General features: G+C 64.5%; 104 protein-coding genes, 3 rRNA genes and 5 pseudogenes (1 of these 112 only partly in view). 61 read left to right on the forward strand and 51 right to left on the reverse strand.

The window, feature by feature from the left end:
• Nucleotides 1-56 precede the first annotated feature (56 nt).
• Both HALKA_RS0115480 and HALKA_RS0115485 read left to right on the forward strand, forming a co-directional pair.
• Nucleotides 57-488: a transposase gene (locus HALKA_RS0115480; protein ID WP_026190353.1), complete on the forward strand. Its 432-nt coding sequence runs from the start codon at nt 57-59 to the stop codon at nt 486-488.
• A 121-nt stretch (nt 489-609) separates the two neighbouring features.
• On the forward strand, nt 610-1,383 hold the full coding sequence (locus tag HALKA_RS0115485) for a fumarylacetoacetate hydrolase family protein (protein ID WP_018258853.1): 774 nt from the start codon (nt 610-612) through the stop codon (nt 1,381-1,383).
• A gap of 40 nt (nt 1,384-1,423) precedes the next feature.
• Here the strand turns inward: HALKA_RS0115485 and HALKA_RS0115490 are convergent, their stop codons facing one another.
• Complete coding sequence (locus HALKA_RS0115490; RefSeq protein WP_018258854.1) at nt 1,424-1,996, reverse strand: DUF7509 family protein; 573 nt, start codon at nt 1,994-1,996, stop codon at nt 1,424-1,426.
• Between the two features lie 94 nt (nt 1,997-2,090).
• Between HALKA_RS0115490 and HALKA_RS0115495 the strand changes: the two genes are divergently transcribed.
• On the forward strand, nt 2,091-2,480 hold the full coding sequence (locus HALKA_RS0115495; RefSeq protein WP_018258855.1) for an ArsR/SmtB family transcription factor: 390 nt from the start codon (nt 2,091-2,093) through the stop codon (nt 2,478-2,480).
• A gap of 18 nt (nt 2,481-2,498) precedes the next feature.
• Here the strand turns inward: HALKA_RS0115495 and HALKA_RS22010 are convergent.
• Nucleotides 2,499-2,660, reverse strand: a pseudogene (locus HALKA_RS22010) (RNA-guided endonuclease TnpB family protein); the annotation flags it as partial.
• A complete protein-coding gene (locus HALKA_RS21120) occupies nt 2,590-2,742 on the reverse strand; it encodes a hypothetical protein (RefSeq protein ID WP_018258856.1) in 153 nt (50 codons plus the stop codon). The gene HALKA_RS21120 and the pseudogene HALKA_RS22010, both read right to left, overlap by 71 nt.
• Before the next feature lie 195 nt (nt 2,743-2,937).
• Between HALKA_RS21120 and HALKA_RS0115505 the strand changes: the two genes are divergently transcribed.
• Nucleotides 2,938-4,572, forward strand: a complete 1,635-nt coding sequence (locus HALKA_RS0115505; protein WP_018258857.1) for a GMC family oxidoreductase — start codon at nt 2,938-2,940, stop codon at nt 4,570-4,572.
• Here the strand turns inward: HALKA_RS0115505 and HALKA_RS0115510 are convergent, their stop codons facing one another.
• Nucleotides 4,573-5,022 (reverse strand): hypothetical protein, encoded by a 450-nt coding sequence (locus HALKA_RS0115510; protein ID WP_018258858.1) that lies wholly within the window; start codon nt 5,020-5,022, stop codon nt 4,573-4,575.
• Nucleotides 5,023-5,062: 40 nt separating this feature from the next.
• The gene (locus HALKA_RS0115515) at nt 5,063-5,749 is read right to left on the reverse strand and encodes a chemotaxis protein CheC (RefSeq protein ID WP_015763330.1); all 687 of its coding nucleotides are present in this window, start codon (nt 5,747-5,749) and stop codon (nt 5,063-5,065) included.
• 118 nt (nt 5,750-5,867) lie between these two features.
• Here HALKA_RS0115515 and hisC point away from each other — a divergent pair, with 118 nt between their 5' ends.
• From hisC to HALKA_RS20505, 4 genes are all read left to right on the forward strand, one after another.
• Nucleotides 5,868-6,938 (forward strand): histidinol-phosphate transaminase, encoded by a 1,071-nt coding sequence (gene hisC / locus HALKA_RS0115520; RefSeq protein WP_018258859.1) that lies wholly within the window; start codon nt 5,868-5,870, stop codon nt 6,936-6,938.
• Nucleotides 6,938-7,444, forward strand: a complete 507-nt coding sequence (locus HALKA_RS0115525) for an adenylate kinase family protein (protein WP_018258860.1) — start codon at nt 6,938-6,940, stop codon at nt 7,442-7,444. The genes hisC and HALKA_RS0115525 overlap by 1 nt, the downstream gene beginning before the upstream one ends.
• Nucleotides 7,441-8,049, forward strand: a complete 609-nt coding sequence (locus HALKA_RS0115530; RefSeq protein WP_018258861.1) for a CDP-alcohol phosphatidyltransferase family protein — start codon at nt 7,441-7,443, stop codon at nt 8,047-8,049. Before HALKA_RS0115525 ends, HALKA_RS0115530 begins: the two co-directional genes overlap by 4 nt.
• Before the next feature lie 189 nt (nt 8,050-8,238).
• Nucleotides 8,239-8,760 (forward strand): multiprotein bridging factor aMBF1, encoded by a 522-nt coding sequence (locus HALKA_RS20505; RefSeq protein ID WP_080505847.1) that lies wholly within the window; start codon nt 8,239-8,241, stop codon nt 8,758-8,760.
• Here the strand turns inward: HALKA_RS20505 and HALKA_RS0115545 are convergent.
• Entirely contained in the window at nt 8,757-9,317 is a 561-nt protein-coding gene (locus tag HALKA_RS0115545) for a response regulator (RefSeq protein WP_018258864.1), read from the reverse strand. The two genes, HALKA_RS20505 and HALKA_RS0115545, sit on opposite strands and share 4 nt — an antisense overlap.
• Before the next feature lie 109 nt (nt 9,318-9,426).
• Here HALKA_RS0115545 and tpiA point away from each other — a divergent pair, with 109 nt between their 5' ends.
• Nucleotides 9,427-10,074 carry a triose-phosphate isomerase gene (gene tpiA / locus HALKA_RS0115550; RefSeq protein ID WP_018258865.1) on the forward strand — a complete coding sequence of 216 codons (648 nt, stop codon included), beginning with the start codon at nt 9,427-9,429 and terminating at the stop codon, nt 10,072-10,074.
• 26 nt (nt 10,075-10,100) lie between these two features.
• Here the strand turns inward: tpiA and HALKA_RS0115555 are convergent, their stop codons facing one another.
• Together HALKA_RS0115555 and dinB are read right to left on the reverse strand one after the other, a co-directional pair.
• Nucleotides 10,101-12,056: a helicase HerA domain-containing protein gene (locus HALKA_RS0115555; protein ID WP_018258866.1), complete on the reverse strand. Its 1,956-nt coding sequence runs from the start codon at nt 12,054-12,056 to the stop codon at nt 10,101-10,103.
• 74 nt (nt 12,057-12,130) lie between these two features.
• Complete coding sequence (dinB, locus tag HALKA_RS0115560; protein ID WP_018258867.1) at nt 12,131-13,468, reverse strand: DNA polymerase IV; 1,338 nt, start codon at nt 13,466-13,468, stop codon at nt 12,131-12,133.
• Nucleotides 13,469-13,783: 315 nt separating this feature from the next.
• Between dinB and HALKA_RS0115565 the strand changes: the two genes are divergently transcribed.
• The 5 genes and pseudogenes from HALKA_RS0115565 (at nt 13,784) to HALKA_RS0115585 (ending at nt 16,651) form a co-directional block, all read left to right on the forward strand.
• Nucleotides 13,784-14,029: a ribbon-helix-helix domain-containing protein gene (locus tag HALKA_RS0115565; protein WP_018258868.1), complete on the forward strand. Its 246-nt coding sequence runs from the start codon at nt 13,784-13,786 to the stop codon at nt 14,027-14,029.
• Between the two features lie 56 nt (nt 14,030-14,085).
• Complete coding sequence (locus HALKA_RS0115570; RefSeq protein ID WP_018258869.1) at nt 14,086-14,535, forward strand: hypothetical protein; 450 nt, start codon at nt 14,086-14,088, stop codon at nt 14,533-14,535.
• Between the two features lie 21 nt (nt 14,536-14,556).
• Nucleotides 14,557-14,841 (forward strand): annotated as a pseudogene (locus tag HALKA_RS19715) (redoxin domain-containing protein); the annotation flags it as partial.
• A gap of 114 nt (nt 14,842-14,955) precedes the next feature.
• Nucleotides 14,956-15,207: a HalOD1 output domain-containing protein gene (locus tag HALKA_RS0115580; protein WP_018258871.1), complete on the forward strand. Its 252-nt coding sequence runs from the start codon at nt 14,956-14,958 to the stop codon at nt 15,205-15,207.
• Nucleotides 15,208-15,328: 121 nt separating this feature from the next.
• Nucleotides 15,329-16,651 carry a metallophosphoesterase gene (locus tag HALKA_RS0115585; RefSeq protein WP_018258872.1) on the forward strand — a complete coding sequence of 441 codons (1,323 nt, stop codon included), beginning with the start codon at nt 15,329-15,331 and terminating at the stop codon, nt 16,649-16,651.
• Between the two features lie 87 nt (nt 16,652-16,738).
• On the opposite strand, the gene HALKA_RS0115590 is transcribed toward HALKA_RS0115585, so the two are convergent.
• The 4 genes from HALKA_RS0115590 to HALKA_RS0115605 all read right to left on the reverse strand — a co-directional run bounded on the left by HALKA_RS0115590 (nt 16,739) and on the right by HALKA_RS0115605 (nt 19,308).
• A complete protein-coding gene (locus HALKA_RS0115590) occupies nt 16,739-17,035 on the reverse strand; it encodes a type II toxin-antitoxin system RelE family toxin (protein ID WP_018258873.1) in 297 nt (98 codons plus the stop codon).
• Complete coding sequence (locus HALKA_RS0115595; RefSeq protein ID WP_015763315.1) at nt 17,025-17,222, reverse strand: hypothetical protein; 198 nt, start codon at nt 17,220-17,222, stop codon at nt 17,025-17,027. Before HALKA_RS0115595 ends, HALKA_RS0115590 begins: the two co-directional genes overlap by 11 nt.
• 617 nt (nt 17,223-17,839) lie before the next feature.
• On the reverse strand, nt 17,840-18,880 hold the full coding sequence (locus tag HALKA_RS0115600; protein WP_018258874.1) for a tyrosine-type recombinase/integrase: 1,041 nt from the start codon (nt 18,878-18,880) through the stop codon (nt 17,840-17,842).
• Complete coding sequence (locus HALKA_RS0115605) at nt 18,877-19,308, reverse strand: hypothetical protein (protein ID WP_018258875.1); 432 nt, start codon at nt 19,306-19,308, stop codon at nt 18,877-18,879. The genes HALKA_RS0115600 and HALKA_RS0115605 overlap by 4 nt, the downstream gene beginning before the upstream one ends.
• A gap of 200 nt (nt 19,309-19,508) precedes the next feature.
• On the opposite strand from HALKA_RS0115605, the gene HALKA_RS20510 reads away from it, so the two are divergent.
• From HALKA_RS20510 to HALKA_RS20515, 4 genes are all read left to right on the forward strand, one after another.
• Nucleotides 19,509-19,832 carry a winged helix-turn-helix domain-containing protein gene (locus HALKA_RS20510; protein WP_026190354.1) on the forward strand — a complete coding sequence of 108 codons (324 nt, stop codon included), beginning with the start codon at nt 19,509-19,511 and terminating at the stop codon, nt 19,830-19,832.
• A 116-nt stretch (nt 19,833-19,948) separates the two neighbouring features.
• Entirely contained in the window at nt 19,949-20,140 is a 192-nt protein-coding gene (locus tag HALKA_RS0115615) for a hypothetical protein (protein ID WP_245545426.1), read from the forward strand.
• Nucleotides 20,141-20,183: 43 nt separating this feature from the next.
• Nucleotides 20,184-21,191: a DUF7961 domain-containing protein gene (locus HALKA_RS0115620; protein ID WP_018258878.1), complete on the forward strand. Its 1,008-nt coding sequence runs from the start codon at nt 20,184-20,186 to the stop codon at nt 21,189-21,191.
• Between the two features lie 69 nt (nt 21,192-21,260).
• Nucleotides 21,261-22,550 carry an ATP-binding protein gene (locus HALKA_RS20515; protein ID WP_080505848.1) on the forward strand — a complete coding sequence of 430 codons (1,290 nt, stop codon included), beginning with the start codon at nt 21,261-21,263 and terminating at the stop codon, nt 22,548-22,550.
• 102 nt (nt 22,551-22,652) lie between these two features.
• On the opposite strand, the gene HALKA_RS19725 is transcribed toward HALKA_RS20515, so the two are convergent.
• From HALKA_RS19725 to HALKA_RS0115670, 9 genes are all read right to left on the reverse strand, one after another.
• Nucleotides 22,653-23,363 (reverse strand): hypothetical protein, encoded by a 711-nt coding sequence (locus HALKA_RS19725; RefSeq protein WP_018258880.1) that lies wholly within the window; start codon nt 23,361-23,363, stop codon nt 22,653-22,655.
• A 415-nt stretch (nt 23,364-23,778) separates the two neighbouring features.
• Nucleotides 23,779-24,075 carry a hypothetical protein gene (locus tag HALKA_RS0115635; protein ID WP_018258881.1) on the reverse strand — a complete coding sequence of 99 codons (297 nt, stop codon included), beginning with the start codon at nt 24,073-24,075 and terminating at the stop codon, nt 23,779-23,781.
• Nucleotides 24,068-24,886: a DUF8125 domain-containing protein gene (locus HALKA_RS0115640; protein ID WP_018258882.1), complete on the reverse strand. Its 819-nt coding sequence runs from the start codon at nt 24,884-24,886 to the stop codon at nt 24,068-24,070. Before HALKA_RS0115640 ends, HALKA_RS0115635 begins: the two co-directional genes overlap by 8 nt.
• Nucleotides 24,883-25,440 (reverse strand): DUF8063 family protein, encoded by a 558-nt coding sequence (locus HALKA_RS0115645; protein WP_018258883.1) that lies wholly within the window; start codon nt 25,438-25,440, stop codon nt 24,883-24,885. Before HALKA_RS0115645 ends, HALKA_RS0115640 begins: the two co-directional genes overlap by 4 nt.
• Nucleotides 25,441-25,466: 26 nt before the next feature.
• The gene (locus HALKA_RS0115650) at nt 25,467-25,655 is read right to left on the reverse strand and encodes a hypothetical protein (protein WP_018258884.1); all 189 of its coding nucleotides are present in this window, start codon (nt 25,653-25,655) and stop codon (nt 25,467-25,469) included.
• Entirely contained in the window at nt 25,655-26,284 is a 630-nt protein-coding gene (locus tag HALKA_RS20000) for an Env/VP5 family phage fusion protein (RefSeq protein ID WP_049919931.1), read from the reverse strand. Before HALKA_RS20000 ends, HALKA_RS0115650 begins: the two co-directional genes overlap by 1 nt.
• 505 nt (nt 26,285-26,789) lie before the next feature.
• Entirely contained in the window at nt 26,790-27,461 is a 672-nt protein-coding gene (locus HALKA_RS20005) for a hypothetical protein (protein ID WP_018258886.1), read from the reverse strand.
• Nucleotides 27,462-27,465: 4 nt separating this feature from the next.
• Entirely contained in the window at nt 27,466-27,864 is a 399-nt protein-coding gene (locus tag HALKA_RS0115665) for a DUF8023 family protein (RefSeq protein ID WP_018258887.1), read from the reverse strand.
• Nucleotides 27,861-28,229 carry a hypothetical protein gene (locus HALKA_RS0115670; RefSeq protein ID WP_018258888.1) on the reverse strand — a complete coding sequence of 123 codons (369 nt, stop codon included), beginning with the start codon at nt 28,227-28,229 and terminating at the stop codon, nt 27,861-27,863. The genes HALKA_RS0115665 and HALKA_RS0115670 overlap by 4 nt, the downstream gene beginning before the upstream one ends.
• Before the next feature lie 113 nt (nt 28,230-28,342).
• Here HALKA_RS0115670 and HALKA_RS19735 point away from each other — a divergent pair.
• Nucleotides 28,343-29,290: pseudogene (locus HALKA_RS19735) on the forward strand (IS1595 family transposase).
• On the opposite strand, the pseudogene HALKA_RS22400 reads toward HALKA_RS19735, so the two are convergent.
• Together HALKA_RS22400 and HALKA_RS0115685 are read right to left on the reverse strand one after the other, a co-directional pair.
• Nucleotides 29,291-29,383, reverse strand: a pseudogene (locus tag HALKA_RS22400) (IS6 family transposase); the annotation flags it as partial. It abuts the pseudogene before it with no gap.
• 333 nt (nt 29,384-29,716) lie between these two features.
• Nucleotides 29,717-30,664: a DUF7847 domain-containing protein gene (locus HALKA_RS0115685; RefSeq protein WP_018258891.1), complete on the reverse strand. Its 948-nt coding sequence runs from the start codon at nt 30,662-30,664 to the stop codon at nt 29,717-29,719.
• Nucleotides 30,665-30,964: 300 nt separating this feature from the next.
• On the opposite strand from HALKA_RS0115685, the gene HALKA_RS0115690 reads away from it, so the two are divergent.
• Together HALKA_RS0115690 and HALKA_RS0115695 are read left to right on the forward strand one after the other, a co-directional pair.
• Complete coding sequence (locus tag HALKA_RS0115690; protein ID WP_012807528.1) at nt 30,965-31,312, forward strand: winged helix-turn-helix domain-containing protein; 348 nt, start codon at nt 30,965-30,967, stop codon at nt 31,310-31,312.
• 1 nt (nt 31,313) lies between these two features.
• Entirely contained in the window at nt 31,314-31,640 is a 327-nt protein-coding gene (locus HALKA_RS0115695; protein ID WP_012807529.1) for a DUF7521 family protein, read from the forward strand.
• A 160-nt stretch (nt 31,641-31,800) separates the two neighbouring features.
• Here HALKA_RS0115695 and HALKA_RS0115700 read toward each other — a convergent pair whose 3' ends face one another.
• Together HALKA_RS0115700 and HALKA_RS22190 are read right to left on the reverse strand one after the other, a co-directional pair.
• On the reverse strand, nt 31,801-32,565 hold the full coding sequence (locus tag HALKA_RS0115700; RefSeq protein WP_018258892.1) for a DUF7847 domain-containing protein: 765 nt from the start codon (nt 32,563-32,565) through the stop codon (nt 31,801-31,803).
• Between the two features lie 359 nt (nt 32,566-32,924).
• On the reverse strand, nt 32,925-33,050 hold the full coding sequence (locus HALKA_RS22190; protein ID WP_018258893.1) for a hypothetical protein: 126 nt from the start codon (nt 33,048-33,050) through the stop codon (nt 32,925-32,927).
• A 109-nt stretch (nt 33,051-33,159) separates the two neighbouring features.
• Between HALKA_RS22190 and HALKA_RS0115710 the strand changes: the two genes are divergently transcribed.
• A complete protein-coding gene (locus HALKA_RS0115710) occupies nt 33,160-33,876 on the forward strand; it encodes a helix-turn-helix domain-containing protein (protein ID WP_018258894.1) in 717 nt (238 codons plus the stop codon).
• Between the two features lie 33 nt (nt 33,877-33,909).
• Here HALKA_RS0115710 and HALKA_RS0115715 read toward each other — a convergent pair whose 3' ends face one another.
• The 6 genes from HALKA_RS0115715 to HALKA_RS0115740 form a co-directional block, all read right to left on the reverse strand.
• Nucleotides 33,910-35,658: a b(o/a)3-type cytochrome-c oxidase subunit 1 gene (locus HALKA_RS0115715; RefSeq protein ID WP_018258895.1), complete on the reverse strand. Its 1,749-nt coding sequence runs from the start codon at nt 35,656-35,658 to the stop codon at nt 33,910-33,912.
• A gap of 2 nt (nt 35,659-35,660) precedes the next feature.
• Nucleotides 35,661-36,179 carry a cupredoxin domain-containing protein gene (locus HALKA_RS0115720; protein ID WP_018258896.1) on the reverse strand — a complete coding sequence of 173 codons (519 nt, stop codon included), beginning with the start codon at nt 36,177-36,179 and terminating at the stop codon, nt 35,661-35,663.
• 2 nt (nt 36,180-36,181) lie between these two features.
• The gene (locus HALKA_RS20010) at nt 36,182-36,559 is read right to left on the reverse strand and encodes a halocyanin (protein WP_245545427.1); all 378 of its coding nucleotides are present in this window, start codon (nt 36,557-36,559) and stop codon (nt 36,182-36,184) included.
• An 83-nt stretch (nt 36,560-36,642) separates the two neighbouring features.
• Nucleotides 36,643-38,982 carry a heavy metal translocating P-type ATPase gene (locus HALKA_RS0115730; RefSeq protein ID WP_018258898.1) on the reverse strand — a complete coding sequence of 780 codons (2,340 nt, stop codon included), beginning with the start codon at nt 38,980-38,982 and terminating at the stop codon, nt 36,643-36,645.
• A 2-nt stretch (nt 38,983-38,984) separates the two neighbouring features.
• Nucleotides 38,985-39,758 carry a sulfite exporter TauE/SafE family protein gene (locus tag HALKA_RS0115735; RefSeq protein ID WP_018258899.1) on the reverse strand — a complete coding sequence of 258 codons (774 nt, stop codon included), beginning with the start codon at nt 39,756-39,758 and terminating at the stop codon, nt 38,985-38,987.
• A 4-nt stretch (nt 39,759-39,762) separates the two neighbouring features.
• Nucleotides 39,763-39,951, reverse strand: a complete 189-nt coding sequence (locus HALKA_RS0115740; protein WP_018258900.1) for a hypothetical protein — start codon at nt 39,949-39,951, stop codon at nt 39,763-39,765.
• Between the two features lie 167 nt (nt 39,952-40,118).
• Here HALKA_RS0115740 and HALKA_RS0115745 point away from each other — a divergent pair, with 167 nt between their 5' ends.
• Together HALKA_RS0115745 and HALKA_RS0115750 are read left to right on the forward strand one after the other, a co-directional pair.
• Nucleotides 40,119-41,672, forward strand: a complete 1,554-nt coding sequence (locus HALKA_RS0115745) for a globin-coupled sensor protein (protein ID WP_018258901.1) — start codon at nt 40,119-40,121, stop codon at nt 41,670-41,672.
• A gap of 87 nt (nt 41,673-41,759) precedes the next feature.
• Nucleotides 41,760-43,265 (forward strand): annotated as a pseudogene (locus HALKA_RS0115750) (PAS domain-containing protein); the annotation flags it as partial.
• A 316-nt stretch (nt 43,266-43,581) separates the two neighbouring features.
• Here the strand turns inward: HALKA_RS0115750 and gdhB are convergent.
• The 6 genes from gdhB to HALKA_RS0115780 form a co-directional block, all read right to left on the reverse strand.
• Entirely contained in the window at nt 43,582-44,877 is a 1,296-nt protein-coding gene (gdhB, locus tag HALKA_RS22015; RefSeq protein WP_080505850.1) for a glutamate dehydrogenase GdhB, read from the reverse strand.
• The gene (locus HALKA_RS21125) at nt 44,877-45,020 is read right to left on the reverse strand and encodes a rubrerythrin-like domain-containing protein (RefSeq protein ID WP_018258903.1); all 144 of its coding nucleotides are present in this window, start codon (nt 45,018-45,020) and stop codon (nt 44,877-44,879) included. The genes gdhB and HALKA_RS21125 overlap by 1 nt, the downstream gene beginning before the upstream one ends.
• Nucleotides 45,021-45,124: 104 nt before the next feature.
• On the reverse strand, nt 45,125-47,983 hold the full coding sequence (locus HALKA_RS0115765) for a bacterio-opsin activator domain-containing protein (protein ID WP_018258904.1): 2,859 nt from the start codon (nt 47,981-47,983) through the stop codon (nt 45,125-45,127).
• A 728-nt stretch (nt 47,984-48,711) separates the two neighbouring features.
• Nucleotides 48,712-49,902: an ABC transporter substrate-binding protein gene (locus tag HALKA_RS0115770; RefSeq protein ID WP_018258905.1), complete on the reverse strand. Its 1,191-nt coding sequence runs from the start codon at nt 49,900-49,902 to the stop codon at nt 48,712-48,714.
• Between the two features lie 67 nt (nt 49,903-49,969).
• Nucleotides 49,970-50,542: a DsrE/DsrF/DrsH-like family protein gene (locus tag HALKA_RS0115775; protein ID WP_026190358.1), complete on the reverse strand. Its 573-nt coding sequence runs from the start codon at nt 50,540-50,542 to the stop codon at nt 49,970-49,972.
• A 2-nt stretch (nt 50,543-50,544) separates the two neighbouring features.
• The gene (locus tag HALKA_RS0115780) at nt 50,545-50,790 is read right to left on the reverse strand and encodes a sulfurtransferase TusA family protein (RefSeq protein WP_015764169.1); all 246 of its coding nucleotides are present in this window, start codon (nt 50,788-50,790) and stop codon (nt 50,545-50,547) included.
• A 248-nt stretch (nt 50,791-51,038) separates the two neighbouring features.
• Between HALKA_RS0115780 and HALKA_RS0115785 the strand changes: the two genes are divergently transcribed.
• From HALKA_RS0115785 to HALKA_RS0115905, 23 genes are all read left to right on the forward strand, one after another.
• Complete coding sequence (locus HALKA_RS0115785; RefSeq protein ID WP_026190359.1) at nt 51,039-52,280, forward strand: MBL fold metallo-hydrolase; 1,242 nt, start codon at nt 51,039-51,041, stop codon at nt 52,278-52,280.
• 8 nt (nt 52,281-52,288) lie between these two features.
• Complete coding sequence (locus HALKA_RS0115790; RefSeq protein ID WP_026190360.1) at nt 52,289-52,846, forward strand: YeeE/YedE family protein; 558 nt, start codon at nt 52,289-52,291, stop codon at nt 52,844-52,846.
• A gap of 184 nt (nt 52,847-53,030) precedes the next feature.
• Nucleotides 53,031-53,492 (forward strand): YeeE/YedE family protein, encoded by a 462-nt coding sequence (locus tag HALKA_RS0115795; protein ID WP_026190361.1) that lies wholly within the window; start codon nt 53,031-53,033, stop codon nt 53,490-53,492.
• 9 nt (nt 53,493-53,501) lie between these two features.
• Nucleotides 53,502-54,677, forward strand: a complete 1,176-nt coding sequence (locus tag HALKA_RS0115800) for an inorganic phosphate transporter (protein WP_018258910.1) — start codon at nt 53,502-53,504, stop codon at nt 54,675-54,677.
• A gap of 367 nt (nt 54,678-55,044) precedes the next feature.
• Nucleotides 55,045-55,209 carry a DUF7512 family protein gene (locus HALKA_RS21505; protein WP_018258911.1) on the forward strand — a complete coding sequence of 55 codons (165 nt, stop codon included), beginning with the start codon at nt 55,045-55,047 and terminating at the stop codon, nt 55,207-55,209.
• Entirely contained in the window at nt 55,199-56,257 is a 1,059-nt protein-coding gene (locus HALKA_RS0115810) for a sulfite exporter TauE/SafE family protein (RefSeq protein WP_018258912.1), read from the forward strand. The genes HALKA_RS21505 and HALKA_RS0115810 overlap by 11 nt, the downstream gene beginning before the upstream one ends.
• Nucleotides 56,258-56,291: 34 nt before the next feature.
• Nucleotides 56,292-57,551, forward strand: a complete 1,260-nt coding sequence (locus HALKA_RS0115815; RefSeq protein WP_018258913.1) for a M20 family metallopeptidase — start codon at nt 56,292-56,294, stop codon at nt 57,549-57,551.
• Nucleotides 57,552-57,759: 208 nt separating this feature from the next.
• The gene (locus HALKA_RS0115820; protein WP_018258914.1) at nt 57,760-57,996 is read left to right on the forward strand and encodes a sulfurtransferase TusA family protein; all 237 of its coding nucleotides are present in this window, start codon (nt 57,760-57,762) and stop codon (nt 57,994-57,996) included.
• Nucleotides 57,993-59,138: an NAD(P)/FAD-dependent oxidoreductase gene (locus HALKA_RS0115825; protein WP_018258915.1), complete on the forward strand. Its 1,146-nt coding sequence runs from the start codon at nt 57,993-57,995 to the stop codon at nt 59,136-59,138. The genes HALKA_RS0115820 and HALKA_RS0115825 overlap by 4 nt, the downstream gene beginning before the upstream one ends.
• A 2-nt stretch (nt 59,139-59,140) precedes the next feature.
• Entirely contained in the window at nt 59,141-59,767 is a 627-nt protein-coding gene (locus HALKA_RS0115830; protein ID WP_018258916.1) for a helical membrane plugin domain-containing protein, read from the forward strand.
• A gap of 116 nt (nt 59,768-59,883) precedes the next feature.
• On the forward strand, nt 59,884-60,006 hold the full coding sequence (locus HALKA_RS22195) for a hypothetical protein (protein WP_018258917.1): 123 nt from the start codon (nt 59,884-59,886) through the stop codon (nt 60,004-60,006).
• Nucleotides 60,003-61,121: an aminotransferase class V-fold PLP-dependent enzyme gene (locus HALKA_RS0115840; RefSeq protein WP_018258918.1), complete on the forward strand. Its 1,119-nt coding sequence runs from the start codon at nt 60,003-60,005 to the stop codon at nt 61,119-61,121. Before HALKA_RS22195 ends, HALKA_RS0115840 begins: the two co-directional genes overlap by 4 nt.
• A 350-nt stretch (nt 61,122-61,471) precedes the next feature.
• Nucleotides 61,472-61,876: a helix-turn-helix domain-containing protein gene (locus HALKA_RS0115845; RefSeq protein WP_018258919.1), complete on the forward strand. Its 405-nt coding sequence runs from the start codon at nt 61,472-61,474 to the stop codon at nt 61,874-61,876.
• Between the two features lie 287 nt (nt 61,877-62,163).
• A complete protein-coding gene (gene trxA / locus HALKA_RS0115850) occupies nt 62,164-62,517 on the forward strand; it encodes a thioredoxin (RefSeq protein WP_018258920.1) in 354 nt (117 codons plus the stop codon).
• Between the two features lie 91 nt (nt 62,518-62,608).
• Nucleotides 62,609-63,385 (forward strand): pyrroline-5-carboxylate reductase, encoded by a 777-nt coding sequence (gene proC / locus HALKA_RS0115855; protein ID WP_080505851.1) that lies wholly within the window; start codon nt 62,609-62,611, stop codon nt 63,383-63,385.
• Nucleotides 63,378-64,226 carry a glutamate 5-kinase gene (gene proB, locus HALKA_RS0115860; protein WP_018258922.1) on the forward strand — a complete coding sequence of 283 codons (849 nt, stop codon included), beginning with the start codon at nt 63,378-63,380 and terminating at the stop codon, nt 64,224-64,226. The genes proC and proB overlap by 8 nt, the downstream gene beginning before the upstream one ends.
• Entirely contained in the window at nt 64,219-65,550 is a 1,332-nt protein-coding gene (locus HALKA_RS0115865) for a glutamate-5-semialdehyde dehydrogenase (RefSeq protein WP_018258923.1), read from the forward strand. Before proB ends, HALKA_RS0115865 begins: the two co-directional genes overlap by 8 nt.
• A gap of 165 nt (nt 65,551-65,715) precedes the next feature.
• Nucleotides 65,716-66,861 carry an extracellular solute-binding protein gene (locus HALKA_RS0115870; protein WP_018258924.1) on the forward strand — a complete coding sequence of 382 codons (1,146 nt, stop codon included), beginning with the start codon at nt 65,716-65,718 and terminating at the stop codon, nt 66,859-66,861.
• 13 nt (nt 66,862-66,874) lie between these two features.
• Nucleotides 66,875-67,777, forward strand: coding sequence for an ABC transporter permease (locus HALKA_RS0115875; protein ID WP_018258925.1), 903 nt, complete (start codon nt 66,875-66,877; stop codon nt 67,775-67,777).
• Nucleotides 67,774-68,592: an ABC transporter permease gene (locus tag HALKA_RS0115880; RefSeq protein WP_018258926.1), complete on the forward strand. Its 819-nt coding sequence runs from the start codon at nt 67,774-67,776 to the stop codon at nt 68,590-68,592. The genes HALKA_RS0115875 and HALKA_RS0115880 overlap by 4 nt, the downstream gene beginning before the upstream one ends.
• Before the next feature lie 31 nt (nt 68,593-68,623).
• Nucleotides 68,624-69,649, forward strand: a complete 1,026-nt coding sequence (locus HALKA_RS0115885; RefSeq protein ID WP_018258927.1) for an ABC transporter ATP-binding protein — start codon at nt 68,624-68,626, stop codon at nt 69,647-69,649.
• Between the two features lie 472 nt (nt 69,650-70,121).
• Nucleotides 70,122-71,576 (forward strand): DUF6498-containing protein, encoded by a 1,455-nt coding sequence (locus HALKA_RS0115900; RefSeq protein ID WP_018258930.1) that lies wholly within the window; start codon nt 70,122-70,124, stop codon nt 71,574-71,576.
• Between the two features lie 117 nt (nt 71,577-71,693).
• Complete coding sequence (locus HALKA_RS0115905; protein WP_018258931.1) at nt 71,694-72,560, forward strand: universal stress protein; 867 nt, start codon at nt 71,694-71,696, stop codon at nt 72,558-72,560.
• Between the two features lie 114 nt (nt 72,561-72,674).
• Here HALKA_RS0115905 and HALKA_RS0115910 read toward each other — a convergent pair whose 3' ends face one another.
• Both HALKA_RS0115910 and HALKA_RS0115915 read right to left on the reverse strand, forming a co-directional pair.
• A complete protein-coding gene (locus tag HALKA_RS0115910; RefSeq protein ID WP_018258932.1) occupies nt 72,675-73,109 on the reverse strand; it encodes a pyridoxamine 5'-phosphate oxidase family protein in 435 nt (144 codons plus the stop codon).
• 1,208 nt (nt 73,110-74,317) lie between these two features.
• Complete coding sequence (locus HALKA_RS0115915) at nt 74,318-75,085, reverse strand: IclR family transcriptional regulator (RefSeq protein WP_018258933.1); 768 nt, start codon at nt 75,083-75,085, stop codon at nt 74,318-74,320.
• A 175-nt stretch (nt 75,086-75,260) separates the two neighbouring features.
• On the opposite strand from HALKA_RS0115915, the gene HALKA_RS0115920 reads away from it, so the two are divergent.
• Nucleotides 75,261-76,064, forward strand: a complete 804-nt coding sequence (locus HALKA_RS0115920) for an aldo/keto reductase (RefSeq protein WP_018258934.1) — start codon at nt 75,261-75,263, stop codon at nt 76,062-76,064.
• 59 nt (nt 76,065-76,123) lie between these two features.
• On the opposite strand, the gene HALKA_RS0115925 is transcribed toward HALKA_RS0115920, so the two are convergent.
• The gene (locus HALKA_RS0115925; RefSeq protein ID WP_026190362.1) at nt 76,124-77,221 is read right to left on the reverse strand and encodes a Gfo/Idh/MocA family protein; all 1,098 of its coding nucleotides are present in this window, start codon (nt 77,219-77,221) and stop codon (nt 76,124-76,126) included.
• 215 nt (nt 77,222-77,436) lie between these two features.
• Here HALKA_RS0115925 and HALKA_RS0115930 point away from each other — a divergent pair, with 215 nt between their 5' ends.
• Entirely contained in the window at nt 77,437-79,272 is a 1,836-nt protein-coding gene (locus HALKA_RS0115930) for a DUF2264 domain-containing protein (RefSeq protein ID WP_018258936.1), read from the forward strand.
• Nucleotides 79,273-79,281: 9 nt separating this feature from the next.
• On the opposite strand, the gene HALKA_RS0115935 is transcribed toward HALKA_RS0115930, so the two are convergent.
• Nucleotides 79,282-80,619, reverse strand: a complete 1,338-nt coding sequence (locus HALKA_RS0115935; protein ID WP_018258937.1) for a nickel pincer cofactor-dependent isomerase, group 22 — start codon at nt 80,617-80,619, stop codon at nt 79,282-79,284.
• Between the two features lie 105 nt (nt 80,620-80,724).
• Between HALKA_RS0115935 and HALKA_RS0115940 the strand changes: the two genes are divergently transcribed.
• Nucleotides 80,725-81,576, forward strand: a complete 852-nt coding sequence (locus HALKA_RS0115940) for a fumarylacetoacetate hydrolase family protein (protein ID WP_018258938.1) — start codon at nt 80,725-80,727, stop codon at nt 81,574-81,576.
• Nucleotides 81,577-81,683: 107 nt separating this feature from the next.
• Here HALKA_RS0115940 and HALKA_RS0115945 read toward each other — a convergent pair whose 3' ends face one another.
• Nucleotides 81,684-83,015 (reverse strand): glycerate kinase type-2 family protein, encoded by a 1,332-nt coding sequence (locus HALKA_RS0115945; protein WP_018258939.1) that lies wholly within the window; start codon nt 83,013-83,015, stop codon nt 81,684-81,686.
• A 95-nt stretch (nt 83,016-83,110) separates the two neighbouring features.
• Here HALKA_RS0115945 and HALKA_RS0115950 point away from each other — a divergent pair, with 95 nt between their 5' ends.
• Entirely contained in the window at nt 83,111-83,986 is an 876-nt protein-coding gene (locus HALKA_RS0115950; protein WP_018258940.1) for a CehA/McbA family metallohydrolase, read from the forward strand.
• Nucleotides 83,987-85,159, forward strand: a complete 1,173-nt coding sequence (locus HALKA_RS0115955) for an MFS transporter (protein WP_018258941.1) — start codon at nt 83,987-83,989, stop codon at nt 85,157-85,159. It begins immediately after the preceding gene.
• Between the two features lie 46 nt (nt 85,160-85,205).
• Here the strand turns inward: HALKA_RS0115955 and HALKA_RS0115960 are convergent, their stop codons facing one another.
• A complete protein-coding gene (locus HALKA_RS0115960) occupies nt 85,206-86,408 on the reverse strand; it encodes a glycoside hydrolase family 88 protein (RefSeq protein ID WP_018258942.1) in 1,203 nt (400 codons plus the stop codon).
• Nucleotides 86,409-86,516: 108 nt separating this feature from the next.
• On the opposite strand from HALKA_RS0115960, the gene HALKA_RS0115965 reads away from it, so the two are divergent.
• The 4 genes from HALKA_RS0115965 to HALKA_RS0115980 are packed head-to-tail and all read left to right on the forward strand — an operon-like array spanning nt 86,517 to nt 90,850.
• Nucleotides 86,517-87,890, forward strand: a complete 1,374-nt coding sequence (locus HALKA_RS0115965) for an ABC transporter substrate-binding protein (RefSeq protein ID WP_018258943.1) — start codon at nt 86,517-86,519, stop codon at nt 87,888-87,890.
• A gap of 1 nt (nt 87,891) precedes the next feature.
• On the forward strand, nt 87,892-88,869 hold the full coding sequence (locus HALKA_RS0115970) for a carbohydrate ABC transporter permease (RefSeq protein WP_018258944.1): 978 nt from the start codon (nt 87,892-87,894) through the stop codon (nt 88,867-88,869).
• A gap of 1 nt (nt 88,870) precedes the next feature.
• Entirely contained in the window at nt 88,871-89,722 is an 852-nt protein-coding gene (locus tag HALKA_RS0115975; protein ID WP_018258945.1) for a carbohydrate ABC transporter permease, read from the forward strand.
• A 6-nt stretch (nt 89,723-89,728) separates the two neighbouring features.
• On the forward strand, nt 89,729-90,850 hold the full coding sequence (locus tag HALKA_RS0115980; protein WP_026190364.1) for an ABC transporter ATP-binding protein: 1,122 nt from the start codon (nt 89,729-89,731) through the stop codon (nt 90,848-90,850).
• Nucleotides 90,851-91,139: 289 nt separating this feature from the next.
• Here the strand turns inward: HALKA_RS0115980 and HALKA_RS0115985 are convergent, their stop codons facing one another.
• Nucleotides 91,140-94,238, reverse strand: a complete 3,099-nt coding sequence (locus tag HALKA_RS0115985) for a glycoside hydrolase family 2 TIM barrel-domain containing protein (protein ID WP_026190365.1) — start codon at nt 94,236-94,238, stop codon at nt 91,140-91,142.
• Nucleotides 94,239-94,492: 254 nt separating this feature from the next.
• Between HALKA_RS0115985 and HALKA_RS0115990 the strand changes: the two genes are divergently transcribed.
• Nucleotides 94,493-97,861, forward strand: coding sequence for a polysaccharide lyase family 8 super-sandwich domain-containing protein (locus tag HALKA_RS0115990; RefSeq protein WP_245545428.1), 3,369 nt, complete (start codon nt 94,493-94,495; stop codon nt 97,859-97,861).
• Between the two features lie 644 nt (nt 97,862-98,505).
• Nucleotides 98,506-98,679, forward strand: coding sequence for a hypothetical protein (locus tag HALKA_RS21510; protein WP_018258949.1), 174 nt, complete (start codon nt 98,506-98,508; stop codon nt 98,677-98,679).
• A 289-nt stretch (nt 98,680-98,968) separates the two neighbouring features.
• Here HALKA_RS21510 and rrf read toward each other — a convergent pair.
• The 3 genes from rrf to HALKA_RS0116010 form a co-directional block, all read right to left on the reverse strand.
• Nucleotides 98,969-99,090, reverse strand: a 5S ribosomal RNA gene (gene rrf / locus HALKA_RS0116000).
• 109 nt (nt 99,091-99,199) lie between these two features.
• Nucleotides 99,200-102,118, reverse strand: a 23S ribosomal RNA gene (locus HALKA_RS0116005).
• Nucleotides 102,119-102,489: 371 nt separating this feature from the next.
• Nucleotides 102,490-103,962: ribosomal RNA gene (locus HALKA_RS0116010) — 16S ribosomal RNA — on the reverse strand.
• Together the 16S, 23S and 5S rRNA genes form the textbook arrangement of a ribosomal RNA operon.
• A 1,031-nt stretch (nt 103,963-104,993) precedes the next feature.
• Between HALKA_RS0116010 and rdfA the strand changes: the two genes are divergently transcribed.
• Nucleotides 104,994-105,602 (forward strand): rod-determining factor RdfA, encoded by a 609-nt coding sequence (rdfA, locus tag HALKA_RS0116015; protein ID WP_018258950.1) that lies wholly within the window; start codon nt 104,994-104,996, stop codon nt 105,600-105,602.
• Between the two features lie 54 nt (nt 105,603-105,656).
• Here rdfA and HALKA_RS0116020 read toward each other — a convergent pair whose 3' ends face one another.
• The 3 genes from HALKA_RS0116020 to HALKA_RS0116030 all read right to left on the reverse strand — a co-directional run bounded on the left by HALKA_RS0116020 (nt 105,657) and on the right by HALKA_RS0116030 (nt 110,927).
• A complete protein-coding gene (locus tag HALKA_RS0116020) occupies nt 105,657-107,600 on the reverse strand; it encodes an archaea-specific SMC-related protein (RefSeq protein ID WP_018258951.1) in 1,944 nt (647 codons plus the stop codon).
• 758 nt (nt 107,601-108,358) lie between these two features.
• Entirely contained in the window at nt 108,359-109,873 is a 1,515-nt protein-coding gene (locus HALKA_RS0116025) for an oligosaccharide flippase family protein (RefSeq protein WP_018258952.1), read from the reverse strand.
• A gap of 28 nt (nt 109,874-109,901) precedes the next feature.
• A complete protein-coding gene (locus HALKA_RS0116030; RefSeq protein ID WP_026190366.1) occupies nt 109,902-110,927 on the reverse strand; it encodes a glycosyltransferase family 2 protein in 1,026 nt (341 codons plus the stop codon).
• Nucleotides 110,928-111,219: 292 nt separating this feature from the next.
• On the opposite strand from HALKA_RS0116030, the gene HALKA_RS0116040 reads away from it, so the two are divergent.
• Both HALKA_RS0116040 and glmS read left to right on the forward strand, forming a co-directional pair.
• Complete coding sequence (locus HALKA_RS0116040) at nt 111,220-111,768, forward strand: HTH domain-containing protein (protein WP_018258955.1); 549 nt, start codon at nt 111,220-111,222, stop codon at nt 111,766-111,768.
• A 147-nt stretch (nt 111,769-111,915) separates the two neighbouring features.
• Nucleotides 111,916-113,712 carry a glutamine--fructose-6-phosphate transaminase (isomerizing) gene (gene glmS, locus HALKA_RS0116045; protein ID WP_018258956.1) on the forward strand — a complete coding sequence of 599 codons (1,797 nt, stop codon included), beginning with the start codon at nt 111,916-111,918 and terminating at the stop codon, nt 113,710-113,712.
• An 89-nt stretch (nt 113,713-113,801) separates the two neighbouring features.
• On the opposite strand, the gene HALKA_RS0116050 is transcribed toward glmS, so the two are convergent.
• On the reverse strand, nt 113,802-113,883 hold the final stretch of the coding sequence (locus HALKA_RS0116050; protein WP_015762997.1) for a hypothetical protein. Its footprint extends 179 nt past the window's final position; the window shows 82 of its 261 coding nt (coding positions 180-261); its start codon lies beyond the right edge, outside the window; its stop codon occupies nt 113,802-113,804.

Below are 113,883 nucleotides of genomic sequence, written 5' to 3' on the forward strand. Positions count from 1 at the left end.
ACCCAATCGGCTCAAATCCAACGATAGAGACATCGAACTCTTGGGATAAGGTGACCGTGCTCGGCGCTGTCACCGACGACGGTGACAGCTTCTATTGTTGGACTGAGGAGAATCTCACATCAAAACAAGGGATCTGGTTGCTCGGTGCACTCCAAGAGCGGTTCGGTGAGGAGTTAGTGGTGTTTCTCGACCGTGCTGGATACTTTTACAACAGAGATCTCTGGGAACACGTTAGCGGTGAACGCGCGACCGAAACTGTCGGAGACAGTTCGGTCGCGTGCGTGCGCGGGGANNAGGAAACCGACCTCGATATCTGGTACTTCCCACCAAAATTACCGGAGCTCAATCCAGTCGAAGGATGCTGGGATCGTCTCAACGAGTGGTTCAAGCATCGACTCATCCCAGATCTTTCGACGCTAAAACAGCAAATCCAGCGAGGCCTTCCAACTGTTGATGAACCGAATATCTGGAAGTATCTCTGTCGTTAATTACCAGTAAAAACTAATGCACGACCGTATGACGAAGATGCCCTAGGCGGCCGTCGTACCGCACGACGCCCCTCGAATGCCCGTGTAAACGCTTATCAGTACCGGCCGTGTTGCCGGCCGTATGAAGCGTGTTCGATTTCGCGACTCTGCGGGGAACGTCCGTGGTGGACGGTGGACCGTCGAAGACGGTGAGCCGGTCGTCACGGCGGCGGCTGGCCCGTACGGCCGCATCGCCTTCGGCGACGAGTCCTACGCCCCGGAGGAAGTCGACGTACTCCCGCCCTGCGAGCCCACGAAGATCGTCTGTGTGGGTCGCAACTACGCGGAGCACGCCGACGAGATGGACAACGACGTGCCGGATCGGCCGCTCCTCTTTCTGAAACCGCCCAACACCGTCGCGAGACACGACAAGACGGTGACGCTGCTGGCGGACAAAGACCGGATCGACTACGAGGCAGAGCTGGGCGTGGTCATCGGCGAGCAGTGCAAGAACGTCAGCCAGCGCAACGCCGAGGACGTGATCGCGGGCTACACCTGCGTCAACGACCTCTCGAACCGCGACGACCAGAACAGAGAGCAAAACTGGGTTCGCGGGAAGGCCTTCGACAACGCGTGTCCGATCGGCCCCCTCGTCGCGACGCCGGAACACGTCCCCGACGACGCGACGATCGAGACGCGCGTCAACGGCGAGACCAAGCAGTCCTCCTCGATCGAACACCTCATCTTCTCCATTCCGGAGCTCATCGAGGAGATCACGGCCTACATGACGCTGGAACCCGGCGACGTGATCGCGACCGGGACACCGGAGGGTGTCGGTCCGCTGGCCGACGGCGACAGCGTCGAGATCGAGATCGAAGGCGTCGGGACGCTCAAACACAGCGTCCGGATTCCCTGATACGGACGGGTGTAGTTGCGTATGACTGGACCGACCAGATTTATTCGTCCAGATCAGGGAGATCGCCAGTGTACTCTGCGTTCATCACCTGTGCGACGAAGTACCGGAGCCGATCGAACAGTTCGTCTTCGGTCTCGTAGGTGAGGATCGTCGCGTCCCAGCGACGTGCTAGACCATCGATCATCGCACTGCGAACACCTGTTTCGTGAACAAATACCACCCGCTCACGCTGTTGCTCGTCGAGAGCCTCCATCACTGATCCCACCTCGATCCCGACGCCGAGGTTCTTTCCGACCAGTGGTGCGACGAAGACGACTGCGTTGCTTGCTCGTGCGAACTCGATCGTCTGTGTCGCCGCGTCCATCTCGTCGAGTGGTATCTCCGCGTCGATAGCGAGGAAAGCGTTGACGCCAACCGCTTCCCGAAGCCTGTCACGTGTCCGTTCGAGCAGCGCTTGCACGTCCTCCTCGTCGTACTCGCCGCCGACGTCCTCATCCCACTCCAGAAAGGGGTTCGCGTCGTCGACTCCGAACGCTTTGTACGGCCCCATCACGTACACCAGAAAGCGTCGGTATCGAACGGGCGAGAGGGTATCCAGCAGCCGATTGCGCATAGGTCTGTGTGTCCGCCAGCACATATAAAAACAGCTGTTTTCAGTAGATACTGACTCAGTAACGACTATGTACTGTCGTGCCGTACAAACGGGTATGGCGGACGCGACCAACGACACTGGCGGGGCCGAGCCTCCGGAGCCGTTGCTCCCCGACGACAGCGTGCTCGACCTGTCGGAGTACCTGGCGATGCAGCGTGCCATCGGTAACGAGACTCGGTTTCAGGTCCTCCGGACGCTGGCGCGCAACGGCGACCTGAGCGCGAGCCAGCTCGCTGAGGTCCTCGACATCGAGACGAACACGCTCCACTACCATCTCGACACGCTCGTCGACGTGGGGCTCGTCCGGAACCGAAAGCGATCCGCGCCCGACCGTGACGGTCTCTACTCCTACTACCGCGTAAGTTCGCTCGGTGAGGCGATGCTGGACCACGGCGTCGAAGCACTCCTGGATCGCGAGTGGGCGTTCGCGGACCGCTACGCGTAAGCAACTACAACCGTCCGTATGAAGCATCATCTCGAACCGGCCTGTCTCTTTCCGACCGACTTCCGGTACGTTCTCACGAGCGTAGCGGCTTCCACACTGCTGGAGTGAGCTACGACGCTTCACATACTCTCGTCGCCAGTGGTCGAACTCGTGACCGCTCCAGAACACGCCCGTCGTCGTACAGTTCGGGCCGAACGAGGTCAGTGTGATCGACCAGCAAGTCGAAGTCGTAGATCACAGGCGCGTTGTCGAGTTCGTACATCTCCTGTGCGTGGTTCGAGGCGGCGTAGACGATCTGTTCGACACCAGCGTCGCGGGCCGCCCAGAAGACGTTCGCCGTGCAACCGTTGCACTCGCGCCGGTGAGCAACACGTCCATACCATGGTCTCGGGCCCGACTCTCAAACTGGTTGGCCCGGATGACAACCCATAAGTTTAGGATTGCCTAATTCTCTCGCGTGCAGTCGCGCACGCCGTCACCCAGACAGGACGTGTGCGTCGTCGGCGCGGGGCCGGCCGGCGCGCTCGTGGCTCATCGGCTCGCCAGCGCCGGCCACGACGTGGTCGTACTGGAAGCCGGGCCGCGGTTCGACTTCGACGCGCGGCCCGAGCAGATGGAGCGAGCGATCCGGCCGGCCCACGACGACCTGTCGATCTGGGAGATGGGCGGCGAGCGCGACGAGTACTCGACGGGCGGCGAGCAGTTCTACCCGCTGAACGCCAACCGCGTCAAGGGCGTCGGCGGATCGACGCTGCACTGGCAGGGGATGGTCCCGCGGCTCCATCCGACAGACTTCGCCGGTGACCACCCGAACGACGATCCGGCCTGGCCGATCGACTACGAGGAGCTGCGACCCTACTACGCCGAGGCGGAGTCGGCGCTGGGCGTCGCGGGGGCGTCGGACAACCCCTTCGGACCGCCACGGCGAACGCCGTTCCCCATGTCGGCGTTCGAGCCGTCGTACAGCGACTCGCTGTTTGCACCCGCCTGCGAGCGGCTCGGTATCACGACCCACAGCGTGCCCAACGCCCGCAACAGCGAGCCCTACGACGACAGATCGACCTGCGTCGGCTACGGGACCTGTCAGCCGGTCTGTCCCTCCGGCGCGAAGTACAGCGCCGACACCCACGTCCAGAAGGCCGAGCGCGCGGGTGCCCGAGTCGTCGACCGCGCGCCGGTTCAGCGACTGGAGAGCGGCGACGATTCCCGTCGGATCGACGCCGCGGTGTACGCGACGCCGGACGGGACCGAACACCGCCAGCGGGCTCGCCAGTTCGTGCTGGCGGCCGGCGGGATCGAGATTCCGCGGCTCCTCTTGCTGTCTCGCTCGCCCGACCATCCCGACGGACTGGCGAACAGTTCGGGCGCGGTCGGCCGGTACTTCATAGAGCACCTCTTTGCCGGGGCCGGCGGGACGATCGACGAGCCGACCCGCCAGAACCACGTCGGCTTCCTCACCAGCGAGAGCCACCAGTTCTACGACGAGCCCGGACAGGCGGTCACCAGAGACGACGAGACCGTGGTGCCGGCTGCCGACGGCCCGCTGTCGCCGATCAAACTGGAGTTTCTCAACTACGCCGGCCCGTCGCCCGTCGAGATGGCGCTGGACGCCGAGACGTGGGGCGACGACCTGCTCGACGACCTCCGGGCGGGCTACGGGAACCACGTCGCGATGGGGGGGCTCGTCGGCCAGCCCCCGCGGGCCGAGAACCGGATCACGCTCGACCCGTCGACGACCGACGACCACGGCAATCCGGTCCCGGAGATCCACTGGTCGTGGGGCGAGCGCGTGCTCCGAACGATCGAGCGGGCGAACCGCATCCAACACGCGGTCCTCTCGGAGCTCGGCGTCGACATCGGCTGGACTGCGGGGCCGGACTCGACCGGTCCCGCCGCCCACCACATGGGGACGACGCGGATGGGGACCGACCCGGCAGCGAGCGTCGTCGACCCCGACCTCCGGACCCACGACCTGGACAACTGCTGGATCGCGTCGTCGAGCGTGTTCCCGACTGCGGGCTCGATGAACCCGACGCTGACGATCGCGGCGCTGGCGCTTCGGTGTGGCGACGCACTCGACGAGCGGCTGTGATCAGATCCCGAGGATGATGCCCGCGTCGAGCAACAGGAGGACGGCGACGACCGTCGCCCCCAGGAAGAACGGTCGGGCGTTGCGCGCCGGCTCTCTGAGTTTCTGCTGGTCGAACCCGTCCGTGAGCTTGCTCGACCCGACCTCGACGAGGCCGGCCAGCACGAACCAGAGGACCAGCATCGCGATGACGAGGTAGCCACGGAACGTCCCAGTGAGCCCGCTGGCTCCGTACTGAGTCGCCGCGAGGTGGCCGCCAGTGAGAAAGAGCAAGAGGGCGCTCGTCCGCGAGATGAGCTTCAGCTTCCCGATCATCGCCGACAGCGGCGCGGGCGATCCCTCGCCGTCCATCGCGGTCGGCAGGACGGCGATTGCGACGAACACGACACTCCCCGTCCACAGCGCGGCGAACGTCATGTGGACGGCGTAGATACCAGCCAGTAGCTCGCTCATGGATTGCCGTCGGGACTCGACCGTAATCAAACAGTGGGGATCACTCGCCGAAGTCGACCGGGTCCTCGGCCGTCATGTCGAGCTCTTCGACCTCGTGGGCCTTCGACCGCGTCGGCTCGCTCGTCGACCGGTCGAGCTCCAGCTGATCGATCACGTGGACGAACGAGCCCGGATCCGGGACGAGGAAGATCCGGAGCTTGAACGCCACGTCGGAGTCGGCGATGTCGACGATCGAGTCCAGTACGATCGACATCGAGTCGCGCCTGACGTGGGTCAGCGCGTCGTCGGCGATCGCCGTCGCCTGATCGCGCTCCAGCTGTGGCGTGGCGAAGTCGATCGTCGTCTCCAGCGTGTTCGCGATGCCGTCGATAAAGCCCGACGTGAGGACGTTACACATCTCCGACAGCGCGCTCTCGTGGAGCTGGTTGAAGCCGTCTTCCGTCGACGTGTTCGTGAGCAGGCTGGCGACCTCGGCCGCCGTCGCCGGGGAGAATGTCATCAGGAAGACGCCGTAGGGCGGCTCGGTGAGCCTGACGCGCGCCCCGTAAATCTCGCCGTCACCCATCTCGGCGGGGATGTCGGACGGTTCGACGAACGAGAGGCTCTTGATCTCGACGGTCGCTTCGACGCCGGCCAGCGTCTCCAGCGAGGCCGTCACGTTCTCGGCCCCGCTCTTTATCAGCTGGTTGATGATCGACAGCTTCCGAACGTCGATGAGTAACGGCATCGATTCACAGGAGCGGTGCCCGTATCATATTGTTTTCCCCCGCGCTATCAACTGCTGTAATCGCGCCACACCGCCCACAGTGAGCACGCTTAAGCCCTCCCGTCCGCTTGCATCGACCATGCAACCACGGGACCTCTCGGCCCACGGCGTCTACCGTGCCGGACGAGGGATCGAAGAGGTCGCCCGGGAACTCGACGTGGACCCGGACGACCTCGTGAAGCTCGCGTCGAACGAGAACATGTACGGTCCGAGCCCGGCCGCCGTCGAAGCGATCCAGTCGTCGGCCGAACAGATGCACTCGTACCCGAAAGCCTCCCACGCGGACCTCGTCGATCGCCTCGCCGACCGCTGGGGGCTCGCCCCGGAACAGGTCTGGCTGGGCAACGGCGGCGACGGCGTCCTCGACTACTTCGCCCGCGCGATGCTGGAGCCCGGCGACGCGGTCCTCGTCCCCGCGCCGGGGTTTGCCTACTACCCGATGAGCGCGCGGTTCCACCACGGCACGATCCGGGAGTACACCCTCTCGAAGGCCGACGACTTCGAGCAGACGGCCGAGACAGTCCTCGAGGCCTACGACGGCGAGCGGATCGTCTATCTCACCAGCCCCCACAATCCGACCGGGACGGAGATCGGCAACGACGACGTGGTCGAGATCGCAGACCGGACCGACGAGGAGACGCTCGTCCTCGTCGACGAGGCCTACGGCGAGTTCACCGACGCGACCAGCGCGCGCACACTCGTCGACGAGCGCGACGACGTGGCCGTCCTGCGGACCTTCTCGAAGGCGTACGGACTCGCCGGCGTTCGTCTCGGCTACGGCTTTGTCCCGGCGAAGTGGGCCGACGCCTACGCGCGCATCAACACGCCGTTTGCGGCCGGCGAACTGGCCTGTCGGGCCGGACGGGCCGCACTTGACGACGACGAACACGTCGAGAAGACCGTCGAGACCGCCCGCTGGGCCCGCGAGTACTACCACGAGCACCTCGACGCACCGACCTGGGAGAGCGGGGGGAACTTCGTGCTCGCGGAGGTGGGCGACGCCGAGGCCGTCGCCGACGCGGCCCAGCGCGACGGCGTCATCGTCCGGGACTGTGGCAGCTTCGGCCTGCCCGAGTGCGTTCGGATCACCTGTGGCACGCGCGAGGACACGAGGACGGCCGTCGAGGTCGTCAACGGGGTGCTCGACTGATGCGCGTCGCGGTCACCGGGACGCCGGGCACCGGGAAGACGACGGCGACCGAGCGACTGGCGACCGACCTCGACGTGATCCACCTCAACGACGCCATCAAGCGCGAGGGGCTGGACGACGGCGTCGACGACGAGCGCGACAGCGTCGTGGCCGATTTCGAAGCGATCGAGTCGTGGCTCGACGGCCGCGACGACGCCCTCGTCGAGTCACACCTCGCACACCACTTCGACGCGGATCGCGTGATCGTGTTGCGGGCGCATCCGGCGACGATCGAGGAGCGCCTCGCCGACCGGGGCGAGAGCGACGCCTCGATCGCCGAGAACGCGGAGAGCGAGGCGCTCGACGTGATCCTCACCGAAGCCGTCGAATCCCACGGCACCGACTCCGTCTACGAGATCGACACGACGGACCGATCGAGAGCGGCGGTCGCCGAAGAGATCGCGGCCGTCGTCGACGGTGAACGAGAGCCGAGCGCCGGCACCGTCTCGTTCGTCGAGTGGCTATGACGCTGGATCAGTTCCGCCCGCTGGCCGACCGGGCGCTTGGCCCCTTCGTGACGGTCGCAAAACGGCTGGGCGTGAGCCCCAACGGCGTCAGCGTCGTCGCGTTCGCCCTCGCGGCCGCTGCCGGCGGTGCGTTCTTCCTGGCGGGGACTCGACCCCGACTGTACGCCGTCGGTGCCGTGCTGGTGTTCGCCAACGGCTGGCTCGACCTCGTCGACGGCGCGCTGGCCCGAGAGCTGTCTGTCGCCTCCTCCGGCGGTGATCTGCTGGATCACGTGCTCGACCGATACGCCGACATCGTCATGCTGGTCGGCCTCGCGGCCGGAATCGGTCGGTACGACCTCGGACTGGCGGCCGTCACCGGCGTCCTGATGACCTCCTACCTCGGCACACAGGCACAGGCGGTCGACCTCGACCGGGTGTACGGCGGCCTGCTCGGTCGCGCGGACCGGCTGGCGCTGATCGGCGTCGTGGGCGCGGTCGCGGCCGTCCTCGCTCGGCCCGTCCAGGGGCTCACCGTCGTCGGCTGGCTGCTGGTCGTCTTCGCGGTCGTGGGCCACCTGACGGCGCTCCAGCGGTTCTACTACGCGATGCGGGCGCTGGACTGATACGGAAAGTTGTCGGTCTTTACCAGATCGACCGCACGCCGTCGTGCGGTCGACTGGGTAAACGCCTACAACCGTCCGTATGATACGGACGGTCCGTCTCGACGGGGACAGTCGCTCGGGACTGGCGGGCACGGGGAGCCGTGGCCCGGTGCCACACCATTTATGCCTCGCCACATCGAAGCCGTGCGTATGGTTCAGTGTGAGATGTGCGGGAAGGACGTCGCTTCACCGAATCGAGTGAAGATCGAGGGTGCCGAGCTCGACGTCTGCGACGAATGTACCGACTTCGGGACCGAGGTCACGACGGAGGACAGTTCCTCGACCTCGACGAAGTACTCGACGAGCAGTTCTTCGTCTGGCAGCTCCGGGAGCAGCTCCGGCAGTTCCAGCAGCTCCAGTGACCGTCCCCGACACGACATGTTCGACGAGATGGACGAGCTGGCACAGGACTACGACCAGCGGATCCGCGAGGCGCGCGAGGAACGCGGCCTCACCCAGGAGGAGCTGGCCGGCGAGCTCAACCTGAAGGCGAGTCTGATCCGCAAGCTCGAACACGGCGACACGCTACCCAGCGACGACGTCCAGACGACGCTCGAACGCGAGCTCGACATCTCGCTGAGTGCCGGCGGTACCGACGCCGACGAGGAGTGGAGCGGCGGCTCGTCGAGTGGCGAGTACACGCTGGGCGACGTGGTCAAGCGGAAGGACTAGAGTCGGAGGTCGCGCTCCTCGACGTCGAGGTCGTCTGCGATCGTCTCGACCGTCGCTTCGAGTTCTCTGATCTCGGCTTCGAGCTGCTGGAACCGGTCGCTGGCTTCGAGTTCGTGCGGTGGCTTCTCGACCTGGAGGACGTTGCGCTTGAGCTTCTTTCCGGTGAGCTCCGTGAGCTGATCGTTGTACTCCGAGATCTTGAACAGTCGATCGACGACCTCCCGGATCTCGTCCCGGCCGACGGGCTTGACGAGGTAGTCGTCGACGCCGAGCTCGATGATGTCGAAGTCGGGGTCGACGGCAGTCACCATCGCGACCCGACAGTCCAGTGGGTGGTCCTCGATGGCGGCGAGCACCTCGTTGCCCGAGCAGACCGGCATCCGGCGGTCCAGCAGCACCACGTCGATAGCCTCGTGGAGCCGGTCGATAGCCGCCTCGCCGCTGTAGGCCGTCAGGACCGTATACGAGTCGTCGATGTACTCCACGTAGAGATCCGCCAGCTGGGGCTCGTCTTCCACGACCAACACCGTCGGTTCGTCTGGCACCAGATCACTCACACTCGTAGCAGTGGGTACCCGCTTGTTCGTATTAACGATACTGGGACCGGCGAGCGCGAGCCGAGGTCGTCACGCAACGCATATGATCCCGGCGTCCGGTGGGCTCTGTATGTTCGTTCTGGTGAACCTCAAAGCGTACCCGTGTGATCCGATCGAAGTCGCGACCGCCGCCGCCGACGTGAGCGACGAGACCGGCGTTCGCGTCGCCGTCGCGCCCCAGGCGGCCCACCTCGACGCCGTCGCCGAGACCGGTGTCGAGACGTGGGCCCAGCACGTCAGTCCCGTCGAGCACGGCAGCCACACCGGCTCCACGCTCGCGGAGGCCGCGGCCGACGCCGGTGCGACCGGGACGCTGTTGAACCACTCCGAGAACCGACTGAAGCTGGCCGACATCGACGGCTCGCTGGACGCCGCCGAGCGCGCGGACCTGGAGACGATCGTCTGTGCCAACAACCCCGAACAGATCGCCGCCGCGGCGGCGCTGGGACCGGACGCCGTCGCCGTCGAGCCGCCCGCCCTGATCGGGACCGGGACGCCGGTCAGCAAGGCCGACCCGGAGATCGTCACGGACGCGGTCTCGGCCGCGGCGTCGGTCGACGAGAGCGTCGAGGTGCTCTGTGGCGCTGGCATCTCGACCGGCGAAGACGTGGTGTCGGCCGGCGAACTCGGCGCGAGCGGCGTCCTGCTCGCGAGCGGCGTCGCGAAGGCCGACGATCCGCGGGCCGCGCTGGAAGACCTGGTCGCACCGCTGGAGTAGCGCCGTCACCGCGAGGAGGCGAGCGATTACGCCGACCCGATCGTGCTTCGAAGCTCCGTGACGGCGTCGACGACCGCGGTCGCCGACGGCTCGCCGGGAGCGCGCTCTCGAACGAGCGCTTTCAGCCGCGGCGCGTACCGCCCGCGGCCGACGTGTTCGACGAACCCGGCGAGCCGAAGCCCGCGGTTGTGCGCGTAGGCGCTCGTCCGGTCGCCGCTCCCGCCGGCAGAGAAGTGCGCGTTCAGCGGCGTATCCGCGCCCTGCTCGACGTAGTACTGCAGCATCCGCCTGGTCTTCTCGTCCATCTCTTCGAGTTCGGTTCGCAGGTCGACCACGAACCGCGGCTGTGAGTGGGGCCCCTCGTCGGCCGGGGACCCTCGCTGGTCGTCCGCGTCGCCGGACTCGTCTCCGTCGGCTGTCGCGTCCGCGAACGCGACTTCGGCACCGCCGTCGGCGTTCCCCGAGGTCGCCGGTTCGAAGTCGAGGTCGAGCCCGTCTGGTTCGTCGCCAGCGTCGTCGGTCGCTCCCTCGCCAGCTGCCGTCTCGTCAGTGTCGCCCGCCGGCTCGCCGCCGGAGATGGCGGGGCCACCGTCGGCAAACGAGCCGAAAGCGTCACCGAACCCGCCGCCAGAGGTCCCGTCGGGGGCAGGTTCGTCCGTGTTCGGAGGCACAGAGCCGTCCTCCGGCGTGTCGGCGGGCCCGTCCGAGCGGCCGTCGGATTCGTCAGCGGCGTCCACTGGTTCGTCCGCGGTCGATGCGGGTTCGGATCCGTCGGACGGCTCCCCGTCCGGGCCGTCCGATCCCGCGGACCGGTCGTCGGTCGATTCGGCCACGCTCGATTCGTCGTCGGCCTCGTCACCGTCGTCGAGAGCGCCCCGGAGCTGCGCCTGTCGGGTCCGCTCTTTCTCTTTTTGGGTGCGGCCGGGATTGTACCCCTCGACGTGGTCCAGCAGTGCCTCGGTGAACTGCTCGGCCATGCGGGTCATGTCGCGGGCGTCCTGGAGTTCCCTCTCCAGCTCTGCGATCCGGGAGTTCTTCTTGTCTAACTCCTCTCGGAGTTCTTTGATCCGACCCTGGGTCTGTTCTTTCTCCTCGCTGATGGTCTCCAGCTCGCCGACGAGGTCGTCGCTGACGGACTTCAGCTCGGGGCGTTCGAAGTCGTCCAGTCCCGGCGTCGCGCCCGCGTCGAAGGTCTGCTTGCGGTGGAACTGGACCCGTCGGATGGTCTCGGCCCAGTCGGTCATCAGGAACGCTTCGCCGTCGTCCAGGTCCTCGACGGCGTCGGCGTACTCCGAGTCGATGATCCGACCGACGACTTTGGTGTCGTTGTTCCAGGTCAGCCGGTGCCAGACCAGCCAGTCACACTGCGTGATGTAGTCTTTCTTCACGTCGGCCGGCCGCTGGGAGATGCCCACCATTCCGAGGCCGTGCTTGCGCCCGCGCTTGCCGATCTTGATGAGCATCTGCCCGACCTCGTTGACCGATCCCTGCTCCGGAATCCACTCGTGGCACTCCTCGACGAGCATGAGGAACGGCTGTTTCTGCTTTTTTGCCTTGGCAAAGAGGTGTCGAGCGACTTCGGTGAGGAGGTCCTCGGCCTCCTCCTGATCGAGGAACGACGAGATGTCGAGGATGATCGGAACGTTCTGTTCGAGCGCGAGCGAGGCGATCTTCTCGGCGTGTTCGACGGTGACCTGGATGTCACACTCCTCGTCGCCGCCGACGTGGAGGATCTCGTACTCCTCTTTGAGGCCGTAGTACTCCCCGTCGATGTCGACGATCAGCAGGCCGAAGCCGTTGTCCAGCAGCTTCTCGGCGATGACCGACGCCGTGTTGGACTTTCCGGAGCCGGACTTGCCCGTGACGAACCCCCGGCCGGTGAGGAGTTCGACGACCGGGAGATCGACGGAGTGGCCCGGTTCGTCAGTTCCGCCGACACCGGCGCTGGTCGTCGCGACAGTGATGTGTTCCGTCTCGGCCATGGTTCAGTTGTCCACTACCAGTTTCCACCGCCTCATAACTCTCCGTCAGACGCCCGTCACGCGGTCCCGAGGATTCACTTGCAGAAGTCGTCGATCGTCGTCTGTCCGTCCACGGGCGGCGTCGCGGCGTCGTCCGAGGCGTCGCCCTCCGCCCACGCGGCCCCGGTGAGTGTCACCTGGCCGTCCGGTGCCGGCTCCGAGGTCCCGTCGTCGTTCACTTCGTCCGCACCTGGCCCGGTCGTCGCGGTGTCGTCGTTCGCGCCCTCGAAGCCGCCGAGGCTGGCCTGCTCACCGGCGGTAAACGAGAGGTTCGAGACGCGGACGCCGACCTTCCTGACGCGCTGGCCCTCGAACTCGTCCAGCAGGTCCAGCGCGACGGATTCGACCAGCTCCGGTTCGTCGACCGGTCCCGGAAGCGAGCGAGCGCGGGTGTTGACGTCGAACGGGGGCGTGACCACCTTGATGCCGATCGTCTGATACAGCGCGTCCTTGCTCGTGGCCCGATCCGCGACCGACGCCGCGAGCGAGCGCACCCTGTCGCCCAGCTCCGCGCGGTCGTCCGTCGCCTCGGTGAAGGCCGATTCGCGCGAGAGACTTTTTGGCCGCCCGCGTGGCGTCACCTCCCGGTCGTCCTCGCCACGCGCGTAGCTGTAGATTTCCAGCCCGCGCTCACCGAAGCGCTCTTCGAGCACGTCCGGGTCCGCGCTCGCGAGATCACCGGCCGTCTCGATCCCGAGGTCGTCCAGTTCCTCGGCCGTGACCGGTCCGACGCCGTGAACGTCCTCGACCGGGAGGTCGGCGAAGAAGTCCCGAACGTCACCGGGTTCGACCACGACGAGCCCGTCGGGCTTGTCGCGGTCGCTCGCGACCTTGGCGGCGCTCATCGTCGGGGCGACGCCGACACTCGCCGGGACGCCGACGGTCGATCGGATCTCGTCTTTCAGTCGCGCCGCCCACTGCTCGACGGTGTTCCAGTCCGTTTCGTCCGTCACGTCCAGATACGCCTCGTCGATACTCACCTCTCTGACGACCGGCGCGCAGTCGTGGAGGATCGCCCGGACCCGCCCGCTGACCGACTCGTAGTACTCCATGTCGACCGGGCGGTAGAAGCCGGCGTCCGCGACATCCAGAGCCGGATCGTCGACGGCGTCGACCTTTCGAGGGAGCCGTTCGAGCGCCGCCGAGATCGCCATCGCGCTGTCGACGCCGTACTCGCGGGCCTCGTAGCTGGCCGTCGCGACCGCACCGTGTGTCTCTCCGGGCTCGAATCCCATGCCGACGACGACGGGGTCGCCCTCCAGAGGGGGCTCGCGGCGGCGCTCACAGGCCGCGTAGAAGCAGTCCATGTCGACGTGGGCGACGATACGGTCGCCGTCGTCTACCGACGTTCCCGGCAACCGGGCCCCGTCCATAGCGGTGGCTACGTGAGCCCGAGCCCTTAACGTTCGCGCAAAAAAGCGAAACGGTGCGAGACAGGGGGGTCTTCCTGCCGGTGATGAGGGCAACCGTGGACTCCGGCGGTGTGCGTTCGTGGTGGGACCGGAGCCACGGTCGCCGCGGTCGTCGTTGTGGTGCAGTGCCACGACCAGTTTGCGTCGACGGTGGTTCCCGCCGGTTGCTCCCTGGCGCTACTGCCATGTTAACACTGCACACACTTCAACGTTCGTGTCGACAGAGCCCTTACGGGGAGCGTAACGTTGACGGTGGTACCTCACAGAGGGGTGAACATGGCCAAGACAAGCGTCGACCTCCCCGACCGGATCGTCTCCGAGATCGACCGGCTCGTCGAGTCCGGCGAGTACCTCAACCGCGAGCAGGCCTACGAGGAGCTGCTGACGATGGGCCTCTCCGCGTACGGACCCGCCGAAGAAGAGACCGAAGAACCAGGTGAGAACCTCTTCGACCAGAACATGAACGACCAGACCGACCCCGCAGCCCGCGACGAGGGCAGCGGCGACGACTTCACGTTCTAACTGCGTCCGAACTCTCGTGACGGAACGACCTTCCCGCTCGATCGCGTACTGCCAGTATGGACGACCGTGAGCAGTCAGTCGAGGCCGTCGTAGACTACTGTCGCACACAGGCGCGGCTCCTCTCCGGACAGTCGGAGCGCCTCTCTGCGGAGATCGACGACCTCCTCGACGAGATCGACACGGAGGCCGCTGCCGTCCGCGACCGACTCGCGTCCGGTCGGGAACAGGCAGACAGTCCCGACCAGCCGGCCGGTCCCGGCGAGGCCGTCGACGAGACGACCGTGGCGGAACTGGAGGCCAAGCAGTCGACGGTCGCCGACAAGCAGGAGCGCCTCGACGAGATCGGCACACTCGCAGCAGCGTACGTCCACCTCGCATCGTCACTCCAGGCAGAGAGCGACGCGACCGAGGCGATCAGACGAGTGCTGGAACTGGAGGCCGACGCCGACGCGCCCGCCTTCTTCGAGGAACGCGAGACGCTGCTGGAGACCGCGACCGACCAGTGACGACGAGGGGCCGCTACGATCGGCGCGACGCTGCTGGGTGTCAGCGCCGACTCGCCGTTCTCGCAAGGGGCCTTTCGGGAAGAGCACGGCATCGAGTTCGACCTCGTCAGCGACATGAGCGGCGAGGCAATCCGCGCCTACGACCCGGAGATGGACATCGAAGAGCTCGGCCTCCACGGTATCGCCAATCGCGCGGTGTTCGTGATCGGCGACGATGGGACCGTCAGCTACGGCTGGGTCGCCGACGATCCCACCAACGAACCCGACTACGACGACGTGCTGGCCGCCGTCGAAGCGGCCGCCTGATCAGCTGGCTGCGCGTACATCTCCCCGTTCTGGCAACCAAGAAGAAATGATGGCTGCACTATCAGAATGAACGTCACTTTTTACGCTCTGCCGTGTACTCCTACGACGAGAACAATGCTACAGACGGACGGCGAGCCGCTGACACCGAGCGATCGGATCATCGAGACTGTCGCACACACGCGGGACGTGCCCCGAACCGACCTCCCACCGCTCTACGACGCGCTCGATCCGGAAGCGATCGACGACTTCGTGACCACTGCCGAGGAGGGCAGCCAACTCCAGTTCGAGTACTTCGGTACCAGCGTCAGCGTCTCCGTTCGGGAATCCGGTGTCGGCATCGACGTGACCAGGACGGATCGACACTGACATCGTCGGCTGTCACCGCTCCGAGACGACCCATCTCGGCGTGACGTACGACAGCCGAGCGGCCGGCGGTCACACTCACCGAGAGCAACGCCTTTTGCGGTGGCCCCGACACCATAGTGCAATGGTCGGCGACGACGACCGCGTCTACTACGTGATCAGCGACCTCCACATCGGCGGCGACGAGCAACTGGAGGAGATCGACTTTCTCGACGAACTGCTCGCCTTCCTGCAACGGCTGGAACGGACCGACGAGAACGCCGCGCTGGTCATCAACGGCGACGCGTTCGGTCTCTGGGAGTTCACCACCGTCGAGGGGATGGCGAAGTTCGACGTGCTCGAATCGACCTACCCGGAGCTGTTCGCGCAACTGCGCGCGACCGGCGAACAGATCCCCATCACGCTCGTCCCCGGCAACCACGACCACGAGCTCGCCGCCTACGACGCCTACGTCGATCGCTTCGCCGAGTACAACGTCGACCTCGTCCAGTCACAATCTGTCACGCGCCCGGTCGGCGACCACGCGATCCACTTCGAGCACGGCCACCAGCAGGATCCGAACAACCACATCGACAACTGGGGCGACCCACACGTGACGCCGCTTGGCTACTACTACAACACGCTCGTGACGAGCCGGGCCGGCCAGCTCTCGAACCGGGGGAAGTACAACTGGCTCAAGGACGTTCAGGCGGTCACGCCCACGGAGCGCGTGCCGGTCTGGATGCTCTCGAAGTACTTCTACCGCGAGATGAATCCGGTACTGCGGTACGCACTGATCCCGTTCCTGTTGCTGTTCAACGTCAGCGCCGTCCTGGCCGTCCTGGCCGGCCTGGACCTCCTGGACATCTGGTCGCTCCCCGTCGACGCCACGACCGCGTTCCTCGGCCAGTTCGGTCCCATCGGGACCGCAGTGTGGTTCTTGCTCGCGATCAACACCGCCGTCGCCGGTGTCCTAGTGCTCGTCGCGATCCCACTGTCTCTGCTACGGCGCGACATCAGAAAGACCATCGACCGCTTTGGCGTCTTCGAGACGGGCCTGACCGTCGACGCAGAGGCACCCTATGCCGCGGCCGCCCGAACCGTCTTTGACGAGCAGCCGGCGACGACCATCTTCTGTTACGGCCACACCCACCGCCCCTCAGTCCAGAGTGTCGACGGCGGCCTCGTCGTCAACACCGGTACGTGGCTCAAACGCCTCCACCGCCGAGACGGCGTCATCGGCCTGCTCCCGCCGGTGTTCTACCCCTCCTATCAGCTCTGTGCGGTCAGAATCGCCCCCACCGGGGACGGCGTCGCCGTCGAGTACGAACAGATCGAGAAGCCGACGCCGAGTCCCGAAGAACTGACCCTCACCGAACGACTGCTGACGCTCGGTCGGACGCCTGACGTGGAACTGCCCGACCGAACGGTCGTCGCTGGCGACGACGCGGAGCCAAGCGCGGAGTGAACGGATCGTCACAACGACAGCGACAAATCGGTCGACACTGATCCAGAACCGCGACTTCCAGAGACACACCGACCGCTTTCGACGGTATCAGTCGAATCCGTAGCGCTTGTGGGCCTCGTCGATGTCGAGCACTTCGATCACCCGGACCTCTCGCTCGTCTTCGAGTACCTCGTAGAAGGCTGTATGCGTTCGGCCGATGTGGAGTCGATAGAGTTCCTCCCCGTCGACGGTGAGTGTCTTCCTGTCGCCACGACCGGCCTCGGGCCGCGGATAGGGCTCTTCGGCCAGCTTTCGAAGGTTGTCTTTGACGATACGCTTGCTCTTGTCGTCTAAGGCGGCGACGTACTCACGGGCGTCTTCCGCGAGCAGGATCTCATAGCTCATCGAGCGGCGTCAGTTCCTCGCTGTCGGCTTCGCGAACCTCGCGGGTTCGCTCGGCGAGTTGTCGCCGCTGATGTTCTTGAATCAACTCGTCGAGTAGCTCGTCGTACGTTTCGCCAGCCTGCTTGAGTTCGTTCAGTTCTTGCCATCGTTCTTCTGTGACCGGAATTCGTTTGTTTGCTTGAGCCATAGTGTCACACGTTCCACGCGTCTTTCACTCTCGCTTCGGTGAGAGTGACGAAACGAGTCTAAACGTGTGCCCCCAACACACGTTATCGCCGACGCTTCGTGTGCAATCCTTACAACGCTTACAGCATAAGTCCTTTGGACAGACACTCCACGATTCACACTCGAGAACACAGTTCGTCGCGCCCTCATGCCCGTTCTGTTCGGCGCGATCCGGATTGGGACGAGACTTTTTCGGAGGCTGTCGAGCGGCACGTCGGCGGCACGTCGCTGCTGGAGATCGCTGGCATCCTCTCGGACGAGGAAGCTGACGCCGGAGATTGCGCGTCTCGCCGGCCAGATCAACGGAACGCTGAAGCGCGAGGGGCAGACGGTCTCGGCCGGTGAGGAGGACCGAGCGCGTCGAGGGATTTCGGTGTCTGCACCACAACCAACGTTGTTTCTCGGAATGCTACACCATCAGGAAGTCAATTTCACCATCCAAGGCGAGAGTAACGACTGGAGAGTGCCGAGTGAAAAGCGGCGAAAAGACCCGCTTTACTTTTATACGGTATGGGGTCGGAGGGGCTAGCGCCTCCCGGATTTTCGCAGGTAGCGGCCGTTAGCGCGGGCGATCTGTGTTCACTCATTATTGGAAATTGAGAGGTCTCCGAGGAACTGTCGACGACGCTCTTCGAGCTTTTCCTCACCGGTCGCCACGTCGTAGTGCCGGCGGATCACAGCGGGCGAAGAGTTCACTCGCTCGGCTACATCCTCGATTGGCATTCCACAGTTGAGTTGCCACGTGATCGAACCCGTTCGAATCTGATGGGGAGATCTCGACGACGGACACTGGCTTGAGTAGGTCCGCTTCCGGTACCTGCACTTCTCCCGATCGCGACTGTGGGGACACGACTGGTAGAGACACGGCTGGGTTCCGAGATAGCACCACGCCCGGATCGTCGTGTCGGAGGGACGCCCTTGGCGAGCTGCGAACAGTGGCCGGCGGCCGTGATCGTCACGCTTGTCGACGCGCTCGCGAGCGATGTACGCATCCAGCACGTCGACGACCTCCGGCGGGATCGCAACGGGACGCTCACCGTCGTTCCCGTTTTTGAGTCGAGTACCGGTCTGCGGTCGATTGACGAACCGGAGGATACCCTTCTCTGAATCGTAGTCGTCAAGATCGAGAGCTTTCACGCCGCTCATCCGGCATCCAGTGAACCAGATGACTTCCAGGACCGCGTGGCGCGGCGTGGCATTCATCGCCATCGAATCTCGATAGAACGAGAGAAGTGTCGTCGCTTCGTCCGGTGCGAGTTTGACCTCGCTTCGCTCGTCCTCGGCGGAGAGCGTCGGGATCGGTACCTTGTCTTCGAGACCATCCCCGACGGCCTCGATTCGTCCGAGGTACCCGATCAGTTGCTTCACCGCCATCATCTTGCCTTTCACCGTCACGGGTGCGTCGTCGGTGAGGGACCGGCGGTACTCGTCGAGGAGCCAGCCGGACAGCTCGCCGACCTCTTCGATCTGCTCTTCTTCGCACCACTCGACGAACCGAGAGAGACGATTGAAGTAGCTCCGAACGGTCGCCTCGGTCGAGTCGATCCGGCACTCGTCGAGGAACCGCTCACGAGCATCTCGGGGGGAGAGTTCTGACGGAGAGGAAGGACCACCGCTCACTGTGGACCCTCCTGGAGGAGTTGGCGAGCTGCTTCGTGCGCGTCGAGATCGTTCGTTCCGTCGGCGCGTGGGTAGCCGTCACTGTCACGACCCATCGCGCGAAGAATCTCTTTCGTCGACGGGGCGGGCCCGTCGATCGACAGCTCTCGACGAGTGGCTTCCGCATCGGCGACTGCTTCGGCCGCCTCGAGCGCGTCGGCGGGATAGCGAACGGCGACCTCGGAGACGCCGAGCATCCGGTCGCAGTTCGGACAGGGGTTCCGCCGCTGGTGAGAGATCGCGCCCGCGTGGGTGTGGCACCGCTTCGAGAACTCACAGTTCGGACAGCGGACGCGGTACTCCGTCGTCGAGCGAGCGTCGGGTTTTTTATCTGGCGAGTCGACTATCTTCGTGCGGGGAGTACTCCCCGTGCTGGTTCCGTACGACATGGATTACGGCCGGAGCCACCTTCTGGGCCGTGTACCAGCACGGCCCAGCTCTCAACGGGCGAGAGCCATCAGTCGGTGGCCCGCAACTACCCAGTTACGTTCTCCCTGCATAAATGTAACGAACAGATCTATCAACAACTTCCAGATTTTAAGCTCTGTTTAAAATCTATTAGGTACTTGGGGACGAGAGTGTGAAACAGATGCGTAGATCTGGTTCGTGGCAAAGTGTCTGGGACGACCGTATCTTGGAGTGGATACGGGAGAACGACGGCGCAGGAACACCGAAGAAGCTCAAAGAGAGCGGACTGATTAGAGTCTCGCAGGCACACATCTCCCGACGGTGTGGAACGTTAGCTGAAAACGGACTCCTTCGAGAGATCGGGAACGGTGCCTACGTGATCACCGAAGAGGGGAAAGCCTACCTCGACGAGGAATATGACGCCGAGAAGGGTGTCTACATCGACAGTGATTACGATCCCGCTGAACCGTCCTCTCCAGCTGAACCAGAGACGAACGACGTGTAAGTTGTCCTTCAGCAATGACGATCCGAAAGACCGCCCGATGGCAACAGTGTATCGACGATCGGATACTCGAACACCTGCGTGACGAGAATCATTCGACTGCTACCCAGATGTCCATCATGGACGGGATTCACGCGACAGAGAATCAGATACAGGAGCGGTGTCGCGTACTGGCCGACGCCGATCTCGTCTATTTCCTCACCGACCGGCAGGATATGGTGGGGCTGACGACGATGGGTGAGCAGTACCTCAACGGCGAAGTAGACGTTGAACTCTATCCACGACCTCGACACCCGAATTCGTGGGAGTGAGTCAGTAGTAATTTTCATATCGATTGGTTGAGCAGCGGTTATCGTGTATCAATTCACACCCGACGAGATCGACCAACGTCGCGCCCATCACCAAGCGGTGAAACAGGACGCTGACGATATCGATGTGAAACGAATCGGGAATCTCGGAGAAATCGCGTTCGAGCAGTTCTGCCGCGAGTACCTGCCAGCCGAGATGTGGGAGTGGGAGAACGAAGACGCACTTCGACGGTGTAACCCTGAAAGCTTCTCCGGGCACGACTTCGAGATCTTTGGCTACGAGGTCGACGTGAAGACCTCTCGCGACGTGTCGGCCTTCCTCCCGCAGTCGCTCATCGAGAACGATCCTGACGACGATATTGTAGTGATGGTCTGGCACCGCGACAACGAGGATAGCCTAATGCTCATCGGCTGGGAGCACGTCGACACGCTGAAGTCGAAGGTCCAAACCGAAGAACAGTTCTCCGGCGAGTCGCCCGCAAAGCTCGAACACCTCGCAGTGCGACCGATGAACGATCTGCAGGACCTCGGGCCGAACACGGCGAACATGAACCAGACGCCGGAGAATCCATATCAACCGGGCGATCGCGTCGAGAAGGCGAGCGACAAAGATACGTCGGTTGCAGCCGTCGTTGAGGTCCTACCGCCAGAGACACAGGTCGAGCTGTACGGGCAGGAACTCGACGGTGAAGCGGTCAGGGTCGCGTTCCCGAGTTCGCTCGACGAGGGTCCGGGCGACTGGCGGGAGATCGACGACGCACTATTGTCTTCGTATTGTAACGATCAGGATATTCAGCTCTACACCTACAAGCACGAGAATCTGCAGTACGCGGAGAATCCGTACACCGTTGGCGACTACGTGATCAAGCCGAGCCACGACGACCCGGACACTGCGATCGTCGTCGGGGTAGATGGTGATGAAGTCGAAGTAACCTTCGAGAGTCAGTTGTCAGGGGAGATCGAACCGGCAAATCTCAAATCACATTGTGAGGGAGAAGGAATTTCGACTTACAGCTATTCAATAGATGTAATTGAATTTTTTGACGGGCACTGATAACCACCATGTCTTAATTGGCTTCTTTAGGCCTGAAGTTTCATATACGAAGCAATATATTTTGCATTCATGCCTACCGCAAAAGAAGTATTTGATGCTGGTGAATATTCACAATATAGCTATGTTAAACGTGACAGTAGAAGGATTGATTCTCGGTTAGAGCGGGTTCTCAGAAGTTCCACGCCGGGTGCCTCAATTGTAGGACCCTCAAAGTCTGGAAAGACTGCACTGGTGAAGAATACGGCAAGAGAGACGGGTATCCCGGTAATTCAGGTTCGAGGTCCGGAGATCGGATCTGTAGACGAACTATGGAACATTGTCCTTGATGAGTTAGATGCCCCTGAAACAGTCGATGAACACCGATCAGATACAACGGAAAGCGGGTCAACGACTACTGGTGGAATAAAACCTCAGGGAACCGGAATTGATCACGCCAGACAAAAGAGAGATGCCGAGACAACCGGGCAATCTAGATCTTTTAGTCGCCGTGGCCTGAGACAAGTCATTGATTATGCAGAATCGCGGAACTTCATTATTCTCATCGACGACTTTCATTATATCGACAGCAAAGAGACTAAGAAGTCAATTGTGCAGTCTTTAAAGGGCGCAATTGAAGATAAAGTACCGGTTTGTGTCGCATTTGTAACTCACCGGGGAGAAACGTTGCAACAACTTGTATCCGACATTGATGACCGTATTATGACTATCCCAGTTCAATCTTGGACAACATCTGAATTAAAAGAGATTGTCAACGAAGGACAACAGCATTTAAACATCGAATTTTCTGAAGAATTAAAGGATGGTTTAGCTAAAAATGCGGTGAAATCTCCGATGATTATGCAGAGATTGTGTGCTTCTGCATGTGAGGTTGCGGGAATAACTGGGACCCGCGATCCAAACACGGAACCCGAAGTTATCGATCTCTCTGACGACGAATTTGAGCGCGTCCTCACAATTGCTTCTGATTGGATGGGGAAACGGTCCGTAGTCAGACAGATGCTTGGCGGGGTGAACGACTCGGGAAGAGAAACATATGATTATGGAGGAGAAGAAGAGGTCGACACGTATGTTTTAACTTTAAGAGCAATTGCCAATGGGGACGCAACCAACTCATTCCATTTCTCCGACCTGAAAAAAAGGATTCGAGAGGATTGCGTTGATAGAGTCCCCAGAGGCACCCAGATTAGTAACGTTTGTGACCAGATGGAGAGTATCGCTGATGAAAATCGACCCGGTGAGGAACTGATTGAGTGGGATTCTGACGAGCGGGTTCTCATGATCACAGATCCAGAATTGCTTTTTCTTATCAGACATATCATGAAGGACGAGGACTATGATAAACGAATGTTGGGTATGTAGGTTGGTGGAACTCATTTAAGCGATGATTAATAGAAACACCCCGCACCCCGCAAGGGGGCGCGGGCTTCTCTCAAGGTCGGTGGCTGGGTGGGTTTGCAACGATCACTCTGCAGGACCACGCGCCCGCAACGCGTCGAGGAGATCGGGCCAGCGGAGGTCCTTCGAGAATAGATCTGGTTCGAGATTCCACGCCCACGGCGCGGCGTCGTTGGGATCTGCTTCGTAGCCAGTCGGTTCGAGGTCCTCAATCGAGCCGCCGAAGAGCTGGTCCGTCGGGTAGTCACCGTCGGCAGGCCAACGCTCGTAGAACTCGGCGACCTTCTTCTCGGTCTTGTAGTAGGCCAGCGTCGACATGCGCTTCAGCTCCGGGTGAGCATCTTTCCCGGTGTGGATCACGTTGCCGCAGGCGTCGACACCGATCTTGGCGAATCGCTTCGCGAGCGGTGTCCACTGTGTCGCTACTTCTCGACGATAGGTTCGGGCGTCGAAGTGTGTAGACGATTCGTCGATGAAGACGAAGTTCGGAACGTCGCGATATTCCAGGAGCGTGACCGCGAGGTCGTGCGCGGAGGTCACTACTTCGTCGGTCAGGGGCCAGCTTCGGACGTTCGAGATAATCATGTACTCGTCGAGCTGGGCTTTCCGCAGCTCGGCGAGCAGAGACATTGTGTTGGTCTTGCCCGTGTTGGGGTTGCCCGCGCCGATGATGAACGCTGGTGCCTCATTATTTTCGATCTCGTCGAGGAGCATCATCGGGAGCCGGAGCGCGGATCCATCGAGATCCTGCTCGGTGACGCCGACCAAGTGCGACATGACCGAGCCGTTTCCGCTGGTGACGGCTTCGGTCGTCCTGTCGGCGAGGTACTTCTCGAGCAGAGTCTCCCCGAGTTTCGAGTCTTCGAACGTGGTCGCCTCGAGATTACCGCGAGCGACAGCGTCCTCGACGAAGGACAGCGCCGCGCGATCCTGCGGGTCGTCGACGATCCCGGTGTGCGGATAGTACCTTTCATGGGCCGTGTTTAGACGCTCCTCAACCGGCGAGTCACGGGCCGTTGCGGTTGATCTAAAACCTGTCCTGAGTGCCTCATCGTGTCGATCTGTTCGCGGAGCATACGCTGCAAGAGCCGATTTGTACTGCGTCTAAACAAGGCCCCTTTCATGTGTTTCGAGATCGCCACGAATCTGTTCCCGGAGCTTCGCCGCAGTCAGTAGATGCTCGTCGACGCCGTTAGTCATCGGCCGGGACCTCCGTCGAGTCCGGTTCTTCGTCGAGCAGCCGGTCTCGATACACGTATGCGATTGCAAGGAGTGGCACGAAGATGGTCACATACGGAAGCGAAGTCGGGACCGGACGGTAGGCAGCAGTATAGACAGTTTCTCCGTTTTCGAAGGCCGTCTTGATCGGAATGTCGAGCGCCTGGACCGGGACAGACCAGAGACCGGCCCAGAATCCGATGACGAACGAGGCCGCAGCGGTCACCGCAACGATACTCTTCTCTCGATCAGTGAGTGTGATTTCAATCATCAGCAGGCGCACCTCCGTTTCCGGCGTCAGCGAGATCGGCAAGGTCCTGGTCGAAGTCGATCCGAACGCCCGGACTGTCCGATTGCGGACTGTCGTCCTCTTCGGTGTCGCGGATCTTGCGCTCGAGGCCGAACTGCTCGATCGCACTATCTATCTCGTCGGTGAGACCCTGACCTTCGTCGGGGAGCGTCCCGCGCTCGAACGTCGAGACGATCTGCATGACCGCTTTGCGGGTGGCGTTACGGATGATCGTGAACGCCTGGGCTTCGATGGCGAAGCCACGCTTGGCGTCCTCCTCGAGCTGGCCGCGACACTCTTCGACGGCCTGGAGCGTTTTCATCAGCTCACGACCTGACATGGTGCCGCGCCAGGTGCCTTCGACGGTCTGTGTTTCGAGATCCACCTGTTTCCCGAAGGCGAGATCGGGACTCACCCAATCGAGTTGTCCCTCGGTGACTGTCCACTCGTTGAACCGTTGACCGGGAACGCGGAAGATTCCGCCGTCGGTCTCTCGAGCATCAATGTCAACGAGCCAGACGTACGCTGGTTCCCACAGCAGGGAGCGAACCTTCTTGCCGGTCGGTCGACCGACGATCGGGACGATGATGACGGCGGTGAGGCCGATGATCTTGAGGTTGCGAGGGAGTTCGTAGCCGATGACCGACGCCAGGATGAACACACCGAGGCCGAGTCCCGACGCAAGAAGCGTTAGGTTCTCGGTCAGCCAGCGGAACGCGCGGAACCAGCGGGACCGACTCGGGTTCTCGGGTGTGTCGTCGGGCTGTTTTTGTTCGGGTTCAGGGTCGCTCATGCGACGCGCTCACCCCGTTCGGTTGTGCCGACCTTGGCCGCGACTGCTTCGTACAGGACGGCGACCACGACGCCGAGAGCGCCACCGAGAGCAGCGTCACGAACGTCCGAACCAGTCCACGGGCCGTCGATGATGAAGCCCGATGGCTTCCGGATGTAGTACGCTTGTTCTCGTTCAAGACTGTCGTCAGTCCACATCGACACAGCAGACGAGGCTGTGATGCGTACCGTGGTCGTAGTATCGGCCTCGACGACAACTGAACGGAACGAGATCGAGCCGGACTCGCTGCTGGTATCCGGAGCTGCCGAGAGGGTGACCGACTTGAACTCGTCCGAGTAGAACTCGATAACGAACACACCGTCCTCGACGCTATAGTCGACGACGCCGACGTTCTCGTCGATCACGAGTTCGTAGTTCGAGGGACCGCCATCGGGACCGGACGGACCCGCTGGAGTTGCTGTGTTGCCGGCAGTCTGTTGACCGATCGAGACGCCAGCCAGGACTGTGCTACAGACGAGCAGGACGAACGCGATGCTAACGACGTTGTGATTCATGTCTGAAACCGGGTAGGGGAATGGTGTTACCAGAACTGCCACGAGGCAGTTAGTTGCGACTCTATCCAGCCGATCGCGTCGGCGACGAGTGGCGAAACGAGATCTACGGCTGGGCCGATCACGGGAACGCCCATCGCCTCGAGGCCGAACCCGAGCAGCGCGATCGCGACGACGGGCTTCATCGGGATCGCTTTCAGCACCAGCCAGTAGACCATCAGTATCGACCTCCGTCGTCGCGGTTGTTCAGGAGGAGGAGACCACCAGCGAGGGCGGCGAGGATGCCGAGGCTGGTACTGTTACCGAACGCGAAGCCCCCAGCGCCGCCGCGCATGTTCTGCTCGCGGGCTTCCCACTCGGCGCGCTCCTTGTTGAGTTGTTCGTACTCCTCGATCAGCTGCGTCACGTTGATGTCCGCAGTGTCGTAGGTCGTTTTCTCGATCGTCACGTTCTGTCGACTCTCGCCGTCGGTCGTCTCGATCGAATCGACCGTGAACTCGCCGTCGAGTTCGACGAGTTGATCAGCAGTGACCACGAACTGCGGGCCGGTGATGTTGGCCGTGTCGTAGGTCGTGTTGACCTCGAACAGGCCACTGTCCGGGTTCGTCTGCGACATGAGGATACCAGTGTGCGTGGTGCCGTTAGCGGTCGTGACGTTGAACTCGCCCATGTTCGACATGGCTTCGGGACTGTTCGTCCCGAGCAGCGTCAACTGGGCAGCCGTCCACGACTGGTACTCGTCACCAGCACTGAACTCGTTCGACAGCACGTACGGGTCGACGAGATCGGTGTTGTTGATCTCGCCCGACTGGTACTCGTCGTACGTGTTGTTGGCGAGGGTGTCCATGTCCGCTTGCACAGCGTCGTTCTGGGACTGGATTTCAGAGAACGCAGGGCCGTACTGGTCGAAATCAAGATACAGCAGCCGGTCGTGATTATCGTCCGGAGCCTTGATTTCAACACCATCAACGTAGTGCGTGTAGTTAAGAGACCCGTCAGGGTTCACGTCGTAGCTGTAAGATTCAGTCTTCGGGCCGACTGTCTTTGTGGTCGGCTTGTTACCATCGTGGAAGATTTCAAGAGCAGCGACCGAAGTAGACGAGCCGTTGGCGAGGTCGAGAGTGGTTGATCCCGTGCCAGTGTACTCAGGGTAGTGGTCCGCGTCAGGACCAGTAGTTCCAGCAACAGCAACATACCTATCCGTTGAGGAATCTACACCAGTTTCGTTTTCAGCAACGCCATGTAGGTGGTCGAAGTTAGCAACCTGTTGGCCCCACTTCTTGGCAAGATTTGCCTGTTTAGTGGCGTAGTAGTCAGCGACAGCATCTTTCGCAGCCGTCTTCGCAGCGGCCTTACTGCTGCCGTTGTTCAGCGCCCGGATGTAGGCGTTCTTGCCGATGATCCGAGCCTGCGTCTTGGTGTCCTCGAGGTAGTTGTCGAGCGTGGTCTGGTAGACCTCGCTCGAAGCCTTCTCGTTCTGAGCAGACTGGTAGATGTCGAGCTTGATCTGTTCGGCGTCCGTGTTGGTCGTGTTGAGGTCCGTTGCCGACCGGCGGCGTGCAGTCAGTGATCGTGACGCCGGGGTTCGTCATCGAGTACAGCTTGTCAACCTCGTCGCACCGGAGATCGCGGTCGCCACCAGTGTGACCGATGTTGTACGGGACCTTGATAGCGCCCTCACCCTGCTCGAAAGACGGTTCGCCACTGCCGTGAACAGTGACCTCGAGCGTGATGTTGTCGTAGGCACCGTAGTTGTCGTACACGATGTCCTGTTCAGCACCGGGGCCGAGTTGCACCCGCTGAAGCAGGGTTTTTTCACCAACCGCGCCCGTGGCTTGGTTGGTGGAGACAGTGACCGTGAAGTCGCCAGAGATGTTACTCTGGTCGACCACGACCTTTTGCGGCCCATCAGTGTACTGATGGGAGTATTCGTTATCCGACTGGGCGACTGCCGGTGCCGGGATAACAGACCCGACGACGAGCAGCGCCACGAGCAGTCGGAGAGCGTTTTTGTGTCCGATCATGGCTTTACTGGACCGCGACTCCCCAGGAGACGACCGTCGCAGCGAACGCCAGTTGCATCCCGAGCGGGTCGCCCAGACTGACGAGGAAGTCGTTCACTTCGGTCACGTACTGCTGGCCGAGGATCACAGCCGGACCGGTAGCGATCGCGATCTGTTCCCACAGTTCGTAGTGTTCGAACCGCTTGGTCTCGCTCGAGGCGAACGCCGCAGCGAACGCACCCAGCGAGACCATCACGCCGTGCTGCGTCGTCAGCGTGTAGGAGATCCACGGGAGTTCGACCGTTGTGATCCCGCCGAACTGGTAGAGGCTGGCGAGGATGAACGCGACCGAGAGCGTCGCCGGGAGCGTACGCACGTTCATGTAGTCGCTGACCATCCCCTTCGCGCGGTTCTGGTAGCTCATTCGCCACCACCCAGCTGACGGACCTCCCAGATGTCGTACTCGCGTTCCTCACCGTCCTCGGTCTCGAAGGTGCCAGTCTCCTCGGTGTGGCGGATACCGACAACGTCGCCCTCACCGAGATCGTTGTCTTCGAGCTGGCGATCGATCTGGGAATTCGACCACATCGCGACCACGTCGCCGATACCACGGGCCAACTCGATCACCGTGGTGTCGTACTTGCCGCAGTTGGGCGTGAGGTCACGAATCTCGCCGACCACGTCCTCTCCCTGGTCGAGTTCGATCCACTCACTGTCGTACTCGTCGTCCTGCGTGTTCGTATCGACCGGTTCGAGATCGTCGAAGGATGGCGTCTCTTGGGTTGCCATACGAGAGTAGAAAGAGAGGACGCTCTTGCTCAAGCTAGCGAAAAGACTCCGTTGTATGGAAAGCATCCCGTCTCCTGCTATCAGCTGTGACCAAACAACCAGCATTCGGCGGGATGCTTCAGCAACTTGTATCGCTTGGCGCTTTGGAGTTTCGGCCCGAGCCGCTCGACGCCATCGTCGAGCGGCGTCTCAAGACCATCTGGGAACAGGCACCCTGTCCTGATTGTGGCGCGACAACCATCCGAACCTACGACGATCTCGACCGTATCTGGTGCCGTGGCTGCGGCTTCATGAGTACCTACACGCTCGGTACACCGTTCTACGACGCGGAACTCGCCCCCGGCGAGTTCCTCGTCGCCTTCGTCCTCTACGCTGATTCGTTGCTCAGCATCAATCAAATTGCTTCCCTACTTGATCGGGCATACAACACGATTCACTCGGCGATTCGTGACGTGGAAGCCGCGTTCCAGCGCGGCTTCCCCGTCGTCTGGGATCGCATCGATCACACTCTCGACGGGCCAACGCAGGTCGATGAAACCCAGCAGGTCTGCTCTGGGTACAAGGGACGCGACCCACCGCGGGACGGTCTGTCCCGCGGCGGGTCGCCAGAGGGCGGTCGCACACGCTGGAGCGGTGAGCAGGGTGATGAACTGACGCTCGTCGCGGCCTGCCGCGACGTGCTTCGCGTGGTTTCTGCTGAGGAAGGAACGAAGTTCAAGGACGAACTCAAGCCAGTGATCGAAGAAGCTGAAGACCTCTCCCAGCGACTGGGAGAGGTCTGGACGGATGAGTACCCGCCGTATCAACAGATGGAGCACGACCACAGAACGGTGGTTCACGACGAAGCATACGTCTCAGATGCGGGTGTTCACACCAACTAAGCTGAGTGTCTCTGGTCGTTGTTGCAACCGTGGATCGAGAAATTCCGCGGCCTGTCCAAGCAGGGCTTGGAACAGGCCGCTCGTACCTACGGCTTCCTGCGGTCATTGAATCTCGCTGGCGCACCAATCCACGGACTCGTTGACTGCTTCGCTGCCGATATTTTTCGCCAGTCTGCGTAAGAGCGTCATCAGAAATCGTGGTGTCGCTTCTCGTTCAACAAACTCTAAGTCGATCTAGTCGATATTATCGCTGAGGCGGTCGTTTTCGGGCATAGATCACTTTGAAAACGAACCGCCTCACTTTTTATCCGTATCTGAACACCGCCGGCTGTCGACGGCAAACTGCGATACCACGAGCGCGATAGTCATCAACGGTATACAGTCACCGACGAGGAGGAACTCTTCCACCATCTCCAACAACAGGGCCAGCCGACCGTCCAGTCGCTCTCAGAGACACCACTGACTCGCCAGCACTTCACCCCGATCCCACTCACACAAAGACCACGGATGGGGCCTATCCAGATGGGGACGACGACCGCCTGCGCCTACTCTCGGAAACGATCGAATCACAGACAGTGTCGATACCGTCGAGAACGGAGCGGCCGTTCACTCGATCGCGTCCGTCGCGGCACCGTCTGGAGCCGGAGTCGATCCCGTGTCGCTCGCGTTCCAGTACGCTTCGAGCGGGCCGTCGACACCGGTCAGCTGGACCCACGCCTGAGCGGTGATACCGAGGACGACAATCGAGACCACCGCAGACTCCAGCGAGAGGATCGCCTGGCTGGCCAGGAACGTCGGCGACTGGAACGTCGCGTCCGGCGTGAGCTGTCCGAAAAGCAGGCTAAAGGCTATGTTCACCCCGTAGGGGACGACGAGTGCGAGTCCCAGTCGCAGTCGGTTGCCGGCGGCGACGCGCCAGCTCCGAACGAACGCCGACGGGACCGACGCGTCCCGGACGACGATCTCGTGATCGACGAAGGCGAACACCACGACGACGACACCGATCGGAAGGGTCGCCAGCAAGAACATCGGGACCAGGAGCAGCGGCGCGTACCACGAACCGACGAGTGTCGTCTGCAGTGATTCCGGGAGCACCAGGAACACCCCGATCGCCGCCAGAAAGACGGCGATTATACTGAGCATCGTCAGAACAAATATGGCAGTCATCTTCAACAGGGAGGCGACGAACAGCCGCAGCGTCGCCCAGCCAAGCGATCGAAAGATCAGCTGTTCGGGGATGTGGTCGCGCCCGTCGTCGACGAGCGCACGAACGGCGACGACCTGGATGGGGACCGTGAGTATCCCGCCGGTGAGTCCACCCAGCAGCGCAGCGCCTGCCGACGCCAACGCCGGGAGCGCCGTCCCGGGTGCCGGCGTGTTGGCCGGTGTCATCGCTCCGCTCGTACCGAGAGGAATATACGTCGTCGCCAGCACCCACACGAACGCGCCCTGGAGGACGCTCGCAACGAAGAGCGTCGCCACGAGGAGAGCGCCGTTTCGCGAGAGCGCGCGTGCGAGACCGCCGGTGATCGTCTGTCGAACGTGGAGGGCCATGCCGCGGGATTTGTCACCCGCTGAGTTCAATTCTACGGACTGTCTCCGTGTCGGAACAGTCGACCGGCAGGAGCGTCTCCGGCACAGATCCGTCCAGCGTGGCGAGGGCGGCCGGTGTCTGTAGGCCAGAAAGGGACCGCGGCGATCTGAGACTGCTGGCTGTCACTGTTTCAAAATATTCGCGACCACGGGGTCGCAACAGTCTGTACAGACGTACAGCCGGCAGTATGAGCACCACCCGATTTTCCGAGCTGGAAAAGAAGTGGTAGCTATTACTTGGTCCGTCCAGAAGGGCCGACCGTGAGTGAGGATCCCGCCGACGAGGATATCTTCGCACTCCTCGACGACGAGTACGCACGGGAGATCCTTACTCAGACGAGTGTCGAACCGATGTCAGCCAAAACGTTGAGCGACCGATGTGACGCGTCCTTGCCGACGATCTACCGGCGGACGGAACGGCTCGTCGAGTGTGACCTGCTCGTAGAACAGACGAAAGTGCGACAGAACGGCCACCACTACACTGTCTTCGAGGCGTGTCTCGATCGACTCACCGTCGAACTCGACGAGGGAGAGCTCTCGGTGACGATCGACGCGGGCGAACCCGAGGACCCCGCCGACCGCTTTACCAACCTCTGGGAGGGGATCTAACATGATACAAACCGGCAGCACGGGACTGTACGCACACTACCTCGCGCTACTGGCAGTAACGCTGCTGGGCCTGGTGCTCAGTTTCGCGATCGTGTTCCAGGCGTATCGCGGGTACCGGCGCAACGACAGCCAACCGATGCTGTTGCTCGCGGTCGGACTGGTCTTGCTCACGGTCGTCCCCTTCGTGGTCTCGTTGGTCGTCACGTCGGCCGGAACTGTCCTCGGCTTCGGGCCGATCGTCTACAGCTACTACGTTCCGATTCTCACCAGGACGATCGAGGTCGTCGGCCTCGTCACCATCCTCTACTCCCTGTACCGCCGCACCTAATTCGGCGGCGTGGGGAGCCACTACGGCCGTCACCAGTTCGAAGGCTACCGGAGTGCTTGTTCAAACTAGTGATTTTACCTCTAAAAAGAGACTGTGTCTCTGGGTGGATCCGTTTGAGGAGCAGATGAGCACCCGAAGTGACGGACCGTTCCCGACGGCGTCAGGCCGTGAACTCGTCGTAGACCGCGACGGAGAACGTCAGCGAGAACGCCGAGACGACGCTCCCGACGACCGCTGCCAGGAGGCCGACGACGACGAGCAGCGGGATCGAGAGCGACGGCAGGCCGTACGCCGCCGCTTCGGGCGTCGCCAGCACCGACAGGCCGCCGTAGAGTCCGCCGGCCACTCCGCCGACGAGCACCGCGATCACCAGATAGCCGATCGTTCCGAGCAGATTCGCCCGGACGACGCGGTAGCTCCGCGCGAACGCAGCGATCGCGGACTCCCCGTCGACGACGATGGCCTGTCCGTAGAACTGGACGAAGAACGTCACGAGGAGGTACAGGAGGCCGACGATGGCGACGACGGCGAGGAGCACCAGTCCGGTACTGCCGTGGCCCAGCAACGCGCCGACGCCAGCGAACACGGCGACGACGCCGAGCACGCCGTTGACGACCAGTAGGAGGACGTAGGCGATCAGCAACTGCACGTAGTTCGACTTCCCGTCGGCGAAGAACCGCGACAGCGAACTCCGGCCCCGCAGTGCCTCGTCGGCCATGCCGAACATCCCGCCCTGGATGAAGGGCGTCACGACGAGGAAGACGCCGGAGACGCCAAGCGAGACCAGCGAGGAGAGGAGCGGCGCTGTCGACTGCAACAGCAGCTGGGGGAGCAACAGTACGAACACGATCAGCTGGGGGACCAACAGCCCGGGGGCACGCTTGAGTGCGCCGGGCGTACGTTGGAGTGCTTGGAGGACACCCATAGATAGCCAGAGGCCGTCCGACGGCATAACCCCGGCCGCCGGTTTTCCGAGCCAGAAAACCGTCGCTGGGGACGGCGTCCGGTCGTCTCCAAGCGTCCTCATGTCGAGACGGCTGGCCCAACCGGCGCTGTCGCTCATTCTCGGTCCGTCTCCGTGTACGCGTCCAGGCCGCGCTGCTGTGGACCCTTCGGTGGCTATCGGGGCGTCGTCCGACCCGTCCGGTGGCCGTGACGCTCGCCGATCGATCGCCGGCTCTCGGTACTGGAGCCGAATGCAACTGACGGTTCCGTGGGTGACGCGGGGACGATGCCGACGGTATCGCGACGGAAACGCCGGCACACGGCCACCGCGACCGGCAGTTACAGCGCTCCCGCGAAGGTCAGCAGGTCGATGGCGACGATGAAAAGCACCACGAGGATGGCAACGAGGATGATCGTCTTGAGAAACCACGGCATCGACTGTTCACCAGTGCCCGTATCGCTCATACCACACCGTCGGGGAGTCGACTACGTGAATCCTCCGTTGGCCCAGGACAACCGCCAGTCGACGGGGAGACCGAAAGAGACTGGCCCCTCGGGGAATCAGTACAGCTAGATGCGGGAGTTCGTCTTCACACTGAACTACGCGAAGGGGGCCGACGCCGTGATGGACGTGTTCATCGACGCTCCCGAGATGCACGCGACGACGCTGATCTGTCCGATGACCGACAGCGAGTTCTGGCGGCTGGATCGTCTCAGCGGTGGCCCGAAGTCCGTCGAGCGAGCGGCCGGGCTGCTCACGGGCGACGAGTACGGCGGGTTCTCGATCAGCGACAGGCGCTGTGGCGGCGATCGCCACAGCGAGGTGCTCGCGTCCTCGGGCGGCCAGGCGACGGTGTACACACACGTCGTCGACGCGAGCAGCTGTGACTCCGTCTCGCTGGTCGCGAACCGCTACCTGCCGGGTGCGGTCCTCATCGAAGTCACGCGCCGAGGGACAGAGGAGCGCTGGCGCGTCCTGATGCAGACCGACGAGCGGATCGGACTGCTCTACGACACGATCTGCGGGAAGCTCAGGGAGGGAATCACCTTCCGGTTCGAACACCTCGAAGCGGTCACGACGCCCCCGACGGACCCGCTGGCTTCGCTGTCGCTGCGCCCCGAACAGCGCCGTGTGCTCGAACTCGCAGCGGAGATGGGGTACTACGAGACGCCGCGGGAAACGACGCTAGAAGCGATCGCGTCGCGGCTCGACGAGCCCCGCTCGACCGTCTCGTACCGACTCAGGCGAGCCGAGGCGGAACTGGTCGACGCCTTCCTCTCGTCGACGTGACGGCGGCTCGGTCCCGATCGAGAGGGTCGCAGATCAGACGGGCACCGGCGGAGCAGCCGGATTGAAGGCCCCGTCTGCCAGCATCGAGTAGATCGGGAAGCCGTAGGCGATGGCCACGAGGACGACGGCCACGACGACCCACAGCTTCATGTTGTCCAGCACGCGCGGACTGTCCGAGACCCCGGAGATCGGTTCGGGGAGGTGGCTGTCGACGCGGAGCCGTCCGCGGCCACGCTCTGCGAGCCAGGTGCCCGCCATCACGGTGACGAACAGCAGGGCACCGATCGTCAGCAGCAGAGCGCCGGCCGCGATCTGCAGCCGCATCTCTGGGACCGATCCGAAGACCGCCTCGAAGGAGAACTGCTGGTACTGCGGCTCGGCGGTCCGGCGCGGGACGCCGGCCAGTCCCGCCCGGTGCATCGCGTTCGACATCAGGGCCATCCCGATGAACCAGACGTAGGGCTGGATCTGTGCGAGGCCGTAGAACTGGAGGCGCTTGCCCGTGACCTGTGGGTACAGCCAGTAGCTGATCGCCATCATCGTCAGCGCGCTGGCCGTCCCGACGGTGAGGTGGAAGTGGCCCGGCACCCACAGCGTGTTGTGGATCAGCGAGTTGATGTTCATGCCCGCGTTGACGATCCCGGAGAACCCGCCCGCGGCGAACATCAGGCCGGCGAGCGCACACCCCGCGAAGGCCGGGTTCGACCACGGCAGGGCGGTCATCCAGCGAAGGTAGCCCTTCCCGCCGCGCTGTCGCGCGCCGTACTCGATGCTCGCGACGGCGGTAAACGCGGTGAGGAAGCTCGGGAGCAACAGGAACATCGTGTTGGTCATCGCGACGAACTTGAACCCTTCCGCGATCCCGGGGTCCGCGTACTGGTGGTGGAACCCGACGGGCGTCGAGAGGATCAAGAAGAGGACGAACACGACGCGCGCGAGCGGGTCGCTGAACAGCCGGCCGCCGGCGAGCTTGGGCAGGATCGTGTACCACGCGAAGTACGCCGGCATGAGCCAGAAGTAGACGACCGGGTGGCCGAAGTACCAGAACAGCGTCCGGGTCAGCAGGGGGTCGACGCTGTCGATCAGCCCGAGCGAGAGCGGCAGGAGGAACACGAGCACCTCGACGGCGACGCCGAGGGTGGCGATGTACCACATCAGCGTCGTCGTCAACACCATGAACGTCTGGAGTGGGATCCGCTCGCCGCCGTTGTCACGCCGCCAGCGGACGTACAGGCGGATCCAGTCGGCTCCCGCGAGCCACGTGCCGACGAGCCACGCCGCCAGTCCGGCGTAGAACAGCGGATGAGCCTGCAGGGGCGCGTAGAAGGTGTAGAGCACGTCTGCCTCGAACGGGATCTCGCCGACGAAGCCGCCGAAGATCGCCAGGGCGACCGCGGTGGCACCGGCGAGTTGGAGCCCGAACCAGAACAGCGAGAAGCGCCGCGAGAGGAGGTCGCGGTCGAGACTCCGGGCGACGCCCCAGGAGAAGACCCCAGAGAGGAAGAAGATCGTAAAGAACAGCGCGAGCAAGACGCCGTGGCCGGTCAGCACCGTGTAGTAGTCGACCGAGCTGATCACACCTCGGAAGACGTTCGTTCGGTGCAGCGCCTGGACGATCCCGAGCACCGCACCGATCAACAGGGCGGTAAACGAGACGCCGAAGCACAGTCGCGTCACGCGTGCCGCGGTGGGATACTGGTCGACGAAGGCAACTCGGTTGCCGGCAGTCAGCTCGGACTGTGCTCGGTTCTCGCTGGTCGGGTCGTCGTGTGCATGTGCCATCGTTACTGCACCTCACTCGTCTCGTTGAACTCCGACGGTGGGACCACCTGCAGTGATCCCTCCATCGTGTGGTGGCCGCTGCCACAGTACTCGTTACAGACGATGCCGTACTCGGCGGGCTCGTCGAACTCGGCCGTGACCGTCGCCTTCTGTCCCGGAACGGTCATCGTATTGATGTTCGTACCGACGACCTCGAACCCGTGGAGGACGTCACTGCTGGTCACGTGGAAGGTCACGGTGCTGTTGGCCGGCACGCGGATGGGCTCGTTCGTTCCGGGGACGAACAGGAACCGCTGCGTTTCGACGTAGACGTCGTAGTGACCGTCTTCGCTCCCGTTGTAGACGCCGGGTTCGCGGACGTTCTCGCTCGCGGTGGGGTCGGTCCCGTCGACCTGTCCACCCTCCGCGTCGACCATCCCGTAGCCAGCGCCGACGGCCCCGTAGGTCACCGTCGCGACGAACAGAGCGATCAACAGCAGCGATCCCACCAGCCAGATGCGTTCGAACCTGTGGACGTGCATAGTCACCCGATCACCGTTGGTCCGTTGTCGAGGAACTCGACGAAGTACATGAACAGCCAGGTCAGCGAGACGACGGCGAAGTAAAGAGCCAGCAACGTCGCCGTCCCGACGGGGTCGAACGCGTCGTGGTCGACCGACTCCGTCTCGGATTCGGCCACCGAGGACTCGTACATCACCCCGGCTGCTGGCTGTGTATCCGTTCGCTCGTCGCCGTGCGACTCGAACGACGTGTCGGGTCGGTCGTGCCACCCGAACCGATAGCTGAGTAGCAGAATGCCGGCGGTGACTCCGAGGCCGATCGCGGTCGTCAGAAGTAACATGCGACTCCCGCCGGAACCACCACCCGACGCTGTGGCCAGTGCTATTTCGAGACCCCTCATACTCGGTTGGGTTCGAGCGAACTGACATGTACTCTGGGTTGTCACAGGACAACTTCGGGACGGCGGCCCGCCGTGGCCGACGGCTACGACCCCGCCTCGCTACCGACCGGGCGGGTCGAGTTGAGTACGACGAGCAGGCTACTGGTCGCCATCGCCACGGCGGCAAACAGGGGGTTCAGGACACCGACGACGGCGAGTGGCAGCGCGATCCCGTTGTACAGGAACGCCCAGCCGAGGTTCTCGCGGATCCGTCGGCGGGTCCCTTCCGTCGTGGCGAACACCTCGGGCAGCGCGGCGAGAGAGTCGTCGGTGACGACCACGTCCGCCGCGTCGAACGCGAGCCGTGTGCCACTCTCGACGGTGATTCCGAGGTCGGCCGCCCCCAGTGCCGGCGCGTCGTTGCTCCCGTCGCCGACCATCGCCACGGTGCCGTCGTTCCCCAGCCGATCGACGACCGCGGCCTTGGCCTCGGGCGGGACACCGGCGAAGACCTCGTCGACCGAGCGGTGGGACGCGAACTGTTCGGCCGCCGCCCGGTCGTCGCCCGTGATCACGACGACGCGGCGGTCGGCCGCGAGGCGATCGAGCACCGATTGCCACCCCTCGCGCACCTCGTCGCCGACGACGACGGCACCGCGAACGCGCCCGTCCCAGCCGACGTAGCTCGCGATCGCGTCGTCACCGGCACCGTCGTAGGTGGCGGCCACGCCGCTGGGGACGGTCCAGTCCCGCGCCGCGAACAGCGACTCGTCGCCGACCAGTACAGTCCTGTCGCCGACTGTCGCCTGCACGCCCCGTCCGGGGATCGTCTCGAAGGCCGTGACGGGCTCGTCGGGCGGTGTCTCCGCCTCGGAGATCGCCTCCGCGACGGGGTGGGTCGCGAACTGTTCGACGGCGCTGGCGTACGCGAGGCTCTCGTCGTGGCCCGCGACCGTTCGAACGGTCATCGATCCCGTGGTGAGAGTGCCGGTCTTGTCGAGCGCGACGGTCTCGACCGCCGGTGCCGTCTCCAGGGCCGTGTCGTCGGTGATCACGATGCCCGCGTCGAGAGCGTCTCGAATCCCAGCGGCGACGGCCATCGGCGTCGCCAGGCCCAGCGCACAGGGACAGGAGACGACGAGGACGGTCAGGCCGGTCAACAGTGCCGCGGTCGCTCCAGTGCCCGCGAGCAGGTGGACGACCAGCGTCCCGACAGCCAGGACGAACACGAGCGGGACGAACACCGCCGCGATCCTGTCGACGAGGCGCTGTGCGCCGGGTGTCGCGCTCTGTACGTCCCACAGCGTCTCTGCGAGTCGGTCCACAGTGCTCGTCGGGTCCTCGTCAGCGCGGACGACGACCCCACCGTCCGTGACCGTCGTCCCGCCGAGAACCGCGTCCCCGGTGGCTTTCGAGACGGGCAGCGACTCGCCGGTGACCAGTGACTCGTCGACCGCGGCCGTGCCTTCGACGACCGTCCCGTCGACGGGGACCGGTTCGCCGCCTTTGACTACCAGTTCGTCGCCGCCGTCGACTGCCGACCGAGAAACCGACTCGGTGCCGTCGGCCGTCCGGCGGCGTGCCGCGTCCGCTCGTTCGTCGGAGACCGTTGCGAGGCGGCCCATGGCCCGTCTGCGGACACGCTCCTGATAGTAGTCGCCGACGGTCACCGCGAGGACGACGACGACCGCCACGTCGAAGTACAGATCCGTCTGACCGAGCGCCATCGCGATCGTGCTGTAGACGTAGGCCGTCGCCGCCGCGATCGCCACGAGCAAGTCCATGTTCGGGTGGCCGACCCGCAGGCTCACGACCGCACCACGGAACAGCGGATAGCCGGTGTAGGCCACCACGACCGTCGCCATGACCCAGACGTTCGCGAACAGGAACCCACCGGCGGGACCGTCCAGGTCGACGAGCAGCGACGACGGCGCGACGCCCGTGTACACGGGATAGAGAAAGAGGACGTACCAGGCCATCACCATCATCCCGAAGAAGCCACCGACCATGAGACGACCGACGGTCTCTTGGGCGTCGTCGGCCGACGCCGCGCCCTCTCGGGTCGCGTCGTAGCCGTGCCCCGAGATGCGGTCCGCGATCGCGTCGGGTTCGGCCGTCGCCGGGTCGAAGACGACACGGACCATCCCGGCAGTGTAGCTGGCCTCGGCGGCCCGAACGCCCGGAGCGTCGGTCGCGGTGGCTTCGAGGAAGGTCTCGCAGGTGGCACAGTGCATCCCGTCGACGTCGAAGTAGGCCCGGTCGCCATCGGCGGTGGCCACGTCTGGCCCGGTGTCGACGGCCGTCTGGGGATCGGCGTCGGCGGGCGCGTCGTCGAGCGTTCGGGCGACCGTCAGACACCCCTGACAGCAGAAGGCACCGTCCACGTCCGGAGCGGTGTGGGGCGGATCGGGCGTCGACAGGCCACAGAGCGTACACTCGTCCATCGTTATCCCAGTGGTTGGTAGATCGGAATGCTCGGATGCGGGAGGTGGATGCCCAGTAACATCGCACCGTGTGCCAGCGGGAGGTAGCCAAGCAGCAAGAACGTGACGCCGAGCAGGCGGTGGAGCGGTCCCTGAAATCGCGGCGAGATCGACTGGAACGCGACGCCGTAGGCGAAAACGGTCGGCACCGTCGCCAGCCCCAGCACGGCGAGCGCGACGCCGCCACGGACCGGCGACCCCGTCGCGAAGGCGTACAGAAACGCGGGGTACAGCAACGGGCACGGGAGGACCCCGTGGGCCGCGCCGAGCGCGACGATCCGGGGGCCACGAACCCACCGCTCGATCCGGTCGAGCAACGCGGTACTCACCCGTTCGAAGACCGCCGGTGTCGGGGCGTGACCGAACAGTCCCCCAGTTCCCGTCAACAGGTAGTTCGCGCCGACGAGGAGGATGACACCGCCGATCACCAGACCGGCGACCGCGCGAACGTCGTTCGCGACGGCCGCGACCGCCGCGGCGTCGTACAGCAGCGCACCCAGCCCGCCGAACAGCACCCCGAGGGCGGTGTAGATCGCGGTCCGACCCAGATTAAACAGCAGGTGCTGGCGGATCGTCCGCCAGGTCGCCGGACCGTCTGTCCCCATCTGATCGGCGTAGACAGTCACCAGCGGTCCGCACATGCCCAGACAGTGCACACCACCGAGCAGCCCGACGAGCGCGAAGACGACCAGCTCGACCTGCCCAGAGAGGGCACCAGACACCTGCGGGACAGACATCGAGTCAGGCGAGGCCGCCGGGTAGACGCAGTTCGTCCGCCGAATCGAACATGATGCGGACGGCGACCACGATCAGGACGGTGTTGAGGACCGCGAGCACCGCGACGGGCTCCAGCCAGATCACGAACGCGAGCACCGACGGGATCGTGAGCAGTCCCACCAGCGGCAGCCACGAGAGCGGGATCCGTGCCATGGGCTCCGGTACGCCACACCGCTAATTAAATCAGAGGTTGTCTCTCGACAACTCCCGACAGCGCTGGTCTCAGGCAGTGGGCCCTTCGGATCGCCCGGGTGCCCTGGAGTTATCACTGCTGGGAACGGAGGGACAGGCTTACTTTCGGGCGTTTTTTCTCTCTCGGTATGAAAGATTGGTCGAACGCCTTCGGAGACGGCGGCCTCAACGCCCTCCTCGACGTCGACTCGCTCGTCGCCGCGTGTGGCATAGACGAGTCGGAAATCGAGTGGCGAAAGGAGTTCGTCGGCTTCGACGAGACCGACGAACAGCACCTCTCGGAGCTCGAAGAGCTGTTTCGGGCCCACACCGACGAGATCGCAGACGGCTTCTACGACAACCTGACCGATCACCAGCAGACCAGCGACGTGATCGGCCGGTCGGACAAGTCCCTCCAGCAGCTCAAAGAGACTCAGTCAGCGTATCTCGTGACCCTCGCCAGCGGAGAGTACGGAATGGACTACTTCCGCGACCGGGCACGGATCGGCAAGATCCACGATCTGCTCGAAATGCCGATGAAACACTACATCGGTCAGTACGGCGTCTACTACGACCTCATCTTCCCGCTCCTGTTCGACCGGATCGAGGAACGGCTCGTCGACCGACTGACAGATACAGCGGCTCTCGCGGGCGACGGCGGTCCCCAGGCGGTCGAGGCAGGAACCCGAGAGTCGGTCGAGGAGATCGTCGGCGAAGAACTGGATCGCGGCCTCGAAGAGATTCTCGCTGTCTTGCGAATCGTCAACCTCGATATGCAGGTCGTCGCCGACACGTACATCCACTCCTACAGTCAGGAGCTCGAACAGTCGATCGAAGAGCGCGAGCAGCTCATGACGGAGATCGAGCAGGACCTCGCAGATCCGATCCGGACGCTCCGTGACTCCGCCGAGGAGGTCGCCACCAGCACCGACGAGATCAGCGACATCGCTCGCGAACAGGCAAAGACGACCGAAACCGTCGGCCGAGAGATCAGCAACGTCAGCGCGACCGTCGAGGAGATCGCCTCGACGGCCGACGAGGTCGCGGCCACGAGCGAGCGTGCCGAGCGACTCGCCGAGGACGGGCGGACCGCTGCCGCCGACGCGATCGAGGCGATGGAGCGAGTGCAGGCGTCGTCCGGAGACGTCGTCAGCGACGTGGACCGGCTGGAAGAGCGCGTCGCAGAGATCGACGAGATCGTGGACATGATCAACGACATCTCCGATCAGACGAACATGCTGGCGCTGAACGCCTCCATCGAGGCCGCCCGTGCCGGCGAGGCCGGCGACGGCTTCGCCGTCGTCGCAGACGAGGTCAAGAGCCTCGCCGAGGAATCTCGCACACACGCCAGCGAGATCGAGGAGATGGTCGAGGAGATACAGGCCGACACCGAGAACGCAGTCGCCAGTCTCGAAGCGACCGCGCAGGACGTCGACCGCGGAATCGAGCGGGTCGAATCGGCGACCGAGACCCTCCAGGAGATCGTCGACGTCGTGGCCGAAGCCTCTCGCGGGATCCACGAGGTCTCGGACGCGACCGACGATCAGGCGGCCTCTGCAGAGGCGGTGGCGGGTATGGTGGACGAACTCGTCGACCAGGCCGACCAGGTCGCCGACGAGGTAGAGGCAGTCGCAGCCGCAAACGAAGAGCAAACGAAGACGATCCGCGAGATCAGCGAGACGGCGGAGCGACTCGGCGAGTGAGCGCCTCGGCGTGCGCGTACCGCCCGCGCTGTCGTTGAACATATTCGTCCCGTTATGAAAGACATATCCCGGTCACTCCAGTCGAGTATGACCACCTACAGGAGTGAGCGCGTGCGCGTGCTCGCGGTGACGGCAGACCCCTCGTTCGCGAGTTCCTGTGAGCGCCACCTCGGCGAACACGACTCCCTCACCGTCACCACGGCGGGGACGGTCGGTGAGGCGATCGAACGACTCGCTGGCGACGGGGGTGTCGACTGCATCGTCAGCGACCACGATCTGCCCGACACGGACGGGCTCGCGTTTCTCGAATCGGTCCGGACGCAGTCACCGATGCTCCCGTTCGTGCTGTTCACCAGCGAAGGGACCGAAGAGATCGCCAGCCACGCGATCTCCGCCGACGTGACGGAGTATCTCGTCAAGGGGTGTCACGACGACCAGTGGGATCGGCTGGCGACGCTCGTCGTCGACGCGGTCGACTACCACCGTAGCCAGCAGGGCCTGTTCGATCCCGAGACGCGAGCTACGACGCTGTTAGACGCTGCAAACGACATGATCAGCGTCGTTCGCGACGGTCAGTGTGAGTACGTCAACGCGACCGGGCTCGATCTGCTGGCCCTCGACGACCGAGCCCAGGCCGTCGATCGCCCCATCGAGTCGTGGCTGTCGCCGCCCGACGGACGGGACCTCTCCGCGTCGCTGGCTGCCGTACAGTCGGGCGACCAGCCAGTCGAGCAGTTCGAAGCGACCCTGACGACCAGCGGGGGCCGAGAACTGTCGGTCGAAGTCACCGCGACGCGAGTCCGCTGGAGCGACGGCCCGGCGACCGTGCTGGTGGTGCGGGACATCGACGAACGGAGAGCCGACGAGCAGATGCTCCGACAGTTCCAGCGAGCCGTCGAGGCGGCCGGACACGCCATCTACATGACCGACCCGGACGGCGCGATCACCTACGTCAACCCCGCCTTCGAGGAGATGACGGGCTACGATAGCGACGGCGTGCTCGGGAAGACGCCCGCGATCCTCTCCTCTGGCACGATGTCCGAGGAGTACTACGAGGACCTGTGGTCGACCATCACGAGCGGCGACGTGTGGGAAGAAGAGATCCGCGACCGCCGGCAGTCGGGGGCGCTGTACTACGCCCATCAGACGATCGCCCCCCTGACCGACGACGACGGCGAGGTAGTGTCGTACGTCGCGATTCAAAACGACACGACGGAACAGCGCCGACGGGAGTCACAGCTCCGGCAGTACGAGCACGCGATCGAGGGGGCGAGTGAGCTGATCGCCGCGGTCGACCACGACTACCAGTTCCTGTTTGCCAACGAGTCCTATCGACAGTTCCACGCGATGGATCCGGAGTCGGTCACTGAGACGCGGCTGGTCGACCTCCTGGCCCCCGAACAGTTTGCGGTCGTCGAGCCCTACCTCGACCGGGGCTTCGAGGGCGAGACGGTCCAGTTCCGCGCGACACGAACGCGGTCGGGCAGGTCCGACCACACGTTCAACGTCCAGTACACGCCACTGACCGACGGGAGTGGGACGATCCAGGGACTGGTCGCCACGATGCGAGACGTGACCGAACAGGTCGAGCGCGAACAACAGCTCGCCTCGCTGGATCGCCTGCTCAGGCACAACCTCCACAACGCGCTGAACGTCATCCAGGGACGGGCAGAGATCATCGACGCTCGTGCGTCGAAGGAGGTCGCAGAACTCGCAGCGCCGATCGAAGACGCGGTCGAGCGACTGCTCACGCAGGCGAACAAGGAACGCGAGATCGTCGAGTTGCTGACCGAACCGCCGACGCACGCGACGCTCGATCTCACGCGGGTCGTGACGATCTGGTCGCCGAGCCACGAGGGAGCGCCGTCACACTCGTCTTCCCCGGCGGGAGCCGGGCAGAGTGAACAGCTCAGGGCCAGAGACCTCTGGCCTCGTGGGCCGCTGCGATGCGCTCCAGGGCGACGGTGTAGGCGGCGTCGCGCCACCGAACGTCTCGCTCGTCGAACGCGTCGCGAACGTCGCGCCACGCGGCGAGCATCTCGCTTTCGAGTTCGTCGTTGACGCGCTCTCTGGACCAGGAGCGGCGATTGATGTCCTGGAGCCACTCGAAGTACGACACCGTGACGCCGCCCGCGTTCGCGAGGATGTCGGGGATCACGGGGAGCGAGCGGTCGGCGAAGATCTCGTCTGCGGCGCTGGTCGTCGGTCCGTTGGCACCCTCGACGACGAGGTCGGCCCGCACGTCGGCGGCGTTCTCGGCCGTCAGGACGTTGCCGAGCGCGGCCGGAACGAGCACGTCGACGTCGAGTTCGAGGAGTTCGCCGTTGGTGATCGTGTGGGGGACCGACTGGCGCGTAACCGCCTCTGGCTCCTCGTCGTGGCTGGGAATCGAGTGGGTGTCGAGGCCGTCCGGATCGTAGATCGCACCGTTGACGTCGCTGACGGCGACGACCGTCGCGCCCCAGTCGTCGAGGAGTCGGGCGGCGTTCGCGCCGACGCTGCCGTACCCCTGGATCGCGACCGTGGTCGACGAGAGGTCCGTCTCGTAGTACTCGACGGCCTCGCGGGTGACGATCGCGACGCTCCGGCCGGGGGCCTCGTCGCGGCCGTAGCTCCCGCCGACGGCCGGCGGTTTCCCCGTCACGACGCCGGGCACCGTCTCGCCTTCCTGCATCGAGTAGGCGTCCATGAGCCAGGCCATCGTCTGTGGATCGGTGCCCATGTCCGGGGCCGGAATGTCCCTGTTCGGGCCGATGCTGTCGCGGATCTCCTCGGCGAATCGACGCGTGAGGCGCTCTTTCTCGGACGCGCTGAGTCGCTTGGGGTCGACTGCGATCCCGCCTTTCGCTCCGCCGAAGGGGATGTCCATGACCGCGCACTTCCAGGTCATCCACATCCCGAGGCCGACACACTCGTCTCTGGTCACCTCGGGGTGGTACCGGAGACCGCCCTTGTGGGGTCCACGGACGCTGTCGTGCTGGGCTCGATACCCCGTGAACACCTCGACGGAGCCGTCGTCACGCTCGATGGGGACGGTGACTTCCTGGACCTTCGTTGGGTGTTTGAGCCGCTCGACGATGGCGGGATCGATGTCGAGGTGGGCCGCGGCTCGGTGGAGCTGTCGGCGCGCCGTTTCGACGGCGGACTCCGTGTCCGACGCCGCTTCCGAGTCGTTGCGGTCGGCCGCTACTGATTCTGAGGCCATCACTCGATCGGTGTCAGGCGGTTCCGTATCTCGCCGCCACACTCCGGGCAGGCGGTCGGGTTGTCCTCGGTGACGACGATCGTTCCACAGTCGAAGCACTCGTACGGCGTCTCTTCCTCGGGCTCCTGGTTGACATCTCTCATGTAGGATCACGAGTGCCAGTAGCGGCGGCACTCAGTTAATGAGTATTAGGTGTTTTAGGGAGTATTCAGTGGTTCACTATCGAGGTGTATGGCAGTGGCCGTAGTTAACTATTGAACCTACCAGACTCCAGGAGTCCGTGTGCCTCGAACACCGCCGTGAACAGCTTCCGCTGGACGGCTCTGACGTGCTGGTAGAACGCGGGTGGGGAGATGTCGAGCATCGCCGCGAGTTCCTTGCCGTTGGTCTCTCGGGGCGACTCGAAGAACCCGCTGTAGTAGGCGGTCTGGACCACTTCCAGTTGCCGCTCGGTCATCTCGTCGAGGACAGTCGAGCGAACGTCGTGTTGTGTGGGTCGCTCGACGCTCCGTCTGGAGCGGAGTGCGACGTTCGACACCGTCTGGCCGATCAGTTCCGAGATCTCCCGCACGGTGATGCGCTCTGGCACGTCGACACGGAGTTCGGTGCCTCCCTGACTGGCGGTGACCGCCCGGAGGAGCGCGCCGTGGTCGGCCAGTTCCTGTGCGAGAGAGCGCGCCACGACGAGCCGCACGACGCCGCCGTTCTCGTCGGCGCTGACCGCCTGCACCTCGTCGACCGCCGCCATCTCGGCGGCGTGGTCGACGACGGCGTCGACCGGCGCACCCTCGACGGTGAGAAAGAGAGCGCTGCCCGCGTCGGTCTGTCGGATGCCGCCCTGATAGCTGACCGTACACCCCGCCTGGTCGGCGAGCCGCGAGAGGAGGAAGGTCGGATCGTCGACCGCGAACTCGACGCGGGTGACCGACGGCGTGAGGAGCGCGTTCTTCCGTTCGAGAGCGCTGAGCGCCGACGCGATCGTTTCGCCGAGTTCGGCGAGCACCGCCCGCGCCGTCTCGTCGAAGGCGTCCTTCGAGTCGGCGTAGACCGAGAGGACGCCGTGGCTGAGGTCGTTGTACACGAGCGGAATGCTCAGGACGGACGTGAAATCGCGCCGGAGCGCCTCCGTTCGCCAGGGCTCGTCTCGCAGTCCGGCCGCGACGTTCGTCTCCAGAGTCACGGTGTCCGTCGCCGCGGCCTGGCCGGACGGTTCGGCGTCGGACGCGCCGACGGCGAACGACTGGCAGTCGAGATACCCCTGCTCGTCGCCGGCCCAGGCCCGCGGTTCGAGGACCTCGCGTGCGGGGTCGACGGAGCCGACCCACGCGAAGCTGAACCGGTCGCCGTCGGTCAGTCGCTCACAGACCGCCCGGTCGATCTCCTCGCGGGTCTCCGCTCGCACGATCGTCCGCCCGATCTCGCGGATCGTGTCGTTGATGCGGTTCAGCGCCGACAGCTGCTCGTTCTGGCGCTGGAGTTGCCGATCTCGCTCGCGGAGCTGTGCCTCGCGGGCCACGCGATCGAGCGCCGCCTCGGTGGTCGCGGCGAACAGGTCCGCCAGCTCACGGGTCACGTCGTCGAAGGCACCGACCTCGGGCGAGGCGGCGACGAACACGCCGTGGTCACCCAGCGGGATGTAGGTCGTCCCGCGAAACTCCGTCGCCCGGTTGTCCAGTCGGTCCGCATGGTGAACGTCGTCGAAAAACAGCGTGTCGTCCGCGACGAAGCTGTGTCCCGGCAGCGTCTCGTCGTCGACCGCGACCGTCGGGAGCGGCCCATGTAGCTCTGTCGCCGACGGCGAGTACGCCGCCGGCCGAAGTTCGTTGGCCGCGTCGTCGAACAGGTACACCGCGACGGCGTCGACGCCGAGGACTGCCGGGGCGTCGTCGACGACGCGCTGTGCGATCTCCTGGTGGGTCTCCGCGTAGAGAAATCGCCGTGCAGTCCCGTGCAGCGCGGCCAGCGCGTCCTCGCGGCGCTTGCGTTTGGTGATGTCCCGACAGCTGTAGAGGAGCGTCCCGTCCTGGATCGACACCGCCCGGACGTTGACCAGGAGCGTGTGCTCGCGTCCGGCCTTGTCCGTGGCCGTACACTCGATGTTCTTGCAGACGCCACGCCGAGCCAGCTCCTCGCGGTCGAAGAGGTCCTCCCCCAGCAGCTCCTCGATGGGCTTTTGCTCGCGGATCTCCGCGGCCGTGTAGCCGAAGATGAAGTGGACGTTCGGGCAGACGTACGTGTACTCCCCGTCCTCGTCGGTCATGAGGACGGTGTCGGTCATGTTGTTCAGCGTCACTCGGTGGAGTTCCTCGGATCGGCGAAGGTCGCGTTCGAGTTCGACCCGGTCCGTGATGTCGACGGCCTCGACGACGATCGAATCGACGCTGCCGCCGTCGTCGACCGGCCGGACCGACAGGTCGAACACTCGCGACGGCCCGTCGATCGCTGCCAGCGTGACGACGGCGTGGGCGAACGCCCCGTCGACGCCACGCTCCACGAGGCGTCGCACGTCGGCCCTAGTGCGTTCGTCGCCCGACAGCCACGGGAGCGTCCAGAACGGGCCGCCCGTCTGTGCCGACGCCGCGTCGTCGCCGATCTCGCGAGCGGTCTGGTTCGCTCGCACGAGCGAGCCGTCGGGGTCGAGCACCCACGTCGCGGTCCGCGCGTCCCCGAACACCGCCTCGAACTGGCGTGCCCGTCGCTCGTGCCGGTCGCTGTCCGGCGTCGCTTCCAGCACCGCTCTCGTCCGGTCGAGGAGCGCGTCGCTCGGTCGGTCGGCCGCTTCGTCGATCACGACGTAGTCGTCGACGCCAGCGGCGATCGCGTCGCTGGCCGCCGATTCGCTGCCGTCGGCCGCGCCGACGACGACCGGGAGCGTCGGGGCCACGTCGCGAACGTCTCCCAGGAGGGCGACCCCGGTCGAGTCGGGGAGGTCGTACGCCGTGACCAGACAGTCCGGCGACTGCTCGGCGACCAGCGTGAGCGCCGCGTCGGCGGTGTCGGCCCGCAGGAGCGTCGTCCGCTCGTCGAACGCGGTCGCAGCGTCGTCGACCCACTCCGAGGACCCGACCAGCAGAATGCGTGCAGACGCGAGTGAGTCCAGAGCCATCAGCGACCGGCGAGTGAGTCGCAGGCCGTTTCGTCGTGGCGGGACGAGAGAGAGCGTCGACGACGAGCGTCGCGCGTACGTGACGTGGACATGGATGGTTGATAATTGAACCCCGGAGACAAAACGCTACGGTCCGTGGCCTACGATAGTGTTCAGATAAGCCGCTGTATTTTCTGAGTTGCAGACACGGAAAGCCCTCGGCCCGCTGGCCCGATCTGTGGCGGATATTCTCCCACCGGTCGAATAGTGCCGCCGCAGATCGGGCTACCGAGCCTCGCCCTTCCATCCGCCAGGATTCGGCTGCCTCACAGTCTGAACCCTGGTGGATGAAAGGGCGAGTGCAGTTGCGGGAACCCCGACGAAGGTGAGCCGAACGAAGAGAGGCGAACGTCGAGAGAGCTTGCTCTCTCGGAACAAGCACGCGAAGCGCGCGCAGCGAGTCGCGGGACCGCAACTGCACGAGGGCTTTCCGTGCCTGTTACTCTCTATCTCTTATCTGAACACCGCCGTGGCCTACTGGGAGCTGTCTCACCGTCGGAACGACCGCTGTACCAGACGGCAGACAGCGCGAGTAGCCCGACCAGCCAGCGTGCTGGGACACGCGATCGACGACCACGGTCGAGGTGCGCGCCGAACCGGATAGCGGTCGTACGGACGGTTGTCGGAATGTACCGGTGGGCGTCGCCACGGGGTAGACGCTCACCGGTAAGCAACGACAACTTTCCGTATCAGACGTTGCCGTTGATGATATCCGCGAGGCGCTGTCGATCGAACAGTTCGTCCTCGGAGAACGCCTCTGGGAAGTAGCCGGTCGCGTAGCGCTCGATCATGAAGAGGTTGTGAAGCGGCCCCGCGTAGATCGGACCGCCACGGAACACCCGCTCCTCCTGAACGGCGGTCAGCTGGCTGCCGACCGGATGGTCCTGCATGTACGAGAGGATCGTGTCCTCGAATTCCTCGCGGCTCTTCCCCCGCTTGTGATAGCGCAACAGCAGCGAGTCGGGATCGATCTCCAGCAGCGTTTCGTAGTCGATGGTCCCCCTGTCGGTCGTGGAGAGCCCGTCGACGCCGCTCCCCGCGAACGCATCTGACAACCCCAGCGTGTGGTAGTGCTCCTTGTTCGCACCGTTGCCCGACAGCCGATACGGCGAGAACTCTTCGGGCTCTTCGCCGGCAAAGACGAGCGCGGCGTTTGGCCGCTCGTCGGGGGCGGGGAGACGCGACTGGACCGTCGCGACCAGTTCGTCGTGCATCGACCGGATCGCTTCGAACCGGTCGCGCTCCTGAAACACCTCGGCGACCTTCTCGAAGGCCTCGTACAGCGAGTAGTACCGGTAGTCGTGCCACGAGTCCGTCCGCCGGAAGATGACGTTGCCGATGAAGGGGGCGACGTTGCTTCGGATCTCTTCGAGATCCCGCTGATCCCAGGCCTGAAACCAGTCGGTGACTGTGGAGGGATCCATGAGATGGAGGTCGGCGTCGATGTCGTAGAACGTCTCCTTCGAGATGCCGTCGTTCCAGATCTGCGTGAGCGAGTCGAGGTCGATCGAAACGCCGTCGAGCTCCTCGTAGTGGATCGTCTTGTACCGACCCTGGTACCAGATGGACTGGGCGGCGTCACCGTGGCCAAGCGCCACCATCATGTCGATGTAGTCGGCGGTAAACGGTGCGACTCTCTCCGGGACGCCGTCGAATTCGAGCGTGCCGACCGGTTCCATCGTGACAGAGTAGCGCTCTGTCTCCGGTGTCGACGTTTCCGTCGGCGTCGATGCCGCGGGAGTACTCGACTGTGTCGGTGTCGCTTCGGAACCGGACTGCTCACTGCAACCGGCGAGGAGTCCGCCGGCAACGACTGCGCTGCCGTATTTCATGTATTCGCGCCGCGTCGGTACGTCGGACTGTGTCTCGTCGCCGTCCATGAAGTTTAGGCCAGCCTAATAACACAAAAGACTTTCCATTCTTAGGAGTACCTAAAAATAGTGAGGGTCAGACGAGAAGCTGGATGTCGGCGTCGGCCATGTCCTGCAGCGCCGTCGCAGCGCCGACGCCGGTCGTGACGCCGTCGTAGAACTCCGCTTCGTCGTAGTCCATCAGATCGATCGTCATCTGGCAGGCCTGGAACTCCACGCCCATGTCGAGGCTCGTCTCGACGAGTTCCTCGATGGTGGCGGTGTCGTTGTCCGCGATCTTCTTCTCCATCATCTTCGTCGTGACGCGGTCCATGCCGGGAAGCGCGGCGACGGCGTTCGGGACGGGCATGTTGGGGTTGCCCACGGAGCTGAGCTTGAGGTCTTTCGAGCGCTCCTCGTGGAGTATCTCCAGCCCCCAGAACGTGTGAAAGACCGTCACCTCGTAGCCGAAGGCGGCGGCAGTGCTGGCGAGGATGAGCGGCGGGTACGCCATGTCCAGCGTCCCTTTGGTGGCGATGATGCTCATCTTCTTGCCGTCGTCCTCGCCGGTGGCCTCGGCGAGCGCGTCTTCCAGTTCGTCGACGCGCGCGGCGAGCTCCGCGCGAGAGGGCATCTCGTCGCCGGGCGCGTCTGGCGTGTCCGTGCTCATCGTCACTCCGTCTTGCGGACGTAGTGTCTGTACACGTCGTCGCCTTCCTCCTGGTCGAGCAGCTCGACGCCCTCGGTTCCGGAGGCCCAGCCGTCGATGTCGCTCATGCTGCCGGCGTCGGTCGCCAGCACTTCGAGGACGGCGTCCTCGGAGAGGTCGTCGATGGCGGACTTCGTTTTCACCACTGGCATGGGACACGATGCACCTTTCACGTCGAGCGTCTCCGCGATGTCGAATTCAGCACTCATAGTGTCTCTGCTCCGTTGAGTCGTATTGGAGCTATCACACAATATCGTCTTCGAGGTTAAAAGAATGTTGGTTATTGTGTGTACTACAACAGTCCATACAGTCGAAGATAGACAGAAATACCCACAAAATTCCTTTAATAGGGTTTTAGAGGGCTTCTCCGCTTCTTCCCAGACCACTATATTGTGTAGTTAGTGAAATTCTTTGCAAACCCTTTTGTGCGTCGATCCGATAGCTGGGGGTGTACGACATGAACGCCGAAGACTTCCCGACTCCCGACGCCGACGTTGCGAGCGTCGCGCCGGAGACGCTGAAGGATCGAATCGACGACGGCGAGGACGTCACGCTACTCGACGCCCGGATGAGCGCGGACTACGAGGAGTGGCGGATCGACGGCGAGAGCGTCACGTCGATCAACGTCCCCTACTTCGAGTTCCTCGACGACGAGATCGACGAGAGCGTGCTCGACCGGATCCCCGACGACCGCGAAGTGACAGTCCTCTGTGCGAAGGGCGGTGCCAGCGAGTACGTCGCGGGCACGCTCGTCGAACAGGGCTACGAGGTGGACCACCTCGAAGACGGGATGAACGGCTGGGCGAGCATCTACGAGGCCGTCGAGGTCGAGCGCTACGACGGCGCGGGCACGCTGCTCCAGTACCAGCGGCCCTCTTCGGGTTGCCTGGGGTACCTCCTCTACGACGACGGGGAGGCAGCGATCATCGACCCGCTGCGGGCGTTCACGGACCGCTACCTCGCGGACGCCGCGGAACTCCGTTCCGCGAGCCCTGCCTCGCAGGCTCGGCAGGACGCCGACGACCTCGGCGTCGACCTCCAGTACGCGCTGGACACCCACATCCACGCCGACCACATCTCGGGCGTGCGTGCCCTCGACGACGAGGGTGTCGAGGGCGTCATTCCCGAGGCGGCCGTCGACCGCGGCGTTACCTATGCAGACGAACTGACAACGGCCGCGGACGGCGACACCTTCCAGGTCGGCGACGCCACCATCGAGGCCGTCCACACGCCCGGCCACACGACCGGGATGACCTCGTATCTGATCGACGACAGCCTGCTCGCGACCGGCGACGGGCTGTTCGTCGAGAGCGTCGCTCGCCCCGACCTCGAAGAGGGCGACGAGGGCGCTCCGGATGCCGCGCGCACGCTCTACGAGTCCCTACAGGAGCGCGTGCTGACGCTGCCCGACGACACGCTGATCGGCGGAGCCCACTTCAGCGACGCCGCCGAACCCGACGACGACGGCACCTACACCGCCCCAATCGGCGAGCTCGTCGCGGAGATGGACGCGCTCACGATGGACGAAGAGGCGTTCGTCGACCTGATCCTCTCGGACATGCCGCCGCGGCCGGCCAACTACGAGGAGATCATCGCGACGAACCTCGGCCAGAACGCCGTCGACGACGAAGCGGCGTTCACGCTCGAACTCGGCCCGAACAACTGCGCCGCGAGCCAGAGCTCGCTGGCGGATGACTGAGGAGGGCGATAGTGACTGATCCACTCGCGCTTCAGGTGACCGCCGAGCTGTTTCCCAACGGGATCAGCCGCTACGCCGTCGGCGGACTGCTCGTCGGACTCGGCGCGGTCGTGATCTACGTCGGGACCGGCATTCCGGCCGGGGCGAGTACGTTCCTGGAGTCGACGCTGTCGTACGTCTCCGACCAGTCGCGGTTCCAGCAGTACGTGGGCTCGCGGGACTGGCGCGTGGTGTTCACGCTGGGCATCATCCTCGGGGCGACCCTGTTCGCGGCGACCGTCCAGTCCGGTCTGGTGTCGACGGCGCTCTACCAGCCGGGGACGACCGGGCAACTGTACGAAGTCGGCGGGGTGACGCTCTGGACGACGAACGTCCAGCCGTGGCGGCTGTTCGTCGGCGGCGTCCTCGTCGGCATCGGCACTCGGATCGGGAAGGGCTGTACGTCCGGCCACGGCGTCTGTGGCGTCGGCTCGGCGTCGAAGACCTCGCTCGTCGGCGTCGCGACCTTCCTGACGGTGGCGATCGGGACGGCACAGGTCGTCGCCGCGCTGGGGGTGAGCCCGTGATGTGCGAGACGCGAGCGCATCGAGGCGCGAACGGAGGGAGCGACACGTGGGCAGCGAGGCCGACCAGCGAGAGGCCTCGACAGACGCGAACGGGAGCGAACGGAGGGAGCGACACGTGGGCAGCGAGGCCGACCAGCGAGAGGCCTCGACAGACGCGAACGGGAGCGAACGGAGGGAGCGACACGTGAGCGACGACCGACATCCGCTGTTCGAGCCGCTGATCTTCGTCGGCGGCCTGATCTTCGGGTTCGGACTCGGGTTCAGTCAGATGGCGCGTCCGGAAGTGGTGCTGAACTTCCTCCAGTTCGAGGACTTCGGACTGCTGTTCGTCATGTTCGGCGCGGCCATCGTCTCCGGGATCGCGTTCGCAGTGATGCCCCGGATTCGGGACGCGGCACCCCTGACGGGCGACCGCTACGAGCGTCGCCTGAAGCCGTTCGACCGGAACGTCCTCGTCGGCGGAGCCATCTTCGGCGTCGGCTGGGGACTCTCGGGCATCTGTCCGGGTGCCGCGTACGCGAGCCTCGGCGTCGGCAACGTCACGATCCTCTGGGCGCTGGCCGGGATGTTCCTGGGCGCGTACGCCCAGGGCTACTGGCGGAGCCGCAGCCAGGCACGTGACACCGCCGTAACGGGCGTAGACTGACCACGTTCTATGGACCCCGCTCTCATCGCTCTCTTCGTCGGTGCAGCGCTCGCCAGCCTGTTCATGGCGTGGGTCATCGGCGCTGGATCGAGCGGCGCGACTCCCTTCGCACCAGCCGTCGGCGCGAACGCCATCGGAACGATGCGGGCCGCCTTTCTGGTCGGCATCTTCGGATTCGCAGGGGCAGTCACACAGGGCGGGAGCGTCTCGAAAGCGGTCGGGAGCGGTCTCGTGGGCGGCATCAGTCTGCCCGTCGCCGGAGTCATCCTCGTGCTCGTGCTGGGCGCGGGGCTGATGGCGGTCGGGATCGCGACGGGCTATCCGATCGCGACCGCGTTCACCGTGACGGGTGCCGTCGTCGGCGTCGGCCTCGCGCTGGGCGGGACGCCGGTCTGGCCGAAGTACCAGCAGATCGCCGCCGTCTGGGTGTTGACGCCCGTCGTCGGCGGCGGCATCGCGTTCGTCATCGCCAGCCTCCTGCCCCGTCCCGACGTTGCCGAGCGGGACAGCATCCCGGCCCTCGGAGCTCTCGTCAGTGCCGTCCTCGCGAACGTCGAGTTCAGCTTCCTCGGCGAGGGGGCCACGTCGGGGACGGTCCGCGGGCTCGGGCAACGCGTGCTGGCAGTGGACGGTCTCGCGTCGGGGATCGTCGTGACCGGCGTCGTCGCGCTGGCCGTCGCCGCCGTCGTCCGATGGGACGTTCGCCGTGACGAACGCGGCGGCCTGCGGCGCGTCCTGCTCGCGCTCGGCTCGCTCGTCGCCTTCTCCGCGGGCGGGAGTCAGGTCGGCCTCGCCGTCGGACCGTTGGTGCCCCTGCTCGACGAGATCGGGATGGTGTCGACGATGACCGTGCTCGTCGGCGGCGGGCTGGGGATGCTCGCCGGGTCGTGGACGGGCGCGCCCCGGATGATCAAGTCGCTGGCACGGGACTACTCCTCGCTGGGACCGCGACGCTCCATTTCGGCACTCGTGCCGTCGTTCCTGATCGCACAACTGGCCGTCCTGCTGGGCGTTCCGGTGTCGTTCAACGAGATCGTCGTCAGCGCCATCATCGGAAGCGGTGCCGCCGTCGGCGGACGCGACGCGGTAGACGCACGGAAGATACTCGTGACTGTGGGAGCGTGGACAGGGTCGTTCGTCCTCTCGTTCGTGCTCGCGTACGTCGCCGCGTCCCTGCTGCTGTAGGCAGGGCCGGGACACGATCCATCGTTGACAGCCACCCCGCTAGCTCTCGGTCGGTCACTCCAACGTGTGATATAGTAACAATTGAAACGGTTTACATATCGATCGCACTGCAGTCGTGCGATCGGGTGTACATTGATTTTCAATGGCTACTAGAGCGACAGCCACCGTCCGGGCGACGAGGTGCGCTTGGAACGCCGCCGAGAGGTGGATACGTTCTCCATACGTTATCGGTACTCCAGCGAAGGTTACTCGAATATAGTATTGTATAGTATCCCCAAAACCGTTATAGGGTCGAGCCGGATAGGGGAAGGTGAGCAGAAATGTGCCAACAACGAATTTCCGCGGTCGAACGTCAGAGGGAGAATCGATGGCTGGACTAGAGATACCCACGTGGGACCCCGAAACGGCAGTGCTCATCGGCGCGATCCTCTTGGAGTCGATCGTGCTGTACGTGGGCTATGGGAGTCTCGAACGACTCTTTGGCCCCTATCTGATGGAACTCCTGGTCGGAGGTGAGACGAATGCTCGATAGCCTGCTCGGCGGGTCCGGGATTCTGGGGACGAGCCCCGAAATGCTCGCGCTGTTCGTCGGATTCGGGCTCGTCGTGGGCGTCCTGTTCGGATTCTTCGGCATGGGCGGGTCGTTCCTCGTCACCCCCGCCCTGCTGATGCTCGATTACCCTGCCCCCGTTGCAGTCGGCAGCGGGATGGCGTTCGTCTTCGGGACGGCCGTCATCGCGACCCTGAAGCACCACGACCTCGGACAGGTCGACTACAAGCTGGGCGTGATCATGATTACCGGCACGACCATCGGTATCGAGGTCGGGCGCGCCAGCGTCTACTACCTCGAATCGCTGGGACTGGCTGGTGGGATCATCAGCGTCGCGTACGTCGTCTTGCTCGGCGGCGTCGGGGCGATGGTGACCCGTGACGCCCTGGGCGGTGACGGCGGGGATCGCATCGATCACGAGGCTGCTGACAAGGACCTCAGCGAGTACGAGATCCCCGACATCGCCAAAACGATTCAACGAACCGTTCGGATTCCGCCGATGGTGACGCTCCGAGGCGACATCCGCGTGTCCGCGTGGGTCATCACGGCCGTCGCCTTCGCGACCGGCCTCCTGTCGGGCTTTCTCGGCGTCGGTGGCGGCTTCATCCGGATGCCGGCGATGATCTACGCGATCGGCGTTCCCGTGCCCGTCGCCGTCGGGACGGACCTCTTCGAGATCGTCTTCTCCGGCGGTCTCGGGAGTTACCTCTACGGACAGGGTGGCGGCGTCGACCTCGGTATCGTCGCACCGCTGCTGTTGGGCAGCGCACTCGGTGCCCGTGTCGGCTCGGCGGCGACCGCCGTCGTCGACGCCGACGGCATCAAGATCTACTTCGGCGGGATGTTACTGGTCGGTGCCGTTGCCGTCGGCGTCGGCGAGGTCGGCTCCTACGTCGGGAGCCCGGCACTCGAGCTGCTCGGACTAGTGCTCGTCGTCGGCGCGGCAGTCGTCGTCGCGCTCGCGATCCTCTATACGGCGCTGTCGTCGCTGCGCGTGACGCACCGCCAGCAGACCTCCGCGGCTGACTAGCCCGTTTTTATTTCTTCCGATCGAACGCCAAGACATGACCGGCACTACGCCCGCAGAGTACGTGCGAGCCCACCGCGAGGAGCTGGTCGGACTCGCCCTCGATCTCCTCGCGATCGACACGTCGAACCCGCCTGGCGATACGCGCGAGATCGTCACCGAGATCGAACAGTTCCTCGAACCGCTCCCGGTCGACGTCGAGCGTTTTGCTGCCGATCCGGCGAAACCGAACCTCCTCGTTCGGGTGCCTGGCGTGTCAGACCACACGCTGCTGTACAACGGCCACCTCGATACGGTGCCGTTCGACGCCGACGCGTGGACACGCGACCCGCTCGGGGAGGACGCCGACGGACGCGTCTACGGGCGCGGTGCGACCGATATGAAAGGTGCCGTGGCGTCGATGCTGTTCGCGATCCGGGCATTCACAGCGACCGACGCGACTCCGCCCGTGGATCTCCTGTTCGCCTTCGTGAGCGACGAGGAAGTCGGCGGCGACGCCGGGCTGGCGGCGCTACTGGACGCAGAGATGCTCGACGCCGACGCCTGTGTGATCGGCGAACCGACCTGTACGGTAGATCGTCACGCCGTCACGGTCGCCGACCGGGGCAGCATCTGGCTGACGCTCGAAGCCAGCGGCGAAGGGGCCCACGGCTCCCGGCCAGGACTCGGCGTCAACGCGATCGATCGGCTCTACGAGGCCGTCGAGACCGTGCGCGAGCGGTTCGGAACCGAGCGACTCGAAATCGAACCGGACGTGGCAGCCATCGTCGACGAGTCCGTCGAGTACTACGCGCCGTCGATGGGCGAGGCCGTCGCTCGCGATCTGTTCTGGTACCCCTCGATCAATCTCGGAGTTCTGGAAGGCGGCGACGCGATAAACAGCGTTCCGCAGTCTGCCCGCGCCGAGATCGACGTGCGCCTGACTGCGGGTGTCCACACGCCCGACGTACTGGCGGGCATTCGAGAGTGCGTCGCCGACTGTGCTGGCATCACGATCGCCGACGTCTCCTGGAGCGTCGGCACCGCCGAGGCACCCGACAGCCCGCTCGTCGAAGCAGTCGCACAGACGGCGGCGGACGTGACGGAAACGCGGATCTTTCGACGGAGTGCGACGGGCGGTGGCGACGCCAAGAAACTCCGACACGCGGGCATTCCGACCGTCGAGTTCGCGCTCGGCACCGACACCGTCCACGCGCCCGACGAGTACGTGCCCGTCGACGTGCTCGTCGACAACGCGGTCGTCTACACGCAGCTGCCGGCGACGTGGCAGTCCCAGACCAACGAGAGTGACAGGTGACAGCTCGATCACGCTGTCGCCGGACTCCCTCATACGGTTTATTGTAGTTGCTTACCGGTGATCGTCTACTCCGTGGCGACTATCACCGGTAAATCGCTACAATAATCCGTATCAGGATGGGTCCGTCCGAACCTTTGATTCCCAGAGTCTTGGAATTGATGTACAATACTAATACGCTCGGGACCCAACGATTACCTGTGAGCGATCTATGACCGACATCGAACCCGACGAAACCGTCGACGCCAGAGGCGCAGCCTGCCCCGGCCCACTGATGGACCTCATCGGAGCCATTCGGAGCGCCGACTCCGGCGAGGTGATCCGCCTGCTGAGCGACAACGAGCAGTCACTGTCCGACGTTCCCGAGTGGGCCGAGGAAGCCGGCAACGAACTGCGCGCCGTCGAAGAGCTCGACGACCACCGCGAGTTCTACGTGGAGAAAGCATGACCGAGCACGTCGTCATCGTCGGCGGCGGGACCGGTGGGTCCGTCCTCGCGAACGATCTCGCTGACCGACTCGAACCCGAACTCGACGCTGGAGACGTGCGGATCACACTGATCAACGACGACGCCGACCACGTCTACAAGCCGGTCTGGCTGTACGTGCCGTTCGGCCAGCGCGAGCCCGACAACGGCCGGCGGCCGCTCGAAGACCTCGTCGACGATCGGGTCGACATCCGGATCGATCGCGTGACCGAGATCGACACCGACGCCAAGCGCCTGGAGAGCATGGAGGGCAACGACGTCATCGAATACGATTACCTCGTGCTGGCGACCGGATCGACGCTCGTACCGGAGGAGATTCCGGGCCTCGTCGACGGCGGCCACGACTACTACAGCGAGTCCGGCGCGGTCGACCTGCGCGACGAACTGCTGTCTCTGACCGAGGGCAGGCTCGTGTTGAGCGTCATCGGGACGCCCCACATGTGCCCGGCGGCACCGCTGGAGTTCGTCTTCATGGCCGACGACTGGCTCCGCGAGCGCGGCCTCCGCGAGGAGATCGATATCACCTACACGTACCCGATCCAGCGCGTCCACGGCAATCCCCACATCGCCGAGTGGGCCCGTCCGATCATGGAGGAACGGGACATCCAAGTGGAGACGTTCTTCAACGCCGAGGCGGTCGACCCCGAGGCCGAGACCATCACGTCCATGGAGGGGACCGAACTCGACTACGACCTCCTCGTGACGATCCCGCCCCACGCCGGCGTCGACCTGATCGCGGCGGCGGGCCTCGGCGACGACGGCTGGGTCGACGTGGACAAGCACACGCTGGAAGCCGAGGCCGCCGAGAACGTCTACGCGCTCGGCGACACCGCCGACACCGGCGTCCCGAACGCGGGCAGCGTCGCCCACTACCAGGCCGGCGTCGTCGGCCAGCGCCTCGCCAGCGAGATCCGCGATCGGCCGGCGACGGCGACCTACGATGGCAAGACGCTGTGCTTCATCGAGACGGGGATGGACGCGGCGTCGTTCGTCGAGTTCGACTACGAGACGCCGCCGTCGCCCGCACCGCCCTCGGAGAAACTCCACTGGTCGAAGCTAGCGTACAACGAGACGTACTGGCTGACTGCACGGGGGTTGCTCTGACGATGTCCGGGGAGCGCGCCGCTGAGCAACCCGAGCTCGAAGCAGCGATCGAACAGAACCCCGAAGCCGTCGCCGAGTTCGTGGAACACCTCGACGCCGTCAACGAGCTACTGGACGTGCTCTCGCTGGGCGAGAGCGCGCTCGACGACGAAATGGTCCGCGAGCTCTCGGCCACGGGGTCGACCCTCGCCGAGTCCGCAGACGGGCTCGCGACCGACGAGACCGTCGCGCTGGCCGAGACAGTCGGGGAGAACGGCGACGAGCTACAGGACGCACTCGACACCCTGCTCGCACTGCAAGAGAGCGGAACGCTCGACGAATTGGCCGAACTCGCGGAAGTAGGCTCGCTGGCGACCGCGGCGCTCGACGACGAGATGGTCAGATCGCTGGCCGGCACCGGCGCTGGACTCGGCGAGGTCGCGCAGACGGCCACGGACGACGATACTCGTGACGGAATCGAGACGCTACTTGACAGTGTCGGGAAAGCGGAGCAGGAACCGGCTGACCGCGTCGGTCTCCTCGGATTGCTTCGCAGACTGCGCGAGCCGGACGTGCAGTACGGGCTGGGCTACCTGCTGGCACTGCTGGGCGCGATCGGACGCGAGCGCCCGTCCGGAGAGTCCCGCTAATGGCACCGGCAGGTTCGACACTGCCGCTCGTTTTCGACGGCGGGTCCGGACCCGAGTCAAATTGTATTGTGTGTTTTACCCAAGACTATTAAACCGACGGCCCGTAGTATCTGCCAATGGCAACACAGATGCCGAAGAGAGACGGCGTCGTTTCACTCGACGGCGACATCGAGGCCGCCGAGCGACACTCCGAAGCTGCGATCGAGTTCGGAGCCAGGGGATCCGCCCAGAAGAGATGAATCCCAGAGAACTTCGCGCCGACACGCCCGCCCTGCACGAGGACATCTACCTGAACTTCGGCGCTCACGGACCGAGCCCACGGTACGTCGTCGAAGCGGCCGACGAGTTCGTCCGGAGACACGAGTACGAGACGAGCGCTCGAAACGATCCGTACGACGTGGCGTTCGACGCGTACGACCGGACCCGAGAACGGGTCGCTGACTTCGTCGGTGCAGCGCCCCCCGAGATCGCGCTCACGGAGAGTACGACTGCCGGCATCAACGCCGTCGCGAACGCGATCGACTGGCAGCCCGGTGACGTGGTCGTTCGGACCGATCTCGAACATCCGGCCGGGACGCTCCCGTGGCAACGGCTGGAACGAGACGGCGTCGAGGTTCGCGTCGTCGAGACCGCGGACGGACGGGTCGACCGCGACGCCTTCGCCGCGGCCGTCGACGGGGCGCGGCTCGCGTGTTTCAGTGCCGTGACGTGGACGCACGGCACTCGCCTGCCCGTCGCGGACCTCGTCGAGATCACCCACGAGGCCGGCGCGTTCGCGCTCGTCGACGCCGTACAGGTGCCGGGTCAGCTCCCGATGAACGTCGCCCAGTGGGGCGCAGACGCCGTCGCGGCGGCCGGCCACAAGTGGCTGCTTGGGCTGTGGGGCGGTGGTTTCCTCTACGTCGACCGGGCGTCCGCAGAATCGCTCAGGCCCGCGACAGTCGGCTACCGAAGCGTCGAGACACCGACGGCAGATCCATACGAGTTCGTACCCGGTGCGGGCCGATTCGAGGTCGGCTCGTCGAATCCCGCGCCACACGTCGCGCTGGCCGAGGCGATCGACGTGATCGAGGAGGTCGGCGTCGACCGCATCGCGAACCAGATTCAGGAGTTGGCCGAGCAGTTGACCGACGGCGTCCCGAACGAACGACTCCACAGTCCGGTGGAGCCGGAGTCGGGACTCGTCACGATCGGCGTCGACGACCCCGAGGCGACGGTCGATCGCCTCGCCTCGCGAGGGATCGTCGTTCGCGCTCTGCCGACACCGAACGCAGTCCGCGCGTCGGTCCACGCGGTCAACACCCGCAGCGAGATCGACAGCCTGCTCGACGCGCTCGAACCGGAGTGGACCTGACGACTGTCGCGGTTTCTCGGTGATCGTCTCCCCCGCAGCGGCGATCGCCTGGATGCGTCGACGAGCCGAGACTGTCGGCCGTCGTGCGGACTGGCGGGACCCGTCCGTCGAGTGATAGCTCGCGAAAGAGACAACATCGACGGCCACACGAGCCACAGTGTCCGCCACTGATACGGAAAGTTGTAGGTCTTTACCAGACCGATCGCACTCTGTCGTGCGGTCGACTAGGTAAACGCCTACAACTGTCCGTATGACTCGCGTCGTCGATCTGCCAGCAGGAGTTCGTGCGGCATTGTGAGATTCGCACACAAGTCTTTTAACGCGGTAGACCGTACGTTCACTCGATACCGATGCCAGATTCGATGTCTGAACAGCTTCAGCGGGACATGGAGTGTGAGGGGCTTCTGGAGTGTTTCCACGGACTCAAACAGCTCGATCGAGAGGTCTTTCAGGCGCTCGTCGACACCGAGGACGCGCTCACCGTCGACGAGATCGCAGACGCCGTCGACCGTGAGCGCTCGACCGCGTACCGGGCCGTACAGCGGCTCCTCCAGGCCGGATTCATCCAGAAAGAACAGGTCAACTACGACCAGGGAGGGTACTACCACGTCTACAGACCGACCGACCCCGCGAACATCGCGGACGACATGCAGCGGCTCCTCAACGACTGGTACGCGAAGATGGGCCAGCTCATTCAGGAGTTCGAGACGAAGTACGAGGATCGCGACGCGACAGCGCCGTCGGTCGAGGGCTGAGCCCCCAGTTCGACGGACCACTGATAGGCTTGTCGTCGATCGTTCCCGGAGCGGCCCCACGCCGTCGTGCGGTCGGCCGGGCGAACGGCGACAATAATCCGTACGAAGCCCCCACGCGACGCCCCTCCCGCTGAGACCGGCCGCTGTGGATTTTCACCGTCTTCGTGCTCCCGAGTCGCACGTGCCGTAGGTAGTGCGATAGCCCGTCGTCGGCCGGCTCGTGCTGGGGACAGTATTGTTTAGTACGTCCAAAACTCTTAACTACGAGAGGCACCTACGGTTGAGTGATGACAACCGATATCGAAGCCGGAGCAGGTACGCCCACGGAGCCAGTCCACGTCGACGGCCAGTCCGAGCTGGACGACGCGGTCGCCGACTACGAGGTCGTTCTGGCAGACTTCTACGCCGACTGGTGTGGCCCCTGCCAGATGCTCGAACCGATCGTCGAGACACTGGCAGCCGAGACAGACGCCGCCGTGGCGAAAGTCGACGTCGACGAGAACCAGCAGCTCGCGACGGCCTACGGCGTCCGTGGCGTGCCCACGCTCGTCCTCTTTACCGACGGCGAGCAGGTCGAGGAGATCGTCGGCGTCCAGGGCGAAGACGAGTTGCGCTCGCTCGTCGAGCAGTACACCGCGTGAGGTCGGGTAGCGTGTGGTCGAGCGGGCAGCGTCGCGCTGCTCGGATGAAGCCGTAGTTGGTATGTACCTCAGTCTCCCCTGTGAAGATAGGATGACACACGTGAGCGTTATCGGCTGTGGCAACATGGGTGGGGCCTTCGTGAAGGGGCTCGCCCAGACCGGAGCCTACGAAGTGACAGCGATCGACCTCGATCCCGAGGCGCTGGCGTCAGTCGCCGACGACGCCGACGAGACGACCGACGACATCGACGCGGCCCGGGAGGCAGAGATCGTCGTGTTGGCAGTCAAACCGAAGGCGGTCTCGGCAGTCCTCGCTGATCTCGATCTCCGACCGGACCAGTCGCTTCTCACCATCGCGGCGGGCGTCTCGCGGTCGTTCGTCGCGGGCGAGACCGACGCGACCGTCGTCCGGATCATGCCGAACCTGGCGGCCGAGACCGGCGACATGGCCGCGGCGGCCACCCGAGCGGGGATCGACGACGACGTGCGGGAACTGCTGGACGCGGTCGGCGAGTTCGTCGAGATCGACGAGGAGCTGATGGACGTGTCGACGGCGGTCAACGGCAGCGGCCCGGCCTTCGCCTTCTACCTCATCGACGCGATGAAAGAGGCCGGCATCGACGGCGGTCTCGACCCCGAGCAGGCCGAGACGCTGGCGGCCCAGACGTTCAAGGGCGCAGCCGAGACGGTCCTCCGGGACAACCGAAGCGTCTCCGAGCTCATCGACGCCGTCTGCTCGCCCAACGGGACCACCATCGAGGGGATGGAGGTCCTGTGGGACAGCGACGCCGACGCGGCGGTCATCGAGGCCGTCGAAGCCGCCGAGCAGCGGTCCAGAGAACTCGCCGAGGAGTTCGACGATGAGTGAGCAGTCGGCGATCGAAAGCGTCGGCGAGGCGACCGTCGAGCAGGCGCGCGAGCAGGCCGCCGACGCCCGGCGCGTGATCGTCAAGGCGGGGACGAACTCGCTGACCGACGACGACTCCCAGCTCGATCGCGTGAAACTCGACAAGCTGGTCAGCGACATCATGGACCTCCGGAAGCGGGGGAAAGACGTGCTGCTGGTCTCGTCTGGCGCGGTCGGTGCGGGCAAGGGGCTGATCGACGAGGAGACCGAGACCGTCGAGGAGAGCCAGGCCCTCTCGACGGTCGGACAGAGCCACCTGATGCGCCACTACACCCAGAGCTTCGACCGCTACGACCAGACGGTCGCACAGATCCTGCTGACCGAGCACGATCTGGCCAACCCCGAACGGTTCACGAACGTCCGCAACACTATCGAGACGCTGTTCGACTGGGGGATCGTGCCGATCATCAACGAGAACGACGCGATCGCGACCGAGGAGATCCAGATCGGCGACAACGACATGCTCTCGGCGTCGGTCGCCATCGGCGTCAACGCCGACCTGCTGGTGACCCTGACCGACGTTGGCGGCGTCTACACGGGCAACCCGAAAGACGACGACGACGCGGCGCTGATCGAGGCCGTCGGCGCGAACTACGACGCCGTCCAGTCGCTCGTCGACGACAGCACGACCGCCGAGTTCGGCGGCATCCAGACGAAAGTCGAGGGCGCGCGCGACGTGAGCGAACACGGCACACCGGCGATCATCGCCGGCTCGGCGGACCGCGACGTGCTGGAACGGATCGCTACTGCCAAATCGGTGGGCACGCTATTCGTCCCGATAAACGGAGCCACAGATGACTGAGTACGACACCGAATCCCAGGTGACCGATGCACAGCACGCCGCACTGCGGCTGGCGAACGTCGACGAGGCGACACGCGACGCGGCGCTTGAGTCGATCGCCGACGCCATTCGCGACCACGAGGCCGAGATCCGCGAGGCCAACGCGACCGACGTGGAGGCCGCTGAAGCCATGCTCGAACGCGGCGAGTACACCCAGGCGCTCGTCGACCGACTGAAGCTCGACGACGCGAAACTCGACAGCATCGCCGAGATGGTCGAGAGCGTCGGCCAACAGGAAGATCCCCTCGGCGAGACGCTTGCGGCCCGGGAGCTGGACGAGGACCTCGAACTGTACAAGGTCGCCGTGCCGATCGGCGTCGTCGGCACGATCTTCGAGTCGCGGCCGGACGCGCTGGTCCAGATCGCCGCCCTCGCGCTCAAGTCCGGCAACGCCGTCATCCTCAAGGGCGGCAGCGAGGCCAGCGAGTCCAACCGCGTCCTCTACGAACTCATCCGCGAGGCGACCGCCGATCTGCCCGACGGCTGGGTCCAGCTCATCGAAGCCCACGAGGAGGTCGACGCGCTGCTGGAGATGGACGACAAGGTGGACCTGCTGATGCCCCGTGGCTCCTCGGAGTTCGTCTCCTACATTCAGAACAACACCCAGATCCCCGTGCTGGGGCACACGGAAGGGATCTGTCACGTCTACGTCGACGAGGCCGCCGAGCTCGAACAGGCCGAGGAGATCGCCTTCGACGCCAAGGTCCAGTACCCGGCGGTCTGTAACGCCGTCGAGACGCTGCTGGTCGACGACAGCGTCGCAGAGACGTTCCTGCCGGCCATCGTCGAGCGCTACGAGGCGGCCGGCGTCGAACTCCGCGGTGACGAGGCGACCCGCGAGATCGTCGACGTGGGCGAGGCGACCGACGACGACTGGGACAGCGAGTACGGCGACCTCGAACTGTCGATCAAGGTCGTCTCGGACGTGTACGAGGCCGTCGAGCACGTCAACGCTCACGGCTCGAAGCACACCGAGTCGATCGTCACGGAAGACGCCGAGACCGCCGAGCTGTTCATGACCGGCATCGACGCCGCGAGCGTCTTCCACAACGCCTCGACGCGCTTTGCCGACGGCTACCGCTACGGCCTCGGCGCGGAGGTCGGCATCTCGACGGGGAAGATCCACGCTCGCGGCCCGGTCGGCCTGGCCGGGCTGACGACCTACAAGTACCACCTCGAAGGCGACGGCCAGCTCGTGGCCACCTACGCGGGCGACGACGCCAGGGCCTTCACCCACGAGGGCTTCGACGGCGAGTGGACGCCCGGCCGTCTCGCCGACGAGTAGCGGGACAGTCGATCTGACAGCGGGATCCCCTCGGCCGGCCCAGCGGCCCGGCGTCTATATATCCCTCACGCCCGGTCGGTACCACGACGTACCGTCCCCACCCGACGATCGCGGTATAGAGATGTAATATAAAACACCTTTATCGGGATTGCCGGACCACCGCGTGTGACAGATCACACACGACGCGGGTTCCTGACCGTGGCGGGCTCGGCGACGGCCGCCACGGTCGCAGGGTGTAGCGGCACCGAAGCCATCGGCGGCGGTGGCGGCGAGACCTACGAGGTCGGCCACGGGGACTACCAGACGACCGTCAGCGAGAGCGACTTCCCCTCGGACAGACTCTACATCTACGCCGTCCAGACGGGGTGGTCGAACTGGGGTGCCGTCATGGACGCCTTCGACGAGCGGTACGGCGTCGATCTGAACGACGATCAGCGCACCTCCGGCGAGGCGCTCACACACATCCGATCGAACGCCGAGAACCCTACCCACTCGGCGTACAACGGCGGCTACTCGTTCGGTATCACCGCCATGGAAGAGGGGTTCACCACGGACTACAAGCCGGCCAACTGGGACGCCGTTCCGGCGGATCTGAAGACGGACAACGGCCACCTCACCGCGACCCGGCAGATGACGACGGCGGTCACCTACCGCAAGGACATCTACGAGGAGCGCGGGCTGGGCGAGCCCGAGAGCTGGGAGGAGTTCAAACACCCCGACGCCGCCAAGGACTTCTGTGTGACCCCGCCCCACTCGGCCAACGGGCTGGCGACGGCGCTGTCGATCAACAACGCCTACGGCGGGACGATGGACGATCTGGGGCCGGTCGTCGACTACTACAATGACATCGCCGCGGAAGGCGCAGACGTGCGTCGCAACATCACCGGCGACTTCACCAGCGGCGAGGTCTCGGCGGTCGCTCAGTACGACTACACCGCCCTGGAGATGAAGTACAACCACGAGGAGGTGCCCGCGGAGAACGTCGGCGTCGCGATCCTGCCCGGCCCCGAGGGCGACGCCGGAGCGATGAACATCCCGTACGGCTACGGCATGCTCGACGGCGCACCGAATCCGGAGACGGCGAAGCTGTTCATGGACTTCGTTCTCTCACTGGAGGGCCAGCGGCTGTTCTTCGACGCGTTCGTCCGCCCGATCCGGGCCGGCGAGCTGGAGATGCCCGACGAGTTCCCCGACCAGACGACCTACGAGGCGGCGGAGTTCACCGTCGACCAGCTGGATCTCGTCGAGCGACAGGAGCCCATCATCGATCAGGTGACCTCGGAGTCGGACATCCCCGGCATCCAGGGGTAACTCGGGAGCAGCCATGAGCACCACCACCTGGTTCGAACTGTCGGCTGCCAGAGACACCCTCACACCCGAGACCGAGCGCGACCGGCGACGGCGACGCATCCTCGTCCTGTGTGCGCCCTTCCTCGTCCTGGCCGCGGTGGCCGCATTCGTCCCGCTGGCGACGATGATCCGGATGAGTGTCTCCGCAGACCGGTTCGCGAACGTCGGGTTCTCGGTGTCGGCCTGGCGGACGCTGGCGACGGACCCGCTGTATCGACGGGTCGCCGTGAACACGCTCTGGTTCGCTGCGGCGACGAGCGCCGTCAGCGTCACGCTGGGCGTCGCAGTGTCACACGCGTTCGCGAAGTACTCGCTGCCCTTCGAACGCGTACTCGTCTCGGTGGTCTCGTTCCCCATCGCGCTCCCCGGGATCGTCGTCGCGTTCATGGTCGTCGCCCTGCTGGGCCGACAGGGACTGGTGACGAACGCGGTCGCGTTCTTCAGCGGTCAGGGGCCGATCGACCTGGCGACCGCGACGACCGTGACGGGGCTGTTCGTGGGGTACGTCTACTCGCTGCTCCCGCGAGCGACGATGGTCCTGCGCGGGACCTACGCCGAGGTCAACACCGACGCCGAGCAGGCGGCCAGAGCGCTCGGTGCCGATCCGCTTCGGACGTTCTACTACGTCACGCTGCCCGAGATCCGTCCCGGGATCGTCGCCGCGTCGTTGCTCACGTTCCGGACGGCACTGGCGATCTTCGGCACGGTCCTGGTCTTGCAGGGGTTGAACGTCGCGACGCTCCAGATCAGTCAGGTGCTCTCGGTCGGCTACGAGAGCCAGATCGCCGCCAGCATCGGGCTGGTGTACTTCGCGTTCATCCTCGCGGTCACGTTCGTCGGCCTGCGCTACACCGAAGCGGACGTGATCCGCCGATGACGACGCTCCGGACGCCCCAGTCGCTCGGGAAGGCCGCGATCACGCTGGTGACGGGACTCGTCCTCGCGGTACTCGTGGTCCCGATCGCGGTGACGTTCGTCTCCTCGTTCGCACAGTCGGCCACCGGTGTCGTTCCCACCGGCTTCGTCACCGCCGAACACTGGCGGACGGCACTCGGCCTGACCGACGTGGGCGCGCGCAGAGGGATCGGCTCCGGCCTGTGGTTCAGCGTCCTCCTGGCGACCGGCGGGATGTTCGTCAACCTCGTCGTCGGCGTGCCGATCGCCTACGCGCTGACCCGCTACGAGTTCCGGGGCCGAGAGTGGCTGAACACGCTCGCGGTCCTGCCGCTCGTGCCGGGGATCATCCTCGGGATCGCGTTCCTGCGAACCTATCCCGACAACGCCGGGACGGCCTTCGGACTCGTCGTCGGCTACGCGCTGCTGAAGTCGCCGTACATGGTGTTGACCGTCCAGAGCGCGTTCCAGTCGATGGATCTCCGCCGACTCGAAGAGAGCGCCCGCTCGCTCGGAGCGTCGTGGCCCCGAACGTTCGTCACCGTCATCGTCCCCAACGCCAGGGGCGGGATCCTCGCGGGCTCGATCATCACGTGGACGCTGGCCGCCGCGGAGTTCAACTTCACCTACATGGTGTACACCCGCGGCCCACGGCCCTTCTCGCTGTTTCTCTACGAGAACATCAGTCGCGCTCCGTTCCTGCAGTCGGCGGCGGCCATCTCGATCTACTTCTGTCTCGTCGTCGCCGCCATCCTCGTGCTACAGACCGTCGGCCGACACGGATTCACTACGACATGAACGCTCGAACGGACACTCACGAGACAGACGCATGGTAACTGTTGAACTCGACGACATCCGGAAGACGTACGGAGACGAAACTGCAGTCGAGGCGCTCGACCTGACTGTCGCCGACGGCGAGATCCTCGGCGTCGTCGGCCCCTCGGGCTGTGGCAAGACGACGACGCTGCGGACGATCGCCGGCTTCGAGACGCCGACGGCCGGTCGGGTCCGGTTCGCCGACGAGGACGTGACCCACGTCTCACCAGAGCGGCGAAACGTCGGGCTCGTGTTCCAGTCGTACGCGCTGTTCGACAACATGAGCGTCCTCGCGAACGTGGCGTTCGGCCCGAAGATGCAAGGCGTCGAGAAGGCCGAGCGACGGGACCGCGCCGTGGAGCTGCTGGAGCTGCTCGACATCGCCGAACTCGCCGACAGAGCGCCCGAGACCCTCTCCGGCGGGCAACAACAGCGGGTCGGGCTGGCGCGTGCGCTCGCGATCGAGCCGAACATCCTCCTGCTGGACGAGCCCATGACGGGGCTGGACGCCAAGCTCAAGGATCGGCTCCGGCGCGAGATCGGGAGCCTGCTCGACGAACTGGGCGTCACCGCGCTGTACGTGACCCACGACCAGGAGGAGGCGATGGCGATGTGTGACCGGATCGCGGTGCTGAACGACGGCCGCCTGGAACAGGTCGGAACGCCTCGCGAGATCTACGAGTCGCCCGCAAACGAGTTCGTCGCCGGATTCGTCGGCTCGGCGAACCTGCTCGACGCACAGCTCGACGACGGCACGGTCGATCTGGGGTTTACGCGGCTGCACGCGGTCACGGACGACACGAGCGGGGACGCGACGGTCGTGGTCCGACCCGACGACATCGCGGTCGGCAGCGGTTCGATCCCGGTGACGATCCGGGAGTACCAGTACCTCGGTGAGACGACCAGCGCCGTCGGCGAGTTGCCCGACGGACAGCAGTTGCGCTTGCGCCTGAACGGCACCGCCGAGGAGACGACCGTCGGGACCACGGTTTCGGTCGCGATCGACCCCGACGGCGTCGCCGTCGTCGACACCGCCTGATACGGAAAGTTGTCTTGCGTACCGGTGACCGTCTCTCCCGTGGCGACGGTCACCGGTACATTGCTACAACCGTCCGTATGACTGTGCGCGGACAGGCACGTCAGGGCAGGTCGATCGCGAGGAAGTTCACGAGCCGGTCCAGCCACTCGATTGTTCCGTCTTCGGTCTCGGAGTCTTCCTCGTCTCGTGTCACGGGCCGAGCTACGCCGGCCCGAGGGATACGTTGTGCTGTCGTGAGGCCGGAAGTCAGCGGAGCGTTACAAACTAGCTTAGCAGCTAAGCTATATTTTATCAGACCGTCGGCCGGGAGGGCGTGGCCGGTAACGAACGACACCTCGTCGGAGCACAGCCAGACGATGGTCTGGTTCACGTCGAGGACACGCTCGCACTCGTCTTCGTCGATCTCCGGGAGCGTCGCCCACTCTCTCCCCGGTCAGTACGCTTATGAGCCACTGTCCGTAACTCCCCGGCGATGCCCTCCACGAGCAGTGAGCGCCTGCCGACAGCGGCGGGGTTCGTTCCGGTCGCCCTCGCGAATCTGGTCCCGCTGGTCGGCGTCGTCCGACTGGGCTGGGAGCCAGAGACGCTGCTGGTCGTCTACACGCTGGAAGTGCTGTTCGCGTTCCCGCTGGCGGGCGTGAAGGCGCTGTTCGCACGGCAACCGCCCCGGACCGACCACGAGGGGTCGACCGTCATCAGCGTCTCGGACGAGCTGACCCGAAAGCGCGGGAGCGTCACGGTGGTCCCGTGGCTGCCGCCGGTCTACCCGCGGAACGTGCCCTTCGCCCTCGCCGTCGGCGGTGTCGCCGCGTGGTTCGGAATCGCCATCGGCGTCGTGGTCAACGAGACGATCCCGATCACCACGGTCGTCAGCCAGCCGGAGGTCCTGTTGAGTGTCGCCACGCTGGTCGTCGGCCAGACCGTCGAGACCTGGCGGGACTTGCGGGACGGACACCACGAGACGACCACGCCGTACGCCGTGATCGAGACGCCGGCCCGGCAGGCGTTTTTCCTGGCGTTCGTCCTGTTCGTCGTCCCGGTGACGGCCGTGGCCGGCACGGGTGCGACGCTCGGCGTGTTCGTCGTCGTCAAGACCCTCGTGGAGTGGTCGGGCTATCGAGCGAGCCACGGCGACGGCGGGCGACTTACCGGGTGGCTCTCCGGACCCGACGAGTCGGGCCGTGAGCGAGAGGTCGACGACGTGCCCGCGGGCGAGCCCGACGCGCGCGTCCGGACGGACGGCCGCGCGGTGCTGTACACCGGCGTACTCCGGGCGCTGAGTGAGCGAGCGCCCGTCTACGCGACGTCTTTCGTCATCGTCTGGCTCTTCTCGCTCGTGATCCTCGGCGGAGAGGAGCCCTCGCGGCAAGTCGCGCTCGGCTCCGGTCTCGTCCTGGTCTGCCTGTTCGTCGCGCTCCTGGCGGCGCGTGTCGGGACGTTCTACCTCAGGGACGGGGCGCTCGAATACCGCCGGTACGACGACCGAATCGTGGCGTACGACAGCCTGCTCGACGAGCCCCAGTGGTGGGCCTCGATCGGGTCGCTGCGCGACGCCGAGGTCGTGTCCGATCGGCTCCCCGACCGGCTGCTGGGGACGCGCACGATCTCGCTGGCAGCGGGCTGGGGCGACGATCCGCGGCGCTCGCTCGGACCCGTCGCCGACGCCGAGACCCTCGTGACGGCGTTCGACCTGCCCGTCAGGACGACGGCACTCGCACCCATCGATCGACGGGTGGCCGCCGTCGTCGCGGGCTGTGTCGGCGTGATCGTTCTCGCTCCAGTGGCCGTCGTGCTCGTGCCGGCGCTGTCCTCGTCGACGGCGCTGCTGTACGGGGTGTTCGTGCTGCCGTTCGCCACCCTCCCGCTGCGGGGACTCTGGAAGCGAGCGTATCCGGAGTCGAGCACAGCGGCCGAGAGCGACGTGTAGCGACAGCGGTGTGACTCGACCGGCTCGCCACGTCGTAGCGTCGACCGAGCGGACGGCCCACGGCCACCCACGGAGCGGCGGTACGTTCATACTTCAGACGGGCGAATCGGGAACACTGTGTTCGACGACATCCTCGTTCCGACGGACGGCAGTACCTGTGCAGCGGTCGCGCTCAGCGCCGCCGAAGAGATGGCGAAGCGATACGGAGCGACGATTCATCTCCTGTCCGCGGCCGATTCGCGGATCGAGGACCACACCGTCGGCGACGAGAGTCAGCACGCGGCACACGAGACGATCGTTCGCGACGCCAGCGAGGATCTCTCGGCAGAGATCGGCGTCGTAGAGGCAGTCGAGCGGGGACTGCCACACGAAGTGATCGTGGAGTACGCCGACGAGGCGTCGGTCGACCTCGTGGTCATGGGCACGCACGGGCGGACCGGCGTCCAGCGATACGTGCTGGGCAGCGTCACCGAGAAGGTGCTCCGGCTGGCCGAGACGCCCGTGCTCACGGTCCGGGGAGCGGACGCCGACGAGCGCCCGACGCCCTTCGAAGACGTGCTGATCCCGACCGACGGCAGCGACGCCGCGAACGCGGCGATCGATCCGGCCCTCGACATCGCCGGTGCGTACGACGCCAGCGTCCACGCGCTCTCGGCGATCGAGCCGCTGTCGATGGGCGTCGACGTTCGGTCACACGTCATCGTGGAGGCACTCGAAGAACGGGCCCAGTCGGCCGTCGACGGCGTGGCCGAGCGAGCCGCGAACGCGTCGCTCGGACCGATCGAAACCGCCGTCGGCTTCGGCGATCCGTACCGACAGATCAGGACCTACGTCGAGGAGAACGACATCGATCTGGTCGTCATGGGCACCCACGGCCGAAGCGGCGTCGAGCGGTTCCTGCTGGGCAGTGTCACCGAAAAGCTCGTTCGAACGTCGTCGGCTCCCGTGATGACCGTCAGACGGCCAGAGAATAGCGATAGTTAGCGACAGTTTCTCCGTTTTTACACTTATCTTGGACAGACCATATACGTAAATAGATGTCTGTAACTAGTTGGACGAATTTTTGCTTGGTACTCGTCTTCTGAAGGCATATCACCGTTAGACTTCTGTTCTCCCGGTCAGTTCGTCGGGAACGAGCCGGTAGAACTCGAACGACACTTCTCGGAGCGGTCGGTCGAAGATGTCCACCAGCGGGATGTCGACGTGTTCGAGCCCTTCCAGCGTCTCGATCTCGATGCCCTCGCGCTCGACGTCTTCGAGTCTGCCGCGGGCGACCACGCTCTGCCAGTCCCCGGACTCCTCCCGATACGTGACGAACGACGCCGGCCGGTCGTCGAGATCGCCTTTCGTGGTGTCGACGCCCACGGCCAGTCGGAAGTAGAACGTACTGGCCGCCGCGTCGTAGCCGTACGACACCGGGATCGAGTGTGGTGGCTCGTCCCCGGCGGCGAGCGAGAGAACGCCCGTCCCGCCGCTGTCGAGGATCTCGTCGCGCTCCGCGGCCGACATACTGACCGGGTTTTCTTTCGACATGCTTGACAGGACGGCGGGGAACACAATAAGTGGGCCGTGTTTAGACGCTCCTCAACCGGCGAGTCACGGGCCGTTGCGGTTGATCTAAAACCTGTCCTGAGTGCCTCATCGTGTCGATCTGTTCGCGGAGCATACGCCGCAAGAGCCGATTTGTACTGCGTCTAAACAAGGCCCAATAAGTGCACTGTCGGTAGAGTGGGGGAGCGAGGGAAGGCAATCAGCGAGTCCGTCGAGGCACACGACATCGGCGTAGTCGTGCTGGGGACCCACGGACGGACGGTATCGACCGGCACCTCGTCGGCTCAGGGCTCGCCCTCGCACTCGGTGATCGCGTCCTCGGGGATCTGGCGACGGCGGACTCCTGACGAGCCAAAAAAGGGGACGGAAGTGGCAATCCAGCGAGAGAGTGCGCCCGGACGTGACTCGTAAGCGGCGTTTGGTCGGTGAGTGGTCAGCAACCGACGACGGACGGCGCGTGTTGGGCACTTTTCGCATCGAGTGACAGTATCTAGTGTCCGGACAGAATCGGTGACTGTGGTCGAGCGATACGATACGGTGCTCGTGCAGAGACGAATCACGTCCCGTACTAGGGAAGCGAGCCGATAGCGGTCGAGTATCGTTCGACGAACGGTGACCGATGCCGAACGACAGCACTCCAGTCCAACAATGCTGGATCACAGTAGATGAACAACGAACACCGGAGCCGTCGAGACAGCGGGGCGGCGTCCCCCGCTGATCGTCGCCGGTCGACGATTTGCTTTACAGTCCTAATTCTGTAAAGTGCTGCGGCGGAGGGCCGACAGCACGAACGAACGAGGACACTGATCAGAGTGAGATCCCGTCGAGAGCGTCCCGCAATGGTCGACTCGACGACGGTAGCTAACTGGACAGAATTTGTATATACCAAATCTTATACCAGTATATAGACTTTTGTTCTCTTTTAGATAATATTGGTCGCGTTTTACTGTACAGTATTTACTAACACAGACCGCGTCCGGGATTTGTCGAGGCGAAACGGCTGTAACGTGACTTTTCTCCTGCACACAGGCAGTTTCGAGCGATGCTGGACTACCGTATGCCATAAGTGAATGTTCTCCGTGGGACGACTTCGGCTTCGCCGTGCGTCGACGCCCGTGGACGGTCGACCGTACCGTCGGACAGCAGCGTTCCAGTTGGTGCGACGAGGCCCTGACCTACCCGGTGTCGAACTACGTGTACGTGATGTTGAGTTCGATGACGTTGGCGACGCTCTTGAGCTTCGCGGGGAGTTCCGAGCGGAAGCGATCCCCCTGGAGTCGGCTCGTCGGTCCGGAGACGCTGATCGCGCCCTCGACGACGTCGTCGTTGTTCACGATCGGGACGGCGACACACCGCAGGCCCTTGACGCGGGCTTCGTCGTCGAAGGCGACGCCCTCGGTTCGGACGCGTTTCAGGCGCTCGAACAGCTCGTCGCGTTCGGTGATCGTGTTCTCGGTCATCTCCGGGAGACCGTGTCGCTCGATGATCTCGTCGACGCGTTCCTCGGGGAGGTGTGCGAGGATCGCGTTACCCAGCGCCGTGCTGTGGAGGTTGACCCGCTGGCCGACGTAGGAGTCAGTCTTGACGGCGTCGGCTCCGTGGTCCCGGTGGATGTAGATCCCCTTGCCGTTCTCCTCGACGAGGAGGTTCGCCATCTCGCCGGTCTCCTCGGCCAGGTCGGTCACTTCGTCCCGGGCGATGTCGTAGATCTGCTCTCTGCGTCGGGCCTTGCCCCCGAGCGCGAGGTGTTTGAGACTGAGCCGGTACGTGCTACCGTCCTTGACGACGTAGCCGTCCCCTTCGAGCGTGCTCAGGTAGTTGTGGATGCTGCTCTTCGAGAGCGAGAAGGCGTCGGTCAGCTCCATCAGACTCGCCTCGTTGCGGCGGCGCAACTCTTCGAGGATCTGGAAGGCCGTTTGCACTGACTGTATCTCGCCGGAGTTGTTCTGTTGGGGCATCGATGTCGTCTTTCCCGTGTGTGATAATAAAGCTACTCCACCAATACTGAACGGCGGTCGCCGATGTCCGAACGGGCGGTGGTCCGTGTCCCGGGGAAAATCGGCTGCTAGGGGCTGGACACCGGCGGTCGAGGCTTCCAAAGAGGCTAAATGAGTGGGGCCTAATCGACCAGATATGCGTCAGATGCCAGCGATTGGACTCGGTACGTGGCAAAACACCGACCCGGACACCTGTCGAGAGAGCGTCCGTCTCGCGCTCGAAGCGGGCTACCGCCACGTCGACACCGCACAGTACTACGACAACGAACGGCTCGTCGGAGAGGGCATCGCCGAGGCCGACGTGCCCCGAGAGGAAGTGTTCGTCGCGACGAAAGTCCACGCCGAGAAGTTCGGACTCGCCCACGAGGAAGTGATCGAGGGACTGGAAGCCAGCCTCGACCGCCTCGGACTCGACTCGCTTGACCTGCTGTACGTCCACTGGCCAGTGGGCAACTACGATCCCGCGGAGACGATGCCGGCGTTCGGCGAACTCCGAGAACGGGGCCTGATCGACCACGTCGGCCTGAGCAACTTCTCGGTCGAACTCCTCGACGAGGCGCTTGCTGAGCTCTCCGCCCCGCTGTTTGCCCACCAGGTCGAGATGCACCCGCTGCTCCAGCAGGACGAACTGCTGGCTCACGCGCGCGAACACGACTACAACCTCGTGGCCTACTCGCCGCTAGCACGCGGGAACGTCTTCGAGCTGCCCGAACTCCAGTCGATCGCGGAGAAACACGGCGTCAGTGAGGCGCAGGTCAGTCTCGCCTGGCTCCAGTCCAAAGACGTGGTGACGCCGATCCCGAAGGCGTCGAGCGAAGCACACATCCGCGACAACCTCGCGTCGCGCGAACTCGAACTCGACGAGGAAGACGTCGAGGCGATCGAGGCGATCGACCGGACCGAGCGGTTCGTCGAGCGCGACGGCGCACCGTGGCTCTGAGACCGGCAGCCGTCCGGTAATTCGCGACCGCGATCGAGAAGCAGTGACGGCCGACGGTATCACCAGGACGTGATCGTCACGTCGCGCAGCGGTCGGTCGAGGGGAACGTCGACGACGCCGCCGGTATAGTGTGAGACGTAGAAGCCGACGATCATCTCCAGGGATCGCACGGCCTCCGCGCCAGGCGAGTAGTTCTCCGACTCGCCCGCGAGGAGGTCCTGGACGTGGGCGGCGGCGTTGGCGAAGGAGTTCTTGTAGTCGTCGTCCCAGGTCCACTCGCCGTCGATGTTGTCCAGTGGCGTCTCGACGTGTTCGCCGTCTTCGAGCCGCCAGTAGCGCCACTCGCCGTCGTCGTTGTTGAGATAGAGTTTCCCCTCGGTGCCGACGAAGTTCAGCGTCATCGAAGAGATGTCGCGCGGGATCGTACAGTCGACCGTCACGAAGGTCCCGTCCTCCATGACCACGTAGCCGCCGCCACCGGCGTCGTCGACCGTCTCGTCGACGTCAAGCGAGTCGACGGCCTCGTTTTCGCCGGTGATGTAGCCGCTGACCTCCCGTGGCACCGTATCGAGCAGGAAGACGAGCGTGTCGAGGACGTGTGTCGAGTTGCGCATCAGCTCCATGCGGTACTGGGTGCTGACCGACCGCACGTCGCCCAGAATGTTCTCGTGCTGGATGAGATATCGGAGCCGCTGGAGCTTCTCGGTGAACCGAAACGAGTGGTTGACGACCAGTTCCGTCCCCGTCTCCGCGCAGGTGTCGACCATCTCCTGTGCCCGGGACACGTCCGAGGCGATCGGCTTCTCACACCAGATCACGTCCGGATCGGCGGGCGACTGTGCGGCGTCGATCACGTGGCCGTCGTGGAGATACGACGGCGTACAGATCGAGACCACGTCGAGGTCTTCGCTCGCGAGCATCGTCTCGTGGTCCAGATAGCGGCCACCCTCGGGAATGTCCCACGCGTCGCCGAACGTGTCGAGCTTGTCCTCGTCTACGTCCGCGACGGCGACGAGTTCGATCTCCGACGTGCTGGCGTAGCCGCCAGCGTGGCTGGCGTCGATCTTTTCGTTTCCGATGGCGTCCTCGTCGTGCATCCCGAGGATGCCCATGCCGGCGATACCGCCCGTTCCGATGATCGCTGCGTTGTAGCTCATAGTGGTCTGTGGTTCTGCGTCGTCGAGTCCAGCCGGATGGCTGGAGCCACTGCTCGACTGACCCATGCGAAGCTCTTTCGACGCCGCTATTTATAAATCCTTGAGTTTCCGCACCGAACGAGGGCATGCCGTCGGCCACGTCGGCGGTCGGAGGGGCGGCCGCGCGTCGAGGGCAGAGCCACAACATACATTGTCCACAGCGCGGTTGGGGTGGTATGGGAAATCCAGTCACGGAGAACCCACTGGAGACGCGGTCGGACGTACAGCGAGCGGTGCGACAGCTCGTCGCACCGCTGGAAGCACACCACAGTCCGGGCGGGGCGCTCGTTCGCGTCGGCGCGGCCGGCGCGTCGTTCCCGAACCACGAAGCGGGGATCGAGGGGTACGCTCGCTCGCTGTGGGGCGTCGCCACACTCGCGGCCGGCGGCGGCGAGTTCGACGGGTGGGAACGGTATCGGGCGGGACTGGTCAACGGAACGGACCCGGATCACCCGGAGTACTGGGGCACGATCGCCGACGGGCGACAGAAGGTCGTCGAGGGCTCCTGTCTGGGAACGGCGCTCGGGCTCGTCCCCGAGCGGCTCTGGGAGCCACTCGACGAGGCGGAACGCGAGCGAGTGCAGACGTGGCTGACGGCGGCCAACGGCGAGTGGATCCCGGACAACAACTGGCGCTTTTTCCGGGTGCTGGCCAACGTCGGGCTGTCGTCGGTCGGGGCCTCGTTCGACCGCCAGCAGGTCGCGACCGACCTGGACCGTCTGGAAACGTTTGCGCTGGAGAACGGCTGGTACGCCGACGGTCCGGACGCCCCGGTCGACTACTACTGTGCGTGGACGATGCACGTCGAGGGGCTCCTCTACGCCTGGCTGGCCGAGGACGATGCCGAGCGAGCGGCCCGGTTCAGGCGGCGAGCGGTCGAGTTCGCCAGCGAGTACCGCCACCTGTTCGAGCCCAGCGGGCGCGCGGTCCCCTACGGCCGGAGTCTCACCTACCGGTTCGCCCAGGCCGCGTTCTGGGGCGCGCTCGCGCTCGTCGGTCGAGACGCCGACCTCCCGTGGGGCGAGATCAGGGGGCTGTGGCTCCGGAATCTCCGGTGGTGGTTCGACCAGCCGATCTTCGCCGCCGACGGGACGCTGACCGTCGGCTACCGCTACCCCTCACAGAAGATGACCGAGCGGTACAACTCCCCGTCCTCGCCGTACTGGGCGTTTCGGGCGTTCCTGCCCCTGATCGTCGACGCGGACCACCCCTTCTGGACGGCCGAGGAACGGCCGCTGCCCGAACTCGACCGCCAGCGGCCGATCGAGGCGGCGGACCTGCTCGTCCGGCGCGAGCCGGACCACGTCGTCGCATTCACCGGCGACACCGCCACGCCCCGCTACCGGAACAAGTACGACAAGTTCGCCTACTCCAGTCACTTCGGGTTCGGCGTCGACGACGGGATCGCCGGACTCGACGCCTGTGGCATCGACAGCACGCTCGTGGTCAGTACGGACGGCGAGCACTTCCGCGGCCGGACGGGCGGTCTCGACGGCACCGTCGACGACGGCGTCGCGGCGTCGACGTGGGACCCCTTCGACGACGTCACAGTCAGGACGAAGGTGGTCCCGATCGGACCGTGGCACGTCCGCATCCACCAGCTCGAAGCCGCGCGGGCGATCGAGACCGCGGAGGGCGGCTTCGCGCTGCCGACGACCGAGGAACGGTACGCCGACGACGTGCGAGAGACGACCGAGGGACAGATGGCGGCGGTGTCGTTCGAGGACTTCAGCGGCCTCCGGGCCGTCGGCGGCGGGAACCGCTGTGAGCCAGCGGTGACCACACCGGTCCCGAACACGAACGTCCAGCATCCCCGTACCGCGGTCCCGGTCCTCTCTCGCTCCTTCGAGCCCGGCAGTTACCGGTTCGCGTCGGCCGTCCTCGGCGTGCCGGGGACAGCCAGCCCGACGGCCTGGACCGAACCGCCGACCGTCGAGTGGACCTGGTCGGGGGTCACCGTCGGCGACGGCGAGGGAGAGACGGTACAGACAGTCAGTCTCGAACAGCAGTAGCAGCGACCGTCAGTCCGCCAGCGAGGCGCTGAGCGCGCCGTCGTCGAACTCGATCGGCGTCGCTTCCTCGACGACGCGGAGGTCCGCGCGCTGGCGTGCCTCCTCGATCAGGGCCTCGGAGGCGAAGAAGCGAGCGAGGTGCATGGTGTCACGCGCCCGGACCACGCGAACGGTCTCGAGATCGACGACGCCGATGGTCGAGAGCGCCGCGACGAGACCGGCCCTGTCGCTCTCGACGACCGGCGGCAGACGGACGCCGCGGACGGTGCTGGCGGTGAGCGCATTGATCAGGGTCGTCTCGGCGTCCAGCTCGGCGACCACGTCCTCGTGGATCAGGTCCGCCGAGCCGACGCCCATCGCGTTGCCGTGGGTCGCCGCCGTCAGCCCGCGGGTGTAGATGCGCTTGATCGTCGGCTCGTCGGGTGCCGGCTCGTTGATCGCGAAGGCCCGGCGGCCGATGACGTTCGTGTCGAGCCCCTGGCCGCTGATGTCCTTGCCCTGTCTGTCGAACACGACCACGTCGAGCTCCGAGAAGGGCAGCGTCGGCATGACGTCGTAGGCCCGTTCGAGCAGTTCCCGCTCGCGGTCGAGGAAGCCACTCGGTGGGACGCCCTCGATCAGCGTCGTCTCGTCGTGCTGATCTTCCAGCAGGGCGATCCCGCCCACGACCGGCAACGCGTCGAGCAGCTGCCCGGCGATCTCCGGGATCATGTTCCGGAACGACCAGTCGACGGCCCACTCGTGGGCGATCTTCGCGCCCCGTTGCTTGCCCATCCCGATGACGAGCATCTTCGAGAGCCCGCTCTCGACGGCCCCGTCGAAGTCGGTGTGGGGCTTGACGCGGTTGATCGGGACGATGGCGTCGGCCCCGGCGGCGTGGGCGTCGGCGACGACCGGCACGTCCCGCTCGGGCGTTCGGCCCACCTCGACCACGTCCATGCTGGACCGGATCTCACAGCCGATCGACGACTCCGTGACGCCCAGTTCCGCGAGCATCTCGGCCTGTCCCTCGCCGGTCGCGCCGCCGTGGCTCCCCATCGCCGGGAAGACGAACGGATCGTACCCCCTGTCTTCGAGCGTCGAGACGGCCGCTGCGACGATCTCGGGGACGTTGTCGATTCCCCGGCTGCCGACGCCCAGCGCGATCTCGCCGCCCGCGGGCACGTCGTCGAGTTCGAGAGCATCGACGGCGCTCTCGACGTGGGCGTCGATGGCCGCGGCCGGGATCGGATCGGTCTCCCAGACCTGTTCGACGACACCGAGTTTCGGGAGGTCGAGATCGCCACACGCGTCGACGATCGTCGCCTCCGGAACCGAGAGTTCGCTGGCGCTTTGGTTTCGCTCCATGCGCCCACTGTGTGGCGAGAGCGTCATAAACGTGGCTGATACCGCCGGTCGGCGGGTGTCGACGGATCTCAAGATTTAAGGGTCGAACTGCCGCCTATCGAACTGATGCGCTTCGTTCGATACACCGACGGAACGACCCCAGCGTGGGGTCTGGAACTCGAACAGACGATTCACGCACTGTCCGATCTCCCGTGGGGAGAGCCGTCACTGAACGACCTCGCGAACCCCAGCTACCGATCACACGTCGCAGCCCGCATCGAGAACGGGGCGTCGACGCAGATCGATCCCACCGCGGTGTCGCTGCTCGCGCCGGTGCCACAGCCGGGCAAGATCGTCTGCTGTGGCCTCAACTACCACGATCACGCCCAAGAGCAAGGCGAGACGGTGCCGGACAGCCCGATGCTGTTCGGGAAGGCCCCGACCGCCGTCACCAACCCGGCAGATCCGATCGTCCACCCCGATCCCGAGGGGCCGCCCCAGGTCGACTACGAGGTCGAACTGGCCGTCGTCGTCGGCGACACGATCTCCTCGGTCGACGAGGCCGACGCCTACGACCACATCGCCGGCTACACCGTGCTCAACGACGTGAGCGAGCGAACGGCCCAGAACGAAGACGGGCAGTTCTTCCGGGGCAAGAGCTACGACACGTTCGCCCCGATGGGGCCACGACTGGTCACCGGCGACGACATCGATCCGAACGCCCTCGACGTGGAGTTGCGCGTCGACGGCGAGACGAAGCAGTCTTCGAACACCGAGCAGTTCATCTTCGACGTGGGCGAGCTCGTCGCCTACATCAGCGAGGCCATGACGCTGCGGCCCGGCGACGTGATCTCGACGGGGACGCCCGGCGGCGTCGGCATCTTCCGCGATCCGGTCGAGGTGCTGGAACCGGGCCAGACGGTCGAGGCAGAGATCGAAGGTATCGGAACGCTTCGGAATCCGGTCGTCGGCCGATAGGGGCGACGAGCGCGGCCGGCGGAGTCGCTCGTACTGTCGGCCGTCCATCTGTCCGCGATTTCGATATCCCGACAGCGAATCCCGTCACGAAGAGACAGCCGACAGTATCAGGCGCGGTCGGGAACCACGAGGACCACGACGTCGTTGACGTTCGTTCCCGTGGGGCCGGTCCGGATCGTCGCGTCCGCCTCGCTCAGGAACCGGCCCGCGTCGTTGGCGGCGAGCGCCTCACGGGCGGCCGCCCGATCCGCGACTGTCTCGCCGTCGACGAGCGCGCCAGCGACCGCCGAGCTCCCGTCCTCGCCGTCGCTGTCGGCGGCGGCGACGACCGTCTCGCCGGTCAGTTCGATCCCGGCCGACAGCGCGAGTTCCTGGTTGGGACCGCCGGTCCCGCCCTCGCCGGTGATCGAGACGGTACACTCCCCGCCGGCCAGCACGACTGCCGGCGGTTCGATCGGGTCGCCGGTGGCGGCGATCTCCTCGGCGACGGCCAGCAGGGTCGTGCCGGCCTCGCGGGCCTCGCCACGCAGGCGCGAAGTCACCACGAGCGGCGTGTACCCCGCCTCGCGTGCGACATCGCGGGCCGCGTCGAGCGCCAGCGCGTTGTCCCCGACCAGGTGCGTCCGGACGCGCTCGGCCGACAGCGCAGCGGTGGTCGGCGTTTCCGATCGCCGACCCGCGTCCCCGGCCGCGAGGTGCGAGGCGACGGCGTCCGGCGGCGTAACGTCGTACCGTTCGAGCACGGCCAGGGCGTCGCCGTAGGTCGTCTCGTCCGGGACCGTCGGCCCACTGCCGATGGCCGACAGGTCGTTGCCGACGACATCCGAGAGGACGAGCGTTGCGACCGTGGCCGGCGCGGCCGCCCGTGCGAGGCGGCCCCCCTTGATCTCCGAGAGGTGTTTGCGGACCGCGTTGATTTCGTGGATGGGCGCGCCGCTGTCGAGCAGCAGCGCCGTCGTCTCGCGGAGCTCCGTCAGCGAGAGGTCGCCGGTCGGAGCCGTCAGGAGTGCGCTCGTCCCGCCGGTGACGACCGGGAGCACGAGCGTCTCGGCGTCGGCGGCCGCCACCAGCTCCAGCAGGTCGGTCGTGGCCCGGACGTTGCGCTCGGACGGAAGCGGATGGTCGCCGGTGACACACCGGACGCGGTCGCCGTCGGTCGGGTGTTTGGTCACGACCAGTCCGTCGGTAACGTGGTCGCCGAGGATCGATTCCAGCGCGGCGACGACGCCGCTGGCGGCTTTCCCGCCGCCGACGACGAACACGTCGCGGTACGCGGTGAGGTCGTAGTCGGTGTCGGCGATCGACAGCGTGCCATCCGTGACAGAGACGGTCGACCGGATCGCCGCTTCGGGTGCTGCGGCGGCGACGGCGCGTTCGAGACAGTCGAGTGCGAGAGCGTGGGCCGGACTGCGCTCCAGTGTCGCTCGGTTCTCGATCATGGCTCACCGTGCGTGCTCCGACCCAAAAGAGTGTGTGTTCGAGAGCGGGCAAAGTGGCAGTGGATTTAATACCATCCGATTGATTCGCCAACAGTATGCAGATCGAACACCCCTACACCGGCGACGGGCGTTGGCTGCGAGGGAACCTCCACACGCACACGACGGAGACCGACGGCGCGGACAGCGTCGAGGACGTACTCGACGCCTACGAGTCGATCGGACACGACTTCCTCGCGATCTCTGACCACGACCTGCTTGTCGATCCCGACCGGTATCGGGCGGACACGTCGCTGACGCTGTTGCCGGCCGTCGAAGTGACGGCGAACGGCAGCCACGTGGTACACGTCGGGGCGACGGCGGTCGTCGAGCCGCGGGCGGACCGCCAGACCGTCGTCGACGACATCCGAGAACAGGGGGCGATGGCGATCCCCGCACACCCCAACTGGGAGGCCGACTTCGACCACTGGCCACAGCGCCGGCTGTCGGAGCTGACCGGCTATCACGGCATCGAGATCTACAACGGCAACATCGAGCGGTGTCCGGGCACGCCGCTGGCGACCGATCGGTGGGACCAGCTCCTGTCGGCCGGGCGGCGCGTCTGGGGCTTCGGAACGGACGACGCCCACGACGCGGTCGATATCGGGAACGCCTGGACGGTCGTACAGGTGGCCGAGCGAACGCCCGCGGCGGTGCTCGAAGCCCTGACTGCCGGACAGACGTACGTCTCGACCGGCGTCGGTATCGAGCGAATCGCGGTCGAGGACGGGAGCATCGAACTCGACGCGAGCGAGCGCGTGACGGCCCGTCTGGTGAGCGACTGGGGGCGGGTCCAGCGAACGAGAGCGGGCGAGACGGTCCGGTTCCACCTGCCGGACGATCTGGTCTACGGACGGGAGCACAGCTACGTTCGAGTGGAATGTCGTGGCCGGGGCGACGACGCGGCCTGGACCCAGCCGTTCTACCTGGCATAGATGGAGCGGGGCTATCGACACGTCGTCCTCGCGAGTTGCGTGCTCGCCTTCTTCGGGAGCCGCGTCGGCCAGCTCGTCATCAGTCCGCTCGTCCCAGAGATCACCGGGGCGTTCGAGGTGTCGAAGGGGTCGATCGGTGCGGCGCTGACGGGCATGTGGGCCGCGTACGCGCTCGTGCAGTACCCCGCCGGTGTCTTCGGTGACCGGTTCGGCGAGCGCCCGGTCGTGCTGGTCTCGCTCGCGACTGCGGCCGTCGGAAGCCTCCTGCTCGCCGTCGTGGCGACCTTCCCGCTGTTCGTCCTCGTCGTCGTCGCCCTGGGCGCGGGCGTCGGACTGTACTACAACGCCGGGACGACGCTCCTCGCTCGGGAGTTCGACGGCGTCGGTCGAGCGATCGGCGTCCATCGGATCGGCGGACAGGCGGCGGGCCTGCTGGCCCCGATTTCGGTCGCGGCCGTGAGCGTCCGGTTCGGCTGGCGGGCCGGGTTACTGGTCGGGGTCGTCGCCGCGCCGATACTGCTCCTGTTCTGGGCGGCCGTCCGGCCCACGCCGCCGCGTCGGCCGGACGTGAGCGTCCATCGACAGTTCGACGCGGGCTTGCTCCGGGACATCCTCTCTCGGCCGGTGCTGGCCTACGGGACGGCGGTGGCCGTGCTCGCGGAGTTCGTCGGGATGGCGGCCACGTCGTTTCTCCCGACCTTTCTGGTGGCCGCACAGGGGTTGTCCCTCCAGCGAGCGAGCCTGCTGTTCTCGCTGTACTTCGTCGTCCTGGCGGTCGCCCAGCCGGCGACCGGCTGGCTGTCGGACGCCGTCGGTCGCGCCCGAGCGACGATGCTTGCGCTGGCGAGTGGCGTCGCCGGGTACGCCCTGCTGGTCGGTGCCACGGGCCTGGTGCCGGTCGTCGCCGGGGTCACGCTGGCCGGGTACGCGATGAGCTGGAGCACGCCGATCCAGGCGCTCTTTCTCGATCAGCTCGGCCGTGCGGAGCGGGGCACCGGCTTCGGACTCGTGCGGACCGTGTACGTCTTGCTCGGGTCGCTCGGAAGCGTCGTCACGGGCGGCGTCGCGGATCGACTGGGCTGGACGGTCGCGTTCGGCATGCTCGGTCTCGTGCTCCTGTCGGCGGCGGGGCTCGTCGGCGCGGCACAGCTCGCGAACGTCGAAGCGTCGTGACGTCGGCCGCTCGCCGCGGCCACCGCACCGAGAGGTCGGTCGGCGGTTACCAGAACCGGTCGTAGTGTCGGGTCGCCCGGACGAGCGCCTCGACGTAAAAGTAGTCGCCCCAGATGCAACACTCGCCGTAGTCGCCGTCCGACGGGTGGTACGCACCGTCGGTCAGGAGTCCGTTCGAGTCCGCGCCCGCGGTGTAGTGCTCGGTGAGACTGGCCAGCGTCGCCAGCGAGGCGTTGCGGTAGGCCGGGACGCGCTCGTCGCCGCTTGGCAGCTGTCGGGAGAGTTCGTCCAGCCCGCAGGCGGCGACGGCGGCGGCCGAGCTGTCGCGGATCGCCGGATCAGTCGGGGCGTCGAAGTCCCACAGCGGGACGTGGTCGTCCTCGACGTGCGAGAGGTAGTAGTTCGCGGTCTTGGCCGAGAGCGCCGCGTAGGCAGCGGTGTCGAGATAGTCGGCGGCGACCGCGTAGCCGTAGATCGCCCACGTCTGCCCGCGCGACCAGCAGGAGTCGTCGGCGTACCCCTGAGCCGTCTCACCGCCCAGCGGCGTCCCGTCTTCGACGGTACACCGGAACGTGTGAAACGTCGAGGCGTCCGGGCGGACGACGTGGGCGGCGTTCGTTCGGGCGTGGGAGGCCGCGATAGCTCGGCACCGCGGCTCTCCCGTGACCTCGCTGGCCCAGAACAGCAGCGGGAGGTTCATCATCGTGTCGACGATCATCCGCCCGCGGTTCTCGTCGTCTTCGTCGTCCATGCTCCCCCAGGCCTGGAGGAGCCCGGGAGCCTGCCAGTAGCGGTCGGTGAGCAGATCGGCCCCGCGGAGCGCGATCGATCGATACCGCTCCTCGTCGGTGAGCCGGTAGCCGGCGACCGCCGACAGCGTGTACAGAAAGCCCAGATCGTGCGTCTCGACGAGGCCGCCGTCGAGGCGGTGCGCGAACGTCTCCAGCTGTGCCTCGGCGGCGTCTCTGAACCGCCGCTGGCCGGTCACGTCGTAGGCGAGCCAGCACAGTCCGGTCCAGAAGGCGGTCGTCCACCCGTCGGTGTTGTCGGTCGACCCGTAGACGAGGTCGTCGCTCGAAGCCGTCGGGAACCGGTCGTAGTACCGATCGAGGTTCTCGCCGATCCGCTCGATCGCGGCCGTCAACGCCCGTTCGAACTGTTCCTGGCTTCGCTCGGGCCGCTCGAAGTATCGGTCGGGAAGCGCCGGTTCGGTCACTGCGGCCGCGAGCGCCTGAGGACTTCGGCTCATTCGATTCGAACTCACTCCAGACGGACAATAAACCTATTGTCGGAAACTGTCGGGGTGTGTCATCCGAAAACTATATGTATAAACGTCATAGTTATTCCCACGTCCGCAATGACAGACCAGAATGCGAGCAGCGATCGGCGACAGCTACTGAAGGCGCTCGGCACGCTCAGTGTCGCAAGTATGGCTGGCTGTGTCAGCCAAAGCGGTTCCGACGGGGACGGCTCGGGCGAGAGCGGAGACGGGTCCACCGGTTCGTCCGGGGACGGCTCCACCGAGGAGGGCGGGGAGGCCACACCGGTACCGATGGCCGACTCGTTCAGCTTCTGGGAGCTGAGCAAGACGTGGGGGCCACACATCGAGCGCTACGAGTCCGAGACCGACGCGACGGTCGAGCACACGAACATGGGTCCGGACGAACTGCTCGACAACCTCCAGACGCGGCTGCTCTCGGGCACCGGTGCGCCCGACGCCGCGATGGTCGAGTACACCTCGCTCAAGCAGGTCGCCAAGACCGGCGGGCTGCGTGACGTCTCCGACTGGATCGACGAGGCCGACATCCGCGACGACTTCACGTCGGGGATCTGGGAGGTCGTCAGCGACGGCGACGCAGTGTACGAGGTCCCCTACGACATCGGACCGGCGACGCTGTTCTACCGCAAGGACATCTGGGACGAGCACGGGCTCAGCGACGACATCGAGACCTACGACGAGTTCATCGAGGAGGGCAAGAAGCTTCCCGACGACGTTTCGCTGCTGTCGCTGCCGGACAGCGGTCTCTCGGTGTTCTGGCGGATGATGTACCGCCAGCTCGGCGGCGTCGAGTTCGACGAGGAAGGGCGGCTCGCGTTCGACAACGACAAAGCGGTGCAGGCGATGGCCCAGCTCCAGGAACTGGCCGACGCCGGCATCACGGACGACACCGCGAGCTGGAGCCAGCAGTGGTTTGCCGGCTTCAACGAGGGGACCGTCACGGCCTACCTCTCGGGGGCGTGGTTCAGCGGGACGCTGATGTCCTCGATGGACGAGGCGGCGGGCGACTGGCGGGGGATGAAGATCCCGGCCCTGGAGTCGGGCGGCACCCGTGCGAGCAACATCGGCGGCTCCGGCGTCTGCTTCCCGGACCAGAACGACGAGGCCACGGCCCGCCGGGCCTTCGACTTCGTCGTCAACACGACGACCAACGTCGAGGAGATGGCGAACCTGTTCGCCGAGGAGGGCAACATCAGCGCGTACATGCCCGCGTGGGACGACGAGGCCTTCGAGAACCCCCGGGAGTTCTTCGGCGGACAGGCGCTCGGTACGCTGTGGACCGACATCGCCGACGACATTCCGCCGTACCGCTACACGCTCGACTCGCCGAAGATCATGAACCTGCTCAACCCGCTCCTGCAGGACGTCGTCTACGGTGACCTCGATCCCGAGTCGGCACTGGAGGAGTGGGTCACCCAGTCCGCCAACGAGACCGGGCGTGAAGTCGCCTAACATGAGCCGTCAGCTGCTCGTTCCGCTGCTCGATCAGGTTCGATTCAAGCGCGAGCAGTTGAAAGACCGACTCCCGACGCTGCCTGGAACGCCGCTGTTGTTCTTGAGTCCGTTCTTCCTGCTGTTCGGCGTGTTCCTCGCGATCCCGGTGTTCTACACCTTCTACCTGTCTTTCTTCACGTTCCAGGGCGTCTCGACGGAGGCGCTGTTCGCCATCGACGTCGGCGCGTACCAGATCATGATCCCCGAGATGGCGAACCTCCAGTACGTCGGTCTGGACAACTATCGACGCCTGCTCACCGACAGCGTGTTCTACCAGTCGCTGTTGAACACGGCGATCATCTTCGTCGTGCAGGTGCCGTTGATGGTCGCGCTGGCACTCGGGCTCGCGCTCGTGTTGAACGCCGCCTACACTAGGTACAAGGGCATCTTCAGGAGCCTCCTGTTGCTCCCGGTGTCGGCGAACACGGTCGCGTACTCGGCGGTGTTCATCGTGATCGCGGCGGAAGGCGGGCTCGCCGACATCGCGCTCGGAGCGATCGGTATCCCGCCGATCGACTGGATCAGCGACGGCTTCTGGGCGCGGAACCTCGTGGCGTTCATGTCGGTGTGGCGCTGGACGGGGTACAACATGATCATCATCCTCGCCGGGCTACAGACGATCTCGCCGTCGCTGTACGAGGCCGCGGAGATCGGCGGCGCGACGAAGATCCAGAAGTTCCGCCACATCACGCTACCACAGCTGAAGCCGATCATGCTGTTCGTCTTCGTGACGACGACGATCGGCGTCTTCAAGAAGTTCGCCGAGCCGATGATCGTCATCAGCTCCGGCGGACCGCTCAACGAGACGCGAACGATCGTCTACTACATCTGGCAGGTGGCATTCCAGAACCTCGAACTCGGCTACGGGAGCGCGCTGACCGTCGCCCTCGTGGCGATCATCATGACCCTGTCGCTCATCCAATTCAAGGTGTCCTAAGATGCACGAAAAACTCGAAAAGGAGGCGCTGTGGCAGTTCGGCGGCTACGGCTTCCTCGTCGCCGTCACGATGGTGATGATGTTCCCCATCTACTGGCTCGTCGTCGCCTCGACGCTCCCGCAGTCGGCGATCTTCGCCGGTGGTGCGGGCGAACTGCCGCGGCTGATTCCGGGGAGGAACTTCCTGGCGAACGCCGAGGCGCTCGCCGCCCGTCCGGAAGTCGACTTCTACCGGAGCATGCTCAACAGTCTCGTGATCGCCGTCGTCTACACGGGCCTGGCGCTGCTGTTCTGTTCGATGGGCGGGTTCGCACTGGCGAAGTACGAGTTCAAGTACAAGCGGGCGCTGTTCATGGGGATTCTGGGAACGCTGTTGCTCCCGACGAATCTGCTGGTGATCCCGCTGTTCTTGCTCGTCTCGAACATGGGCCTGTCCAACAGCTACTGGGCCGTGATCCTCCCGTGGGCCGCGTATCCGCTGGGGATCTTCTTCATGAAACAGGCCATGCAGTCGATCCCGGACTCGCTGCTCGAAGCCGCACGGATGGACGGCGCGTCGGAGTTCCAGCTGTACTACCGCGTCGTGCTCCCGTCGATGAAGTCGTCGCTCGCCGCGCTGGCGGTGATCCTGTTTCTCTTCCAGTGGAACCTCTTCCTGTGGCCCCTCGTGGTGTTGCGCGAAGGAAAGTACACGATCCCGGTGGCGATCTCGAAGATCATGAGCAACGACATGATCGCGTACGACCAGCTGATGGTCGCGTCCGCGATGGCGATCGTCCCGATGTTCGTGGTGTTCATCCTGCTCCAGCGCCACTTCGTAAACGGGATACTCGGCGGAGCAGTCAAGGAGTGATACACGATGACAGCAATAACTCTCGATGGATTGACGAAGAGCTACGACGCGACTGACATGGACGACATCCCCGACAACGAGATCGTCGCCGTCGAGGACGTCGACCTCGAAATCGAGGACGGCGAGTTCCTCGTCTTCGTCGGTCCGTCGGGCTGTGGGAAGTCGACGACGCTGCGCTGTATCGCCGGCCTCGAAGACGCGACCGGCGGAGAGATCCGGTTCGGCGAGACGGTCGTCAACGATCTCCGGCCGCGCGACCGCGACGTGGCGATGGTGTTCCAGAACTACGCGCTGTACCCCCACATGACGGTCCGGAAGAACATCAGCTTCGGTCTGCGCCTGTCCTCGGCGCTGACGACGCCGGAGATCGACAGTCGCGTCACGGACGTGGCCGAGATGATGGGGATCGAGGACCTCCTCTCGAAGACGCCCGACGAGCTCTCGGGCGGCCAACAGCAACGCGTCGCGCTCGGGCGTTCGATCGTGCGCGAACCGGGCATCTTCCTGATGGACGAACCGCTCTCGAACCTCGACGCGAAGCTCCGGGCGGAGATGCGCACCGAGATCCAGGAACTCCAGAACGACCTCGGCGTGACGACGGTGTACGTCACCCACGACCAGACCGAGGCGATGGCGATGGGCGACCGAATCGCCGTGCTGAACGACGGGCTCCTCCAGCAGGTCGCACCGCCCGAAGAGATCTACCGGCGTCCCGCAAACGAGTTCGTCGCCGGCTTCATCGGGAGCCCGAGCATCAACTTCTTCGACGTGAGCGTCGACGGACAGACGCTGACCGCCCCGAGTGGGTTCAGCTACGAACTCGAAGACCACAGCGTCGAGGACGACACCGTCCGCCTCGGGATCCGACCGGAAGACCTGACGATCGAAGAGGGCGGGGACGACATGACCGTCACCGTCGTCGAGAAGATGGGCAACGAGAACTTCATCTACGGCACCGTCGGCGACGTGGAGGTCGTCGCCCGGACCCCGGTGACCGTTCGCCCGGAGCCCGACCAGCGGGTCGGCATCTCCTTCGCCGAATCGGCGATGTACCTCTTCGAGAGCGAAACCGGTGCGGCGATCAAGACCAAGACCGACGAGATCGAACCGCAGGCGGCGCAGTTCTAACTCGTCGCCGCTCGCATTCTCCTTCGGCGTCGACGGTTCGCGCCCAGATCGATCGACGACTGCCAAGCACCAGCGAGTGCTGTGACGCGTGGCCAGCGATCGAAGCCCGCTAAAAGAGCGCGTGTGTCGCCCACACTGCTGGCGATCGCTGCGAACTCCCGCAACCCTACGGTCACGAGATCCATCAAAGAGTGACAACCGGCGGCCTCATACGGATTATTGTAGCGATTTACCGGTGATTGTCTACTCCGTGGCGACGATCACCGGTAAGCAACTACAATAAACCGTATCAGTCGTCGACGTACGGGTGGAGCGTGACCGTGAACGAGGTCCGCTCGGGCTGGACGCGGTCGGACTCGAACGTCTCGGGCCCACAGCTGCCCGACCCGAGTCCGGAGTGTGCGTGGTCCAGCGAGAGGAACACGTCGTCCTCGCGGGACAGTTCGTGTTCGTGATCGGCGGCCGCCAGCTGCTCGGTCGAGTAGTGGTGTGCGGTCACGTCGAGCAGCGAGTCCCCGGTCGCGAGGAGCCCGGTACCGTTGCGGTCGGTGACGGCCACCCAGCGGGTGTCGCTGCGGGTGCCGTTCGCCTGGGGCCTGACGTAGGGCGTGTGGAGATCGGCAACGTCGGCCTCGTACCGACCGACGGGGGACGCCTGCTCGCTGTCGGCGTAGGACTCGCCCGGGCCGCGGCCGTACCACGTGACGTGGTCGAAGTCCCCGTCGAGCGTCAGGTCGAGTCCGATCCGTGGCAGCGACGGGAGCATCGAGAGGTCGCCCTCGGGGTCGAGATCCGTCTCGATCTCGACGGCTCCGGTGGGGTGGATCGTGTACGTCTGCGTCGTCGCGAACCCGTGGGCGAACATCGGCGGCGCGAGGCGACCGTCGACGGTGATCGTGACCGTCTCCTCCCCGACCTCGGTGTCGACGGCGTCGACGCGGGACTGCAAGCTGTCGAGACCGTGCTCGCGCCAGAGCTGTGCGAAGCCGACCGTCCGGGCGTCCCAGTCGGCGATCGGTTCCTCGTTTTCGTGTAGTTCGAGGAAGCGCGTGAAGAAAGTCGGGACCAGCGGCAACCCTCTGTCGTTGTCCGTCGGGGCACGCCAGAGTCCGATCTCGGGACCCTCGGTGACGACCGACCGACCGCGGTAGGACAGCGAGTCGACGACGCCGTATCGGGCGTCGAACCGGAGCTCGAACTCCGCGTTCGAGACGACGATCTCGTCGTCCCCGCGTTCACAGGACAGCGGTGCGGGAAGCCTCGCGGCCGGCACCGTCGGTGCCTCGCTCGTCGGGAGTTCGAGCTGGGTCGTGGCGACCGTGTGGCCGGCCGGTGCCCACGACGTGTCGCTGGCCAGCGAGACCTCGACGACGAGGAACCGCTCGCCCCGGCCAGCCTCGAACGGCACCGTGACTGGTTCGCTGTCGCCGGGTGCGACGGCGGGGAGGTCGAGCGTGCCACTCTGGACGACCCGGCCGTCGGCCTCGACGCGCCACCGGGCGCGGAGGTGATCGAGCCCGCGGAAGTCGTAGCGGTTCTCGACGACGAGTTCGCCCCGTTCGAGGGCTGCGGGCTCGAACGTGACCGGCTCGACGACGTTCTTGAACTCGGTGAGTCCCGGCGAGGGCGTTCGATCGGGAAAGACGAGACCGTTGATGTTGAAGTTCCCCGTGTTGGGCTCGTCGCCGAAGTCGCCGCCGTAGGCGAACCACTCCGCTCCGTCCTCGGTCGTCTGGCGGATGCCCTGATCGATCCAGTCCCAGACGAACCCGCCCTGCAGTCGCTCGTGGCCGTCGAACACGTCCCAGTACTCCTCGAACCCGCCCGGACCGTTCCCCATGGCGTGGGCGTACTCGCAGAGGATCACGGGGTGGTCCGGATCGTCGACTGCCAGGGCCTCGATGTCCTCGGGCGGGGTGTACATGGGCCCGACGATGTCGCTGACCCGCTGGTCGTGGTCCTGCTCGTAGTGGACCGGCCGCGTCGGATCGCACTCGCGTGTCAGCTCGTACATCGTCTCGTGGTGGGCCCCGACGGCGGACTCGTTGCCCAGCGACCAGATCACGACGCTCGGGTGGTTCTTGTCTCGTTCGAGCATCCGGACCATCCGATCGACGTAGGTGTCTTCCCACGCGGGGTCGTCACTGAGGTGCTGGACGGCGTCGATGCGTTCCATCCCGTGACACTCGATGTCGGTCTCGTCCATGACGTAGAGCCCGTACTCGTCACAGAGGTCGTAGAACCGCGTGTCGTTGGGGTAGTGAGCGGTCCGGACGGCGTTGACGTTGTGCCGTTTCATCAGCTCGATGTCCGCGCGCATCTGGTCGACGGTGACGGCCCGCCCCCGGTCGGGATCGAAGTCGTGGCGGTTCACGCCGCGGATCGTCACGGCTTCGCCGTTGACCAGGAACTGGCCGCCGTCGATCTCGACCTCGCGAAAGCCGACCGTCTCGCGAACCGTCTCGACGGGCGTCCCGTCGTCCAGTAGCGTCACCAGGAGCGTGTACCGGTCCGGCGTCTCTGCGGTCCACTTGTCCGGGTCCTCGACGGTCGTCGACAGCGAGAGCGTCGTCTGACCGTCGGTCAGCGCGTACGACTCCGCGAAGGTGGCGGCGGTGTCGCCCGCCTCGTCGACCAGAGAAGCGCGGAGACGGCCCGTCGCGTCGCCACCGGCTGCCGATTCGATGTCGACCGCCGCGGAGAACCGGGCGTCGACGTAGTCGTCGTCCAGTTCGGTACGGACGTCGACATCGGCGACGTGAGTCTCCGGCACGGCGTACAGAGAGACGTCACGGAAGATACCGCTGAGCCACCACATGTCCTGGTCTTCGAGGTAGCTCCCGTTAGACCACTTGTAGACCCGTGCAGTGACCGTGTTCTCCCCCGGCTCGACGTAGTCGCTCACGTCGAACTCCGCGGGGAGACGCGCGCCTTCGCTGTAGCCGACGCGCTCGCCGTTGACCCAGAGGTGGAAGGCGGAGTCGACCCCCTCGAAGCGCAGGCGGATCTGTCGACCGTCCCAGTCCTCGTCGACGTGGACGGAGCGCCGGTACGTCCCCGTCGGGTTCTCGGTCGGGACGTTGGGCGGATCGACCGGGAACGGGTAGACGACGTTCGTGTAGTGTGGGTGTCCGTGGCCGTCGAGTTGCCAGTTCAGCGGGACCTCGATTCGGTCCCAGTCGACATCGTCCGTCGTGCCGGGGATCGCTGGCGCGTCCGCAGGGGTCTCAGCGAGGTGAAACTGCCACTCGCCGTTCAATCGCCGAACCCACGGCGAGGCAGTCACGCTGTCCCGGCGTGCAGATTGCTCGTCCGAGAACGGGAACACGTCAGTGTGTGGTGCGAGCCTGTTACGACCGACTACTCGCGGATCTGTCCAGTCGGGCATGCTGTCTGCCCACTGTTTCGGTCGGCTATTCATTCTTTTGGAAATCGGACTGCAGCGCGGTCTACACCGGAGACACGGCGCGTGACGAGTGAGGAGTGACAGCCCGTTGTTGCTTGTCGGAAGTTTTAATATAACGATCTTCAACAACAGACGTATGCGAGGGATGTGGCAACGGTTCGCATCAGACAGTAGTAGTGGGGAAACAGCACTCGACGAACGGGAGACAGATGTCTGACGGCTGGTCACGCCGCTCGGTGCTCAAGTCCAGTCTGGGACTGTCGCTGGCCGGTGTTTCGCTGTCTGGCACGACCGGGACAGTGACCGGCGCGAGCGAGTACGAGACGCTCAGACAGCGGTGGGCACAGTTGCTCACCGGTGGCGACTTCGACGAAACACAGTCCGAGTATCAGGATCCGCTAGCCGAGCTGGACCAGACGGCACAGGACCACTGGGAGACGATGGACACCAGCGCCGACCGTGATCGGCTCTGGTCCGACCTCCCGATCCCGGCGTCGTCCAGTGCGAGCGCGGGCGAGAGCAACATCACCGACAGCTACGGCCGCCTCCAGGAGATGGCCATGGCCTACGTCACGAACGGGAGTTCGCTGGAGAACGATAGCGCGCTCGTGGCAGACGTCGTCGACGGACTCGACTTCCTCTACGATCGGGTCTACAACGAAGACCAGTCTCAGTTTGGCAACTGGTGGCACTGGGAGATCGGCTCGCCGATGCGTCTCGTCAGCGTCTGCGCGCTGGTCGGCGACGAACTGTCCTCGACACAGGAGACGAACTACACGAACGCCGTCGGCGCTCACACCGGAACGCCCTACGAGTACACGGAGTACGACGTGACGAGTGGCGGTGCCAACCGCGTCGACATGTGTATCATCACCGCGCTCCGTGGCGCGATCTCGGGGACGGACTCGACGATCGCTCTCGCCCGAGACTGCATCGAAGAGAGCGATATCTTCCAGTACAACACCAGCGGCGGCGGCAACGGACTCTACCGCGACGGATCTTACGTCTACCACGAGGAGATACCCTACATCGGGTCGTACGGTGCAATCTTGCTCGAAGGGCTCGGTGAACTGTTCACGGTTCTCGACGGGACGACCTGGGAGATCACGGCCGTCGACCACGACGTGATCTACGACACCGTCGGTGACGCGGTCGCCCCGTTCATGTACAGAGGGCTGATGATGGACGCGGTCAGCGGCCGGTCGATCTCGCGAGCAGACCAGACCGACCACGTACGCGGCCACGGCATCACCGCGACCGTCCTTCGGCTGGCGAACACCGCACCGGAACCCTACGCCAGCGAGTTCCGGTCGCTCGCCAAGGGCTGGATCGAGAACGACACGTGGGACAGTTTCCTGAGCGGTGCAGACGTGCCCGACATCGCGAACGCGACGGCGGTCCTCGACGATTCGACGATCAGTGCCGCCGACGAACCGGTCCGACACGACGTGTTCCACAACATGGACCGGGTCGTACACAACCGCTCGGAGTGGGCCTACACGATCAGCATGTGCTCGGAGCGGATCGCACGCTACGAGGCGATCAACGAGGAGAACCTCCGTGGCTGGTACACCGGTGCCGGGATGACCCAGCTGTACAACGACGACCTCGGCCACTACACCGACGGCTACTGGCCCACCGTCGACCCCTACCGGCTCCCCGGAACGACCGTCGACACCCGCGACCGGTCCGCTCTCGACGGCACTCACCACCCACGACCGTCGACACAGTGGGTCGGCGGCGCGTCGGTCGACGAGTTCGGGATCGCCGGAATGGAGTTCGACGCCGAGGGTGCATCACTCACCGGCAAGAAGTCCTGGCTACTCCTCGACGACACCGTCGTCGCACTCGGAGCCGACATCACCAGCTCCGACGGTCGCCCGATCGAGACCACCGTCGAGAACCGGAATCTCCACACGGACGGGAGCGAGACGCTCACCGTCGACGACACCGAGAAGTCCACGACACCGGACTGGTCCGAGACGCTCACCGACGTGTCCTGGGCCCACCTCGACGGCGTCGGTGGCTACCTGTTCCCGAACCAGCCGACCCTCGAAGCCAAACGCGAGGAACGCACCGGTTCCTGGCAGGAGATCAACGCGGGCGGACCGAGCGAGTCGCTGACCCGCGAGTACCAGACCCTCTGGCTCGACCACGGTGTCGATCCCAGCGCCGAGACGTACGCGTACGCACTGCTCCCGGGCCACACCGCGTCCGAGACGCGACAGCGGAATCAGGAGCCCGGCTTCGAGATCGTCGCCAACGACGCCACGGTCCAGGCCGTCACGGTGCCCCGTCTGGGGTTGACGGCCGCCAACTTCTGGAGTAGCGGTTCGATCACGGTCCCCGGCTCCGAACGAACGCTCTCGGTGAGTGGCCCAGCAGCCGTCGTCGTCAGACACCGCAACGACGAACTCGTGGTCGGCGTCGCCGACCCCTCCCGAACACAGGAGACGGTCACCGTCGAGTACGATCACTACACGGACGGGATCGTCAGTACGGACTCGGCGGTCGGCGTCACGCAGTTCCAACCACGCGTCACGATGGCGGTCGCCGTCGGCGGAACCCGCGGTGTGACCCACTCGGCGACTTTCGACGCCCCCGTCACGGAGCTCTCACCGCGTGCAGACACGTTCGTTCGCGACGGCTCGTACGCTGGCGACAACTACGGGTCGTGGTCCTCGTTGGTCGTCAAAGGCGGTCCGACGGGCTACAGCAGAGAGTCGTATCTCGCGTTCGACCTGGCGTCGGTCGCGGGCGAGGTTCAGGAGGCCGTGCTCGACGTGTACGGCGCGGTCACCGACGACAACGGCGGAGCGTCCGTCGACTGTACAGTCGCCGCCGTCGACGACGACAGCTGGACGGAAGGCGGACTCACCTGGGATACGAAACCAGATCTGGGCTCGTCGCTGGGCTCTCTGACCGTCACACGGGAACGCCGCTGGTGGCGCGAAGACGTGACGGAGTTCGTACAGACAGCCGCCATCGGTGACGGTCCCGCCAGCGTCGCGCTTCGGCAACCGAACGACGAGCGCTACGCCAGCTTCGATAGCCGAGAAGCAGACGAGAACCCGCCGTCACTGCGCGTCACGACCAGTCGCCCCGACACGACGGCACTCACCCCGACAGCAGACACCTTCGTCCGGAACGGGTCGTACTCCAGTGACAACTACGGGTCGTGGTCGTCGCTGGTCGTCAAGAACGCGTCGACCGGCTACAGTCGACAGGGATATCTCACCTTCGACCTGAGCGCGCTGTCGGGTTCGGTCGACGAGGCCGTTCTCTACCTCTACGGCGCGGTCACCGACGACAGCGGCGGCGATGCCGTCGACTGTGCGATCAACGCCGTCGACGACGACAGCTGGACGGAGGACGGACTCACCTGGGACACGAAACCCGAGGTGGGCTCGGCGCTCGGTTCCGTGACCGTCACCCGGACGCCACAGTGGTGGACCGTCGACGTGACCAAGTTCGTCCGATCGGAGGCCGGCGGCGATGGCGTCGTCAGTCTGGCCGTCCAGCAGCCACAGAGCGGCCTGTACACCGACTTCAACAGCCGAGACGCCGACGAGAAGGTGCCGACGCTTCGGGTACAGACCTCGTAGCCGGACGGCGAACACTTTCATTCACAGTCGGGAACCGTCCGAGCCGCCCACGGCGTGACCAGACCGACGACAGCCGCCGGGATAGACAGCACCAATCCAGTTTTGACGACGACAGTCCAGCATGGCTGAACAGTTCGCTGCGAGAACAAGGCCTGTACCAGAAAACCGCGAGTGAATGTCTCATGACGATCAATGTTTGCCTATAATGTATAGAGTCCCCTATTGTCGAATATAGTCGCATATTGGACCAGTGGGTTGTATTACAAAACTAGTGCTGTAATGCAGTCGGTTTATTCGGTACCCCATCCAATCGCTCGTAGAACGACCATGGCTCGGCGACCAGAAGCAGACTCTCCGAGTCAACCACACATACGATGAACCTAGAGAACTTTCACCAGTCACCAAAGATAGCTGCCATACTAGTCTCATATTCTAAGTATAAGTACCCATCTGCGAGTTTTCAGCTACATATCGTAATTTTTGGTCTCTTTATCTAGAATATGTGTACTCTCTTGTCCCATCCAAAGTCATATCTGCTCTTCGAACTACCAGAAGGCTACACATCGCTCTCAGCGACGGTCGATATCGCCGCTGGCGAATCCATTCGGGAGAACACTCTCAGTCGTCGGGCAACAACGATCCGCATGGAGCAATCGGTGATCGACCGGCCGGAGATCGCATGCGCGCTGCTGTGCGGTGCTGTCGGGTTCGGACTGTACGGCGTCGAGAGCGGCGTACTGTGGGCCATCGTCGGATACTTCCTCAGCAAGTCCATCGAGAGTCTGTTCTGGACCGTCACCAGAGGCCCGAGCTCGTAGGTCATAACCTACGCAGCGAACCGCGACGGACTCGCAGGTATGCGAATCGAAGCGATTGGAGACGACACGCACGACCAGCGACCCACTTTTTGCATGCGTCGAAGCGCCGTCACGCCCGGTAGTCCTCGTCGCGATCATCGACCAGACCGGAGTGATGCCGACGTGGTCCCCACACAGCTACACCGACAGTTACCGAGCGGAACGATATCGCTCGGAGGGAGCACTGCCGCTGTCGATCGACATGAAAAAAGCCCACAGCCGTAATGGCTGCGGGCTCTAAAGTATGAGTAGCAGGCGGCGAACCGGCTTTCCCAGGGGTTCGCACACCCCAGTACTCACTGGAACGCTGGCAGGCTTAACGTCCGTGTTCGGGATGGGTACGGGTGTTTCCCTGCCGCTATGGCCGCCTTTACGCCGAGTCGTGGAGTCGAACCACGAGGATACCAGTCTCGGTCTCCGCGTCTACGTGCGATCCAGTGAACGCCTGGACTCGTGCAACGCAACGAGTCACAGTGCAATGAGTGTGTGGCTTCGGTCGATTAGTGCTCGCGGGCTCAACGTCTCGTTGCCTCGACGCGTACACCCCGAGTCTATCTATCTCGTCTTCTACGAGTGACCTCTGCGGTATCTCTTTTCCAGGTGGGTTTCGAGCTTAGATGCATTCAGCTCTTACCCCGTGTGGCGTGGCTGCCCGGCACGTGCCCTCTCGGACAACCGGTACACCAGTGGCCACCAATCGGAGTTCCTCTCGTACTATACGATCGTTCCCGTCAGATTCCTTTACACCCCCAATAGATAGCAGCCGACCTGTCTCACGACGGTCTAAACCCAGCTCACGACCTCCTTTAATAGGCGAACAACCTCACCCTTGCCCGCTGCTGCACGGGCAGGATGGAGGGAACCGACATCGAGGTAGCAAGCCACCGGGTCGATATGTGCTCTTGCCGGTGACGACTCTGTTATCCCTAGGGTAGCTTTTCTGTCGTAGATCGGCCCGCATCAAGCAGGCGCATCCGTTCGCTAGACCACGCTTTCGCGTCAGCGTCACCGTGTTGGTAGTGACACTGTCAAGCTATCTTTTGCTCTTGCGCTCTTCGCCGCGTCTCTGTCACGGCTGAGATAGCCTTAGGGCGCGCTCGATATTCTTTCGAGCGCGTACCGCCCCAGTCAAACTGCCCGGCTATTGGTGTCCTCCGCCAGGAGTGAGGGTCACAGTCACTACCGGGTAGTGTTTCATGTCTGACTCGGTGATCCGCTAGCGCGGATACCTGTGTAATGTCTCCTACCTACCCTGCACAGTAGCGACCATGTCCCAGCAACAGCCTGCAGTAAAGCTCCATAGGGTCTTCGCTTCCCCTTGGGGGTCTCCAGACTCCGCACTGGAACGTACAGTTCACCGGGCCCAACGTTGGGACAGTGACGCTCTCGTTAATCCATTCATGCAAGCCGCTACTGAAGCGGCAAGGTACTACGCTACCTTAAGAGGGTCATAGTTCCCCCCGCCGTTGACGGGTCCTTCGTCCTATTGTACTAGGTGTTCAGATACCCGCACTGGGCAGGATTCAGTGACCGTACGAGTCCTTGCGGATTTGCGGTCACCTATGTTGTTACTAGACAGTCGGAGCGTCCGAGTCACTGCGACCTGCTCCTGTCAGGAGCAGGCATCCCTTATTCCGAAGGTACGGGACTAACTTGCCGAATTCCCTAACGTCGGTTGTTCCCGACAGGCCTTGGCTTTCGCCGCCACGAGCACCTGTGTCGGATCTCGGTACGGATCGTATGCTCCCTTTTCACGGGCCCCAGGTTGAACCAATTTTCACTATCCCGCCGTTCGTCCGCTTCCTGCCATTACGGCTTCCACGGATTTGGACGGTTCGACTGGGCGAAGGCCCAGCTCGGTCGACCCCGAGGCGTCGGTTTCGTTGCATACGAGCGCTGGAATATTAACCAGCTTCCCATGTCGTCCCCTTCGAATTACGGGGGGACTTAGGACCGGCTAACCCTCAGTTGACGAACAGTGCTGAGGAACCCTTGCTCGTTCGGCCGTCGGAATTCTCACCCGACTATCGCTGCTACTATGGCCAGAATTGTCGTCACCGATCGGTCCACAGGAGTTCTCACCCCTGCTTCCATCCAATCGGAGCGCCAACCTACTCGATCTCCCTTTCACGGGAGCGGCCAGGTCTCGGTGGTGGATTTGAGTCCCGATCATTTTCAGCGCCTCAAACCTCGGCCGGTAAGCTGTTACGCTATTCTTAGAGGGTAGCTGCTTCTAAGCTCACCTCCCGGCTGTCTAGGGCTTGAGACCACTTTCGATCACACTTAATCCACACTTTGGGACCTTAACCCGGCGCTGGGTTGTCTCCCTTACGGTACACAGGCTTACCCCGCATACCGGACTGCCCGCGTCGACAGCGTTCGTAGGTTCGGAGTTTGACAGAAGTGTTCACTTCTCTCGAAGTGAAGCACCTCAATCGGTCGCTCTACCCCACGAACTACCTCGGCGGACGTCATGCTTCGACATGTTTTGGTTGGAACCAGCTGTTTCCGGGTTCGATGGGCCTTTCACCCCTACACGTAGGTCACGGGAGGGTATTGTAGGACACCATCCCTAACGGGCCTCCACGTGCCTTTCGGCACGCTTCACCCTGCCCACGCGTAGATCACCCGGTTTCGGGTCGTGCTCGTTTGACTCCCCGCCCTTGAAGACGGCGGCCCTCGCAATGCTGCGGCCATGTCGGTTTCCCTATGCCTTCCCCGATTATCGGGTTAGACTCGCCAAACAGGCACACTCTCTGGCTCGTTTTTCAAAACGCACGACGGAACTTCGGCTTCCTGTAAGTCCTACTGACGGCTCGCGCCGCTCTCGTTTGTTACAGGACCTTGTAAGCCCCGTCGCTCGATCGCCACCTGATTTCAAGCCCTATTGCAACCCCCGTCTGAGGGTGCTTTTCAGCGTTCGCTCACGCTACTTGTTCACTATCGGTCTCGGAGAGTATTTAGCCTTGGCAGTCGATGCCTGCCNTCTTGACGAGGGATTTCCAACCCCCGCTACTCTGGAGCTACCGCACGACGTACTGACCTTCACTACGGGGTTGTCACCCTGTATCACGCTTCGTTCCAGAAGACTTCGTGAAGATGGTCGGCCGATGAAAGGTAGTCCGTACACCACATTGCCCGTGAGGGCTTCGGTTTGGGCTGTGTCGCGTTCACTCGCGGTTAGTAACGACATCGCATTGCGCTTTCTGTTCCTCTCGATACTAAGATGTTTCAATTCTCGAGGTTCCCCATTGCGCGAAGCAATTGTAAGAGGGATTCCCATTCGGAGATCCGTAGTTCTTCGCCTCCGTGCGGCTCCCCATGGCTTTTCGCAGCTTGGCACGTCCGTCATCGGCTTCCGAGCCGAGCTATCCACCAGGCGGCACAGTAGCCAACGTCAAATTTGGTTGTGACTCGATGAAATTGCACGAGTCCAGTGGACGCCTGGATCGCACGTACACGCGGTGTCATCAGTACAGCCGGTGCGACCCGGTCTGTACATCGACCCTTCCTACCCACGCTTGCACGGAGTAGTGCACTGGTCTTCGTACCAGATCCGAGCGCCGTCCCACACTTAAGGGGCTCGGTTCGGAACTGCTACGAGATACGGACCCGCCGGGAGTTGCACCCGGCCTCCCCGAAGGGAGATCCACCTCGGATGGGTCTTGTGAGCCCTGACGGCCCAACACGGTCTTCCGACCAGATTGTTGGTCACGCTCGACCAACGGTAACAGCAGGTGGGCCAGGCGCGTCGGCCTGGTCCCGTTCAGTAGGAGGTGATCCAGCCGCAGATTCCTCTACGGCTACCTTGTTACGACTTAAGCCCCCTTGCGAAGCCCAGATTTGACCATCGCATGATGGCCTCATCCGGACCTCACTCGGGTGCTTTGACGGGCGGTGTGTGCAAGGAGCAGGGACGTATTCACCGCGCGCTTCTGACACGCGATTACTACCGAATCCAGCTTCATGAGGGCGAGTTTCAGCCCTCAATCCGAACTACGATCGAGTTTGGGAGATTAGCTCTACCTCTCGGTATCGCAACCCATTGTCTCGACCATTGTAGCCCGCGTGTTGCCCGGTCCATTCGGGGCATACTGACCTACCGTTGCCCGTTCCTTCCTCCGACTTAGCGTCGGCGGTCTCTGTAGTGTACCCGACTACCACAAGGGTATCGCTGGCAACTACAGATGCGGGTCTCGCTCGTTACCTGACTTAACAGGATGCCTCACGGTACGAGCTGACGGCGGCCATGCACCTCCTCTCAGTAACTCGGGTAAGCTCGTCAAGCTGACCGTCGTTATTACTGTCGGGACTGGTGAGATGTCCGGCGTTGAGTCCAATTAAACCGCAGGCTCCTCCGGTTGTGGTGCTCCCCCGCCAATTCCTTTAAGTTTCATCCTTGCGGACGTACTTCCCAGGCGGCTCGTTTATCGTCTTCACTTCGGCTCACCGTGCACTCGTAGTGCACGGCAGACCTAACGAGCATCGTTTACGGCCAGGACTACCCGGGTATCTAATCCGGTTCGAGACCCTGGCTTTCGTCCCTCACTGTCGGGTCCGGCTTCTCAGCGTGCTTTCGCCATTGGTGGTCCGTCCAGGATTACAGGATTTCACTCCTACCCCAGACGTACCCGCTGAGTCTTCCGGCCCCAAGCCGTGCAGTTTCCACCGGAAGCCGACGCGTTGAGCGCGTCGATTTCCCGATAGACTTTCACGNCAAGCTACGGACGCTTTAGGCCCAATAACAGCGGCCATCACTCGGACTGCCGGTATTACCGCGGCGGCTGGCACCGGTCTTGCCCAGTCCTTATTCGTCGACCACCTTAGGGTCGAAAAAAGCGAGGGCTATATGCCCTCGCACTCGGAGTCCCCCTATCGCACTGTCGTGCAGTGTAAAGGTTTCGCGCCTGCTGCGCCCCGTAGGGCCCGGTATCTTGTCTCAGATACCGTCTCCGGGCTCTGGCTGTCACCACCCGTACCGATTACTGGCACGGTGGGCCGTTACCCCACCGTCTACCTAATCGGCCGCAGCCACATCCTATAGCGCCGGAACGTTTCTCGCATTCGGCAGTTCAAGCGTGAATGCGATATCCACGATTAGCCTCAGTTTCCCGAGGTTATCATGGTCTATAGGGTAGTTTGGCCACGTGTTACTGAGCTATACGCCACGGGTCTAAGCCCGTGCGACTAGCATGGCTAAATCGGACTCCGATAGCAATGGCCTCCGGCAGGATCAACCGGAATGTGCTGATATACATCAGCGGCGGAAGTGGTTGCACTCCATTGGAAGCTAAAATGCTGAGGTATCCAACCCCAGCAACATCGTGTTGGGTCCGTGGGCTCACATCAGATCTCATCTTGACGGCGGACCGCAGGGGTGGGATCCTCATACTTCGCGAGAGGGCCGCTCGCCGCGGACCGGCGAGTTAGGCACACTCTCACTCTTCGTGGCCGACAAACCACGGCGGTTTGTCGGTCCGGCCTTGCCGGGCGACCCGGCGCGACCTTCGTATTACACCCGATGGGAGGGGTACATATAAATCGCACGTCTCGAAGCGGCCCTGTGATGCAAGCACACGGCTCACGTGTGGTGGTCCGCACCGTAATGTAACTGAGCGAGGGGATATAAGCGGGACAGAACCGACGGTCAGAATCGACGCTGGAACTCCCCGAACGACAGCGGCTGCATCACGGGCACGCGGCGACCACAGTGCAGCTGGCAGCCGGACGACCGACCCGACACGGACAGCCGGCTGTCTGCGTGAGACATCGTCGTCTTCGAGGGAGCGAGTATCCTGTGACGATGACGGCCAACAGTGTGAGTCTTGCAGCGGAAACGACGACCACAGAATCGTCAGCGAACACGGACAGGAAGACAGTCCCATAGCTCCGGAAGCCCCGGCTAAGATCCATCTATATAATCAAATATTCGCATAGAAAAGCGTTCTCTATAGACATATATTCCACATTTGATACCATATTTAGAATTGTTTAGTCTAGTCTTCCCAAATATAGAGATAAGTTTCCACAAAAGAGATTATATTGGAGCTATATAGACTTATAATGTCGTCTATTTACACAGACCTCAGACATTCAGTGAAGGTGAACACGAGTGAGATATGGCTCGAACTGTGGCTGTGGCAGCACCCGACACGACAGTCACGATGGGGAGCAGTGAAACGTAACGCCGATACCCACGTTATTTCACTGCAGCGGACGGCCAGTGTGGAGACCGGAAGCAATTTACATAACCCGGGAGCGCGTTGGAGCCACGTATGAACAGACAGCGGCGAAGCAAAGTCGAACGATTGCTGGACGAGTACGGGTTGGGTAGCCTGGGAGACGAACTCGTCGCCAGTTGGACAGCCGACGGCGACGATCGGAAGAGCCTCCGGCAGCTCGCGACCGAGTTCAACGTCGCGCTGGTCGACGCGCGACTGGAGAGTGAAGGCGTCACGCACTTCGACAGCGACGGGAAGGCGATCTACGAGGCGCTGGCGAACGACGACGCCGAGACGGACCGTGCAACCATCGAGACGCGGCTCGAACGGGAGGGCGTCGACGTCGAGCAGCTACAGAGCGACTTCGTCACGTACCAGGCGATCAGATCCTACGTCAAAGACGTCCGTGACGCGGAGTACGAGACGCCGAGCGACGAAGAGCACATCGAGAAGCAAAAGACGACGATCCAGCGCCTCGTCAGTCGGGCGACATCGGTCACCGAGGAGAAGCTGACGCGGCTGCGCGACACCGGCCGGATCTCGCTCGGCGACTTCCGGCTCATCATCGACTTCCAGGTGTACTGTCGGGACTGCGAGACACAGAAGACCGTGGCGTCGTTGCTCGACGAGGGCGGTTGCGAGTGTGAGAGCGAGGAGAGCTGACACTGTCGGTCGAAGCGATCGTGTCGGAGACCGTTCGAAAGCCGCTAGCGGTCGTTACGCGCCGATATCGGTGATTCGGTGGTGGTCGATCTCCAACGCGTCGGCGTCTTCGGGCAGTAGCGCGACGACGAGATAGTCGACATACGACTCGAAGTACTCGACGAGTGCGGCGATGCGCTCGGAGTCGATCGGTTCGAGTGCGTCCATGATCATCACCGGCACGTCCTCGTGAACGTCGTGGACCAGGTAGCCGGCCAGAGCGAACACCAGTCCGGTCACCTCCCGCTCGGAGTCGCTGAGGTGGTCGACAGTGTCTTCGTAGGCGACGCCGCTGTCGCTGCTACGGATGACGTGGAGTTCGAAGGTCCGTTCGGTGGTCTTGCGTCGTCCCTTTCTGACCTCCTCCTCGACGATCTCGATCCAGATCCGTTCGATGTTGTCGTAGTCGAGGATACCGAGGAGCTGTTCCATGTGGTCGTTGAACTGCTCGACGGCGTCGGCCTCGATCTGGTCGATGCGAGTGCGGAGGTCCGTCAGTTCCGCCTGGAGTTGCTCGCGCTGTGCGCGCAGGTCGTCTGCCTCGGCGACGCGGGACTCGATGTCCGCGATCTCGCTCTCGACTTCGTCGCGTTCGGTCTCCAGTCGCCCGAGCTCGTACTCCATGTCGTTGGCGGTCCGGTGGAGTTCCAGGACTTCGTCGTAGCTGCCGGATTCGAGGTCCTCGACGCGGGCTTCGAGGTCTTCGACCTCGTCAGTGAGTTCGTCTTTGCGTTCGGTCAGTCGTTCGAGCGCGCTCTCGGTGGACTCGATATCGTTCTCTACACGCGCGAGGCGGCGCTGTGCCTGGTCGCGGTCGCGTTGTTGGGACTCGTAGGACTTCTTCTGGCGTTTGTACTCGTCGAGTTCCGACTCGATGTCGTCGATCGTATCGAGCTTCTCGCGGCGTACGTCACGGAGGTTGGCGACGGTGTCCTCGATCTGGTCGATCTCGACCTCAGAGCCACAGGTCCAACAGACGGTCTCCTGGCGCTGGTCGAGTAGTTGGTCGGTCACGGTGGCACCGTCCCCGCCGTCGGTCGCGATGTCGACGGCCGGGTGGCTCCCGCTCGTCGCCTCGTCGATCATCTTCTCGTTGAACTGGATCGTCTTCTGGAGTTCGCTGATTTCGGCGTCGAGTTGCTGCTTCCGAGAGCGAAGGTCGTCGACGTGGCCCTCGATGTTGGCCAGTTCGTCTTCGGGCACGTCGGCCAGTTCGTCGATTTCGGTTTCGAGCTCGTTTCGCTCCTCCTTGAGCGAGGAGTGGCGCTTGCGCTTTGCCTCGATCTCGTAGCGAACGTCTTCGAGTGTCGAGCGAACGTCTCGAAGCTCTTCCAGCGCCGTTTCGAGTTCGTCGCGTTCCTCGCGCTGGCTTTCGACGGAAGCGTCGGCCTCCTCGATCTCCGTTTCGAGTGACTCCAGTTCCGAACGCTTCGCCTCGACCTCGTCTTGCAGCTCGCGCTTTCGCTCTTCGAGGTCGGGTAGTCGCTGCTTGAGCGAGTCGATCTCGTCCAGTTGTTCGTCGATGTGATCGCGTTCGCGCTGACAACGCTCGATCTCGGACTGGATCGCTTCGGTATCGACCGGTCGCATGATGAGTTCCCGCAGGTCGACGGTCGACTGGACGGCACGCCTGGCCTCGTTAGACTTCAACAGGAAGGCAAAGAGGTCCGCGACGGCAGAGTCGTCGAGGTAGGGGGTGCCGTCCGAGCGGACGGTCGCGCCCGTTCGTTCGAACGTCCGTTCGTACGTCGTCCCGTCGAGTTCGAGGCTCACCGATCCCTCGTCTGCGTCGCCCTTGAGCGAGACCTGATCGCTACCGAGCGCGGCCATCACCGATCGGAGAAACGAGGTCTTGTTCGAGGCGTTCGGGCTCGCGAGGACGGTGACGCCGGGCGGTATCTCTGCTGTCGTGTGCTCGATGCCGCCGATATTCTCGACGGTCAGCGTTCCGGAGTCCATGTGGCGGCCCACGGCGCGCTCCTATTTGTAGATTCTGGTATGATAGATGTAAGGACTGTCGCCGTCGGGGAGAAACTCCTTCGAAACTGATTGGTCGCTATCCGGGAGCCGGCACAGGTGTTCACGAGGAGGAAATAACGGTGGTACCAGTGATAGAACTATCGAGAGCGAGGGAGGAAACCGCGGGTCGGGAACGGTGTACTGAAAGTGATACGTTCGGGAGAGCTGCCGGCGGCGACCGGCCGGAAGCATCGGCCCGTGGAGAACGTATCTGGCTGCGTACACTTGTTTACGCGAGAAACGAACCACCGGTTTGAGATGCAGTATCAAAATTGGGTAGTCGTCTCTCGCTGATATGCTCGAATCCGCGGACCGGATCGTGTGACATTGGCCCGACCTCCGGTACACGTCGAGATTGCGCGGGCGCGTCCGGAGCGAGATAGCCCCAAGATCGAACAGTACGATTTCGCGTGCGGCCACGAGACAGTCGAAGAGTGAGGGTACCAGCGTCGACGGTCACATCGTTACCGTCGAGGCGACCGCGTATCGAACGGCACCAGACCCTCCCGATCGTCGGTACGACACCGGAACCGTATTCAGGGTGGCGGCTGTTGTGTTCGATATATTTCCAGACGAAACTGGAGGTCTAATGCGTCGCGGCGGTCGGTCGAACGTCACACCCCGTTGATGGTACGGGCCACCAGTTTACATTTCTTCATTTTTATATAGGGAATAAAATTGCCGGGGGACGCGACACGTCACCGGTCCGACCCCGGCAAGAGCGCCCGGAGACGAGGACCGACCGGTGCGGGCAACGCGCCGGTGACCGACCGGAGTTCGTCGACGGTCACCGCACCGAACGCCACGGCGACGATCGTGTAGACGACTGTACCGACGACCGGGACCACCGCGAGAGAGAGGTACTCGCCGACGAGAACGGCGTCGACGGCATAGATGACGGGAGCGGCGACGACCGCGGTCCCGACCAGCGACGGGAACCGGAGATCGGCCAGCGGTCGATACCCCAGATACCGCGCGCAGGCGACGTGGAAGGCGAACATCGAACCGTAGCCGACGCTGGTGGCAGCCGAAGCGCCGATCATCCCGTAGGCCGGAATCAGTACTGCGTTGAGGACGACGTTGATACCGGCAGCCCCGCCCGTGGCGACGATCGGGATTCGAAGGCGACCGCTCCCCTGATTGATGGCGTACAGCGGGCGGGCCAGCGCGAAGCCGATCGTCCCGGGCAACAGGACGAGCAGCGGCCCGACGGTGTCGGTGAACGCGGGACCGAAGTACAGCGGGATCGCCGCGTCGGCCAGGACGAACAGACCGATCGCCATCAGGGACACGAGCAGCCAGACGTAGCGCGTGATTCGAGAGGCGATGTCGGTGAGGCGCTCGAACCGACGCTCGGCCCACAGTCGGGAACTGGAGTGCAAGAGCAGCGTCTGGAGAGAGAGCGGAACGAACCAGACGTACTCCGCGATCGCCAGGGCCGCCCTGTACTGTCCCGTCTGTCCGCCGTCGGTCAGGAGCCGCATCATCACCACGTCGACGTGGAACAGCGACAGCAAGAGGAGTACGAGGACGATGTTGAGCCCGTTGAACGAGAGCAGTTCTCGGGTGGGGAAGTCGTCTGGAGGCCCACGGAGGATGGCAGACACCGACAGTCGGCGGGCGATCACCGCGAGACCGACGACGGCGAGCAGCGTCGCACCGGCGATGTTCGAGATGAGGAAGGCGTCGACGCCGAGTCCGAGGGCGGCCAGCCCGAGTCCGAGTCCGACCCAGGTGAGCTTCGTCGCGACCCGGAGGGGCTCGGAGTAGCGCTCCAGACCGAGCCCCATCAGCGTCCGGCGGGTGAACGCCCGGAGCTGTGCGGCGACGACCAGCACCGCCAGCAACGCGAAGTAGTAGGAGAACGGAGCACCGAGCAGGCGGTTCGGCAACCCGCTCGCGCTGGCCGCGCCGACGACGACGGCACCGACCGTCCCGAGTCCGAGCGTCAGTCGGAGGTAGAAGCCGACGACGTGTTCGTGCCAGCGGTCGTCCGCGCGCTCCTCGGCGACGAACTTCTGGATGCCCTCCGTGACACCGGAGCTGACGAGGATCATGTAGAGGCTGAACGAGGAGATGAGGAAGGCATAGTCCCCGTACCCCGTCGTCCCCAGCTCCCGGACGACGATCGGTAAGGAGACGATACTGATCACCGAAGTCGCCAGCTTGGCGCTGAACAGTGCGCTGAACGCCTCGGTTAGCGACCGGTCCACGGACCTCCCCCCAGCGTGGCCGCGTCGGTCATCGAATCCCTCCGACCGCTCCGGAACTCCGCCCGGTCGGCGTCGCGACCAGCTCGACCCGTCCGACCGGATAGGCAGACTGCGGCGGGTGCGGCCCGAGGAAGCCGGCGAGTGCGCCCGCCCAGACGGGAGCGAGCGATATCGACTTGTTTTCGACCCAGGTCCGCCCCTTGAGTCGGAGACAGACGCCGACCAGCGCCGTCGTCACGCAGCACCACGCCAGAAGCCCGACCGGACCCAGCGAACCGGTCGCGAGGATTCCGAGCGCCGTCCAGCCACCCATCACCGCGTAGAGTCGAGAATAGTGACACACGCGCGCGACCATCCGCGGGGATCGAGACCACTTGCGCAGGACCTGCCCGCGACCGAAGTAGTAGCCGCTGCGCCACCGGCGACGCAGCTCCGGCAGCCCGTCGCCGAAGGGGTGGGCTGCGGCGACGATCGGGAGCCGCACGAGGTGGTACCCCGCGTCCCTGAGGCGAAAGCCCAGCTCCACGTCTTCGAGGGCCTGCAGGTGCGGGTCGAAGCCGCCGACCGACGCCAGGATCGACCGGTCGTACAGTACGACGCCACGCAGCGTGTCGACGCGGCGCTCGGTCCGTCCGGAGGCGTCGTTGAGACAGCCGTCGACCCCGGCGACCGCGGGCTCGGACCGGAGCCGCGCCGCGGCGGCCGCGACCCACGAGGGCTCGACGATCATGTCGCCGTCGACGAACAGCACGGGGTCAGCCGACGTGACCTGTGTCCCGACGTATCGACCGGCACCGGGCGTGCGGTCGGCAGACGCGGGGAGACGGTAGACGCGGACCGGATAGTCGGCGGCCAGCGCGACGGTCTCGTCGGTCGAGCGCGAATCGACGAGGACGACGTCGGTCTGTTCGAACTGGCGACACGCCTCGAAGATCGCATCGAGACACGCCTCGATACGATCGGCCTCGTTGTAGGTCACGACGACCACGGAGAGGGCAAGATCGGACGCTGTGTCGCTGCTGTGCCCGCTCGTGGCCTGCCCCCGGCAGCTCATACACCGATCACCATTTCTTGTCCCGACGCACCGCTGGCCCGCGCATTGTTATGGCCGGGCTACCGAACGCTCTCGGCTCGGTACCGGACGGACCAACGGTCAGTCGCCCGGTAAGGCCGGGACGGGCCACCGCAGGTGGAGCGGACGCAGCTCGCGCTCGGACAGCAGCGCCTGGACGCCAGCACGGCGAAACCACACCATATCGGCGACAGTGGAGGGTTATCACGAATCAGTTCTGTGAACGGTCGAACCCGCTTATGTCGGCTGGTACGGACCCAACAAGGAGAACACGATGTCAGAGACACCGTACCGTGAGTGGTGGTCGAATCACAGCGAGCGCGTCGAAGCGAGTGACGACGTTCGCGTCGACGTGTTCGTGCGGTCGCTGGGGGCACCGACGCCCTCCCAGACGACGCAGTCGGCTGTCCTCGAACGCCTCGACGGACTGGAGGAACGGGACAGGATCGATCGGTTCACCGTTCAGGTGTGGGGCGACCGTCTCTACACGGGGGAACGCTGTTCCCAGTCGCCGGTCGGGCGATACCTGCACAACAAGATCGAGGAGTTCGAACGCTGGGCAGACGGCTATCCCGAGGTCGAACTCCCCTTCGAGCAGACGGTCTGTGAATCGTTCGTCACCGACGAAGCGTTCGACTGCGTCAAGCTCCCGCGGATCTGTCTGGCGACGTACGTCGACGGCGAACTCGCGGGGGTCGTCCCGAGCCAGTTCGAGGCGGTCGACATGACGGTCCACTCGTATCTGACGGGGCTGGCCGAACTCGCGAGCGATCCCCTGGCCGCCACAGACCGGGGTGAGGTGAAGTCTGTGGGCAGTCTCTGAACGGGCCGGCGACTCCGTCGGACGACCGACAGCCGTCGCATAACAAAGGTGGCAAGCGGGGTAGCGGGTGTGTATGTCAAGACCGCCCCGCGGACGCGCAGTCGACCGACAGCGACGCCCCAGTCTCGCCACGGAGGATGGCCGCTGATGTGTGGGATTACCGCCTGCGTGGGATGTGACGAGGCAGTCTCGACGCTGCTTTCGGGACTGGACAACCTCGAATACCGGGGGTACGACTCCGCCGGGATCGCCGTGCCGGACGGTGCGTCCCTGGAGGTCGTCAAGCGCTCCGGCGAGGTCGCCGAGCTGGCCCGGCGCGTCCGTCGTGACCGCCCCGGCGGGACGGTCGGGATCGGCCACACCCGCTGGAGCACCCACGGCGAACCGAGCGACGAGAACGCCCACCCACACACCGACTGCACGGGGCGCGTCGCCGTCGTCCACAACGGGATCGTCGAGAACTACGCGTCGTTGCGTGATCGACTCCGGGCGAGTGGTCACGTCCTCGACAGCGAAACAGACACCGAAGTGGTGCCACACCTCGTCGAGGAGTATCTGGCCGCGGGCGCGACGCCGGTCGACGCGCTCCGGGCGACGATCGAGGACATCGACGGGAGCTACGCGATCGCGATGGTCGTCGCCGACAGCGACCGAGTCTACGCCGCACGGAACGGCTCGCCGCTGGTCCTGGGCCTGGGCGACGACGCGAACTACCTCGCGAGCGACGTGCCCGCGTTCATCGAGCGCACCGACAGCGTGGTCTACCTCGACGACGGCGACGTCGTCGCGATCGGACCGAACCACTACGAGGTGACCGGCGCGGACGGTCGCGTCCGCGATCGACCGGTCCGGACCGTCGAGTGGACCGCCGAGGACGCCGAGAAGGGGCGCTACGACCACTACATGCACAAGGAGATCCACGAGCAGCCACGGGCCCTAGAGCAGACCCTTCAGGGGCGACTCGGCGACGGCGTCGCGCTCGACGACCTCGCGGACGAGACACTCGACGGCGTCGAACGCGTGGCCTTCGTCGCCTGTGGAACCTCCTACCACGCTTCGCTGTACGGGGCGCGGTTACTGACCGAGCGTGGCGTCCCCGCGAGCGCACACCTGGCCAGCGAGTACGTCACGGCACCGCCACCGGCGCGGCCGGGGACGATCGTCGTCGGCGTGACCCAGAGCGGGGAGACGGCCGACACACTGGCGGCGCTCCGGGAGGCACACTCACAGGACCAGCCCACGCTCGCGGTCACGAACACGGTCGGTTCCACGGCCGCCAGAGAGTGCGACGACGCGCTGTTCATCCGGGCCGGTCCCGAGATCGGCGTCGCGGCGACCAAGACCTTCTCCTCGCAGGTCGCGACGCTGGCGTTGCTGGCCGAGCAACTGGCCGCTCGCGAGGGGACCGAGCGGGGCCGCCCCTTCCGACGCGCGCTTACTGCCCTGCCCGACGACGTCCGCGCGGTCGTCGAGTCGGACGACGTTCGGTCCGTGGCTCGGCAGTTTCGAGACAGCGACGCGTACTTCTTCGTCGGTCGCGGGACCGGCCATCCGGTCGCACTGGAGGGAGCGCTCAAGCTCAAAGAGATCACCTACGAACACGCCGAGGGGTTCGCCGCCGGCGAACTCAAACACGGTCCGCTCGCACTCGTGACCGAACGGACGCCGGTGTTCGCGATCGACACGGGGCGCAACACCGAGAAGGTCGCCAGCAACGCCGAGGAAATTCGATCACGCGGCGGGCCGGTCGTCGCGGTCGGCCCGGCCGACAGCCCGCTGGGCGACCGAGCGGACGCTCACTTGCCGGTGCCCGACACCGATCCGGCACTGACGGGCGTGCTCGCGAACGTTCACCTCCAGTTGCTTGCCTATCACGTCGCCGCGGAACTCGACCGACCGATCGACAAGCCACGGAACCTCGCCAAGAGCGTGACCGTCGAGTGAGACGGACGGCTGTAGCGACGTCCCGGTGAGCGTCGCCGCGGGACTCGACCGACCGCGAAGCGACGGGCGATATCCGTACGAGAGCGCAGCTACAGCTTCGTTCCGAGGTCACAGCAGGCGTCCGGTTCCGCGACGATGAACGCCTCGTCGCGCAGCATCGACTCCTCGATC

Origin of the sequence: Halomicrobium katesii DSM 19301 (assembly GCF_000379085.1) — an archaeon.
Classification (GTDB): Archaea; Halobacteriota; Halobacteria; order Halobacteriales; family Haloarculaceae; genus Halomicrobium; species Halomicrobium katesii.

Bases quoted from the DNA above. Each gene is read 5' to 3' on its own strand.
- HALKA_RS0115485 (WP_018258853.1), top strand. From the start codon at position 610: ATGAAGCGTGTTCGATTTCGCGACTCTGCGGGGAACGTCCGTGGTGGA.
- HALKA_RS0115490 (WP_018258854.1), bottom strand. From the start codon at position 1,996: ATGCGCAATCGGCTGCTGGATACCCTCTCGCCCGTTCGATACCGACGC.
- HALKA_RS0115495 (WP_018258855.1), top strand. From the start codon at position 2,091: ATGGCGGACGCGACCAACGACACTGGCGGGGCCGAGCCTCCGGAGCCG.
- HALKA_RS21120 (WP_018258856.1), bottom strand. From the start codon at position 2,742: ATGTACGAACTCGACAACGCGCCTGTGATCTACGACTTCGACTTGCTG.
- HALKA_RS0115510 (WP_018258858.1), bottom strand. From the start codon at position 5,022: ATGAGCGAGCTACTGGCTGGTATCTACGCCGTCCACATGACGTTCGCC.
- HALKA_RS0115515 (WP_015763330.1), bottom strand. From the start codon at position 5,749: ATGCCGTTACTCATCGACGTTCGGAAGCTGTCGATCATCAACCAGCTG.
- hisC (WP_018258859.1), top strand. From the start codon at position 5,868: ATGCAACCACGGGACCTCTCGGCCCACGGCGTCTACCGTGCCGGACGA.
- HALKA_RS0115525 (WP_018258860.1), top strand. From the start codon at position 6,938: ATGCGCGTCGCGGTCACCGGGACGCCGGGCACCGGGAAGACGACGGCG.
- HALKA_RS0115530 (WP_018258861.1), top strand. From the start codon at position 7,441: ATGACGCTGGATCAGTTCCGCCCGCTGGCCGACCGGGCGCTTGGCCCC.
- HALKA_RS20505 (WP_080505847.1), top strand. From the start codon at position 8,239: ATGGTTCAGTGTGAGATGTGCGGGAAGGACGTCGCTTCACCGAATCGA.
- tpiA (WP_018258865.1), top strand. From the start codon at position 9,427: ATGTTCGTTCTGGTGAACCTCAAAGCGTACCCGTGTGATCCGATCGAA.
- HALKA_RS0115555 (WP_018258866.1), bottom strand. From the start codon at position 12,056: ATGGCCGAGACGGAACACATCACTGTCGCGACGACCAGCGCCGGTGTC.
- dinB (WP_018258867.1), bottom strand. From the start codon at position 13,468: ATGGACGGGGCCCGGTTGCCGGGAACGTCGGTAGACGACGGCGACCGT.
- HALKA_RS0115565 (WP_018258868.1), top strand. From the start codon at position 13,784: ATGGCCAAGACAAGCGTCGACCTCCCCGACCGGATCGTCTCCGAGATC.
- HALKA_RS0115570 (WP_018258869.1), top strand. From the start codon at position 14,086: ATGGACGACCGTGAGCAGTCAGTCGAGGCCGTCGTAGACTACTGTCGC.
- HALKA_RS0115580 (WP_018258871.1), top strand. From the start codon at position 14,956: ATGCTACAGACGGACGGCGAGCCGCTGACACCGAGCGATCGGATCATC.
- HALKA_RS0115585 (WP_018258872.1), top strand. From the start codon at position 15,329: ATGGTCGGCGACGACGACCGCGTCTACTACGTGATCAGCGACCTCCAC.
- HALKA_RS0115590 (WP_018258873.1), bottom strand. From the start codon at position 17,035: ATGAGCTATGAGATCCTGCTCGCGGAAGACGCCCGTGAGTACGTCGCC.
- HALKA_RS0115595 (WP_015763315.1), bottom strand. From the start codon at position 17,222: ATGGCTCAAGCAAACAAACGAATTCCGGTCACAGAAGAACGATGGCAA.
- HALKA_RS0115605 (WP_018258875.1), bottom strand. From the start codon at position 19,308: ATGTCGTACGGAACCAGCACGGGGAGTACTCCCCGCACGAAGATAGTC.
- HALKA_RS20510 (WP_026190354.1), top strand. From the start codon at position 19,509: ATGCGTAGATCTGGTTCGTGGCAAAGTGTCTGGGACGACCGTATCTTG.
- HALKA_RS0115615 (WP_245545426.1), top strand. From the start codon at position 19,949: ATGGACGGGATTCACGCGACAGAGAATCAGATACAGGAGCGGTGTCGC.
- HALKA_RS20515 (WP_080505848.1), top strand. From the start codon at position 21,261: ATGCCTACCGCAAAAGAAGTATTTGATGCTGGTGAATATTCACAATAT.
- HALKA_RS19725 (WP_018258880.1), bottom strand. From the start codon at position 23,363: ATGTCGCACTTGGTCGGCGTCACCGAGCAGGATCTCGATGGATCCGCG.
- HALKA_RS0115635 (WP_018258881.1), bottom strand. From the start codon at position 24,075: ATGATTGAAATCACACTCACTGATCGAGAGAAGAGTATCGTTGCGGTG.
- HALKA_RS0115640 (WP_018258882.1), bottom strand. From the start codon at position 24,886: ATGAGCGACCCTGAACCCGAACAAAAACAGCCCGACGACACACCCGAG.
- HALKA_RS0115645 (WP_018258883.1), bottom strand. From the start codon at position 25,440: ATGAATCACAACGTCGTTAGCATCGCGTTCGTCCTGCTCGTCTGTAGC.
- HALKA_RS0115650 (WP_018258884.1), bottom strand. From the start codon at position 25,655: ATGGTCTACTGGCTGGTGCTGAAAGCGATCCCGATGAAGCCCGTCGTC.
- HALKA_RS20000 (WP_049919931.1), bottom strand. From the start codon at position 26,284: ATGGACACCCTCGCCAACAACACGTACGACGAGTACCAGTCGGGCGAG.
- HALKA_RS20005 (WP_018258886.1), bottom strand. From the start codon at position 27,461: ATGATCGGACACAAAAACGCTCTCCGACTGCTCGTGGCGCTGCTCGTC.
- HALKA_RS0115665 (WP_018258887.1), bottom strand. From the start codon at position 27,864: ATGAGCTACCAGAACCGCGCGAAGGGGATGGTCAGCGACTACATGAAC.
- HALKA_RS0115670 (WP_018258888.1), bottom strand. From the start codon at position 28,229: ATGGCAACCCAAGAGACGCCATCCTTCGACGATCTCGAACCGGTCGAT.
- HALKA_RS0115685 (WP_018258891.1), bottom strand. From the start codon at position 30,664: ATGGCCCTCCACGTTCGACAGACGATCACCGGCGGTCTCGCACGCGCG.
- HALKA_RS0115695 (WP_012807529.1), top strand. From the start codon at position 31,314: ATGATACAAACCGGCAGCACGGGACTGTACGCACACTACCTCGCGCTA.
- HALKA_RS0115700 (WP_018258892.1), bottom strand. From the start codon at position 32,565: ATGGGTGTCCTCCAAGCACTCCAACGTACGCCCGGCGCACTCAAGCGT.
- HALKA_RS22190 (WP_018258893.1), bottom strand. From the start codon at position 33,050: ATGAGCGATACGGGCACTGGTGAACAGTCGATGCCGTGGTTTCTCAAG.
- HALKA_RS0115710 (WP_018258894.1), top strand. From the start codon at position 33,160: ATGCGGGAGTTCGTCTTCACACTGAACTACGCGAAGGGGGCCGACGCC.
- HALKA_RS0115715 (WP_018258895.1), bottom strand. From the start codon at position 35,658: ATGGCACATGCACACGACGACCCGACCAGCGAGAACCGAGCACAGTCC.
- HALKA_RS0115720 (WP_018258896.1), bottom strand. From the start codon at position 36,179: ATGCACGTCCACAGGTTCGAACGCATCTGGCTGGTGGGATCGCTGCTG.
- HALKA_RS20010 (WP_245545427.1), bottom strand. From the start codon at position 36,559: ATGAGGGGTCTCGAAATAGCACTGGCCACAGCGTCGGGTGGTGGTTCC.
- HALKA_RS0115730 (WP_018258898.1), bottom strand. From the start codon at position 38,982: ATGGACGAGTGTACGCTCTGTGGCCTGTCGACGCCCGATCCGCCCCAC.
- HALKA_RS0115735 (WP_018258899.1), bottom strand. From the start codon at position 39,758: ATGTCTGTCCCGCAGGTGTCTGGTGCCCTCTCTGGGCAGGTCGAGCTG.
- HALKA_RS0115740 (WP_018258900.1), bottom strand. From the start codon at position 39,951: ATGGCACGGATCCCGCTCTCGTGGCTGCCGCTGGTGGGACTGCTCACG.
- HALKA_RS0115745 (WP_018258901.1), top strand. From the start codon at position 40,119: ATGAAAGATTGGTCGAACGCCTTCGGAGACGGCGGCCTCAACGCCCTC.
- gdhB (WP_080505850.1), bottom strand. From the start codon at position 44,877: ATGGCCTCAGAATCAGTAGCGGCCGACCGCAACGACTCGGAAGCGGCG.
- HALKA_RS21125 (WP_018258903.1), bottom strand. From the start codon at position 45,020: ATGAGAGATGTCAACCAGGAGCCCGAGGAAGAGACGCCGTACGAGTGC.
- HALKA_RS0115765 (WP_018258904.1), bottom strand. From the start codon at position 47,983: ATGGCTCTGGACTCACTCGCGTCTGCACGCATTCTGCTGGTCGGGTCC.
- HALKA_RS0115770 (WP_018258905.1), bottom strand. From the start codon at position 49,902: ATGGACGGCGACGAGACACAGTCCGACGTACCGACGCGGCGCGAATAC.
- HALKA_RS0115775 (WP_026190358.1), bottom strand. From the start codon at position 50,542: ATGAGCACGGACACGCCAGACGCGCCCGGCGACGAGATGCCCTCTCGC.
- HALKA_RS0115780 (WP_015764169.1), bottom strand. From the start codon at position 50,790: ATGAGTGCTGAATTCGACATCGCGGAGACGCTCGACGTGAAAGGTGCA.
- HALKA_RS0115785 (WP_026190359.1), top strand. From the start codon at position 51,039: ATGAACGCCGAAGACTTCCCGACTCCCGACGCCGACGTTGCGAGCGTC.
- HALKA_RS0115800 (WP_018258910.1), top strand. From the start codon at position 53,502: ATGGACCCCGCTCTCATCGCTCTCTTCGTCGGTGCAGCGCTCGCCAGC.
- HALKA_RS21505 (WP_018258911.1), top strand. From the start codon at position 55,045: ATGGCTGGACTAGAGATACCCACGTGGGACCCCGAAACGGCAGTGCTC.
- HALKA_RS0115810 (WP_018258912.1), top strand. From the start codon at position 55,199: ATGCTCGATAGCCTGCTCGGCGGGTCCGGGATTCTGGGGACGAGCCCC.
- HALKA_RS0115815 (WP_018258913.1), top strand. From the start codon at position 56,292: ATGACCGGCACTACGCCCGCAGAGTACGTGCGAGCCCACCGCGAGGAG.
- HALKA_RS0115820 (WP_018258914.1), top strand. From the start codon at position 57,760: ATGACCGACATCGAACCCGACGAAACCGTCGACGCCAGAGGCGCAGCC.
- HALKA_RS0115825 (WP_018258915.1), top strand. From the start codon at position 57,993: ATGACCGAGCACGTCGTCATCGTCGGCGGCGGGACCGGTGGGTCCGTC.
- HALKA_RS0115830 (WP_018258916.1), top strand. From the start codon at position 59,141: ATGTCCGGGGAGCGCGCCGCTGAGCAACCCGAGCTCGAAGCAGCGATC.
- HALKA_RS22195 (WP_018258917.1), top strand. From the start codon at position 59,884: ATGGCAACACAGATGCCGAAGAGAGACGGCGTCGTTTCACTCGACGGC.
- HALKA_RS0115840 (WP_018258918.1), top strand. From the start codon at position 60,003: ATGAATCCCAGAGAACTTCGCGCCGACACGCCCGCCCTGCACGAGGAC.
- HALKA_RS0115845 (WP_018258919.1), top strand. From the start codon at position 61,472: ATGCCAGATTCGATGTCTGAACAGCTTCAGCGGGACATGGAGTGTGAG.
- trxA (WP_018258920.1), top strand. From the start codon at position 62,164: ATGACAACCGATATCGAAGCCGGAGCAGGTACGCCCACGGAGCCAGTC.
- proC (WP_080505851.1), top strand. From the start codon at position 62,609: ATGACACACGTGAGCGTTATCGGCTGTGGCAACATGGGTGGGGCCTTC.
- proB (WP_018258922.1), top strand. From the start codon at position 63,378: ATGAGTGAGCAGTCGGCGATCGAAAGCGTCGGCGAGGCGACCGTCGAG.
- HALKA_RS0115865 (WP_018258923.1), top strand. From the start codon at position 64,219: ATGACTGAGTACGACACCGAATCCCAGGTGACCGATGCACAGCACGCC.
- HALKA_RS0115875 (WP_018258925.1), top strand. From the start codon at position 66,875: ATGAGCACCACCACCTGGTTCGAACTGTCGGCTGCCAGAGACACCCTC.
- HALKA_RS0115880 (WP_018258926.1), top strand. From the start codon at position 67,774: ATGACGACGCTCCGGACGCCCCAGTCGCTCGGGAAGGCCGCGATCACG.
- HALKA_RS0115885 (WP_018258927.1), top strand. From the start codon at position 68,624: ATGGTAACTGTTGAACTCGACGACATCCGGAAGACGTACGGAGACGAA.
- HALKA_RS0115900 (WP_018258930.1), top strand. From the start codon at position 70,122: ATGCCCTCCACGAGCAGTGAGCGCCTGCCGACAGCGGCGGGGTTCGTT.
- HALKA_RS0115910 (WP_018258932.1), bottom strand. From the start codon at position 73,109: ATGTCGAAAGAAAACCCGGTCAGTATGTCGGCCGCGGAGCGCGACGAG.
- HALKA_RS0115915 (WP_018258933.1), bottom strand. From the start codon at position 75,085: ATGCCCCAACAGAACAACTCCGGCGAGATACAGTCAGTGCAAACGGCC.
- HALKA_RS0115920 (WP_018258934.1), top strand. From the start codon at position 75,261: ATGCGTCAGATGCCAGCGATTGGACTCGGTACGTGGCAAAACACCGAC.
- HALKA_RS0115925 (WP_026190362.1), bottom strand. From the start codon at position 77,221: ATGAGCTACAACGCAGCGATCATCGGAACGGGCGGTATCGCCGGCATG.
- HALKA_RS0115930 (WP_018258936.1), top strand. From the start codon at position 77,437: ATGGGAAATCCAGTCACGGAGAACCCACTGGAGACGCGGTCGGACGTA.
- HALKA_RS0115935 (WP_018258937.1), bottom strand. From the start codon at position 80,619: ATGGAGCGAAACCAAAGCGCCAGCGAACTCTCGGTTCCGGAGGCGACG.
- HALKA_RS0115940 (WP_018258938.1), top strand. From the start codon at position 80,725: ATGCGCTTCGTTCGATACACCGACGGAACGACCCCAGCGTGGGGTCTG.
- HALKA_RS0115945 (WP_018258939.1), bottom strand. From the start codon at position 83,015: ATGATCGAGAACCGAGCGACACTGGAGCGCAGTCCGGCCCACGCTCTC.
- HALKA_RS0115950 (WP_018258940.1), top strand. From the start codon at position 83,111: ATGCAGATCGAACACCCCTACACCGGCGACGGGCGTTGGCTGCGAGGG.
- HALKA_RS0115955 (WP_018258941.1), top strand. From the start codon at position 83,987: ATGGAGCGGGGCTATCGACACGTCGTCCTCGCGAGTTGCGTGCTCGCC.
- HALKA_RS0115960 (WP_018258942.1), bottom strand. From the start codon at position 86,408: ATGAGCCGAAGTCCTCAGGCGCTCGCGGCCGCAGTGACCGAACCGGCG.
- HALKA_RS0115965 (WP_018258943.1), top strand. From the start codon at position 86,517: ATGACAGACCAGAATGCGAGCAGCGATCGGCGACAGCTACTGAAGGCG.
- HALKA_RS0115970 (WP_018258944.1), top strand. From the start codon at position 87,892: ATGAGCCGTCAGCTGCTCGTTCCGCTGCTCGATCAGGTTCGATTCAAG.
- HALKA_RS0115975 (WP_018258945.1), top strand. From the start codon at position 88,871: ATGCACGAAAAACTCGAAAAGGAGGCGCTGTGGCAGTTCGGCGGCTAC.
- HALKA_RS0115980 (WP_026190364.1), top strand. From the start codon at position 89,729: ATGACAGCAATAACTCTCGATGGATTGACGAAGAGCTACGACGCGACT.
- HALKA_RS0115985 (WP_026190365.1), bottom strand. From the start codon at position 94,238: ATGCCCGACTGGACAGATCCGCGAGTAGTCGGTCGTAACAGGCTCGCA.
- HALKA_RS21510 (WP_018258949.1), top strand. From the start codon at position 98,506: ATGGAGCAATCGGTGATCGACCGGCCGGAGATCGCATGCGCGCTGCTG.
- rdfA (WP_018258950.1), top strand. From the start codon at position 104,994: ATGAACAGACAGCGGCGAAGCAAAGTCGAACGATTGCTGGACGAGTAC.
- HALKA_RS0116020 (WP_018258951.1), bottom strand. From the start codon at position 107,600: ATGGACTCCGGAACGCTGACCGTCGAGAATATCGGCGGCATCGAGCAC.
- HALKA_RS0116030 (WP_026190366.1), bottom strand. From the start codon at position 110,927: ATGAGCTGCCGGGGGCAGGCCACGAGCGGGCACAGCAGCGACACAGCG.
- HALKA_RS0116040 (WP_018258955.1), top strand. From the start codon at position 111,220: ATGTCAGAGACACCGTACCGTGAGTGGTGGTCGAATCACAGCGAGCGC.
- glmS (WP_018258956.1), top strand. From the start codon at position 111,916: ATGTGTGGGATTACCGCCTGCGTGGGATGTGACGAGGCAGTCTCGACG.